The sequence below is a fragment of the Photobacterium kasasachensis genome (assembly GCF_050336885.1).
Classification (GTDB): Bacteria; Pseudomonadota; Gammaproteobacteria; order Enterobacterales; family Vibrionaceae; genus Photobacterium; species Photobacterium kasasachensis.
Genome location: NZ_JAKJSH010000014.1, coordinates 115,344 through 206,343 on the forward strand (window position 1 = coordinate 115,344; position 91,000 = coordinate 206,343).

Consider the following 91,000-nt stretch of genomic DNA (forward strand, 5'->3'; position numbering starts at 1 on the left):
TTGGCAGTCGCCATTTTGGATATCGATTTATTCAAAAGCATCAATGATACCTATGGCCATCAGGCGGGTGACGAAGTGCTGTGCGCAGTTGGGGAAACACTAAAAGATACACTCCGCCCAAACGATCGAGTCTACCGATGGGGAGGCGAAGAGTTTCTTATTATCTTACCTGATACCAAGGCAGACTATTCGGCCATTGTTTGCCAGAGGCTCACCAAAAGTATCAGCCAACTCAATATCAGTAACATCGGCACCATCACCGCGAGTATCGGAGTCACTAATTTCGCCAGCGGTGATTCTTTCGAAACCATTTTGCAAAGAGCAGATACCGCGTTATACACAGCCAAAAACAGTGGTAGGAACCAGGTTGTTGCAAACTAAGGCAACAATAATCCACATTTATTGCAGGATTACCATCTAGTTCTGCCCTTGGAAACAACACAGACTACTAATTGTTTGAATTCATCGCAAAAAGTGAATAAATCGTTAAAAAATAAGTTGCTATATTCGGTCGAATAAAAGCAGAACAATCAACTTAAAATTTGATGAAGATCACCAATTCAGCTCGACAAAGATCACATTTACAAGTTATTAATTTTACTAGGATAAAAACGACGCAAACGTTACACTTGCGCCCCATAAGAACGATAACAGTACACAGGATATAGTCCTGTTTCTCTTCCCTAAACGTGAAAGGTCCTAAGTAAAGATGAGTCCGGAAAAATATCTTCTAGACTGGCAAACAAGCCAAACCAATGCAGAATCCATCTCACCACTTCTTGGCCAACTATACCGTCAGAAAGGCGTAGAAATCCTTCTGTTCGGTCGCCAAATTGTCAACGCCTCTGTAATCGATATCATTAAGGCACACCGCGTTGCCCGCCGCTATACCGGCAGCGAGCTTTCTCCTTCTCAGACATTGCCGCTGATCCAGGCACTGACCGAACTTGACCTGTCTCCTTGCCGAATTGATGTAGGCCAACTGGCTTACGAGTACTGGAAAAACCAGGATGATGTAAACAACCTGAATGACTTTTTAAGTACAGCCCTTGTCGAATCACTCAGCAGCTCGCAGTCTGTCGAGACTCAGGATGTGGTTTTGTATGGCTTCGGCCGAATCGGTCGTCTGTTGGCACGCCTTCTTATTGACAAGAGCGGCCAAGGCTATCCGCTTCGCCTGCGTGCGATCGTCGTTCGTGGCGGTAAAGACGGCGATCTCGAAAAGCGTGCCAGCCTGCTACGTCGTGACTCTGTTCACGGTCAGTTCAATGGCAGCATCACCGTTGACGAAAGCCGTAAAGCAATCATTGTTAACGGTAACTATATTCAGGTTATTTACGCTAACAGCCCGGCTGAAGTTGACTACACGGCTTACGGTATCAACGACGCTCTCGTTGTCGATAACACCGGTATGTGGCGCGATGCCGAAGGCCTTGGCAAGCACCTTGAGTGTGCTGGCGCGAAAAAAGTACTACTGACCGCACCGGGCAAAGGCGATCTCAAGAATGTCGTATTCGGTGTTAACGAGTCTGTTATCCTGGATGAAGACCAGATCATCTCGGCTGCCAGCTGTACTACCAATGCCATTACACCGATTTTGAAAGCGGTTAATGACAAGTACGGTATCCAGTCGGGCCATATCGAAACCGTTCACTCGTTCACCAACGACCAGAACCTGATTGATAACTTCCACAGCGGCGAACGTCGTGGTCGTTCTGCTGCATTGAACATGGTTCTTACCTCTACTGGTGCAGCTAAGGCCGTTGCCAAGGCGCTGCCTGAACTAGCCGGAAAACTGACAGGTAATGCTATTCGCGTTCCGACCCCGAACGTTTCTATGGCAATTGCCAACCTCAACCTGGATTCTGACGTTGATGCCGAAGCGCTTAACACGTACCTGCGTGAAATGGCCCTGAACTCACCGCTTTCCGGACAGATTGACTACACGCAGTCTACCGAAATCGTCTCTACCGATATCGTTGGCTCTCGCCATGCCGGTGTGGTTGATGGTGCCGCGACTATTGCGCAGGACAAGCGTTGTGTGCTCTACATTTGGTACGACAACGAATTTGGCTACAGCTGCCAGGTTGTACACTGTATGGAACAAATGATGGGTGTGCGTTACAAAACCTACCCTGAAGCAAAATAACACTGCTAAAAGATAACTATAATATCCCCTCTTGCTATTTGCCGCCTAAGCTCCACTAGGCGGCATTTTTCATTTTATGGCTCCAGAGCGATTACAGCTGCCCGTCGCCTTCTCTCGTTTTTCCCTGCAGACAGTATAAGAAAAAAGCATCTGTATCCCGCAAAACATTCGCCTTCCATATAAATTAATCAGCATTAGAGCAAACGCGGACACGTTTTTCCTGTTTGAGGCAGGGACAATAGCGCCATGACCGAATTTTACCTAGAAATCGATATCCGATTTTTATGCTTTGGAATCAATGCTCTGAAATATGCTAACTCACAAACATTCACCTATTAACCGTCATCCCGGTGTAACGCCCTTTCCCGCTTACGCACTAAACAGGGAGAACAGCTAATGTGGCCTTATCACATCGACCTGATCGCCATTATTAAAATGTTTAAATGGCGGATGCTCATCACCTGGCTACTCGTCATCGTCGAAAATGTGCTGTTAGCCTTGATCCCGCTCTTTATCGGGATGTCGATAGACGGTCTGCTGGCAGGTAATATTCACTCCCTGCAGCTATTAGCGATTGTACTGGCAAGTATTACTGTAGTCAGCGTAGCTAGACGCCTGTATGACACCCGTGCCTATGGACATATCCGGGTAGAGCTGGCACGAGAAATCAACGTTCGTCTTTCACGTCTCCCGGTTTCAATCCGCAACGCCCGGCTCGAAATGTCCCGTGAACTGGTCGATTTTCTTGAAGAGGAACTACCGCCCCTATTTACCGCCTGTATCCAAATCATCGCTTCGGTTGTCATCCTGTTTGGATTTTCCCAGTCACTCGCGGTGTCAGCTTGTATCTCAACTATCTTGATGCTGGTGATGTACAGCTTGTTTCATCAACGATTTATCTGGTTAAACAGCGCGTTAAACGAACAGAAAGAAAAGCAGGTCCATATTCTGCACAGTCGGAATCCTCGACAGCTGTTAACCCACCTTCGACGTTTATGTCAGCGTGAGATCCAGCTCTCCGACGCCGAGGCCATTCTATATGGCGTGATCTTTCTCGTTCAGTTCGGTTTTATCGTCACCAATCTTTGGCTGGCTGCTTCATTACCAAGCATTACACCCGGCAGTATTTTTTCCATCATCAGCTATTCGTGGGAGTACGTAGAGTCAGCCATCATGCTGCCTGTCGCACTGCAGACGTTATCCCGGTTACATGAAATTACAGCAAGAATTAACTGTGTTCAGCTTGCACCTGTAAACAAATTAAGGTGAGAAACATGAAATCACTTAAAAAGAAAGTCCCTATCACCTTAGCGGTGTTATCTCTAGCCGGCGTCTTGCTAGTGCTGGACTCACTCCCCGATAACTCATTACCGGTAACTACAGGGGCATCCGCTGCTCAAGTCGTGACGGTACTATCATCGTCACCGGCGCAGCGACAACTCTCCGTATCAACAGTTGGTATCACCCAGTCCCGCTGGCAGACAGAGCTAAAAGCGACAACCAACGGCAACCTGACGGAGTTCAACACTGACATTGAGCCGGGCAGCTTGATCGAGAAAGGGGAATTTCTCGCACAAATTGACCCAACGCATATCTCAGCGGAAGTCGAACAAGCCAAAAGCCATCTGGCCAGTACCCGCCTGAAGCTGGAGCGCGAAAAACACGAGCAGACCGTCGCAAAAAAAATACTGCCACAAAACGTAAGTACTGCCTTTGCCCGCCGAGAGCCTCAGGTGGCCGCTGCGACAGCAGATGTTCATCATGCTGAGCAAGCATTGGCCAGCGTCAGACAACGGCTTATCGAGAGCCAGGTTGTAGCGCCGTTTGATGCCGTCATTCTCAAGCGATTTGCCTCACCGGCCCAGCATGTCGAATCTGGTACGCCTCTCTACGTCATTGCTTCAAGCCACAGCGTAGATATCGAGGTATCGCTCTCGAAACGCCTATGGCAAAGACTCGGCGGCAGAATAGACCCAAACCAGATCTCTGTTGTCGATAGAGACAACAACAGCTGGCCAGTAAAGCTGCGCTACATTGCTCCGGAATTTGACGCGGCAACTCGACAGCGCCAACTGGTACTTGCTGTGGAAAACCCTTTCCAACAGCCTAAAGTACTATTACCTATGCAGCAGGTTAAGGTCATATTTAACATTTCCCCCGATGCACCTATTCACCGCCTGCCAATCTCTGTTTTAACTCTCGACGGTGCGGTTTGGTGTGTCAATGATGATAACAAGCTCGTACTTGAGCCAATTATCCAGCTCAATGAAGACGGTAACCAGGTGTGGTTCCAGTTCACCAAAGAGCCTGAGCGCAGCCGAAATATCGTCCAGTACCCGCTATTGACGATGCTACCCGGAAGTGATGTCGAGCCCACTTATACCAATAGCAACTCTGCCAATAACAGCTATGCCAATAACAGCGAGGAAGCGCAATGAAATGGTTAACACGCTGGTTTCTGGATAATCCCGTTGCGGCTAATTTGTTAATGGTTGCTATTCTGGCTTTGGGCGCACTATCGCTAACAACTTTACGTGTAGAAAGTTTTCCGCAAACCAAGCCAACGAGTCTGGTAGTGAGTGTTACTTACCCCGGCGGTACAGCGCGTCAGGTTGACGAGGGGATCACTCAGCGTATCGAAGAGGCAATCAGTGACCTTGCTGGAATCAAGCAAATTACCAGTCGTTCTTCGGAAGGATTGTCTACGGTCAGGGTGAAAAAACGTACCGATACCAACCTCGAACGCCTGATCGAGGATGTCAGAAACAGGGTAAACAGTATTATCGGTTTCCCTGAACTGGCAGAAAACCCGCAAATCTATCGTGATGAATTTAGCAACCTGGCCTCATTTGTCGTGATCTCTGGTGAACGAAGTGATAACGAGCTGCAGCCCGTAGCAAGACAACTAGAGATTGCGCTGAAGAAACACCCAGCGATCTCCGCCGTTGAAAACTGGGGCAAACGTTCCTCGCAACTGGTAATAGAACCGGATCCGGACAGCCTTCGCCATTACGGGATCGCCTTTAACGACCTTGCGAGCCATATCCGCCAGGCTTCATTAGAAACTCGAAGTGGTACCATTAAAAATGGTCAGGGCAAGCTGCTCCTGCGTGGAGACGGCTATGCAGATACTGTACGAAAACTTCGCAAAATCGTTGTAAAAACAACCCCAACCAGCGAAGTGCTGCTGGAAGATATTGCCCAGATCCGCCGTGAATACGTAAAGACTGACGCTTTAGTTCGCAACAATGGAAACAATGCGATTGCACTGCTGGTTTCCACCAGCAGAAAAGATAACCTGCTGCGTGTCAGCGAGGCGATTGAGGAGGTTCTCGATAAACAACGCGCCTTACTACCAGACGATATTTATCTCGACACCATGGCCGATATGGCTCCTTATGTTGAAGACCAGCTCGCCCGCCTCGGCAACAATGCATGGCAAGGGTTGCTAATTGTCGTCGTGCTCCTTGGCCTGTTCCTGAATCTAAAGCTCGCTTTCTGGGTTGCTATCGGGATCCCGGTCTCAATTGCCGGCACGCTGGGTGTGATGGGTTTACCGGCGCTGGATTACAGTATTAACGACATCACCTTGTTTGGTTTGATTTTAGTACTGGGGATCCTGGTTGATGATGCTGTTGTCGTCGGCGAGAGTATTCATCAGGCACGCGGTAAATATTCCGATCCCAAACAGGCCGCCGGGAAAGGTGTGGAAGCCGTTAGTGTTGCGACTGTCTTTGGCGTACTCACCACTATCGCCGCATTCTCGCCTATGCTATGGATCGAAAATGAACTGGCAAAAGTACTGGCTGGGTTCTCAGCGGTAGTCATTCTGGCACTGCTGTTTTCACTAGTAGAAAGTAAGTTCATTCTTCCCGCTCACCTGAGCTCACCACCAGAGAGAGAGCCTAAGCATTGGCTAAGCCGCAACTTCAAGCGTCTGCAGCAATTTTGCGATAAGCAGCTCCAGCGCTTTACCTACAAGGTATACAAGCCAATACTGGATTACGTCATTCACTATCGGTATGCAAGTCTGATTGGCTTTATCAGTACCCTGGTTCTTGCCTATGGCCTGTGGTTCAGCGGCAACATCAAATCAAGCCTGTTTCCGGAGATCCCCGGGCGATATTTAAGTGCCGATATTTCTCTTGAAGACGGTGCGCCTCATGAATTACTGGCTCTGCATGCCAAACAGCTTGAGGGCGCGGCTAGCTCGCTGAACAACAAAATACGCGATGAATTTGGTCTGGAAGAGTCGCCAATCATTAACCTGCTTGTCGCAACAAACGGCAGTAGCAATGTCGAAGCCACCGTTGAGTTGACGACCGAAGCACTGAGCAAGCTACCCAACAACTATCTGCTAGATGCATGGAAAAGTGCCAGCGGTCGTTTTGAAGGCGCTTATGCCGTTAAATTTACCGCTACCGATGACTGGTCTGGCGGAACCGCTATCAGTATCAGGGCACCTGAACGTCAGATAGCTAAGCTGGCTGCGAAGGCGTTACGCCACCAGATCAGTAACATCCCGGGAGTTAATGATATTTATGACAACGGACAATCAGGCCTGCCTCAGCTTCGTTTCACCCTTAACCGATATGGAAAGCACCTTGGACTGACCCAGTCAGATCTTGCCAATATCATTAGCGGGGCTTTCGGCCAATATGATATCCACCGTCTACTTCACCAGGCTGAGGAAACCAAGGTTGTCCTGCAGTATAGCGATGACAAACGCCGCAGCCTGCAAAGTGTGCTCGATTCACCGATATTCTTACCGTCTGGCCAGTACCTGACACTGGGCGATATTGCCGATGCTGCCTACGAGCAAGAACCACATACCCTATACAGACGTAACCGCAATGAGGTTATCACGGTGTACTGGCGACAGGACCGGTCAATCCAGTCACCTGAAGCGGTGTGGGAAACAGTTAAGCTGGATATTTTGCCAACACTCAACAAACAATACCCAAGTGCCATTGTAAAACCCGTTGGCGAATTTGAGGAGATAGGCGAAGTACAGGCTGGCTTTAAAAAAGCCATGATATTGACACTGCTACTGATATATACCCTGCTCGCCATTCCGCTTAAGTCTTACTGGCAACCACTGATCATTATGGCCGTGATCCCATTCGGCTTTGCGGGTGCCATCTTTGGCCATGCCCTGATGGATCTGCCGATCAGTGTGCTGTCTTTATTCGGTATGATGGCGATGACAGGTGTTGTCGTGAACGACTCGCTGATATTGATCACCCGGTTCAACAAAAACTACCGTAGTGGTATGCCAAGGCACGAGGCACTGATTAATACCGGCACCAGCCGTGTTCGGGCCATATTCCTGACAACGGTCACAACAGTTTGTGGCTTGCTTCCGCTGCTTAGCGAAAGCTCAGAGCAGGCACAGTACCTTAAGCCGGCAGCGGTCTCACTGGTATTCGGCGAGCTATTCGCAACCAGCGTAACCCTATTGCTGATACCAATACTGTTACGAATTTTTACCCGCAAAGATCGTTGCGATACAATTTCTGATACTCATGCGTCTCAGACTTTGCCCAACACAACCGTTCATGAAGGATAAATACAAAGGCTAACGTTATGGATTTACAACACCTTGTTCCCGAACTTGCTCTGATTGAAGAATTACCGGAACACTGGAAAAGCCGTTTCGAGAAAGCAATCTATATGCTGTATAAGTCGTCGGAACAGTCACCCGCATTGGCTTGGGAAGAGATTGCCGTTGCCTGTGCAATCTCGCCTCACCATTTCCATCGCGTATTCCGCGCTGTCTTCAACGAGGCGCCAGGGCAATATCTGCGACGGCTTCGCCTGCAAACCGTTGTTGAAAAATTGGTGTATAGCTCAGATAGGATTACCGATATTGCTGTCGAGAGTGGCTTTTCATCTTCGCAGGCATTAGCCAAAGCGCTGAAAAGAGAACTGAATACTTCAGCCAAGGAAATTAGAAAGTTACGAGAGTCAGAAGATTTTGATTATTTAGCAGAAGTTTATAGAAAGCTTGGTCACCCAACAGCACAATCGCATCAAACGATGGAATCACAGATTGCCGAAAAGCTTAAAACCGAGCTACGCACTTACCCTGAACGTTTTCTCCCGGCCAAAAAATTCAGTGTTCCTGAGTTTGAGAAACTAATGAATGCACCAAGTGATGTAGAAGAGTATGAAGTTATCGTTGCGACGAATGTTGAAGAGTTAAGCAAGCGTTTTGACGATATTACACTTCTTGTCGGTGAGGCTTTTACGACGGCCGACAAAGCAAACTTTACCGTATCTGCTGGCGCATTCTTATGTTGCAAAGCCCTTATCAGTAGTGATGTTGGATACCACGCAGTATGGGATGAACTCTACCGCCGAGCTATCCTCGAGGGCTATGAACTAAGCGATCAAGGACACACCATCGAATACTTACGAAATGCACCTAAAGGGAAGCAATTTGACTTAGAGGAAATAGAGCTTCAGTTACCCGTCGAAATCGTAAGCTAACAGCCATGCAATCAGCGTACAGACTCGCTTTCGAGCAAGTGCTTAAACTTCTCACGCAACTTATCCCGCAGTAATAATACTGCGGGGGTCACCTGTTTGCGGCTGGGGCAAATCAACCACAAGCTCGTTGATTTTGCTCTAAAACCGGGCATGACTTCTACCACTCGCCCGGCTTTCAGATCCGAAAACATATCCAACCTCGATTTCAACGCTATACCTTTACCCGAGACCGCCCAACGCCTCACAATATCGCCGTCATTGCAGATACGATTACTACTGACTTTAACCTTCTTCGTTATTGGTTCCGAGTTTCCAGTCCCCTTATTGGTAAACTCCCACTGATTGAAAATCTGATCGCCAAGCCGATACAATAAGCAGTTGTGTTGCAGCAACTCTTCCGGAGTCTGAGGCGTACCATGACGCTCAAGATACTCGGGAGATGCGCACGCAATGCGATCCACATCTATCAACTGGAAAGCCACCATTGATGAGTCTTCTGGTTGCCCGTAGCGCAATGCCACATCGACCCTGTCCATATAAAAGTCAGCCAGCGAGTCTCCCAGGCTCAACTGAACACTGAGTTCAGGGTTGTCATCCATTACTTCATCAAGCAATGGCAAAATCATGTTTCGCCCCAGATCCGAAGACACCGACATGCGGATTTCACCTGCTATCTCTCCTTGCATTTCGACGAGCGATGCCTTGGCATATTCCAGCGATTCAATCGCCTGACGACAATGCAGCAGAAAACGTTCCCCTTCGGCAGTGATGCGTAATTGACGGGTCGAGCGAATAAAAAGCTCAACCCCTAGCTGTTTTTCAAGCCGCTTCAGCGCCGCACTTGCCGCCGCCGGGCTGGTATCTAATAAGCCAGCAGCGGCTGTGATGCTGCCGCAGTCAGCGGTTCGAATAAATAGCTCAAGATCAGACGTATTCATAGCAGGCTTTATTTTCAAAAAAACATTGAAAAAGTTTAAACCATTACCCTCTTTTTGCTTAGCACTTTCTCTCCTATTATCACTGCAACAATTCAATATCCAACAAAGCTAGCGCCAGTGGCTACCATACTTTAGCGTTAGCCCATATACGAGAAAGAGAGAATAGTCATGAAAGCCATCGGATACCTAGCCCCAAAAAGTATTGACCAGCAAGATGCACTCGTGGATTTCGAGCTACCGACACCAACGGCGACAGGCCGTGACTTACTGGTAAAGGTAAAGGCGGTTTCAGTCAACCCGGTCGATACCAAGGTCAGAGCAAGTGCCGCACCAGAGGAAGGTCAGTATAAAGTGCTTGGCTGGGATGCTGTCGGCGAAGTGACTGCCGTTGGCGAAGAGGTTGAGCATTACCAGGTTGGTGATAAGGTTTGGTATGCCGGTGATATTTCCCGCTCCGGAACAAACACTGAATATCATCTTGTTGACGAACGTATTGTTGGAAAGCAGCCAACCACAGTCTCTGATACACAAGCAGCAGCCTTGCCTTTAACAGCAATCACTGCCTGGGAACTGCTCTTTGATCGTTTGCAGTTCGATCTTACTCCTAATGCCGAAAAATCTGCCAAGATACGTTTGCTGATCATCGGTGCATCTGGTGGTGTCGGTTCAATCCTTACTCAGCTTGCAGCCAAACTAACCAATGCCACCATCATCGGAACTGCCTCTCGGCCAGAAAGTCAAAAATGGGTGACCGAGCTTGGCGCTGATTATGTGATTGATCACTCCAAACCGTTAACGGAAGAGCTAAAACGAATTGAGATTGATGACGTTACCCATGTGATCAGCCTGACTCAAACCCAAGCCCATTTTGACCAGATTATCGAAGCATTAGCACCGCAAGGACACCTAGCACTCATCGATGATCCAACAGAACCTCTTGATATCATGAAGCTGAAGAGAAAATCACTGTCTTTGCACTGGGAACTGATGTTCACCCGCTCTCTCTATCAAACAGAAGATATGGATAAGCAACGTCAGCTATTAAATTCAGTGTCAGCAATGATTGATGATGGCGAGCTTGTCACAACCCTTGGCCAGCACTTTGGCAAGATAAATGCCGAGAACCTGAAAAAGGCCCACGCATATATCGAGTCGGGTAAATCAATCGGGAAAGTGGTACTCGAAGGTTTTTAAATCCTGTGTATTGTAGTTAATAAACCCGTCAGATGGCGGGTTAATTGCTTGCGATAAAAGTGAACGCAACACTCAAAATTGATAGCCATTTGCCCCTGCCACTGCGCCTAGCACAGCAATCAAACTTAAACTGAGTAAGACTTGGTGCATTCGATGCAACCAGACAAATGCCCGCTCGCTGTTTTTTTGTGCTTGTTGATGAAACCAGCGATGCAACACCAAAGGCTCCAGAACAAACAGTACCAGGGTAAAAATCATCCAGACGAACGTCATTAAATGCATCCACCAAAACTGAGGTAATAGATAACGATCCCAAGCGTTCATTACTTCCAGCATATAGTATCCCGACGCGCCGGTTATCAATGTGGTGATCTTCGCCTGAAGACTGAACCGCCCCTCTAGTTGCTCAAACAAGTCCAAGCGGCTTTCCGCATTTGACACTCTTCTCAGCGACGGGATAAGTACCGTCGTCACAAACGCGACGCCGCCAATCCACATCACGACACCAAACACATGCAATACTCGCGCTAACACAAAAAAGTCAAAATCGTTCATATCACCACCATCACCACCGTTACTGCGAATGCGATTAATAATATATATCATACGCATGTTATAAGAGATAGCGTTATCAGCTTCCTTTTTTCTTCCTTATTCTGTCCTCATTTTCTCCAACATTAGAAATTAAGGTTATTTATATTCAGAAATTTAGGGAATAAATGACAATGTCTATCAAGCAACTGTTTTCTAATCTCCTTAGTTCTTCTAATAACTCAACGGTATCTAAACGCGGAGAGTCGCAGCTTCCATTAACAGCAGTAGAAAGACGTTCTTACCGGGATTTCCTACTTGAGAATGCAGATGGCAGTGCCGATAGCTGGAAGGCAAAAATAAACAATAATGTCATTTCTGGTGATCTGGACTTTATCAAAACCAGTATCGATTGGTGGTGTGATAGAAAAAAGGTTTTGCCACAAAAAGAAGCCGATACGATCATACCTCCTCCCCGTATACGCCGAGAAATCGTCATCTATCGCGGGTTCAAAATCATCAACGATACCGGTGAGAAAAATGGCTGGTATATGCTCCACAAAGGCAAGTTACTTAAAGGGACTAAGTCTGCCATTGAAGAGCAGATTAACCTCGCCATCAGGAGGACGAGGTGCTAGCAGGTTAACTTGAAGCAGCTTGTTGAGCCCGCTTCGCTACAGAACCTTTAAACTATGTTTCTAGTGAAACGGTAGTATTTGTCATTTTAGCTATTAGTCCTCCAACTCGTTTGCGCATATCACGTCTATCAACAATCATATCTAAAGCACCATGCTCAAGAAGGAACTCACTTTGTTGAAAATCATCAGGTAACTTTTCTCGTACCGTTTGTTCAATCACACGACGTCCTGCAAAACCAATTCTCGCGCTGGGTTCACCAATATTGATATCACCCAGCATAGCTAAACTTGCCGATACACCTCCAAAAGTTTGATCGGTTAGTACAGATATATAAGGTAATCTTGCCTTTGATAAACGATTCAAAGCAGCACTCGTTTTTGCCATTTGCATTAAAGCCATTAATGACTCTTGCATACGGGCTCCACCACAAGCCGAAAAACAAACCAATCCACAATTTGCGTCTATTGCAGCATCAACTGCATGTACAAATCGAGCGCCGACAACTGAACCCATTGAGCCCGCCATAAAAGAAAATTCGAATGCACAGGCAACAACTGGTAAGCCCAGAAGCTTTCCTTTCATCGCCACTAAGGCATCTTTTTCCCCGGTATTTTTCTGGGCTAGAGCAAGGCGCTCCTTGTAACGTTTCAGATCCTTAAAATTCAGCAAGTCTTTAGGCTCATGCTCTCTGGCAACCTCAACCCGCTCTCCTTTATCCAGAAAGCTGTCTAAGCGAGGTCGTGCAGCCATTCTCATATGATGGTTGCATTTCGGGCACACCTCCAGACTCTCCTCGAGAGCTTTACGATAAAGAGTCTGACCACATGAAGTACATTTAGTCCATATACCCTCTGGTATCGGCGCTTTACGTGTACTAATAATGTTCTTTTTATCAAATAGCTTTTCTAGCCAACTCATGGGCAATCTTTTCCAGATAACTTTAGTGAGGAGTATTGTATAAGCCTGTTTATGATAATAAAGTGCCTGTTATGGGCTTAATAATCCAATATTATGGGATTAACGGAAATGCTTGAGAAGATTGACCAGCAATGGCTAAAAAGTTTTCACTGTGTCTATGAGAACAACAGCTTTAAGAGAGCGGCGGAGTTTCTTTGCTTGCCAACATCAAATGTCAGTCGCCATATTGCTTTACTGGAAGAACGACTGGGTACACGACTATTTGACAGGACTACACGCCGAATCGCCCCGACAGATGCAGGGGAACACCTTTATTTGCGAACACAGCCATTGCTGGACAAGTTAAATGATGCACTTGAGGAAGTGACGCAACACTCCCATAAAGTCATGGGGCAACTCAACGTTCTAATGCCAGACTCGCCTGCTTTAGCCCAAGCAGTGGTTTCTTTTTGTACCCAGCATCCCTCAATTTCATTATGTTGCGATACGAGCATCAGCCCGAAAGAGGATTTACTCGATGGGTTTGACGTCATTTTAAGCTTTCACCGAGGAAAGCTCGAAGACAATAATTGGGTAGCCCAAGAGGTTAAACGCTGGCCAAGTGCTGTTGTCGCATCACCCAAACTCCTACAAACCTCTCCAAGACCTTTTCAGGTTACCGATTTGAAACACGTTCCGTGCATCAATAGCTTTACCGCATTAAATGGTACACCCTGGGTTTTCAAAAGCGCTAAAGGTGAACTTATTACTCAAAAGGTACAGTCTTCATTTAAGATCAATAGTGGGTATCTTGCCAAATCAGGTGCATTAGCTGGTTTGGGGATTGCGATACTACCAACCGAATCCTGTCGTGATGAGATAGAAGCTGGCTCTCTGGAAATTCTACAATTGGAATACGAGCCTGAAGATCTAGTTTTGTACGCCTTTTATGCTTCCAGAAAACACTTAGCAAAAAAGATCCCTATGTTTATTGAACATTTACGGCACCAAGCAAATATAGATAAAAGCACATAGATACAAAGAACAACTGTAGTGACATGCTTTGTCTGAATATCAATTACAAGCCCTAAGAATAAACATCTGGTAATCAAATTCACCGGAACGAGAGTGAAAAGCCGACAACTCGCGCTTAAGATCCTCTAATGCTATAGAGCTTTGCAACTGCTCTTTAAGTGCTTCTACCCTATTTTCAAGCGGCACATAATAATTTAGCCAGCTCTCATCACTTAATGCAAAGCTGTCTATCACTTCGTAACCGGCTTGCTCTGCCTGCGCTAGACGGTGAGCTTCGGTTGTCATATCCGGATATTCCTTTTGCCAGAACGCTAAGGCATCTTCACTTGGTGAAGATGTTCTCCAAACCAAATCACTAAGTACTAATACTCCGTGTTTTTTCAGCAAAGGGCGCCAAGCTGTTAGGGCATTTTTTACCCCCATGATGTAAGCACTACCCTCGCTCCAGATAAGATCAAAACTCTCTGGTTCAAAAGGCAGTTTTTCCATATTGGCACAAACAGTCGAAACCCGATCACCAATACCCTGCTCTTTCAGCGTATTCATCAAAGTTTGCAGAGCAAATTCTTCATTATCCACGGCGGTTATTGTTGCTTGGCTCTGCTGTGCTAAAACCTTAGTTGCGACTCCCTGACCGCAGCCAATTTCTAGTATTTCTTGCGGTTTATGAGGCAGCAGTTCAAACGCCTTAAGCGTATCAGCCTCAGAGCCGGGTCCCCACCGCTCAAGCGCTTTAAAAACCAAGTTAAAGTCGCGCATATACTGTTCGTGATTATTCATATCTTTCGACAACCATTTCAGTCTCATTGCCTGCTTCTCATCGAAGCCTTGTTTGATCAGCCATTCCAAGTGCGCCTCGGGCGCTTGCTGCTCCAGCGTTTCATGCCAGTCTGTCAGGCTGCTTTCACCCAACAAGGCAGCAAGTAGTTGACGTGACTTCTGCTTCTGAGCAATCTCTTCATCCAATTGGCGCAAGCGTTCAACCAAAATACCGCGCTCAACCTTTTCATCCAGGCAGGCCTGACACTCTTTTAGTGTCAAGCCTCCAGCCTGTAGCTTTTGTAGCAGCTTTAGTCGTTGTAAGTCTTTATCGGTATAGCTCCGATAACCATTATCCAGCCGCTGCCCCCGGATCAGCCCCTGCTTTTCGTAATACAGCAAGGTTGTTCTTGATAATCCCAGCATTTCAGCCAGTTGAGATATCCGATACATATTAAAGCCTTACACTCTGCTGCGTTTTACCACAACGCTTGTTTGTTAAACGCCGGAACACATATCGAGCCTCCGGCTATGGGTGTCAGCTCTTGCTTTGTCAGAGACTGAGCTAGCCAGCCATGCGGATAAGATAAAGACAACGGCGCTTTAAACTGTTCTTCTGTTACCTGCCGGAAGCCTACTTTAGAGTAAAAGGCAGGGTCGCCATAAGTGAAAGCTAACTCTGTACCTTGGTTCTTTATCGCCTGCAAGCCAACCTTGATCAGTTCCTGACCAATACCCTGTCCCTGATAGTCGGTACGCACCGCTACTGGGGCTAGCAGGAATACCTGTTTGTCAGATTCAAACATCAATCGGGTAAACAGAATGCTCCCCACCACTATGTTGTTGTCATTGGCCACAAACACATAAAGATCATTGTTATCGGTTGTCTCGATCAACTCTTTGACCAACTCACCAATCAATTTACCTTCGGCCTCCCCTTCTGAATCAGAAAAAGTATGGGTAAATAAGCCAATAATTTCTTCAGTCTGACTTGGCTCATACTGGCAATAGTTCATTGTTTAGTCCTCTCTTGATTCATGCCGCCTAGCATAAACTGTAGAGCTGTAGACAGGTCAAGTGCGGAGAAACCAGATATCTGGCTCAGGTGTTTTTTGCCTCCATTAAGCCGATTATTAAATACAGAGGTCGCCGACACTTAGCACCTTGTAATACCTTTATCTAAATATGTCATTATCAGCGCCATGAGTGCGATGGTTTTTTCATCTATTTCAGGGTCTTCTGCGAAGTAATGATCACTGCCAAGAGCAACAATCGTCATGCTATTGGCCGCAATCGCATCGGTAAGTAAAGTGAGCCCGTCATTGGGGCCCTCAGGCTTCAATAAAGGGTACTTTTCTATAGAGAATTTGCTGAGTTGGCCGGAGAGCGGAATACCCAAGTAGTTAATAATTAAAAGATCAGACTCTATCCTTAGGCGAGAAAAACGACTTCTGCTGAGGCTCGTTCCCATGCTTAAAATAGCGTCTTTATCCCAGCCTTTATCCCAGACAGCAAGATTGAAAAACCAGCGGTGAGGCCACTTTTGGTAGTAGTCAATCAGAGGGCTGCCCTGCAGTATTCCACCGATATTAAGCCAAGCCTTAACCGCTCCCCTCTCTTTTTCACTGAGCAATTCTGCTAGAGCAAGGTGGATAGCGGGGCCCGCCGAACTAGCACCAGCAAGAATGATCCCTTTTCCTGCTCGGCCATGATGAATAATATCCTTTGCCAAGTATTCTGCATTTTGTTCTACAGAACCAGTGGGTGGAAGCTCAACGAGATAATTTTCAACCCCTAGCTTGGTTGCCATTGCCCGGGGAGCCTTGAAATCCGCACCAGTCAAATGCCCACTTTCTGCATAGTCCCAACCTGGTACAAAAAGCAGCGTATAGGAAGAAGAATTCACACTAGCGATGGTTGGGTTGTCCAGGTGATGCATGAATGATTTATTCAGCTTATTGTTACACTCATTCTTCAATAGAAGATCAGCAAGAAAGAGCGAGGCAAAGTCGACGGAATACTCTTGAGAGATGCTTTTCAGTTCGTCGCGTGATGGGATGGTATTTCTGTACTGTCTGTAAAGGCCTGAGATCCTCTCATCCAATTCCCGGTTACTGAACTCTCCTTGCAGATAACTACCGAGATAGTATCGAGCGACCTCTGAATCAACTGTTGTGAAAACATGCTCCCCAAACAACGGACTATCTACAAACGTCTTTGACGTGGAACTACAGGCTCCCAAGAGGATAAGCACCAACAAGAACACAGAGGCAGCAAAGAGTTTTCTATCTTCATACAATGGCAAGACCGAGACATGAAACATGTATAACTAGCCCCGCACCAATTCCCAAAAGATACCCAGTCTTTATTTTGGATTAGGTTCCACCAACCTGCCAACATTGGGTTCTGTATACGTCACTATTGAAGTGACACCAAATATTTGCGGAGATTGCAATGTTGGGGAGTTAAACGTTAACGTTGTTGTTGCTTCACCTACTTGTTTATCAATCAAAGAGGCATTGAAACTAAATGAGAGCAAATTGAACCTGAAATCTTCAGGCAAGAACTCTTTGTTCATGATTTTTTGGAATGTTCTGTTACCAACAACCAACTCAAATTTAGGCTGATACATCACCCAAATTAGTGATGGAACCAACCTCAACGCTCCGTTTTCCCTGCTAAAAAAACGATTATTGTTTTCGAATAAATATGGTGAGCTGTAAATCAAATTCGCAGTTAGTAGCGAAGGGGAAAACCAATTCCCATAAGTTATTGGGTACGCTTTGAAGCCTTTTAGCATTACTCGTAATGAAAAATGCTCATCAAAGTATAATGCTGACGAGTTTACAACCGATGAGGCTATTTCAGTAGAGCATGCTTCAAATCTATTACCCTTACTATGAAGCTCTTGGATTACACTTCCAGTAATGGTTACATCAAGATCATAGCGTTGTTGCTTTGACCAATTGCTTAAATCACCACCTAGATCCCCTCCTATTGTGATAGTAGGTAGCTTGACAATTTGTCCGTCCTTTTTAAGATAGTTTGAACGATTTTCTATAGCACTTAACCTTTGTTTAGCAACCATCAGTGGCTTATTAAGTGATGCTTTAACTGCTGCGATTTGCTTACTAAGTTCTAGTATATTTTCTTCATGCTTTTCTATCTCAACACCATATCTTTTCCCCCCCAAAGGATCACTTAACCAATTAGCTTTCACTGTTTGATTTAGCGACACTTGACTTCCATCCCTCTGAGTTTCGTTTTTTTTCCACACAGCCTGAGCTCTAGACAACGCTCTAACCAGTTTTATCTGTTCTTGTTTCTTTCTTTGTGAAAGCTTCATATATCTGTTGTCAATGCTAAAGTCAACGACAGGAGAAAGTGACATAACAAATTCGGTATAAGTGTTATAGAATGAGCCTGGTGTGGGAGTATAATAATCACTTACAGTGGAAGAGATAGAGTTTGCTAGATTATATGCTTCAATATCGCTACCCGTTCGCCAATTAGCATCGATTGGTCCTGACGCTAATTGAAATTTTGTACCAATTGGGTTAGCTAATATTGCGGGGTACTTACTGCCAACAGCACGTAATAAAACATATAGTTGAGAACATTGTAGAATATTATTCTGTCGAGCAGAATCTAATTCTCTATCACTATTTGTGGATATAATGTGAGAATTAATCACTCTTAATATGAATGTATTATAATAGCCGAGAATCAAAATATTGACAATTGCAATCGTAACAAGAGAAATACCCCCTAGCATCAAACATTTTGATTTTTTATTTAGGCTCATTTCATTCCACTTGTATTGTTAGTAATCTTATCGACGTCTTTCCTGTCTAAGGTTGCTGAAAGAATCAGAAAAACAACTCAAAACCTAATAAGTGCAATTCAGTATCACTTTAAGGTTTTGAGTCGCTATTACCACAAATTATTAAACTACAGCTTCTTCCTGAGCTTCTGCTGCACCTTCAATGCTAGACGCTAAAATCTCTTTAAGAGAAGTAACGCCGAAGATTTGTGGCCCCTGTAGAACAGGACTATCAAAGGTAATGGTTGTCGTTTCATCACCGACTTTTGCAAGTGAACTACCTGCTGAAGTATCGAACCTGAAAGTCAGAATACTAACCCAGTTAACACTTGAATTTAGTGCACCTTCGATAGTCTGTTTATAGGTTTCTGTACTTACCGTTAGTTCAATTTTAGGTTGGTACATAACCCATATTTGCGACGGGATCATATGAAGAGATCCGCTACGGGCTCCAAAGAAAGTATTAGAATCAACCGTTGCTGCAGGTGAGAACTTTGCCGTCTCCGGGTTTACATATGAGGATGAGTACCAACCACCAAATGTTACCGGATATGATTTAAACCCTTTTACCATGACCCGAAGTTTATAATGTTTATCCTGAATTATTCTAGATGTATTAACGCTAGTTTTAACTGATGTTGAAAAACAGTGCTGTTCAACCTTTGTATTATAAACAGTTTTCCACGGTGTAGTTACTGTTGAGTTTTTGTCCAATGTAACATCTAAATCATAATTTTTCTGTTGACTCCAGTTACCGACATCTTTCCCTAGGTCACCACCAATCGTTATTGTTGGCTTAGAAACATTTTTACCGTCTTCAGCCATATAGTTAGAATAGTTATTAACATCAGTCAGTTTTTTCTGATCATTACCAAGTGCTGCATTAAAGGACTCGACTAATGTTGAGATACGAGATGTTAGATCATCTTTTTGAACCAGGTATTTAGTATATTCGTCCTTATATTTCAAACCGCCAAGAGGGTTACTTAGCCATTCAGATTGGGTTTCATCCGGTAGTCCTGTTTTTGGATTGGTATTTTGTTGCTTATATGACTGCCATGCTACAGTTGCTTTCGTTAACGCAGCATTGTAATTGTCATCTGCAATATTTCTTTGATTTATTAGATTTAGATAGGTTGGATCCTTCTCATTATCAATTCCCGGCGTAATTGATAGAATTAAATCAGAATATGCATTATATAGAGAACCAGGGTTTGGCGTATAGAAGCCATTTACATCAGCAGCAACTTTATTAGCCGTATTATAAGCATCTATGTCTGCCCCTGTTTTCCAGTTAGCAGCCAAGGGACTACCAGTAAATTGAAATTGAGTACTGTCTGTAGATTGACCTATAGCTGGGTACTTATTTGCAATAGCGCTAAATAAATAATCGAATTGTGAATCTTTAAATGCTGGCATGATTTTATCCTTGAATTGACTTGTTGAACTGTTTACAAGAGATATTCCTTTAATTTGCTATCACCCCATTACAACCATAGTTAGAAGGAAGAGAAGCAATACGACAAGGAGAAATATACCAAAGCGGCAGAAATTTAGTATTACACAACATTACACCAACTTCATAGCCTCTGCCACGCCTATGACTAGGTTCAGCAAAACCAGTTCCTAGCTGGTTATTTTTTATTGGCTACGGCCTACGGTGCATGTTTATCACATTCTCGATAGTCATGATCCCAAACATGATTTTCCGGACAAATGACTCAGAACTGCTGACAAAGTAGAAATGAGGATGCCTGGACCAAATTTTCTGCAGCTTTACATCTAATTGAGCGGCCTGATCAGTAGACTCGTTTCTTACCGGATTATTACTGCTAATATCATGTCCGGTGATTGCCGCTGATTCAAAAAATATCACGGCATCATAGCGAGCAATTTCATGTTCAAAGGTTGAATTTACCCCCTTAAAAAAATCAGTTTCCGTACCTGGCCAATAGGCCAACCCATCTAGTGATCCGCGATCACAAACCAGCAATCTATCAGGAAACTGCTTTTTATGGATTTCTTCAAAATTTTTCTGCAACTGGAAAATCGTTTTCTGGATTATCTTAACCATTTGCTCATTGTCTGAGCGCGGTATACCTCCGGAGAAGAGCACAGTTGCAGCCTCAGGGACAACGGCAATTTTATCGCCTAGCTCTCTGCGGAAAAGATCCAATGCTGTGGTTTTGCCCCCACCCGGACCACCAGTTACCACAACTTTCAACTGCTTTTTCATATTTGCTCTAACTCGCTTCCTGTGATCTAAGAAGCTTAGCCAATAAAAACGACATCTGTTGGACAATGGTATTGCTGAAGTTCTCCCCGTTTGGTCTTGGTATGGTAAGCTGCCCATCAATGTATAAAAGGGTTTTAGTTTCACAAGGTAAATGTTATGGAAATTTGGAAGTTGCTGCTCTTTATACCAGCGTGTTTTGCACTCAACATGACACCGGGACCTAATAACCTTTTATCTATGAATAACTCAAGATGCTATGGATTCAAATCCGCTTTTATAGCTGGACTAGGCCGAATCACTGCATTTTCAGGAATGATTGCTCTCGCAGCTTCAGGGCTAGCTGTCGTGTTATACACATCGGAAACATTGTTCTTTCTTATTAAACTGGCGGGTGCAATTTATTTGCTATGGATAGCCTTTAACCTTTGGCGTTCAGAATCCAGTCCTGTCACTGATATCGAACGAAGAAAAAGTCTTCCTGGGTTAGCAAGGCAAGAGTTTGCACTGGCAGCAGGTAATCCAAAAGCTATCCTAATTTTTACAGCCTTCCTGCCCCAGTTCGTAGACGTAAAAGCTAACGTAAACGCGCAGTTTTTCATGTTGGGTGGTACATTTCTCCTATTAGAAATGCTGGCAATCTCAATCTACGCACTCTTTGGCTTATACCTAAGGCATTGGTTCTCGAAACCAAAAATGGCAAAGCGTTTTAACAAGGCTTGTTCACTATTTTTAGTCTTTTCTGGTACTAACTTGCTGTTTAGTCGCCAATAGGTTCAACCTATCGAATCGATAAGTTTAAACGACTACAACTATTGGCATGAACACTCCATACTTATTAAATCAAAGAGGACAAACGACTCGAAAAATATGGAGTACCGTTATGACTGTAGACAAATTAAGAGATAGCCTAACACATGCTCGTGCCAACTACTGGATACTGACTTTTGTTTGTGGCGCTATGTTAGCGTTATTTTTAAATGAGCTAAATCAGGACGTAAACCCAAGCTATTTAATGACATACTCTGTATCACTTGCTATTGGCTATTACCTATCCACAGAGCTTAATAAAACGATAAAAACAATTAAGGTTGAACTAGATAACCTTATCTTATAATGATTGGTTAATGGTCTGCATCACCACCTATTCAATTGATATCAAGTCAGGTCAATTTAGACAAACAATCAGCAACCTTGAGACAGATTTCGAAGATACATGAGGATTGCTGACAATATGTAGATCTAGTTTTTTTGGGGAAAGAAATCGCTCATATCCCATCTTCACTCGCATAAATGCCCAAAAACATTACAAGTATTTTTATGATTAATAGTCCAATGACTTGATTTAGTGTAAAGTACCCGTTTTATTGACTATCAACATTAATATTATGAGTGACATTTTTAAGACACTACTAAACCTGCGTTCTCTGCGCGCCGCTGCACGAGAAGAATTCACGCTAGAGCAACTTAAAGAAGCCCTTGAGAAACTACAAACTGTAGTTACTGAGCGTGAAGAAGCTGAAGCAGAATCTCGCCAGGCAGACAAAGAAAAAGAAGAAAAATTAAAAGCATACCGCGAGATGTTAATCGCAGATGGCATCGATCCAGAAGAATTACTAGCTACTCTGGCCGACGCGCCTAAAAAAGCAAAGCGTGCGCCTCGTCCAGCTAAGTATAAATTCACCGTAGATGGTGAGGAGCGTACTTGGACAGGCCAAGGTCGTATGCCTTCGCCTCTTAAGGAAGCTATCGAAAGTGAAGGAAAATCACTAGATGATTTCCTGATCTAATCTGTTAAGCCCCGATTCGCGGGGCTTTCACTTGCGCTCACACTTGTTATACCCAAGCTACCTCAAGATGCTCGAGATTAATAGAACCTTGGCTCATTGATAGTTAACCAAATACGTTACTTGAACAAAATCGTTGGCAAAAGCAGTCGCCTTCGCTTGTTCCAGTTTAATCACTTTTGACGTTTTACCAAACAGCGGGATCCCTTCGCCCAATAGCACTGGAGCACGGGTAATGGTCATTTCATTGATTAGCTCAAGATTAAGAAAGGCCTGAATCGTGGCGCCTCCATCGATATAGGCATGCTTATGGCCTTCACTCTCGAGACGAGTTATCAAAGCACCAATATCACCAGAGTACATCTCTATTCTATCTTTCATATTCTCTGGCGCTTCTTTCAGCGTATTACTCAGTACAATGATCCGCATATCACCATACGGCCATTGCTCGGGTGCTAGGTTCATTGCAGCAATTACTTCCATAGTGGAGCGGCCCATAATCAGGCAATCAACAGAAGCCAAGTAGTCATCCCAGCCGGTATCGACTTCGACATCAGGCTTGCCAGCCGTATGTAACCAATCAACACTGCCATCTTTTTTTGCAATAAAACCATCAACACTGGTTGCGATATATACCGAACATTTCATATTTACGCTCTTTTTGAGTAAACCGAACTCACCATAGCCCTTTCTTGGCTTTAAGTTCAGTTTGAGTTACAATTAATTCTACAATGTAGAAATTAATATTAGTCTAGCGAGGATTCAAAATGTCTGTCAAGGAGAAAAAACGAGGCCGCCCTAAGGGCTCAGGCAGCCAGCTGAGTAAAGAAGCCATCATGGAGATGGCAAAGAGATTGATGCAGGAAGACGGGAAGATCCCCAGTATTCGTAAGCTCGCAGCAAGCCTCAGTGTTGATGCCATGGCGATTTACCATTATTTCAGCAACAAGAATGCACTCTTGGAAGCGATCACCACTTCATTGATCGAAGATATCTATGAACCGAAGGTGAGTGATAACTGGAAATCAGAGCTCAATGAACTGTGCACGAGCTACTTAACGCTATTAAGCCGTTATCCCGGGTTGTTGGAAACACTGCTAGGCATGGACTCGCACAGCCCTGCAGCGGTATTTATCGAGCGATTCCGTGTCGTAGTCGAACCATTAGAACTAGACGCTGAATCAGCAAAGAACGCACTGGATCTGTTGGCCGACTACCTTCACGGCTATGCGTTTGCGTTACAGTGCAATAACAGCAAGTCGACGCTTGACTTGAAAATGATCAAAGGTCCCCTCGAGTTGTATTGCGTGGCGCTGGAAAATGCTTAAACGGAGCCCTCCTAAACAACAACGGTATTCCGACCCGAATGTTTAGCGTGATATAGCTTTTCATCAGCACGGGATAAAGCCTCTTGAAAGGACTCACTTTCGTCATTAATAGCAACACCCGCACTGATCGTGATCTCAAACGCGATGTGATTGTGTTTAAATTTTAATCGTGATGTTTTGCGCCTTACGCGCTCAGCACAATTGAAAGCGGCTTCTTCATTCTCGAAAAAGCCTACAATCACAAACTCTTCCCCACCGAACCGAACGCAATAATCATTACTCCTTACATTGTCTACCATGACTTTCGCGACTTTGGCTAACACCTCATCACCGCACTTGTGCCCAAAACGATCATTAATCGATTTAAAGTGGTCAATATCTAAAAAGATAATCGCCAAGAGATTGTCCTTATCTCGTTGTCGTCTATTGATAATCGTGGGTAATATTTCACCTAGAAATCTTTTTGTATAAAGGTTCGTTAGAGGATCTCGAATAGCCACATCTTCAAGCTGTCGAACAAAATAATTTACGAGAAGCAACACCAGGACCACAAAAGAAATAAAGCTGAGAAGCAGAGCCCCAGACGCTTTTAATATTATGCGATGGATATTTTCGAGCATGTCATCAAGATAAATGCCCGTTCCTAGTGCCCAGTCCCAAGGCTTAAAATAGGATATATAGGAAATCTTGGGATATTCCTGCTCCGAATTTGGCTTTGACCATGAGTAGGAAACCCATCCTCCCCCGTTTTTCGCTTTCCCAATAAAGTCCCTGAAAACTTGCGCTCCATTACTATCAACCCAATCAATCTGGTTGATACCAACCCTTTCTGGAGTATAGGGCTGCATAAGCAACACACCATCTCCACTATTAATCCAATAATATCCGTTTTCACCAAATGTCGCCGACTCAAGCGCGTTCATCGCCAAGGTTTGAGCATCCTCAACGCTGACCTCTCCTCGCGAGGCTAAGGTATAAAAAGACTCAATAATACCGATACCCACTTCGGATATATATTTGGATTGCGCTCTTTTTTCCTCCTTGAGGCTATTTGAATATGAGAGAAAGAAAAAGTATAGAAAGGCCAAGGCACCTGCACTGATAAGCAGAAAAACCGAAATCAGCCTCTTATAGATTACTGAGTACATTGTCAGTTACACATCTCTCAAATTAGAAAATCCACTTATAGACATCTTATATTTTGGATTATTTCAACCTCGCAAATCGTGACCTTTACCCCAAATATCAATCTTCGTTTTGTTGATTTATTGCAATCTCAAGCCTACCGTGAGCACATGCGCGCATATTGATCTAGCTAAAAATACAGCTAGGATCACCTTTATCTACATTCATGCTATTCATACATATCCTTTTGCTATTACCATTTCTATGCATCGCAGGGTAATTAGAAAGGCAGCACCATGGAATATTCACACAAACAAGTTCCCATGGAACCAAAAGAAGACGATAACAACGCAGAAAAAAAACCAATGGATGAAGTACTCGACAGAGTAACCAAATTGGCATTAGAAACGATAGAGCAGTTATCCTCTAAAAAAAGTAACTCACAATAATTAGCACCTCTGAATAAAGGTCACTGTAGTGATCTTTTAAGCAAAATAAGTCAAACCAGCATTTATCTTATAACAATGGAGATGGTATAAATGTAACGAAAATACAAGTACTAACTATTAATTATTAAGAATACGCTATCGAATAATTTTAACATGAATAACCATATAGATTTCCAGTTATGCCGCCTACGCTCTCTGCACAAGGCGGCATATTATTGTATTTCCGTTTACTTTTAACTAAACGCTCATAACGGCCTACAGCCCTTTCTTGTACTGCGCATTGGTTGTCGGATAGATAGCTTGCTCAAGTGCCGGTCTGACTCCTTCTCCGCCTTCGATAAGATTCTGGAACATCTGTATTAAGCTAGCTTTGTCTTCTTCGACATTTGTTTGAGTTTTTATATCTCTCAAGTCGATAAAGAAGCTAGAAAACGTCCCTTCAAGATCAGATGGTATCTCGGTATTTAGAAAGTTGTGTTCACTATAAAGCGAGTTGTGATCGCCCTTTTGCTTATCAAGAACGAAAGAGGCTTCTTTCAAGTTGATAATCGACGCAGACTTCTTGCACTTCCTAAGGCACTTCGCGTCAAAGGCTTTCTTCTTGCAGCCCACGGTCTGATGGAACAGGCACTGGCGACTAGTCATCAGCAAAATCGGATGGTAAATACTGTAGAACAACTTGAAGTTGTCAGGTCTTACAATGGGCTTAATTTGTTTCTTGTTGATTTCATTAGAGACGAATGAGCCGACACAGTTGAACTCTTCCTTCATGCACAGAAGGCTGAAAGAGTTTGTGATATTCAGGTAAGGGCCAGCGATCCAGTCAATGCCTTTTTCATAGGCCGCGTAGGCGATACCTGTATTGTTAGTCACGACCAGTTTTGGTTGTACCTGCTCGAGGAACTCAACGGCAGCAGTGTAGTTTTCGCCAATCAGAATAGACGGAAACCACGGGATCAGCTGATGATTATCAGAGAAGATTTTAATCAACTGAGGAAGTTCAGTATCAAGTGAGTCTGGCAGCTGGTAGTAAACGTCGGCCGATGTGGTATTACAGAGAGCAACATCCTGCTTCGAGGATATGAGTACCGACAAGGACGGCTTGTCCTGCAGTCTAGGTAACTTCTTGACCTTTGGCGCATCAATCGGTGCAATACGGGCTTTATCGCCATTCAAATTAAAAAATATTTGTTCCTTAATCGCAGTCAGCTCTTTGAACGGTACAAAAAGCCCTGCTTCGTTATTCTCTATTGCCAAGGAATCAATATAGTACTCTGCGTTATTGAGGCTATTAAGCCATTTCTCTAACCCGTCATTTTCAATCGTGTATTTATCTGAATGGATCAAATTGCTTTCAGAATAGACATCAAATGACTGACTCGGCGTTGTTACCGACACCCTTAAAGGACGGTGTGCTTCTGCCGAGACCACAACATTCAGCGCTAGCTTATCTATACTGAAGTCTTTAATTTTGTCTGCAACTGTCGAAATAATATCGGTTTTGTCATCGTAAAGCTTTTTCTTAACCTTGTTGACGCTCTCTTCTGTCGTGCAGTTATATACTTTGGAAAAGTGTTTGACGGCATGATCGCGAGGGTTATCAATAAACATATTCTTATTGATATCGCCCGTCAGGTAAGAATTAGAAAAGTCACGGTTAAACACCGTATAGAGCTCAGTGGTATCCGTAAACAACTCATTGCCATCGCAGAAATTGTCAATTTGCTTACGCCAGTTGTCTACGACTGTATATACATAGTGTGACTTCTTAATCCGCCCTTCAACTTTAAGCGAATACACCCCTGCATCGGCGAGCTCCTCAAGGTTTGAATAGGCCGAGTTATCTTTAAGATTAAGAGGGTAATCTTTACCTGCCTCTGTCGTCTGATACTTATCACGACACGGCTGACTACATCTGCCCCGGTTACCTGAATTGCCGTTTTTTACCGAGCTGATATAACACAGGCCGGAAAAGCCAATGCAGTATGAGCCGTGCACAAACACTTCCATCAGGACATTATTTTCATGCCCTACCTGAGCCAAGTGTTTAATCTCTTTGATATTCAGCTCTCGGGATAAGTTAACCCGGCTCGCAGTCAATTTATTCAGAAAAAAGATCTGACCGTCATTGTGAGTATTAACTTGTGTAGAGGCATGCACATCCAGATCTTTAAAGTGCTCTTTTAATATATAAAACAAGCCCAGATCTTGAACGATCACACCATCAATTTGGGTATTGACCAGCTTATTCAGCAACCGAATGATCGCTGGAATTTCGCTCTCCAAAATGATGATGTTCAATGTTAGAAAGATTTTGCAATCATGTTCGTGAGCTAACCTAACAATGCCACTCAGGTTATCAAATGTTAAATTTGTCGCTCTATTTCTGGCGTTGAAGTTATCGAGTCCGCAGTATATCGCATCTGCACCTGCTGCTATGGCCGCTTTTATCGACTCAATATCGCCACCTGGTGCCAATAATTCAAACTGATTTCTCATTGCGATATAACCCACTTTCTAACATTGCATATTTCAAAGGGGCGTATTCTACGTGGTTCTTTTATTCATTACCAATGTTGCTATACAGGCTGTTGGTAATGATAACTAAACGTATTTACAAGCTATTTATGAAGCGCTCGGACATTATTAGAAAAGTATTTCTCGGAACAGGAAAATCAAAAAACCTGCACCACCCTTTATATGCAAAGGTGATACAGGTTTTACTTATCGGCGATTAATTCGCTTAGTTAGATTTACTGCCTAGGTGCAGCCAAGTTTCGACAACGGTATCCGGGTTAAGTGATACCGAATCAATGCCCTGCTCCATCAGCCAGTCAGCTAAATCTTCATGATCCGATGGTCCCTGACCACAGATACCGACATATTTGCCTGCTTTATTGGCAGCTTTAATTGCCATCGCCAGCATCGCTTTAACTGCGTCATTACGCTCGTCGAACATGTGGGCAATCTCACCCGAGTCACGGTCAAGGCCCAGCGTTAGCTGAGTCATATCGTTCGAACCAATCGAGAAGCCATCAAAGTACTTGAGGAACTCTTCTGCCAAAATGGCATTCGACGGCAGTTCGCACATCATGATGACTTTCAGGCCATTTTCGCCACGACGAAGGTCGAACTTCGCCAGCAGGTCGATAACTGAAGCCGCTTCGCTCACAGTACGGACGAACGGGATCATGATCTCAACGTTCTTCAACCCCATGCGCTCACGCACACGCTTGATTGCTTCACACTCAAGAGCAAAGCAGTCCTCGAACTTCGGCGAGATATAACGCGATGCACCACGGAAACCAAGCATCGGGTTTTCTTCCGTCGGTTCGAAGTGCACACCACCAACCAGATTACGGTACTCGTTCGACTTGAAGTCTGACATACGAACAATGACACGTTTCGGCCAGAATGCCGAAGCCAGCGTCGAAATACCTTCGGTCAGTTTCTCAATGTAGAACTCGACAGGATCTGCATAGCCCACAATGCGCTGGTCGATCTCGGCTTTCAACTCGTCAGACTGTGAATCGTAGTTGAGTAGCGCTTTCGGGTGGATACCGATCATCTTGTTAATGATGAATTCAAGACGGGCAAGGCCCACACCTTCATTCGGAATACAGGCAAAATCAAATGCACGATCCGGGTTACCAACGTTCATCATCACTTTCAGTGGTAGTGTCGGTAGGTCGTCAACTGCTGAGCGGCGAACTTCGAACTCCAGCTCACCTTGGTAGATGTAGCCCGTCTCACCCTGTGCACATGAAACCGTCACTTCCTGTCCTGTCGACAGCAGTTCAGTCGCATCACCACAGCCAACAACGGCCGGAATACCCAGTTCACGCGCGATAATCGCAGCGTGACATGTACGTCCACCACGGTTGGTAACAATCGCAGCCGCTTTCTTCATCACAGGCTCCCAGTCAGGGTCTGTCATGTCTGCCACCAGCACGTCGCCCGCCTGAACCTGATCCATCTGGCTCAGATCCGATACAACACGCACTGCACCAGAGCCGATTCGCTGACCAATTGCACGGCCTTCTGTCAGCACTGTACCTGAACCATTTAGGTGGAATCGCTCCATCACCTGAGCATCATCACGAGAGCGTACCGTTTCAGGACGTGCCTGAACGATAAACAGCTCACCAGTGACACCATCTTTGGCCCATTCGATATCCATCGGACGGCCGTAGTGTTTTTCGATGATCATGGCCTGCTTGGCCAGTGATTCAGTTTCAGCATCCGTCAGAGAGTACTGCTGACGCTCTTCACCCGTAGTATCAATTATTTCTACCTGCGTACCCAGTTCTTTACCTTCAGCATAAACCATCTTGATTTGTTTCGAGCCGAAGGTACGGCGTACAACGGCAGGGTTACCAGCCTGCAGGGTTGGTTTGTGAACATAGAATTCATCCGGGTTCACGGCACCTTGCACAACCATCTCACCCAGCCCCCATGAAGAGGTAATAAACACAACCTGATCGAAACCAGATTCTGTGTCCAGGGTAAACATCACACCCGAAGAGGCGACATCCGAGCGAACCATGCGCTGGATACCCGCAGACAGCGCAACACCTTTGTGCTCGAAGCCCTGGTGAACACGGTAAGAGATCGCACGGTCGTTAAACAGAGAGGCAAATACATGCTTCACGGCTTCGATAACAGCATCAATGCCACGTACGTTAAGGAAAGTTTCCTGCTGACCTGCAAACGAGGCGTCAGGTAAGTCTTCTGCTGTCGCTGATGAGCGAACGGCAACAGAGAGCATCTCATCACCTTCACCCAGCTCGCTATAGCAGCGACGGATTTCTTGTTCCAAATCGGCCGGAAGCGGTGCTTCTAGAACCCAATTTCGGATAGTTTCTCCTGCCTGCTGCAGCGCATTCACATCGTCAACATCTAACTTATCAAGCAGATTGTAGATACGATCATTCAGGTCATTTGCATCAAGAAACTGGTTAAATGCATATGACGTTGTCGCATAGCCGTTAGGCACTTTTACGCCGGCACTGGCAAGGTTTGCAACCATTTCACCCAGTGATGCATTCTTTCCACCCACTTTATCAACATCGTTCATTGATAAAGCATCATACCAAACAACATTCTGTTGCACGGCAACTCTCCTTTAATTGGATTCAACAGTTTATGTGGGCAACCTCTCAACGAAAACGATTGCATTCGCAGTAAAAAAAATACTGCGTACAATATGCCTCCGTCTAGGTATTCTTCAGTACATAGTATATGTAAAAGAAGAATAGATACCCTATAAGGTTATTGTTATAAGTATTAATGAGCTTAACGTTACAGATATTTTTTAAGGATTCAACTTTTTATGCAGCGCAAATCCAATTTTCGTGATGTATTTTACGTTTCTGACGGTACAGCGATTACTTCTGAAACACTTGGGCATGCAATTTTGGCTCAATTTCCCATTGAGACCCGACAAACGACCCTGCCCTTCGTTGAGTCAGTCGATCGCGCCCTCAACGTACAAAAACAGATTAACCGTATCTACGAAGAAACGGGTATCAAGCCACTGGTTTTTTACTCGGTGGTGCTCCCTGAAGTGAAAGCGATTATCGAAGATTGCTCGGCCAATCTCTACGACGTACTCGATGCGCTTGTCGAACCGCTCAAGCATGATTTGGATATGGAGCCAATGCCCCAACTTCAACGATCGCACAGTATCAGCAAAGATGCTGCCAGCTATATGGATCGTATCGCCGCCATCGAGTACACCCTCGCCCACGACGACGGTGTTTCTTTGAACAATCTCGAGCAGGCCGATATCATTCTGCTCGGGGTATCACGGTGCGGAAAAACCCCGACCAGCCTGTATCTTGCCATGCAGTTCGGGATCCGAGCCGTCAACTATCCGTTCATTGCCGAAGACATGACGAGCCTGAAACTGCCGCAGGGGATTGAGCCGTTCCGCTATAAAACTTATGGCCTGACCATAGATACCGGCCGCCTGGTTGCTATCCGAAACGGGCGCTACGCTAACAGCGATTATGCCAGCCTGCAGCAGTGTGAATCTGAACTTAACAAAGTCGAAAGTATGTTCCGCCGCGAAGCGATTCCCTACCTCAACACGACCTCTTTGTCGGTTGAAGAAATCTCAACGCGTTTGCTGGATATGAGCGGTTTGAAACGCCGTATGTGCTAATGATAGACATTTTTATCCTCACAAAATAACAGAGTGGTTTTGTCAGGAATTTCTGCTCGAATCACAGTAACGAAAATGCTTGCCGTTCCTTTGCGGCAAGCACCCCCTCTCACACTGTTTTCGTTTCTGCCCAATTGACTCAAATGGGATAAAAAACATATCGACCAATGCATCTTACTGATGTCTCATCATATTTTCTCACTCTTGAGAGCTTGATTAAGCTTTAAATTCAGTCACTTATTAAAAACTCAATTTTCTCCCTGTGATTCATCAAAAAATCACTAATTCTTGCAATATGCTTACTTTGAGCTTCGCAAATAATTACAACAGAGGTTCCTAACATGATTAGGCCAGCGCTCACAATGTGTATTGCTTTGTATATTACAGGATGTGGTGGAGACAGTGACTCAGTGCAAGAATTATTGCCTGAGAGTGAGCTTGGCGGTGCGCCGCAAGTTGACATCGATTTCGTCAATACAGCCAGTAAACCCGTTGATTACTTTGTCAAACAATCCGGCGGTACAGAAACACTTTTTGATACGAATGCGCAGGTTGCTTCAAACAACAACTCAGAAGTATCACGCCATTCAATAAGTTGGTCATCTCCCACCCCGATAACGCTTGATATCGGCGCATGGGATACCAATTCTCAGTCAGATACGAGCGAATCTTTGGAAGTCATACTTAACCGTTCAGACAAGCTCTGGGCCATTGCGTGGCTAGACAATGATGAACTGACTCTGACTACCGTCAGACAGCAACCTTCCAGTCAGGAAGGGAAATACAGTGTTCGGGTGTTCAGCCATTCAGATTCGCGAATACAGGTTATCTCGTCGGTTATTTCTGCCATAGAAGCAAAAAAAGGACAGATAACTCCTTACCTGACTATTGAGAATTGTAGCGGTGAGTTATTTTTTGCAGCTGAATCAATCAGCTTGTGCAATTTGGACCCTGGGAAGTCCTATCTGCTAGTCACCGATGGTGAAGATCTGATAATGGCAGCAGAAGAAGAATAACAATAAAAAATAATAATAATTAGGGGATAACAACAATAAATAAAACTAAAGCGCTATTACAGTGGCAACACTGTTTTGCAAACGCAGGGAAAGCCTACAACTTATAAAAGATGTGTTTGTTCTTTTGAGCTCGGTTGTGCATTGGCACGCTGTGCCGCCGAAGGGGAGGAAGAGCTCAGCAGATCGGCGTTGCTGGTCAAGAACAAGCCCAATCAATACGTAGGCAGCGGTGGCAAAAGCCCCGGCATGACTATCATGCCGGGGCTTTCATTATTATAGCAATGTGCTCTGTCAGCTATTATTTAGCCGTTGCAGCCACCAGCTGTTCTTCATCCGATTTTTTCAGGAAGGCATAAGTTACGCCAGTCACAATCGTACCGGCTGCAATCGCAACCAGATACATCAATACTGGTGTAATCGCATTCGGGATAAACAGAACAAACAGACCACCGTGTGGTGCCATCAGTTTTGCACCAAACAGCATAGATAGCGCGCCCGTTAATGCACCACCAGCCATACAGCTTGGAATGACACGCATTGGATCACGCGCGGCAAACGGAATCGCCCCTTCTGAGATAAAGCAAAGCCCCAATACGAATGATGCTTTACCCGCCTCTGCCTCACTGGCATTGAACTTACGCTTGGCAAGGAAAGTCGCCAACCCCATACCCAGAGCCGGAACCATACCGGCTGCCATGATTGCCGCCATTGGTGCATAAGTTTGCGACGCCAGCAGACCAACACCGAATGTATAGGCTGCCTTGTTAACAGGACCACCCAGGTCGAAACACATCATGCTGCCAAGAATAATACCCAGCAATACTGCATTCGCTGAGCCCATGTTGTTCAGGAAGTCAGTCAGACCATTCATTGCCGCAGAAACCGGGCCGCCAACAATGTAGATCATGATAAGCCCTGTCACCAGGCTTGATAGCAACGGAATGATCAGGATAGGCTTCAGCGCTTCCATGGACTGCGGCAGCTTGAGGTTATCGGCAATAAACTTGGCACTGTAACCGGCCAGGAAACCTGCCACGATACCACCAAGGAAACCTGCACCTGTTGAACTTGCCAGCATACCGCCAATCAGACCCGGAGCCAGACCCGGACGGTCTGCAATCGAGAAGGCGATGAAACCAGCCAGCACTGGCACCATTAATGCAAACGCCGAACCACCACCGATTGTCATCAGTGCGGCAGCCAGAGTGCCCTCTTCTTTAAATGCCTCGATACCGAACACGAACGACAGTGCAATCGCCAGACCACCGGCAACCACCAGCGGAAGCATGTGAGAGACACCCGTCATCAAGTGTTTATAGGCACCGGTCTTCTCCTGCTTCTGCCCTTCACTTGCCGAACTACCTTCGTGCTTATAAACAGTCGCAGTTGAGAATGCTTTTTCCAGCTCCTGAGAGGTTTTCTTCAGCGCCAGGCCTGTACTGGTTTTATACAGTTTCTTACCGTCAAAGCGAGACAGATCGACTTCAATATCAGCAGCAATAACCACTAAATCGGCCGCAGCAATTTCTTCAGCTGTCAGCTGATTCTTCGCCCCCACAGAGCCACGAGTTTCAACCTTGATACTGTGCCCTTGGCGCTTACCCTCTTCTTCCAGGGCTTCTGCTGCCATAAAGGTATGCGCGACACCCGTTGGACAGGCCGTGATTGCCACAATCTTCTTGGCACCTGATGCCACCTCAGCGACTGGTTCACTGGATGCTACAACCGTCTGAACGTTTTTCAATTCTGACGCCTGGGCAATGGCTTGCTCAAGAAAGGCTTTCGGATCGGCCAGACAGGCATCGATATCTGACTGATAGACCTTCTTACCTTTAAAGCGGGTTGTATCAACAGCCGTATTGGCTGCGATAACAATACACTCCGCTTCTTTAATCTGTGCGCCTGTCAGCGCCTTGACCGGCATGACTGTCGACTGACATTCAATGTTGGCCGTTAGTTTTAGTTCTGCAGCGGCTTTTTCCATTAAGCCTGCGGCAATAACACTGTTTGCAATACCACTCGGGCAAGCTGTTACAACTGCAATTTTCATCATGATACCCTCTGTTCCGTGTTAGCGTTCACATTGCTATCTAATAGTTGGACACTTTCTTTGATTGCCAGTACTGCATCGAGATCATCAACCCCGACCCCAACCTGACTCACAGCTAACGCCGAGAGCGCGGTGGCAAAACTCAGTGTCTCTTGTTTATTCCAGTTATTGAGTTGCCCCCAGCACAGGCCTGCCACCAATGTGTCACCCGCGCCAACAGTACTCACAACATTCATTTTCGGTGGCTGCGAACTTAGCCATCCGTCGTTATCCAGCCACATCACCCCTTCGGCACCCAAAGAGACCACAACATTCGCAATCCCTTTTTGTCCAAGTTGTTCTGCAACCTGTGTTAAATCTTGTTTGGTCGACAATGCGCGACCGGCCCAGTCCGACAGTTCCTCATCATTGGGTTTCACCAACCATGGCGAAGCGTTCAAGCCCGCGGTCAGTGCCGCCTTGCTGCTGTCAAAGAAAACATGCTTGCCGCGCTCTTGTAGCTGAGCGATCCAGCTGGCACACAGTTCAGGAGAGATGCCCTGGGCCAGGCTACCTGCCATCACGAACACTTCATGGCTGTCAGCCAGCTCAAACAGCGTTTGCTCAAAGGCCTGAATGTCTTGTTCGGATACTGCAACACCTGGGAAATTGATATCACTGACCTGTCCGCTCGCCTCGACCAGTTTTACATTTATCCGGCTAGCACCATTTACTCGGACAAACTGATCATTAGCTCCCAAGGCTTCAAACAGCTGGCAAAACGGTTCCTGGTTATCGGCACCAAGCAAACCTGTTACCGTGACATCCGCACCAAGCTCTGCCAGTACCTTGGCCACATTCACTCCTTTACCCGCAGGATGAAGGCTCCCCTTTTCAACCAGATTCACCGTTCCTGCCGTTAAAGTATTGAGGTTACCGGTCAAATCCAGAGCAGGGTTTAACGTTACTGTTACGACCTTTGGCTTTTTACTGCTTGCCATCATTTGCTCATTCGCCATCACGTTAAGATCACTCATTACTTACCCTCGCCCAAACCATCGGCAATGGCCTGCCCGATAGCCGCCAGTGCTGCTTTAGCATCATCACCCTGAGCGGTAAATTGCAGTTCGTGGCCCTGCTTCACACCAAGAGCAATCACTTTCATCAGGCTCTTGGCATTCACGGCCTTGCCATCACCATTGAGGTTGGCAACCAAAATATTCGATTCGAATTTCTTGGCAACACTGACCAGCATGGCACCGGGACGGGCATGCAGGCCGTGAGGGTTGCGGATTTTAAATACGTCGCTATTACCTTCGATAACTTCTTGCGTCAGCAGCGATACAACTTTTTCTTCATCTGCCGTAAATAATTTGTCGGCCTGCTGTTTGTATAAAAGCTGCGCCAGGTAGTTCATGTTGTTCAGGTGAGCGCCGTTGCAAGCTGCCACCATCAGCAGCCCCTTGACCGGTTTGCCCTGCTCATCGAATTCTGTTGCCGGAGTGACAAAGGACAGAGCAGTTTTGGTCACCTCTTTGTCGGTTTTGGCAAGCCATAAACCTTGTCCGAGGTAGCTCGCACCTGTTGCGATGGCATCGGCAACACTGGTGTTACCCGTAGCCTGGCGATTTTTGATTAATCCAGCTGCAACCGCTGTCAGCTGAATCAGATCTGTCGCCGGAAAGGCCAGTTGAACAAGACCAGCATCAAACTCGGCTTCTAGCTGTTCGTCACCGTTCAGAATGGCAATCAATCCTTCTGCGCTATCGCAGTGCTTTAGCTTTTCTTCCACGCCGTCGGCTGACAGGACTTTCGTCAGTTGCTTGAGGATCCCAAGGTGCTCATCTGATTTTGCTGCAATACCAATTGCAAGATAGGCTGTCTTTCCCTCTCCCCAATCCACACCTTGTGGAAAGTGATGTACGCGAACACCGGTTTGCTTCACCAAACCACGGGTATCTGTTGTTCCGTGAGGGATTGCAATGCCATTGCCCAGAAACGTGGAATTTTGCGCTTCCCTGTCCAGCATGCCGTTGACATACCCTGTATCAACCAGACCTTGTTGCTCCAGACCGGTAGCCAATGCCTTGATAGCTTGTTGCTTATCAGCAGCAGATTGCTTTAGCTGAATATCGCTCTTTGATAATGACAGCATGAACTCTCTCCAGTATTCGATGACTCGGCGAAATGCACTTTCGCCCTATCTACACGTCTTTAATTCTAGTTAACTTCAGCAAAAGCTGAATCGATTCAGCTTTTGCTGAAAATAAAAGCTTCAGCAGAACTTTGCTCAAGTAAAATTAGCTTTGCTGAAACCTTTCAGCTGACATGCTGAATGGTTTCAGCTAATATTGCAATTGTTCTGTGTCAGATCATTTGCGAATATATGATCAGGCGCACAAATTCTACTAAAGACTAAGAATCGAGAATGAAGTTAGACGAAATAGCCAAACTGGCTGGGGTGTCACGAACGACAGCCAGCTATGTCATCAATGGCAAAGCGGCAAAGTACCGGATCAGCGAGAAAACCCAGCAAAAAGTTATGGCTGTAGTTGATGAGTTTAACTACCGGCCTGACCATGCCGCCACTTCTCTGCGAGCCGGAAGCAGCCGCTCTTTTGGCCTGATCATCCCGGATCTGGAAAACAGCAGTTATGCCAAGCTGGCGAAACTGCTGGAACGCGATGCCCGCAAAGCTGGTTATCAGCTTATTATTTCCTGCTCGGATGACGATATCGACACAGAAATGAAAGTCGCGGAAACCCTACTGAGCAGACGCATTGATGCCTTACTGGTTGCCAGTGCCCTGCCTGCCGATCATTCTTTCTATAAGAAGATCCAGGCCGGTGGTGTACCGGTTATCGCGATTGACCGTGCCTTGGATGACGAAGAGTTTGCCAGTGTGATCAGCGAAGACCTCGAAGGGGCTTTCGAACTAACGCAAAGCCTGCTCGCCAAGAACATCGCCAGTATTGGCCTGGTCGGTGCCGTCCCGGATCTGGGTGTATCAAAAGAGCGTGAGCAAGGCTTCTACTCAGCCATTCATACTCAGCACCAGGAGCTGGAAACATTTGTCACCTATGGCGATCACTTCAGCCAGCAGCAAGGCCAACAACAGGTTCAGCAGTGGATCGACAACAATACCCTGCCCGACGCTATACTGGCGACCTCATACACACTGTTCGAAGGTATCCTAGACTGCTTGTTAGCCAATCCTGAGCTGATGCAGAAAACCCACCTTGCCACTTTTGGTGATAACCGGTTGCTGGATTTCCTGCCGATTAAGATTCAATCTTTGCCGCAGCAGTTCGAGCTGATTGCGGATAATGCCCTGGAACTTGCGCTTAATGCCGCTGCCGGACGCTACCGGACAGGGATTGAGGTGGTGCCGCGGAAAATCAAACGCCGCTGACATTAAACGTTACGCATTAAAAAGCCCCTGAAAAGGGGCTAATTATTAAGTGGAAAGATAAATTGGCTAGCGACCTATTTTGAAAGAACCGACATGGCGATCCAACGTCTGAGCCAACTCTGCCAGATCCTGGCTCGATCTTTCCAACTCTTCGCTAGCAGCAAGCCCCACTTTTACCGAGCTATCTACCGTATCCATATTGAGGTTGATTTCATTGGCGACACTTGTCTGCTGCTCGGTCGCAGTGGCAACCTGCGTATTCATATCAAGAATTGTCATCACCAGTGCAGAAATCTTTTCCAGTGCCTGCTGCGCTTCTTCTGTTGCCTGAGAACCTTCAGCGGTTAACGACTGGCTGCTATCCATTGCCTCAACCGCGTTTTTGGCTTCATTCTGCAGCTGATCAATCATGGCCTGGATTTCATTGGTTGACTGGGCCGTTTTGGTCGCCAGGTTTCTTACCTCATCGGCAACCACCGCAAAACCACGACCGGCTTCACCTGCACGCGCCGCTTCAATCGCCGCATTCAGTGCCAGCAAGTTGGTCTGCTCCGAGATACCTCGAATCACTTCAAGAATTGAGCCGATAGATTGGGTTCTGTCAGCCAAAGAAGTGATCACTCCTGACATCTCGTTCATTTGATCGGCAAGGCCAGTAATAGTTGTGGTGGCTTCCTGCAGGATCCTCTGCCCTTCCTGAGTCTCGATATTGGCATTCTCGGCAGACTCCGCGGCACCCGCCGCATTTTGTGAAATCTCACCTATGGTCGCAATCATCTCGTTCATTGAGGTAACCACCAGCAGCGACTGCTCGCTCTGTTCATGGCCGCGTGACAATGCCTGCTGAGACTGGCCTCGTAACTCTGTGGCAGTTCGGCCGAGATCGACGCCGGTATTGACGACCTGACCAATAATTTCATTGATTTTACCGACAAAGATATTGAAGGCTGTTGAGATATGGGCAATTTCATCATTGCCTCGAACAGGTAACCGAATAGTCAGGTCACCATCCCCCTTCGATATATCTTCCAGTGCATCTTGTAGTCCCGACAGTGGCCTTAACAGTTTGCCAAGCAAACCCATTAAGACACATCCGCACAGGATGAAGATACCCAAAATGGCTACCAATTGAGTGATAACGATGCCTTTCGCCGCGTCACTGACTTCTGTGATCGGAATACCGATATCAAAGGTACCGTACAGTTCACCGTTAACATAAATAGGAGAAAGAATGTCATAAACCCAGACTTGCTGAACATCGGCATACCATTTGGAGTGCTGCGGAATGCCTCTCGTTGCCCCGTCGACCGTGTAGTTATCTTTGTAGACTTTGTTTAGCTTTTCGGCATCACTATGGGCGACTGCCTGAACATTTTTATCGATAACAACCGCATAGCTAATATCAGAACGGGCTTTCAGCGACTGCATCAACTTTTGCAAGTCATCCAGAGGCTGTGAAGAAGTACTCAGGACATACTCGACGTTTTTGGCAAGCAGCTCGGCCTGAGCCTGAGATTTCTTCAAGATAATCTTGTCGATTTCATGATGAGAGATATAAGACGTTGAAGAGATACTTGTTATTGCTGCGATTGCAAACATAATACAAACGGCAATTAATATGGTTTTTTTCATCTATATGTACCTTAGTGCCACTAACAGCAGTATATCGCTGATTTTTATCGGAAAATAGTACACAACAAGCTCGCATATCACTTCAACGCATAGCAAAAAGGTTGATATAGCTCTCTGTATTCGTGCAAATACTCAAATATACCCAGGCAGCCGCATACTTTTTGACGACATACTAAACAATCTCGCCCCTTCATACTGGCAAGACTATTAATAACTCAACAAAGCAACTGACTACATATCGCAACTAAATACTCACGTAAAGTACATAACTTTTCAGTCTATTTACCCAAGCAATCCATTAAGACCAAGATATTCACACCCCCAATGTTAACCGTTCCAGTTGATAATCTGATACCCACCCAGTTTCTTAACATATCTTTCGAATTAATTTTTCATCTTAGATTAGTTAGAGCTATATGTAACACGTTGCCTATGTGGCGTTTTTATTCATCAAAAGTGAATAAAGATCATTAGGTTACAAAATACAAATATGCTCATTAATAAGGAAAGAGCGAATGAATAACAAAAATAATATGGCCGTTGTCAGTTGTCTCTTACCACTAGCCGCCTTAGCTGCTGGTGCCAGTGCAACCGCAAACGCAGATACGTTGGCTACGTTTGACAAACCAAATATCCCTGTGAAATACATTGTTAAATTCAAAGAGCAACCGTCAAGCGAGATTTCTCTCAGGAGTGCAAGCTCGGTGTTCTCTGGTGAACGCGTTGCCCAGCGCTCACTGCTGGATCGTCTAAGCGCCGACAACATCGAAAAGTTCGGCACTGATGCAACATACAGCGCCCAACTCGACGAAGACGCAATACAGCAACTTCAAAACAACCCAGACGTTGATTATGTTGAGATCGACCCGCCTCGTTATCTGCTATCCCAAACTCTACCTTGGGGACAGACTTTCGTTGGTGCGACATTGCTTGATGACAGCAATGCCGGTAACAGAACGGTATGTATCATCGATTCTGGTTATGATCTTGCCCACAACGATCTTAGCGGTAACCAGGTAAACGGTACCAATGACAGCGGAACAGGCAGCTGGTCTTCACCGGGTCAGCACAATGCTCACGGTACCCACGTTGCCGGTACTATCGCCGCTATCTCGAATACTGAAGGTGTGGTAGGCGTATTACCAAACCAAAATGTCAATTTGCATATCGTTAAGGTATTTAATGAATCAGGTTGGGGCTATTCATCCGGTCTGGTGAAGGCCATTGATACCTGTGTCGCCAACAACGCCAATGTGATCAACATGAGCCTGGGTGGCAGCAACTCCAGCCGGACCGAAGAAGCGGCACTCAAAACCCACTATGGCAACGGCGTATTATTAATTGCCGCGGCGGGTAATGACGGCAATACCGCTCATAGCTACCCGGCGTCATACGATTCGGTCATGTCTGTTGCTGCCGTGGATAACCAAAAACACCACGCGGATTTCTCACAGGCAACCAATCAGGTTGAGATTGCAGCGCCCGGCGAGGCAATTCTGTCTACCGTCACTCTGGGTGAAGGCCGCCTTGCCGATATTAACCTGGCCGGACAAAGCTACTTCGACCGCGGTGTTGTCCCTCATAACCGTTTAGTGAATATCAACGGTAGCTATCAGCCAAGTCCGGTTCCCGGCTCTGTGACTGCCGAACTTGCCCGCTGTGATGTTTCATCTGGCGCTTATAACTGTGGCAACATGAGCGGAAAAGTCTGTCTGACTGAGCGTATCGGTAACCAGCTATCTGGTACCTACCCTGAAGTTGATGCTGTTAAAGCCTGTTATAACGCAGGAGCTTCAGCTGCTATCGTATACAGTAATGCCGAACTGGCCGGTCTACAGAACCCATTCCTTGTCGATACTAACAGTAGCTATGATCTTGTGTCGGTCTCTGTTGATCGTGCCCTTGGACAAGAGCTAGAAAATGCCGTAGGCCAGACAATAACGGTTAATAGCTCTATTAACGAAGACTACGAGTACTATAACGGGACGTCCATGGCAACACCGCATGTTGCAGGGGTTGCAGCCTTAGTATGGAGCTACCACCCTCAATGTACAGCCAGTCAGGTTCGTAGTGCGATGACAGCTACCGCTGAAGATATTGATGTCGCAGGTCGTGATAACCGAACTGGTTTTGGCTTGATTGATGCTGTATCCGCCAAGGAATACCTCGACGCCGGGTGTAACGGCCCAGAAGGCAATGGAAATGGCACCAGCTTTGAAAATACTCAGGCTACAGCCATTCCTGATAACTCACTCTCCGGTATTACCAGCGAAATCAACGTAACCCGTGCAGGCGATGCTGGTGTGCTGAGCGTTGATCTCAACATAACTCACACCTACATCGGTGATCTAAATGTCAAATTGATTGCCCCAACAGGTGAGTATGTTGTCCTGCATAACCACAGCGGAGGCTCAAGCAACAACATCCTGAACTCTTATACAGTTGACTATACTGGTATCGAATCTCAGGGGACTTGGCAGCTAAAAGTCTATGATAACGCCCGCCGCGATACAGGAACACTCAATAGCTGGCGTATCAACTTTAAATAAGGTTGGCATATGCAAAATAAACATGCTTCGACGTTTTATTCAGGTATAAAGCCCATTTGTGGATTGGTATTGAGTGCTGCGCTTTTTTCTAGCTTTTCGGTTCAGGCCTATAACAAAGGTATGCCTGCTCCCGGCGCAAAAGAACAAGCCGAGCTCAGCCAGGAAAACAGCCAGGCAAGCTATTACCTGAAATATAAACCCGACATGAAAGCACAAGCGAAGTCTTTGGTAACCAAGTTGGGTGGAACAATCACAGACACAATGCCTGAGCGGCGTGTTTTGATCGTCTCACTCGACAAGAGTGATGTTGATAATCTCACCGCTAATCGAAAGCAATATAGCGATATCATCGATTACGTCGAGATCAACCCACAACGACAGTTGCTCGAGAAGAAAACCAGCTTGTCTTACTAAGAAGCTTAGATAGTGTGAGCTGTTGATCATTCATTACGATCGTTGTGAACATATTAACGCTTCATTATAAGCAATAAGACCAAAAGGAGGTGCACTTTGCACCTCCCTTTTCTTTGTCAGTTAATTGAATCACTATAGATTAGGCTCTAATACTTCCTTTTAAGCGCTTTTTAATGAAACTGGAGGCATACCCTTTCTGACGTTAGGTCTCAATTTCGAATAATTGCTCTGATATCAATACGACTGTATCTGACTTTTGGTCTAACATGCTCAATGGACTATGCAAGGATGGTGATTAATCGAATATGGTTCAGGCAGTTGCAGTTGAAGATCTCTGCGAAGGATTATTTGTCGTTGCACTGGAAAACGCCAAAGGCCGATTACGAGTCAACAAGCCGGGTAGAATTCACTCTATCGACTTGATTAACCAGATTAAGGCCAATGGTATACAAACCGTGTGGGTGGACTTCGAGCAATCGGACTTAAGCTACTTTGTACCCGAGCGCCATCAACGCAATCCGAAACCTCCCAAAACCACCTCGATGGATACCGAGCGAAAAAGAGCAGAGTCGATATTAGTCAAATCGAAAGATTTGCTGAGCAAGGCTATCGATAATTTGTATGAAGGCAAAAATATCGATATTGCTCCAATTGCCGATCTATCTGAAAGTATTGTCGACTCCATTCGCTGTAACCCCGATGCCATTCATTGTGTCGCGGCATTACGTAACAAAGATAGCTACCTGCTAGAACACTCCCTCAACGTTGCTTTCCTGATGGTGAGCTTTGGTCGCCACCTTGGCTTAAATCAGCAGGTACTCAAGCAACTGGCCATTGGTGGCCTACTGCATGACATTGGCAAAACCCAGGTCAAACTTGAGGTACTTAACAAGCCAGCCCGATTGACCCCGGAAGAATTTGAGCACATGAAGCTTCATCAGGTACTGTCTGAACCTCTATTAGATTGCATTCCGGGCCTGTCCGATATGAGCCGACAAGTCAGCCTTCTTCACCATGAAAAGCTTGACGGAAGCGGCTACCCCCGCGGTTTATATGGTGACGAAATCTCACTGGTAGGCAGAATGAGTGCCATTGTCGATATTTACGATGCCTTAACAGCGACTCGCTGCTACAAAGAGTCTATGAGCCCGACCGCAGCTTTTAACATTCTCAAATCAATGACACCGCATCATTTAGATAGTGAGCTATTGAATGAGTTTATTCGCAATGTCGGCGTCTACCCGGTTGGGTCACTGGTCGAGTTATCAGATAAGCGTGTTGGCTTAGTGTGGGAATCTAATGAGGAATCCTTCCTCCAGCCCATCGTAAAATGTTTCTATTCAATGAAATATGGTCGCTACCTAGATGTAGAAATGATCAATCTCACAGAAAGAAAACAGTTAGTCATAGAACGAGGGTTAAGTCCGGGGAAGGAAAACATAGACCCGACTCCCTATCGTTAATTGGAGTCCAACATGCAACACGTAAAGTGATACTGAGTTTTTAAGTCCAATTAGCAATAATCAGAACAATTAAACGAATTCTTTAATTCATACTGTATATATTCTGAGCGCTGAGATAGTTGAAATGGATACCAATACTCCCTTGCTAAACCTTCGTACTATAGCCTCTAGTGATTATGACGAGCTGGCTGCCTTGATGAACTTGGTGTTTGACGATGTCGGGGGGGCATGGCCACGAATGACAATTATGGATTTAATTCATCAATTTCCAGACGGTCAGATCTGCATTGAAGATAGCGGAAAGATCATCGGAGCGGCTCTGACTATCAAGGTGGATTATAACCGCTTTTCACTCAACCATACCTACACCGATATTATCAACGAGCAAAATGTCATTCAGCACCAAGACACCGGTGATGCGTTATACGGACTGGATGTGTTTGTTCACCCTGATTACCGAGGGCTTCGCCTCGGACGTCGCCTTTACGATGCTCGCAAGGAGCTTTGCCGAAACACTAACCTTAAAGCGATATTAGCCGGGGGCCGAATCCCTCACTACCAGCAAGTTGCCGACCAGCTATCTGTCCTTGAGTACATTGAAAAAGTCAAACGAAAGGAACTTCATGACCCTATCCTGTCTTTCCAGCTCGCCAATGATTTTGATGTTAAGCGACTGATGAAGCACTACCTGCCCGAAGACACCAAATCTTGCGGTTATGCCACCCTGCTTGAATGGGATAATGTTTTTTATGATGAGGTTGCTCCGTCAATCCTCGATACCGAGAAAACCTTGGTGCGTCTAGGCATTGTTCAGTGGCAAATGCGGATGATGGTTTCGGTAGACGACTTGATAGATCAGGCTGAATTCTTCGTCTCATCGCTTTCAGGTTACCAAGCCGACTTCGCTCTCTTCCCGGAATTTTTCAATGCCCCTCTGATGGGGTTAAAGCCTGAACATAGCTCAGTAGAAGCCATCCGTTTTTTGAGTGAATTTACGGAAGAGATAAAACAACGATTTTCTCAGCTGGCAGTCACGTACAATATCAATATTATCTCGGGAAGCATGCCTGAGCTGAAAGATGACTGCCTTTATAATGTTTCTTACCTGCTACACCGCGATGGCAGCATAGACGAACAGTATAAAATCCATATTACTCCCCACGAGCAACGGGACTGGGTGATTGATGGTGGTGATAAGGTGAAGGTATTCGAGACGGATGCCGGGCGCGTTGGGATTCTGATTTGCTACGATGCGGAGTTTCCCGAGCTCGGCCGTATGTTAGCCGAGCAAGGCGTACAAATTATGTTTGTACCTTTCTGGACTGACACCAAAAATGGCTATTTGCGAGTCAGGTTATGTGCACAGGCAAGAGCAATCGAAAATGAATGCTACGTTGCCATCGGAGGCAGCATCGGCAACTTACCACGGGTCAATAATGTTGACATCCAATATGCCCAATCAGCGGTATTTTCTCCATCCGATATTTACTTTCCCCACGATGCAACAATCACTGAAGCAAGCCCAAACACAGAAATGATAATTTTTGCCGATGTAGAGCTCGATAAACTCAAATACCTCAATACGGAAGGATCTGTAACCAACCTGCGTCATCGCCGTCTTGATCTTTACGGCGGCTTCACTAGCTCCAAGCAAAAATGAGTAGTTAATTCTATTCAGTCCTACCCACTTAAACCGACTGCATTGGTATAAGTAGTGCACTGGTATAAGCAGTGCCTTGTTAGATGTAATCAATCTGGACAGTAGCGGCCTGTCTCATGAAGTAGGACTATAATAGTCCTATATAGAGAGGTTTTGCCTATGTTGCGAGTTAGCAAAATGACAGACTATGGCTCTGTACTGTTAACCTTTATGGCCCGCCATCCTGAACAAATCTTCAGTACCGCGTCACTGGCCCGTGCTATCTACCTACCGCCGACAACGGTAAGCAAATTACTAAAAATACTGCACAGTAGTGGCCTTGTTCTTTCAACTCGCGGCAAAAATGGCGGTTATCGGCTCGCCTATCCGGCCCAGCAGATCACCTTGGCCCAAATTGTTGATGCCCTAGAAGGAACCATCGCCGTAACAGAGTGCTCAATAAAAAAGGATTTGTGCCAGATAGAAAAGTACTGTGAGATCCGAGGCCACTGGTTGGGTATCAACAAAGTGATCTACAACAGTCTGGCCCAGGTCACGCTGCAGGACATGCTCTCACATGAGATCAAACCGGAACCACTGACACTAACAAAATAACAAGTCGATGGACGTACATGGTGTTTAATGGAGGGGTCGTAATGACAACTCGAACACAAGGTTTAGACCATTTTGTTAATGACGACTATCCGCACGGATTTGTTACCGAGCTGGACGAAGATCGCCTCGAACCCGGACTCAGCGAAGAGGTGATACGTTGTATATCGGCCAAGAAAAACGAACCGGTTTTTATGCTTGAATGGCGGCTGAAAGCCTACCGTCACTGGCTGACACTGAGAGTCCCGACCTGGTCTAAGTTGTATTACCCTCCAATCGATTACGACTCGATGATCTACTATGCCGCACCAAAATCATCAGCCGACGGGCCACAAAGCCTTGAAGAGGTCGATCCCAAACTACTACAGACCTATGAAAAGCTCGGCATCCCACTTCACGAACAAGCCCAGCTGGCAGGCGTCAAAGGCGCAGTTGATGCCGTATTCGACAGTATCTCTGTTGCAACCACCTTCAAGCAAAAACTCGCCGATGTCGGTATTATTTTCTGTTCCTTTTCCGAAGCCGTTCGCAATCATCCTGATCTAATACAGAAGTATCTGGGAACTGTCGTCCCCTACACCGACAACTTCTATGCCGCCTTAAATGCAGCAGTCTTCAGCGATGGCTCTTTCTGCTACATCCCGAAAGGTGTTCGCTGCCCAATGGAGCTATCGACCTATTTTCGGATCAATGCCGCCAATACAGGCCAGTTCGAACGCACCCTGATCATCGCAGAGGACGATAGCTACGTCAGCTATCTCGAAGGTTGTACGGCACCAATGCGCGACGAACACCAACTCCATGCTGCAGTGGTAGAGCTGATAGCCCTCGACCGCGCCGAGATAAAGTACTCTACCGTGCAAAATTGGTATCCGGGAGATAAAGAAGGAAAAGGCGGGATCTATAACTTCGTGACCAAGCGCGGGTTATGTCGCGGTCAACATGCCAAGATCTCCTGGACTCAGGTCGAAACTGGTTCTGCCATTACCTGGAAATACCCAAGCGTAATCTTGCAGGGCGATCATTCCAGCGGAGAATTCTACTCAGTGGCACTGACCAATAATTATCAGCAGGCCGATACAGGCACCAAAATGACCCACATCGGCAACAACACTTCCAGCACCATTATATCCAAAGGGATCTCTGCCGGTCACGGCTCCAATGCCTACCGTGGTCTGGTGCATGTCAGTCCAAAAACCACCAATGCCCGCAATTACAGCCAATGTGACTCGCTGCTGCTGGGGAATAAATGCAGTGCCCATACTTTCCCCTATATTGAGGTCAAGCACCCGTCTGCAAACATTGAGCACGAGGCCACAACATCAAAAATAAGTGATGAACAACTCTTTTATTGCCTGCAACGCGGCATTGCCCCGGAAGCGGCGGTATCTATGATTATCAACGGATTTTGCAAAGATGTATTTCGCAAGCTTCCTATGGAATTTGCGGTAGAAGCCCAGGCTCTGATGGAAGTCAGCCTGGAAGGTTGTGTCGGTTAAGGTGAACAGCTCGCGGAGAAACAGCAGCATGCTAAACATTGAAGATCTACACGTCAGCGTTGACGGAAAAGCGATTCTCAAAGGTTTGCAGATGACGGTCAAACCGGGAGAAGTGCATGCCATCATGGGGCCGAACGGCTCGGGCAAAAGCACGCTGGCCAATACACTGGCCGGACATGAAAGTTACAACGTCACGGCAGGCGCAATCCAATATGACGGCCATGACCTATTAACCATGACCGCTGACCAGCGAGCCTGCGAAGGTGTATTTGTCGCCTTTCAATACCCGACAGAGATCCCGGGGGTAAGCAATATCCAGTTTCTCAAAACCGCATTGAACAGCCAGCGCAAATACCACCAGCTTGACGAGCTGGATGCCGTCGATTTTCTACAACAGGTTAAAGCCAAGGTTGCTCAAGTCGGCATGGAAGAGAGCCTGCTCTACCGCGCTGTTAATGAAGGCTTTTCCGGAGGTGAAAAGAAGCACAATGAAATATTGCAACTGCTAGTACTAGAGCCACGACTGGCAATTCTTGATGAGACGGATTCAGGGCTTGATATTGATGCCCTGAAAACTATCGCCGCAGGCGTTAATGCCTTTCGTAACAGTGAACGGGCAATTATCTTAGTCACCCATTACCAGCGGTTACTGAACTTTATAAAGCCGGATTTTGTACATATCTTGATGAACGGCAAGATCGTCCGTTCGGCAGGGCCAGAGTTAGCACTCGAACTGGAAGAGAAAGGGTACGGGGAATGGGTAGCCTAGCTCATTTATTAACTCCCCCAACCTCAACGGAGGCTGAAATGAACGCCAGCGAACGTTTCTGTCATGCTTATTCCCAGCACAGAAACAGCGAACAGCCCAACAACGCACAACATTTGAGCTGGTTACAGCAGCTGCAAGATAATGCGTTAGAGAGTTTTACGGCTCAGGGCCTGCCTGGCTCACGAGAAGAAAGCTGGAAGTACACTCGGCTCACCCAAATTGAGCAAGTTGAATTTGCCCCTTCTGGACAAAACGCAGGCGCAGGGGCTAGTTACAACGTTCGCCCTGATGATATCCCTCTCTGCGCAGACAGCCTCCGACTGGTGTTTATTGACGGCATATTCGCGCCGGCGCTTTCAAGCCTCAACGACTTACCTAACGGACTCCTTTTATGCAATATTGCCCAGGGGTTGAATCGTCACACTCACCTTCTCTCTTCAGCGCTTGGCACTGTTACCGAACATAATAATCATCCTTTTGCAGCCCTGAATACCATGTTTATGGCTGACGGTGTTTTATTGCAAGTAATGCAAGGTTGCAAAGTCCAGATGCCTATCCACTGCCTGTTTTACACTACAGATGCTGACAGGCCTGTAATGTATTCTCCTCGCCTGTTATTGCTGGCCGAAGACAATACAGAGGTAACGGTTATAGAACACTATCTGGGAAACAGTAATGGTCGCCTTCATTATCAACATCAAAACAGCGAGCTGCATTTGACAAATGCACTCACTGAGGTTGTCCTTGGCCGCGATGCTACCCTTCATCACTATAAATTGCAGTGTGAGTCCGACAAAACCTGCCACGTAGCCGGAATGCATGTCGAGCAACAGCAAAGCAGCCAATTTTATAGCCACAACATTTCTCTCGGTGCCTGTTTGGCAAGAAATGACATCTGTATAAAATTGGCTAAAGAAGGTGCCGGATGCCACCTCCATGGCGCTTACTGCATAGCTAACAAACAACATGTCGATTTTCATACCCAAATCGATCATCTCGTAGCAAATTGTCACAGCAATGAACTGTATAAAGGCGTGATCCAGGATAAGGCCCGGGCTGTGTTTAACGGTATGGTCGTCGTCCACCCCGAGGCGCAATATAGTGATGCTCAGCTCATCAACAAGAACCTGCTGCTTTCGGCGAAAGCCGAAGTAGATACCAAACCTGAGCTGCAGATCTATGCCGATGATGTCAAATGCAGCCACGGGGCTACTGTCGGTCAACTCGATCCTGCCGCGCTGTTTTACCTGCAGTCACGTGGGATCTCGAAAGAAGATGCTCAGTCACTTCTTATCACGGCTTTTATAAGCGACATTCTCCAAACAGTCGCCCCCCTCTCTGTACGGGAATTCATTGAGCCCCCACTTCGGGCTCAGCTAAACCGCTTAATACGTCAAACGCAGAAGGCACAGGAGCAACGACCATGACCATCAGCCGCTCATTGCCAACTCGCGATCAGCTCACTTCGGCAACCACGGTTTCAGCCTCACCCTCAATAAACGACGTTGACTGGCATGCGGTTCGAAATGACTTTCCATTACTCAAACAGCAGGTTTATGGTAAGCCACTGGTCTATCTCGATAATGCTGCAACCTCGCAAAAGCCTAATGTGGTGATCGAAACAGTCGAGCAGTATTACCGTCAGGATAATGCCAATGTCCACCGCGGCGTATACGCCTTAAGCGAACGAGCCACCGAACGTTACGAAGCAAGCCGGAACAAAGCTCAGAGCTTTATACATGCCGCCCATCGCGAGGAGATCATTTTTGTTCGTGGTACCACTGAGGCCATCAACCTGGTGGCGCAATGTTATGCCCGCCCGAGATTAACTCACGACAGTGAAATATTAATAAGTGCCATGGAGCACCATTCGAATATTGTCCCCTGGCAAATAGCCTGCCAGCAAACGGGTGCCAAACTGACGATTATTCCCATTTCGGATTCTGGCGAGATAAACCTTGATGATTATAAACAACGGCTGACCAGCCGAACCCGGCTAGTCGCGATTACCCACCTGTCGAATGCGCTCGGAACCATTCTGCCAGTCAAGGAAATGATCGCCATGGCCCATGCCCAGGACATCCCGGTATTGCTTGACGGTGCTCAGGCCGTACCTCACCTTAAAGTCGACGTTCAGGCGTTAGATTGTGACTTCTACGCCTTTTCCGGCCATAAAACCTATGGACCGACAGGTATAGGCGTTTTGTACGGCAAACAAGAAATTCTTGATGCAATGCCGCCCTATCAAGGCGGTGGCGATATGATCAGCCAGGTCAGCTTCGAGAATACCCAGTACAATAGTCTGCCCTACAAGTTTGAAGCCGGTACCCCGAATATTGTCGGCGCAATTGGGCTAGGCGCAGCACTCGACTATATTGACTCTCTTGGGTTAGATAACATTGCCCGGCATGAACAACCGTTGCTCGAATATGCCACTCAGGAGCTACTAACCATTAAAGGACTACGCATTATCGGTACGGGTAAGCACAAGGCCAGTATCATTTCTTTTGTTCTCGACGCCGCCCACCCTCACGACATCAGCTCGATTCTCGATCGGGAAGGCGTTGCCATTCGTGCCGGCCATCACTGCGCGATGCCGCTCATGGAGCGATTCCGGATCCCGGCGACAGCTCGGGTCTCGTTGGCTTGCTATAACACCAAAGACGATATTGACCGGCTGGTTCTGGCAATGAAACAAGTATTGGCCATTTTTAGCTAACAGCTGATGGGGGGCATATGAACGAAGAACTACGCGAACTATACCAAGAGCTAATCATCGATCATGGTCGTCATCCGCGTAACTTTCAGAAGCTCAGCAACCCTACGCATTGTCAGGAGGGATACAACCCGCTATGCGGGGATCGACTTATACTTTATCTCAGAATCAAAGATGACAAAGTACTCGATGCAAGCTTTGAAGGAACAGGATGCGCTATTTCCATCGCATCAGCATCTTTGATGACCGAACAACTCAAAGGCAAAACGGTGAATCAGGCAGAGCACTTATTTTCAAGTTTTCATCGCTATCTGACTGAACCTGAGTTACCTGCTTCACAGGAGGAAAATCTCGGGAAACTGACAGTTTTGAGAGGTGTCAGAGAGTTTCCCGGCCGTATAAAATGCGCCACCCTCGCCTGGCATGCCCTGAAAGCCGGACTGGCACCCGATGAACAAACCAAAGGTGTTGTATCAACAGAATAACGGCATTACTAAATGTCATTAAGAACAAAACAAGGGAAGCTATCGTCATGCATCCGAACATTGAAAAGGTAACAGTATTACGTGATTGCCCTGCCATCGCGATACCTTCAGGTATACCGGTAACCTTGGCAAAAGGCAGTGAAGTGCAAATCACCCAGGCATTGGGCAATACCTTTACCGTTAATGACCTCGGACGATTGCTGCGCATTGCAGGAAAAGATGCAGATGCCCTCGGCAAAACACAATCTCAGCCTAAGCCGTCGACAATAACCAGTGACAATAATACCGATGAGATTTTCGATCAGATTATGGCTCAGCTAAGAACCTGCTATGACCCGGAAATACCGATTAATATTGTCGATTTAGGGCTCATTTATCACTTAAGTTGCGACACATTGCTTAATGGCCGACAGATGATCCGCATCACCATGACGCTAACCGCTGCAGGCTGTGGGATGGGGCAAGTCCTCGCCGACGATATCCAGCAAAAGGTAGTTGCCCTCCCCGGAATAGACCTTGTCGACGTAAAACTTGTCTTTGATCCCCCCTGGAGCCAGGAGATGATGTCAGAGGCAGCCAAACTACAACTGGGAATGCTTTAAACAATGACTAACTGGACAGACGTAATGTCAGCAAAAGAGCTAGCAGAGGGGCAACATACACTGGTCGAGCTAGAAGGCATCGAGCTTCTCCTGGTCAATATCGATAATCATTACTACGCAGTAGAAAATGCCTGTAGCCATGACGGCGGCGATCTTAGTGAAGGAGAAATCAACGGCAGTGAAATAACCTGCCCCCGCCACGGTGCCCGCTTTTGCCTGAAAACCGGGGAAGTATTATGTGCCCCGGCTTTTGAAGATATTGAAGCCTATCCGATCAGAGTCGTCGATGGCAGAATACAGATTGCTATAAATACTGACTTAGGCTGACACACAGCAGCCGCAAGCATTAATAAAACGATCGTGATTAAATCAACAATTCGGCATTCGTTCTTAGCTCCGAAAATAGCGACCAAATATCTTTGTTCTATTATGACCTAAATTGATCACAGCCAATACGCAACAATATGCCTGCAACCATTCATTATTTCACCTTACCTTATACTTCCTCTAATTTAGAGCATTTAAACAATCAAAACCTCGAATCATTAATTTCAGCAAATAATGAGCATTTCATTTACACCAAACAAGCTAAATAGGTCAAAACCAATTCACACAGCATTCCATTATATTAAAATCGTCTAAAACCCAAAAAACAACCTTGTAATATCAATAACATACACCATAATAGCAACAACCTCCGTTAGGTTCGCCTTGTATAACAGCAGGCCAAATAAAGCACAATAAACTCTGTAATGTTTATTCAAGAACTTGAAATATGTTTATAATAGAGGTCCTTCCCCCTTTAGTTTACTCATTCACTGTAAAGTCACCATTACAGTTTAAACAGTAAAGTTTTCATATACGGTATAACATCATTTTTTGCAGTGCTATTATCGCACCGATTTTCATTTAATCATTTAAAGTGAAATCTCTCCATTGTGAGCGTTGTGGCTCACCACATATAACATCGGGTTTAAGGTTTAATATGTATAAAAATTTATCTATAGGGAAAAAGTTCGCTGCAATATTTTCGGTTATTTCATTTGTGATTGTTGCCTTTGGTGCTTACCTTCTAAGCGAATTGAGAATTGTTCAGGATGGAATTACAACATTTGATGAAATAGCCCTTCCAGGTGTCATATTAAGCAGCGACATCCAGTATGACGTTAATACTGTGCGACGCACCCAGTACGCTCTACTAACTTACAGCTCAGTACAGAAAAGGAAGGAGAGTATACAAACAACAATTGAGAGGAATGCAAAAATAGAGCAGGCCTTCTCAGAGTATCAGAAAACAATAACCGCCGAAGAAGATAGAGTGCAATTTAATAAAGTAAAAAAAGCATGGGGAAACTATCAAACAGTCTTGGTTAGTTTTAATGATGCTGTCTCTGATAACCGTATTGATGATGCACAACCGATTCTTGTTGGCTCGTTAGAAGAATATGAGCATTTGCAATCTCAGATCGATACCTTGAGACAAATGAATGTTGGCTTTGTCGATTTGAGCAGTAAAGAAATGATTTCAAGTACTGATAGTATGGAAGTATTGACGATAGGTTGTATTATCGGCCTTGTTATCTTCATGGTATTGATCAATCTATTCCTGACGCGTCAGATTTGCGTTCCACTCAATCAAGTCATGACTTTATCCGCTGAAATCGCATCTGGAAACTTGACGCATAAACTTAATCGTGAAGTCATCGGGAATGATGAGCTTGGTATGCTCGCGGACTCTAGCACTAAAATGCAGGATAAACTACGTCAACTGGTTGAAGATATCATTGCAGCTGTAACGCAGTTAAATACTGCAGTCGAAGAAGTTAGCGCTATATCTGAGCAGTCGTCTCAGGGCATGAAACAGCAACAAGACGAAATTACGATGGTCGCAACGGCAATGGATCAGATGAAAGCGACAGTAGCCGATGTCGCCAATAACACTGAAGAGGCTTCAGGTGCCGCGACATCAGCCAGTAATGAGTCTAAGCAAGGTAGTGAAGAAGTACAGCAAAGTGTCGATTCTATTTTGAAGGTTTCAGACGAAATTCAGAATGCTGGAACATTGGTACATCAACTAGAACAGGAATCAGCCAACATTAGTATGGTGGTTGATGTTATTCGCGATATCGCAGATCAAACAAATCTTCTGGCCCTGAACGCAGCAATTGAAGCCGCACGAGCTGGTGACCAAGGACGCGGTTTTGCTGTCGTCGCTGATGAAGTCCGTACTCTCGCAGGGCGCACACAAGACTCGACGGGCGAAATTGTTTCTATTATTAATAAACTACAAAAAAGCGCCCACGAAGCTAAAGAGGCCACCAGCCTGAGCTGCAATATGATCACCCTTAGTGTTGAACAGGGGCAGCAGACCGGCATCAAAATTAACTCAATTGAGAGTAATGTTTCCAAGATTGCCGAAATGAGTATGCATATTGCCAGTGCATGTAGCGAGCAGGATTCGGTAGCTGAAGAGTTAGGTCGCAATATCGAAAACATTAACCTCTCGTCAACTGAAGTAGCCGAAGGGGCGAATCAAACAGCCCAAGCCTGTATCGAATTGAGCCAATTAGCTGCTAATTTGCAAGCAACAATGAGATATTTCCGGGTAGTCTAAGATACCATATACCCAAACCACCTCAAGATGCAGGATTCAGAGTGAGGCCTGCGGGCTCAGATCAAGGAAAATAATGGTAGGAATGGTAGCCCCTTTCAACGTTATTTGACACAGAAATGAGTTCGCTGGCTCACTCCCAAAGGGCGAGTTCCTGTTCTTTTAAATAGATAGGGGCTTCTATGCGTTGTTACCGATTATTGATATAGAGCCACTAGATCTTCAAATCGGCGCCTAGCCTAGTAGCCAAGTAATTCTCGCTGAAACGAGCATCTTGAGGTGGCTTGGGTATACCACTACAGTTCATTTTTAAATGAACTGTAGTGATTTTTGAAAGACACAGATATCAATTATCAATGCCATCAATCATAACTCACTATTAGGATGGTGATAACAGTGCTGACATGGCAGCCTGATAGTTGGCCTCAAGAGATTCCCGACAAATTGCGGTGACACCGAGATCTTTCAGAACGCCATTATCTGTCCCATATACCAAACCATGAATAGTGATGTCCTGGCCACGCTCCCAAGCTTGCTGCATAATGGTCGAATGACCCAAGTTATTGACCTGCGTGACAACATTTATTTCACACATTTTATTCTCCAACTCTTCGCTGGATAACGCCCCCAGGACACTTTGATGTTTTAAACGTAAATCACGAATATGCAATAACCAGTTATTGATCAGCCCCAATGGCGGATTATCAATAGCTGCAGTCACCCCTTTGCAACCGTAATGACCACAAATAATAATATGCTTAACCTTTAGTACATCAACGGCATATTGAACCACTGACAAGCAGTTCAAATCAGTGTGAACGACCTGGTTGGCAACATTGCGATGAACAAACAGTTCCCCTGAACCCAAGCCGGTCAGAAGCTCTGCTGGAACTCGACTATCAGAACAACCAATCCAGAGATATTCCGGATATTGTGTTTTTGCCAGATGAGAAAAAAACTCTGGCCTTTCTTCCTTAACGCTCTCCGACCAAGAGAGATTATTTGCAAATAACTGCTTTATATCTGTCATGATGACGCCTTTTTATACACAAGCCGGACTGATTGCTAATCGGATGAATAATAAATTTCCTAGCATCAATACGGCTGCCGGTGGTAACTGAATTCTATATTTGAAGAGAAATTGAGGGCTACTTCAGTTCTGGAGTGCAAACCTTTCCCTTCAGTGCTGCTTGTATCGTTCGAAATACTAACCAGCTCACAATAACTGACAGTAATATCACCAACAAACGTGCCAACCAGCTTAAACACGGTTGTTGACTGAGCTCAGCCATCTTGATGGTTGCGATGGAAAGAGCGGCTAGAGGAAAAGAGAAAGCCCACGATGAGAGAACAAATGGCACACGCCAGAAGCGTATCGCATTGCAGCCCAGCAACATAGCCCAGAATAGTGCACAGTAATAAAGTAACCGGGCTCCGTTATCCAAACCGCCAATCAGCCCAGAATAAGAGATAAAACCAACAGAAGGAGGAGCTAACAAAATAAAATATGTTGGTAACAGGCGAAGTGGTAGTTGTTCATGAAATAGAAGGCGATACATAACAATAACCAGAAGCACCAACCAAAATAGCAGCCCAACACTGAAGAAAAACCAGCTGATCTCTTCATAACCTAGAAATATCCCATTAATAGGAACCACAATATTGCCAACCATTGGAATAAACCAGCTAGGATTGACATGTTCAATACTGAAGTGACTGTGATTGAGCCAGCTACTCATTACATAAATTGTTAATACTAATTGTAACAACATACCAGCAATCCATAACGTTATGGCTAGCATGGACGTTGATTGCCAAAATACAGAGAGGAGCAACATATTAACCGAAATTGTCGGGAAGAAATTTAGGCGCACAGGGTGATGTAATTCAGTTCGAACTTCATCGGTATGGCGAAGGGTTTTCCAACCGTACATACCTAATAAAATAATGAAGAGTACAGAGGCAAAAAGACCGATGGAAAGTGAAAACGCGTGTGCAACTGATGATCCTGGAAAACACTTTTGCCAGGCGATAGCTAACCCGCTGAGTCCCATGACTACTGAAAATAACGTTATAGGTAAATAGGCCACGCTTCTTTTCATTGGCGAGATTCCTTCACGGGGTATCCCCTCTGAAGGCTCTGTCATTACAGATGAAGACATGATGTATCCATTAAAAATAAGGCTAATATTAACAAGGCTCCCGGACTGTCTCAGGAGTCAAATCGTTACTTGTGCTAACAAAGCTCAGCTCTTTGAGCGAATACGGTAATAAAAGGAGTATTGCAGCAACCGTAGCGACCTTCATATATAGCATATGCCAGTTATACACCTAGTTACTGGCATATACCAGTAACTAGGTGTGATGAATCTATAAGAAAATACTCTATGGTTGCAATCAAGATGGATAGTTTGCCGCAGGCAACGAAAATGTCCTCTAAACGGGCGTGATAATTACTTTGATATCTTCGGGCGGGGCATAATATGGGGCCGATGTAATAAACAAGGTTACTCCTGTTTGCGCATATTCCGCAGCGTTACTACGATTGATGCCGCCAGCAACAGACAGCATTGTTTGTTGGCAGGACTTGGCTAACAGTTGTTGTGATTGGAGCACCTCAGCCACAGAGAACTTATCAAGCTGAATAATATCCGGAGCCGCTTTCACTAGCTCAGCTACTTGATCAAGTGTATCTGCTTCTACGGTAATCTTATTTTCAGGAGCCTGCTTTCGTAACTGGTCGACATGCTGCTGCCAATTTTCGGGTTCATGGCATAAGCGCCGATGGTTCGTAAACACCAATAACGATTCACTAAGGCCCGCACGATGAATATGCCCCCCACCTGCCAATACCGCTGCTGTTGCTAACTTACGAGTTCCCGGAATACTTTTTCGAGTACAAGCGACAATGCCATTCGGGTTAACTTGCTGAACCTGTGTAACCATATCAGCAGTATACTGAGCGACACCACAGCACCACTCAAGCACGACCTGAGCCGCTTTCCAACCCGTATGCAGCTGTTCAGCTTGCCCTTCGACTTCAAGTAAAACCGTACCAGCATCGACGTCAACACCATCTTCAATATGTATTACGGGCTGAAGTCCGAGCTTAGTCAGCAAAGCGTGCGCTACTGCTATCCCTGCCACCCGACCCGCTTGTTTTCTCTTAAATACCATTTTGCCTTTATGTTGCCCGATCCCTAGGCTGCGGGTCGTTAAATCTCCCCGATAAGCATCTTCCAGCAAATAGGTATCGAGCTCATAATCTGAAAAATACAGCATGTTATCTCCTGCTAATCGAATAAACATCCCGCTACGATACAAACTAGACGATCGTAAAGAACCGGGATACATAAGTAACTCATTGAATAACAAAACTGTATCAGTGACATTGCTAATTTAGCAATAGATAAATTAATTCCACTATGGTGAAACCAATTGGCGGTACTAATTCACATGGACAGTAGCTAACTATAAAGCTGTATTCCCCCTGTTATCCCGAAAAGCCTTCTCCCCCAATCGATACAGGCGCTTCACCTGCTCGGCAAAGTTGACTTTTTTATGCTCCAAGCGACGTCTATTGAGCTGGGTGTTCATCCCGTTTTCATAGTTAAACAACAGCAACTCTGCAATTTGCTCAATGTTATAGTTTTCTTTGTCGTTGCAGACAGCTACCGGAATAATCTCGTCAGGGGTCAATTGTTGCTGGTTATATGCCAATGCTGCTTTAATCGTCTGTCCCTTAGCTGAGCTCGGGTTGATTAAATCATACGGCGGGCTCCAATCATTGACCGGCTTCAGTCTATCTACCTGATTGAGCAAAGCCAGTATCGTCGGCCTCTTTCTATTTCGCTGTTTTTCGTCACTGTAGAACGCATCAACTTTCTGTTTTAACGCAATATCTAGCTGTCTGGCAGACTGATTGGCTTTCAATACCCAAAATACCAAATCACTATTGGTAATCTGTTCAACCAGCAACGCATCCGTTTCCGACGTACCGTCAATCCCCGGTAAGTCGGCCAAATGAATCCAGTCTACACCGTCAACCTCACAGCGATGGATCGTCAGACGGTCTGTAGAAGGCAGTGCACTGACTTCAGCCACCATGTTTCCAACAATAGCATTAATCAACGACGACTTGCCCGCACTCACCTGTCCGATAACGGCGACCCGAAGTGGCTCAATGTCAGCCGCGACTTGTTCTTGATCAGAAGACTGAACCGAACTTGCGCCCAGCTCACTGTCTTTGGCAGCAAAGCGACCGCTATACAAATCAATCGCCACTGAGGCAACTTCCTGAAGCAGCACCCGTTTTAACTTGGCTTGAACCTCATCACTGACTTCGTCAAAAATGCGGCCAAGGATCTGACCTCTTGCCTCGGCAATCAAACCAGCCGGTGTCATCGCCCTGAAAACACGATAGATATCGTAAACTTGCTTTGCCACACCTAGCTTGTCTTTCTGCTGGTAACCTTGCTTAAGCGTGGTGATTCGGATCTTCTCCGCAAAAGGCACATGGTTAAGCAGAAAATGGCGGTAACGATGGCTAACTTCCTCAACCATCAACAGAAATTCCGGCGCAGTAAAGGCGAGCTCTTTAGACAGCTTATCAGGGTGGTAATGCTGAGCAGTTTCGTTCACCAGCACCAGCGCATGATCGCGAAGATTCTCCCACTCGGCATTCGAGCCCAGCAACACATCAATGCGCTGATTAAGGGCTTGCCACGTTTCGGTATCAAACTTACTCCACTGCCCTGAAGGCTCAACATCGTATTCAGGTATGCTCTCCAGCGCCTGTTCATCCGCTTTACGGAGATTCCTCAATAAAACATAAGGAATAATGACTGCCACGGATGATATTGCGACCAGAGCAGCAAATAACAACCAGCGACCATCCTGGATCAGGCTGACGACACCAACCCCGGCCAATATCAAAATAGGAACAAACACCGAGGCAATGAGCAGCGGTACGGTTCCGCTCGAGATCTGCGACAGCGCACCAAGACTATTTCGCGTTCTTTTCATGCAACCCCTTCACCGTATTAAGCGCTTCTTGCAGAGCTTGTCTGATTTCCGCTTCGGAGGCTGGCTCCCCCCTGCTGATTGAGTAAAGGTATTTGCATGCAGCCCGGCCGATGCCATAAGTTGAAGCAACGCTCAATGCTGCCGCGGTAGCGCTGCCAACCGTTTGTCCATACACAGGAATGAACTTAACCACTTGTCTAAGCCCGAGCTTAGACAAGTATTGCACCACAAAGCTGGTACCCAGCAGGCCGGCAAACTCGCTAAAGCGTTTTTTGTCCCACTCTATGCCGTACTGGCTGGCAAGACTGTGCAGCATTTTGCCCTGAATGGCCGGTACAGAAACCAAACCGACGGCTGGAAGTGCATCGCTGGCCCCGGCAATTCCCGCATACCACATAACTTCACGCTTTAACCGGTTAAAGTTGGCTTCTTCACGGCTTTGATGGGCTTTTTCGTTAACCAATAAATAGAGGATCGGCAACATCTCAGCCAGCGCGGTTCTCAATGTATCCAGCCCAACTGGCTGCTCATCATCAGGTGCAAAATCTATCTTTACCGATTTCAGCTCTTCCTGCCACACAGCTTCAACCTGGGACTGGTTGTAACAAATAGCACGTTCGCGCTCATCAGGGTCTGACAGAGACATAATTCCGGTATGAACAACCAACAACTGTTTAATTTCACCTGAGTTTTTTATCTTTCGCAGTGCTGCCAGCACATCACTTTGTTCAGGCTCTTCAGCCTTCATGACGATAAGCAATGCATGGCTTTGATGCTGACAGGCGGCAATATCGTCGGCAGGATCATAGCTTGCTTCTGCCAACCCGCGGGTATCGAGAAAAGCCAGCAGCGGATTGGGTTCTGGGTAGCGATAGATAGCCGAAGCGCGGGTGCAGGGCTGAAAACCATTACCAACTTCAACAGCCGAATTATTGGTTATAGCCTGAACCAGCGATGACTTCCCTGCCCCTGTTTTTCCCAGCAACCAGACAGTCGGTAACTGTGACTGCCAGCGTGAAGCGGCGGGCTCCAGATCCGGGTTTACCATCGGATTAATATAACGGTAGATTTGCCTAAAAAAATGATTCATTACTTCGCGTATGTCCTCGCTTTAACACCAGCGCATCTACTTCGATATACCTGCTTTTGTTTGAACCACAGATGAACGAAGCTATGATCTTATTAAATATCATAGCTTTATTTGGACCTGCAAGTGACCTCCGAGCGCTGGTTTTAACGAGAAATTTCAGCTCAATTGACAGCAGTTAATCTAAAAATAGATCCCGCTGCAGGCTTGCTCCCGGCTGACAGGCGTAATGGGTAAAATCGGTCACCCCTTGATGCCTGAGCACCTCTTCATCAACAAAGAAGTTCCCCGTACACTGCTTGGCATCCCGGGTAATAATTTCATAGCAGGCATCGGCCATTATCTCCGGCTGGCGTGAACGCGCCCCGAGCAGTTTTCCGCCCGCCATATTCAGTATCGCTGAGGTTGCAATGGCTGTTTTCGGCCACAGGGAGTTCGAGGCAATATCATAGGCTTTGAACTCTTCGGAAAACGTCATCGCCATCATCGACATGGCGTACTTTGATGAGGTATAGGCGCCATAGTTCTTGAACCACTTGGGCTGAAGGTTAATAGGCGGTGACAGAGTCAGGATATGGGGATTGCTCGATTTTTTCAGGTAAGGCAAGCATGCCTGTGTCAGTAGATAGGTGCCGCGAACATTGATCGAAAACATCAAATCAAACTTTTTGCTCGGGGTATTTTCAGTGTTTTCCAGATGTATGGCACTGGCATTATTGATAACAACATCGAGCCCTGATGTTTGCTCACACGCTTGTTCTACCGCCTGTTTAATCGCCTCCTCATCACGAATATCTAATACAACGGGAATAGCCTTGCCTTTTCCCATCTGATTAATCTCATCCGCCGCGGTATAAATGGTGCCCGGCAGTTTAGGATGGGGTTCCGTTGTTTTTGCTGCGATGATCACTGTTGCTCCCGCCTCGGCACAACGTTTCGCAATGGCAAAACCGATCCCTCGCGAGCCACCACTGATAAAAACGGTTTTATTTTCCAGCCCTTCAGACTGTTCAGTCAGCGGTACACTGGTATTCGCTTCATTATCTTTAACTTTGGGTAGGGTAAAGGTATTGGTTAGCCCTTCTAACTTATTGATTGCTCTCCTGGCCTTATCGAATATTGTCCCCATCGCTTTTCACATCCTTTTGCTTTAATAACTTCTGGTTGACGTCAATCCTCAACGCCGCTCCTGATTCAGTATAGAGCAATTATTCAAATTAAGGCGTTACGCTTCCTGTCCTATAAGCAAAAGGTTCTGAAGACCATTAAACGGTTACCGATAAATAGAAGAAAAGAGTCTAAGTATTATATAATTAGACTCTTCATAGTCTCTGAGCTCAAGATATGAGCACGAGATAGCCGCGAACAGAAAATTACTTATTCTCAGGCTGAGCTTTTTGCTCCAGTTCTGCTTCCGCCAAATCAGGTACGTCTTTCTGATCCAGCTTTAACCAGGTTGTGAATAGCTCATACCAAATCGCCAGTATCACGGCCCCCAAAAATAAGCCGATGATCCCTGCCGATATCATTCCGCCGATAGCACCGAATAGAATCACTGGCATTGGAATAGACACGCCCCGCCCCATCAGCAATGGTTTGAGGAAATTATCTGATAAACCAGCGATTAGAACCCATACCGTAAAGATAGTGGCCGGCGTCGTATCCTGAACCGAAAACACATACAAGATCACAGGCAGCACGACCAATGTCGCGGGAAGCTGGGCGATACCAAAGACAAACACGATGAAAGTCAGCAATGGCGCAGCCGGCACACCGAAAACGAAAAAGGCCGACCCGACCAGCAGCGACTGAATGAAGGCCACGCCGACCACTCCCAATAGCACACTGCGAACGGTCGCTGCCGTTAGTTTCGCCCACTCTTCACCATGTTTGCCGACCACCCGGACAGAAACAGTCTGAACGGCTTTCGACATTGATTCGGCATGGGCCATAAAACCTGCGGCAATAAGCAAAGAAATAATAAACATGACAATGGTTGCCAAGCTACTCCCCAAAAATCCAGCAACCGCTGCCACCGAGGCTTTGATTTCCTCGCTGTAGCGAGTAACTGCAGCTTCCATATTCGATGCAAACAACGCCCAGACATCATAGAGCTGCTGACCAATTAACGGCAGCTCGGCAACACGCTGTGTCGGCCCGGGGATTTTTACACTGCCCTCCTGAAGTGCTTCTGTCAGCCCGGCAATTCCATCGTAGACGGAGCCGGAGACCATCACCAAAGGTATTACAAGCAAAGCCACCCCGAGCAAGGCCAGAAGCGTCGCCGCGAGGCCGCGTTTGCCATTCAGCGCATTCGCGAGCTTAAGCGTTAACGGCATTAACGCAACTGCTATGATCGCCCCCCACAGAACCGGAATGATGAACGGTTTGATAATATCGTAAGTCCAGATAAGCAATACGAATAGCAAGCCAATCCGGATCGCGGACTCAACCATGTTATTGATAAATATACTGCTTTGATGCTTTTCAATTTGTTTATCCATCGTTCTTTTCCTGATTACTTTGGCTCGCACCAACCAGACTGGCCACAACGATGGCCATATAGAACACACCCGCTATCGCCTCTAAGTAGACGATAACCTGTGCAACCGGTGAAATCGGACTGATATCGCCATACCCCAGGGTTGTCAGTGTGACAAAACTGAAATAGGCGGCATTTGAGAAATTCTCTCCCCAGGGCAGTTGAACCATGCCGGTGAACGCTTCAGCAGAGAACTCTAGGATGACTAGATAGAGGATTGCCCACATTAGCCCCAACAGCAAAAAGAGGGCCAAAGAACCAACTACTTTGTTCGAATCGATACTGCCGGTGAACAATATTTGGTGAACAATTGATTTGAAAGTGCCACCAAAAAAAATCAGCATTAAGGTCAGGATTACTACATCCATTTGAGGGATTGGGAAAATCGCCTTGGTGACCGACACAATGCCCCAGCAGATCGCGATAGTTAGGAGAAACCGGTACCAATTCTTGTCAAAGCGCAGGCTTACCAGGCAGACAACGAAGTTAAGTATCGTCACTCCCTGTAGGACAACATCAAGAAAACCAATCCTCAACGCCTGTTCCAGCGAGGAACTGACTAGCAAAACTACCAACGATATGGTCAGGTAATAGAAGTTATTCTTCTCGCTTATTCTTTTACCCATTTACTCCCCCTCGCTGTTTATTAATGGCGATTCCCTCTCGCACAACTACTTCTGTTCCTGCTCATTCATAACCATAATGGACGCCGTAAGCCCAAACCTCAGATCGACGCCTTCCGGCAGCTGTCTGAGTGAAATACGAACCGGAATCCGTTGTGCCAGCCGGATCCATTGAAAAACGGGATTAACGTTCGGCAACAGGTTGTAGCCAACACTGCCATCTTTCGGGGCGATCCCCCATCCCAGCGAATCGACCACCGCCTCTATCGGCTGCTCCGGATAGGCCATTAAAGTGACTTTGGCGTCATTGCCAATACGGATATTTTCCAACTGACTCTCCCGGAAGTAACCAAAGACCCAGAAGCTGTTAATATCGACTAAAGCAATCAAGGGCTGATTAGCAACCGCCTGGGTTCCTTCCTTGATATCAAGGTTAGAAACATAGCCGTCGACAGAGGCAAAAACCTGCGTAAATGCCATATTCAGCTTGGCGGCATTTAGCTGCTGTTCCGACACCTTAATTTGCAACAGTGACTCTTCATAGGCAATCTGACGACGAACAAGATCTTTATGGGAGACGGCTCCACGGTCCCGCTTTCTGATATCCAGCAAGCGGTCATACTCAATCTTTTTACCCCGCGAGCTTACAATCGCCCGCTCCAATGACGCCTCGGCCTGGGAAAGGGCAACCTCATAGGTACTGGGATCAATCTGAAACAGTAAGTCGCCCTTCCTGACTCGCTGGTTATCACGTACCGCCACGTAAACAACAGGGCCAGATACCCTTGGAGCCACTTTAATCACATTGGCCCGAACCTGGCCATTTCGGGTCCAGGGATTGGTAAAGTATTCTTCATACTTCTGATAGCCAAAATACAACGCTCCCCCGATGATCAGGATGTTCAAAGCAAGAACGATGAGTTTCTTTATCGTCTTCATATCCCCCCCCTAGAACCTTAAGTAAAAGGCATCGATAGCCACTACATAAAGCAAAGTGATTGCCAGGAACGTCACCGACGGAAAAACGATCAACCGTGACAAGCGTGTCTTATTCAGCAGGCCAACTGTCACCCATGCAGTAATCACGGCATAAATAACCACCAGCAATAGCGGTGAAAAATACACATCTCCAATCGCCAATTCATGGGGCGTCGCCATCACGGTGCCCTCGTACTATTTGCAGATTCGTCACTCTCCCTATCCGCATATGGGATATCGGCCTTTATGGTAGGTGCCGGTGTCAGGGAAGGCAGAACAGGATTGGCAAGCATATCTCCCCAATCAGTCCTCGCTTCCATTTCCTCTGCAAGCTCAGGCTGTAAATACGCTCTCCCCGAGTTCGCTTCCCATCCGCCACCCAGCGACTTATAGAGTGCAACAACCTGATTGGCGACACTCCCCTTTATCTGGGCGTAGGCATCTTCACTGCGGGTCATTTTTTCTATCGAACTCAGCAGGCGTTCAAACGTGATCTGACCATTTTCATATTGCGTCAGCGAAATATTAAATGCCCGGACGGAGGCATTGACCGAGCTAAATGCCAGGGATTTCTGCTGTTGGTTGAACTGATAAGTCTCGAGGGCATTGCTCACTTCCTGAACTGCCAGCAATACTCGCTTGTTATAGTTGGTCAACGATTCCTGAAACCGGGCATCCTCAAGGCGAATGTTATTTTCTACCCGGCCATATTGGAAAATATTCCAGGAGAAAGCTGGTCCAAGTGACAGCGTCAGCGAGTCACTGAAGCTAAAATCGTTACCGGCTTTCACCGTGCTATTGATACCTATCGCCCCAAACAACGAGAAGTTGGGATAGAGTTCTGTTTCGGCAACACCGATTTGTGCACTCCTGGCATGTGCCTGAAACTCGGCAACTTGCAAGTCGGGTCGGCGAAGTACCAGGGAGGCATCGACAACCGTCCTGACAGCAGGTGGGCGCGGGATCAGCGAATACTGATCGTAACCCGTCAGTTTTTGTTGCGAGCGGCTGGCACTGTATTTCTCGTCAAATGCTTTGATTTTTGCATCTATGGTTGCCGAAGCCAGCAGCTGCTCAGCCTCTGCGGGCAATATACCCAATAGAACCGCCAGCGCATTGCGTGACTGCATCATTCCGATTTTTAATCCCGGAAGCGCTGATTTGGTGTTATAAAGCTGGGTTCTGGCTTGTTGGACATCAAGCTCGGTCACGTTACCTGAGTCAAACTGCACTTCGGTGATTTTGACGACCCGCTCCTGAATCTCGATATTACGCTCGGACAGCAACACCCTTTCCTGAAACGTACGGTAATTCACATAGTTCCTGGCGACTTCAGCTGTAATGCTCACCAAAATATCGTGGTAAGAAGCCACAGAGGCATACAGGCTCGCCTCGGCCGACTCGAGACTTCTGGCATACTTCCCCCAGACATCCAACTCCCAGCCTGCATCAAAACTCAAGCTTGCATTATCAAAGGTATTTTCATTCTGATAAATCTTTGCCAGGCTGCCAGAGACTGTCTGTCGCTGCGGATATCGAAATGAATCAGCCACTCCCAGTGCCGCACGGGCCTGAACAATCCTCAGACCAGCTGACTCCAAGTCCAGGTTCTGATTCGCTGCTTTCTCTACCAAACGATCCAGCACAGGATCATCAAACTGCATCCACCAGCGCGCTGTTTTCCAACCACTTAGCAAGTTCTCGTTCACCTTACTATCATGTCCTGCCCTAATATCTTGCCCTATCCAATCTTCGGGCAAGGCCGCCTTATCCACACCGTCAAAATCTGGCCCCGAAACACTGCATGCCGTTATTATGGTAACGGAGAACATTGCTATAAAAGCGTTGGAAACTCTTAACACTGCTCCCCCCTAAAATCGACTCTGTGTTAATTGCTCCCAGTGAATCACATCACTTGCAGCTTTAGATTGAACCAACGAATCAAATATATTTTTTTTCAAGTTTAGGAAAATATAAAAACCGGCAATGTCTGATTTTGAATAATCGGATAACTCTAACGATTCAAAAAAACTATCCAGTTGTTTTTCAAGTGCCTTATAGTTCTCACTGGCACCTGAAATTTGGCTGTCTTCATTTACTTGTATGAGTTTGAAGACATCCTGACTTGCTAACTGTCGAGCAATCTCAGGAATAGCTTTATCCGTATAGTCAGTACGAACCTTCATCACCAACTTGTTTCTTCTAAGCCTCGGTTCTGACTTTGTCAGGGTAATGAGATGGTGACAAAGCAGCTCACACTGACGACAGAAACTGGTGATTTCTTCAGCTGACAGTTGCTCGTAATAGGCTGTATTTACCTTACTTCCCCATATCTTGAGCTTCTTCATTGTCACTTTCAGCGTAACCAGGTGCCAACCCAGCTTTACTCTGGTCCACATTGACGGGGTGAGGTTTTGGTGACAAGCTATCAGCCCGCAGACATGACGGAAAAAGCGTTCACGCATCACTAAAAACAGATGCTCTGGTCGTGATGAAAACGGAAAGTAATAAGAGAGTATCACCATCATGACGACAAGATAAAATAAGGTGACAATCGTCAGAATAATGCCAAAGTGATAGGTCATTTCATTGCTTATTCCTAAAGTGAACATGCCTATCAGAAAGAAAATAGTAATTGGTCCCTTGAATACATAAAAGCCGACAAAGGTATAGGTAAAAATAAAAATCGCCAACTCTGAGCCCAACGTCAACTGCGGCAAAATAAATACATAAGAAGGAACTGAGAAAATAAACCCTAAGGAAAATAGTATTAATAACAAGACTGGGTGAATGGGTAAAAAAGAAAGTATAGAGACAAATAATGTACAGAAGACAACGAAATTATAACCACCGGGCGGATTAAACAAGATCCAAATAATACCTGTTAGCCAGTAGGTCACCATGACTTTCACTGCAGACTTGGCATTTTCGGCATCCCACCAGTTAAAGGCGGGCTGCCGGGCCGGCAACTCCTCGTGAAAGCTAATTCTGCCCGTCACAGAATCAATACAATTTATTGTGCTCATCAGACGAGCGAGCGTCTCATTAAGCTTGCCAAACAAAAAACCGCTCGTCACTGTTATGCCACGGGTAATGTGGTCTGCAGTCTCAAGCCTGTCGGCATCATAGGCAACAGACACCTTCTCTGCGTAAGCATTACCGGTCTCAGTATCCCAAGCCGACGGAAGTTTCTGAAAAGATTGGTCAATATCAGCCACAAGCTGTTGATAGTTTTCAATATAGCAATGTGAGTGAGACGATAACTGATCCTGACTTTTGGCCGCAAACAACAGCAACTCTGTGATTTGCTGATAGTAGTACAGCGTGTAGTCCCACTCTTTTTTATACGCTGAAATCTCACTGCACTCAGAACTGAGCGTGTTATAGCGTTGCTCCAATGCCTCTTGCGCAGCATAGAGAGCAGGGATCAGCTCAGAGACACTCTTTTGCGCGTTGTTGCTCTCTGGGCTTTCTGGTTCCTGTGCATCTTGCTCCCCAACATTGTCAGACTCAGTTTCTGGCTCCCCTCCTTGTTCAACTGCAGTACTGCTAATCAGCAAAAATAACTGATGCTGGACTTTGCCGAGATCCTCGGCCAATTGCCTGAGGTTTTGTTCAACCTGAGGAGGAAAAACAAAGACTCCAACCAGGGTGTAGACAACCACACCAAATACCGTCATATAGGTACGGTCAAGTCCATACAGAAATGCCCCTTCCGCATCTCCGCCGTTAAACATCATCAGGATCATCACACCTGTTAGCATAAATAGCGTCGGATCTGCCAGATAGGCGCTGCGAATATAGAAAACGACTGTCACTACCAGCGATACCGCAAGCATATAAAGCAGGCGGTCCTGAGCAAAAAAGCCAACCAGTACCAAGCCGATAATAGCGCCGGCGATTGTTCCCAATACCCTCAATGTTCCTTTGGCCAAAGACTCACGACGACTGCCCGTCGAGGCAATCAGCATCACCGTAGTTGCCGCTGTCGAGGGTTGCGGCCACCCCAGCGCCATGGGGATCAGGAATGCGAGTGTCAGACTGATCGCCACTCGGGTAGCAAATTTAAACTTCTCGCTGAGGCAGAATGGGAATAACCAGTGATTGATGTGAAGGGATGACAGGCCAGCGCCAGTCTGTCTAGCAGATTCCGCGCTTTCTTCGGCCATGGCCCCCCCCCCGCATATCAATGATCAGTCTGTATAGACTAGATGAATAACATGCGCTCTAATCAGAGAAAGTGTCTTAACAATAACAATGTATTATTCGGATGAATAAGATACTGTGAGAATGGGACTACGGACCTCTTGACGTGACAACGTCACTAGCTGACGTTGCCACACTAAGTGAATAAGGAATTATGCGACCTCTTCTTCCTTATGAATAGTTTCACCTTGCAGGTGTTCGATAGCGTTCAAAAACAATTTAACCGCAGGCAGCATTCGGCTTTCATCAATATCAAAATCGCCATTGTGGTGACCGGCAGTTAAATCAGAGCCAACCAAGCAATATATGGCCTTACCGCCATTGCCCTGTACCCGGTCGACCAGATAACTGGCATCTTCACTGGCACCAAAGTCTTTCTCACGCACAACTTCGGAAAAACCGCTGCATGGACCAAGTCGACCCAACAATTCAACCATCTCCTGATCGTTATGCAAGCCTATCGCTTCGCCCTGCGCTTTTATATCGACCTTGACGCCGTGCATCATGGCAGCAGCCTGGGCGATCTGTTCTACCTGCTGATACATATAAGTGTTCAATTCGCGGTTTTCACCACGGGTCTCCCCCATCAGTACCGCATTGGCCGGAATGACATTACGACCGTCTCCGGCATGAAGCTGACCGACATTCACTCGTGTCATGCCGTCACGGTGGCGGGGTATGGCCAACATTTGTGTGACAGCGGTACACGCGGCAGCCAGAGCATTGCGCCCGGCATTCGGCTCGATACCGGCATGGGCCGGCTTACCTTTAAAATGGAGATCAAACTTTGAGCTACACAAAAAATGCTGGGGATCACAAACCAGTGTCCCGCTCGGTACGTTCATGCCAATATGGGCGGCAATGAAATAATCAACATCATCCAGCCAGCCACTCTCGGCGATGGCTTTACCGGCTCGGCATCCTTCTTCTGCAGGCTGAAACAGTAACTTTATCTTGCCGCAAAGGGCATTTTTGTTCGCAGCCAATGATTCCGCAATGCCCAAACCTATCGCAGCATGGGCATCGTGCCCGCAGGCATGGGCAACACCCGGTGACAGAGAGGCAAATCCGAGGAAACGTGGGCGGTGAGAGTCATCCTGGCTTTCCATCACATCGACAGCATCGATATCAAACCGCAAAGCGATCACCGGTCCCGGACGCCCCGTGTCCAACAGCGCGCCAACACCTGTGATGCCGTTCATTTGTGCCAGATGATCAAGCTCGGCTCCCCAGCTTATTGCTCGCTCCTGAGCCTTGATAACATTGGCGTCATCTCGTCCCATAATGGTGTTACGGGCAATAATCGCATCAGAGAAGAAAAGCTCATACCCCTGCGACTGCAACAAACCTGCAATCCGGCTGGTAGTAAAAAACTCGCACCATGCCGATTCAGGGTATCGATGAAACTCGCGACGATAGTTCATTAATCGCTGAGCTAACGCCTGTTCATCCACTGTCATTTTATTTACCACTTTCTCGTCCTATCTTTTTACGGCAAACCGGCAGGCTAAGCGCCTTAATAACCGGTTAACTCCATAAATCCTTGTCCTGAATGACTGCCTTTGACCCTTATCGGCCCTTCCCAGTATGAGAAGATAAACGGCAACCACTGCTCCTTGCGGACAACATCCACTTCTAATTGTATCTGTTGTGTCGGTACTTCAATTCGCCACTGCAGCGGGAACTGCCTACCTTGGTGTTTTACGTATGATTTTGGTTTCAGCCGAATATCTTCCGGCTGCAACACGATTGTTTTGCCATCAGGCCAGCTCAAAGAACCAAAGAAATAAGGCTTACCGCCCTCTTCCCTGACTTGCGAAACCATCAAGGCACTGCCGTCATCCAGATGGACAGAGAACCAGTCCCATCCATTCTGCTTCTGGGACAGTCCTTCGCTACTCCATTCACGATCGTACCAACCGTCCCCTTTCACTTTATACGTTTTCCCATCCAGCTCCAGCGTGCCATTAAGGGATAAGAAAGGAGCACTGAAATAATAAGAAGCAACATCTTCCGTCGGATGTTTCCTGCTATAGCCATTTTCTCCCTGAAAAATCAGCTCACCCAAATTAATAATATCAAGCTTGGCAGCCATCTCGCCGTCGGAAAATGCCAGTGTTCCGGGGAACGGGCTATCGCTATAAGAACGCCACGACCAGTTGTCCAGCCAGGCACGGTAAGGGTTGTCGGTGACTCCGGCCTGTCCGATCCCGCCACGGGCAAAACGTTCTGCATGCCATATTTTATCCCGACTGGTCACAACGGTATGGGCCATATACATTTGCGGATTCTTCCAGCCGTTACCCGGCTCGTTGCCCGAAGCAAAACGAAACAGCGTCCACTGTACGCCAAATGTTTCCCCGTTTTCAGCTTCAAGATTGGCAGTGAGATACCACCACTCGGCCTTAAAAGCCGGATGGCTGAGGTGATCTTTCGGAAAGGTCCACTTTTTCCCCGGTACCACCGGCTGATAATTACCCTCGCCCCCCTGCCGGAGTATATCGGCAGAGTTCGAACGAGGCTCGTCAGTGTCGCAGCCAACTAACAACATAAGACACAAAAAGCTGAATATCGCCAGTGCGCGACCTGCTAGTTGGTTCATCAGAAAGCCTCCCGCAGCGATAAAATGGCAGACCGTTTCACCAGACGCCAAACTGGCCAGGCACCAGCAACCAGCAGCACCGCCAATGCCGAGCCTAGAGATGTCAGGTATTCAAATGGGAAGTACTGAACTGGCATAGTCCAGCCAAACGAGTATTTCAGCACCACATCAATCAACAACTGAGCCAGCACCAAGCCGAGTGGCAAGGCAATCACCGCCGTCATAACGCCGATCAGCAACAACTGGCCGCCTCCGAGCGCGGCGAGTTCCCGCCCCGTCATGCCCATACAACGCAACAGCGCAAACTGGCGCTGACGCGAGACTTCTCCGGCTACGGTGGCAAAAAACAGGCCACATACAGCAATAAACAAGGTCAGTTTACCCAGGGTCGCCGTCACAATGAAGGTGCGGTCAAAGACCCGCATTGCCTGCTCCATCAGCTCGACATTGTTCCGCACCCGCTCTGGTGATAAATGGAAACGCTGTCCCATTTCTTTCATCACAGCCATGCTGTCAGTATCCGGCTTCAGGTGAATAGCCAAGCCGACCTGCCCTTTGTAAGGCCAGTATTCCTGCCAGCGTTTGTGCGCCAGAATCACCTGCCCGTACGGATTACCGTAATCATAATACACACCGGCAACCAACCAGTTCTGATTCATCGGACTCGGGAGCTCTATCTTATCTCCGGGCTTCCAACCCTGTTTTAGCGCCATCGACTCGCTAACCAGCACAGCCCGCTGATAGTGCAGCCGTTGCCAATAGTTAGGCACAGCGACTTTTATCGAAAGCGCCTGTTTCTCTTCCTTAGTACCACCGATGCTGACAACCTGGAGCGTACCCGCTTCAGTCAGAATCTCTTTGCGCCATTGCCACCATACCTGTTTCACTTCATCGCGTTCGTCTAGCCAGCTAGCAATACGCGGAGCAACATTCAAAGAAGGTCGAACATAGATGTCAGCCGCAAGGCGCTGATCCAGCCATACCTGTGTCGTACTGCGGAAACTCCCGACCATGGTTTCCATACCAATGTTTGATGCCAGTGCCAGCATGAATGCCATGGCTGCTACCCCGCGGTAGCTCAAGCTTGCTGCGGCATCAGAGAAGAACCAACGTAAGCGCGCCGAGCGTGCAACCAAGCCTAGCCCCTGGAATAACTGCCAAAGTAAGAACGGCATACTGAGCGCAAAAGCAATAAGAATGAACGCAATCAGGACAAAGCCTGCCATCTGGCCGTGCGGTAGCTGGTACACAGCCGCAGCCGCACCAATAAACATGCACGAGAACAATGCCTGCCAGGCAAACTCACGACCACTGAAACGCACCAGAGACATGTGAGTCGACAAACGGGCCGGCTGGGTTTTAATCAAACGTACCAACGGCCAACCACAGGCCAGCAGACTGCCAAACAAGGCGATTGCCAGCGATGCCAGCCCCCACTGCCAATGCCAGCTTACTGACAGGCTAATATTGGCACCATAAAGACTGTTCAGGGTTTCTGCCACCGAAGGCAGTAACTGCTGTGCAAGCAGAAGGCCAAGCAAGTTACCACCGAACAAGCCAAGGGCGATCCACACCAGCAACTCCAGCAGCAAGGCTTTTGCCAGCTGTGAGCCGGAAACCCCGGCCTGACGAAGCAAGCCAACCAGAGGCTGGCGCTGAGACAAAGACAGAGACATCGCCTGATAGAAGATAAACAGGCCGACAACAAATGCCAGCATCCCCATGGCAAACAGGTTCAGATGGAAAGCATCGGTCAGCGGCTCGAGAGTGGCACTCTGATGACGCTCCAGCTTCAGGGCCGGAGGCAACTGCTCGGTAAGCTCAGCCAGCTGTTTCGGCGACATGTTACCGCACAAGATTGCGGTCAGACCCGTACCCGGATGGAGGTCGCGTATTAGCGACATATCCGCAATCATCCTCGGACCACGAATTCGCTCCTCGTCAACCACCTTCAGCGGGCCAATTTGTCGGCCGTCCTCCAGGGTTAGGAACTGACCATCAACCACTCCCATATAACTTGCCAGCTGCTCGCCAAGCATAATGGGATATGGCGGACGCATCAGCGACATCATCTGGGTTTGGCTCTGGCTAGTGACCTGCCCCTTGAAATTCGAATACATGGCAATGGGATCAATACCGACAATCTCGAAATCTCGACTCTCGTCAGTCACAATCGTATGCTGATCCATCGGCACGCACTGGCTAAAACCGGCACGACGAAGCTGAATATAAAAACCTTGGGGAACCTTGATAGCGGGCTGGTTGTGGCGAATACGATACGGGAAAGGATTTGAAAACAGCTGTTCGCCCTGACGATAACTTTCTCTGGCCTGCTGATTGACGCCCATAACACCAACCAACAGGGCAATGCCCAATGTGAGGCCAAGCCATACCAGCACGATTTGAAAAGGGTGGCGCTTATAATGCCCCCAAAGCGCTTTAGCTACGGGGCTTGACATGAAGCTGGCCTCCCTGCAGTCGAATACAACCGTTCATATGTTCCGCAACCTTTTTACTGTGCGTCACTAACAACAAGGTACAGTCTAACTGATGTGTCAGGTTAACCAGGAGCCGTATCACCGCGCCGGCATTGCGTTCGTCCAGGCTTCCTGTCGGTTCATCCGCCAGCAAAATATCCGGCTCCATATACAGGGCACGAGCAATAGCAGCGCGTTGCTGCTGGCCGCCTGACATTTCTTCAGGGTAGCGTCCCAGCAGCGGCATAAGATCCAGGGCGGAAATAATCTGGCGCCATAATTCCGGCTTTTCTTCCAGCCCTTTAAGCTGGCGGCAGAAACGAATATTATCAGCAGTAGTTAAAGTGGGAAGTAAATTGAATTGCTGAAAAACGAGGCCAATGTTGTTACGACGAAAAGCAGTTCTTTCACGTTCGGAAATTGCGTGAATCGGTGTTTTACCCAACCAGACTTCACCAGAGTCGACCGTGTCCAGGCCTGCAATCAAATTTAGCAAGGTACTTTTCCCCGAGCCGCTTTCGCCCATAAGGGCCAACTGCTCACCTTGCTTTAGCTCCAGCTCTGCACCTTGTAAGACAGAGTGATACTCACCGCCGTCCTGGTAGCCTTTGCAGAGCTCCACTAGTCGTAACATCCAATTCCCCAAATTTTTGTAGGTGTTTTCCGAAAGTGAAATTTACAGCAAAGCCCGGATTCGAGAAAGTACTTTAAAAGTCTCATTTGGAAATAAAAATGCAATGCGCTACAAACCACCCACAATTTAAACAATCCGCCTACACGTCAATCACAACATCTGAAAAATCAACATACTGAGTGCCGATAAAATACACATATCAACGCCTCTGTATTCCCTGTAGGCTCTTGCCGTTATTCTACCATTATTATTCGGCAAGTAGGCTTTTCTTCCGGCTGGCGCAGAAAAAGTATTTTAAGACCCCTTTGGTAATTGTAAGACAATGTTCAGAAAGCGGTATCAGGAAACCTAATCACCACCCAGCCAGCGACAGGTCGGACTTTATCCGCTACATTTTTATTATCGTCACTATATATTCAATGACCTTTCATCAACATAGTTAAAATCGACCATTTACAGACCATTTACAGACCATTACAGCAGGGAGCATGTAATAGATGATAAAAACAATTCTGGTTGTCGGAGCCTCAGGGTATGTAGGAAGTCACCTGGTTCCCGAACTGGCAAACAGCGGATACCAGATTAAAGCCACTGGTCGAAACCTTGACTTATTAGAAAAGCGAGGATGGGGAGCAATTCCCAACATCGAACTGGTGGAGCTCGACCTCAATATTCATTCCGACCTCGACAGGTTACTACAAGGTGTTGATGCCGTATTCTTTCTGGTTCATGGCATGAACCATGGACACGACTTTATCGACATCGAACTCCACGCAGCCAGAAATTTCAGTCAGGCTCTTAAACAAAGTTCGGTTCAGCGAGTTATCTACCTTGGTGCCCTCCAGGCTAAACAAGGGAACTCAAAGCACCTGGACGCAAGAAAACAAACCGGAGAAATCCTTCGCGACAGCGGTATCCCCATTACCGAACTTCGTGCCGGGATCATTGTCGGCCCGGGATCGGCGGCATTCGAAGTTATGCGGGACTTCGTCTACCACCTCCCTATTATTATTGCCCCCAAGTGGGTGAAATCTAATAACTCCCCTATCGCGCTGCGAAACCTGCTTCATTACCTGCTTGAATTGCTGCACTTCAATCCTTGCCGACACCAAATCATGGATGTCACCGGCCCTGAAGCCATTAGCTACGAAGCCCAGATGCGCAAACTCGGTGCCCATGCAGGGAAAAAAGTCCGGATTTTGCCCCTCCCTTTGCTGACCCCCTCCATTGCGGCCTACTGGTTGAAGTTTATTACCTCGGTACCAACCAATATCGCCCGCGCCCTGATCGGCGGACTGCGTTTCGACCTTGTCGCCAACGGCAGTGCGATTCAGTCGCTGATCCCACAGTACTTACTCACTTATGACGAGGCTGTCGAAGAATGCCTCGGCCATGAAAGCGAGGTGGTGCGCAGCGAAATCTGGGGGTTTGATCCCGATGCCCTTGCCCGCTGGCAAACCGGTTATGGCTATTACCCCAAACAGGCCGGCTACACATTGAAAACAGATGCGACCTGCGAACAGCTTTGGGATCAGGTTCAGCTCGTCGGCGGCAAGGAAGGTTACTTCTTCGCCAATTACCTATGGAGAATACGCGAGTGGATGGATTTTGCCATTGGTGGTGACGCCCTGAAACGTTACCGCCGCGATCCGGAAAAACTGCAGCTCGGCGATAAAGTTGATTCGTGGAAGGTGATCAATCTCGTGCCCAATCGCTTTCTCTCCCTGCTGTTCGGAATGAAAGCACCGGGGCTTGGACGGCTCGAATTTACCATTGAGGATAAAGGCGAATACCGTGAAATAGATATCCGCGCCTGGTGGCACCCGGCAGGCTTTTCCGGGCTTCTCTACTGGTTTGCCATGATGCCCGCCCACTTGTTCATTTTCAAAGGAATGACCCACGCTCTGGTCAAACGATGCAAAGCCAAAGCCCGCGAGGGTAAATCTATTACCCAATAAGGTCATAGCGTAACAAGCGATTACCAGTCATAACGAACTCTTCGCCGGGGCAATACGCGTGCCCCGCAACAAGTTACAGCCAGACTGTCTAACTGATCGCAAACCGCTGCCAATGATTGACTGAACAATCAATTAAATGCAACGAATCACATATAATAAGATGCCGGATGTGGTGAGCCTCCAACCTAACCTCACCACAACCATATAAATAGCCAAATGAATAGCCACTCCAATCGAATCTCCATGGCCGCGTTAGTATGATAAAAACAGTCGTCGATTTATTTGAACAGCAAGCCCGGATTAATCCTCAACAGGAAGCCGTCTACTTTCAGGGACAAAGCCTGTCATATCAGCAGTTGGATGAATACTCCAATCAAGTGGCCCACTTTCTTCTTGAGGCAGGAAAAATAGCCAAAGAAGAATGTGTCGGTGTCTACATGGATAGATCACTCGAAATGGTCATAGCAATGTTGGCTATTCAGAAAGCCGGGGGCGCTTATGTCCCTATTGCCGTCGAGCTGCCCGGCGAACGCATCGACTATATGATTCGTTCAGCGAACATCCGGTTAGTGTTCGCTAATAGTCGACGGCTCGAATTCATCACTTCACGGCAAGATTCATGTCAGACATTAGCAACCTGTTTGGAGTTAAATATTACAACCACAGACTACGACTCCCCTTTTGCTTCGACGCTACAAAACCCGTTAAGCGAGGCATGGACACATTGGCACAACTTTACGACAGCTCCGCTGCCGGTTAAACCAGATCATACCCAGCTCGCCTATGTCATTTTTACCTCGGGAACGACCGGCAATCCGAAAGGTGTCATGATTGAGCACCACGCACTGCTTAACTACTGCCAGTGGTTTACTGATTATTACAAGGTAACTGCCAGCGACAAATTCACCCAGTATGCGGGCTTCAGTTTTGACGCGTCAGTCGGTGAAATATTTCCCTGTTTGATACAGGGAGCAACGCTGCACATTATTCCTGACCATCTAAGGTTAGATGTAACTAACCTCAATCATTACTTCCATCGCCATGCTATTTCGGTCAGTTTTCTGCCAACCCAATTTTGCGAAAAGTTCATGCAAGAAGAGAATAACTCTCTACGTGTTGTTCTCACCGGCGGCGATAAACTTAATTACTTTAAGCAGAGAAACTACCGCCTGTACAACAACTATGGACCAACTGAAAATACGGTTGTGGCAACCGCCCATCTCGTTAAAGAAGGCGCTAAAAACATCCCAATCGGACAACCTGTCTACAATAACCAGATCTATCTATTCCAGGAAGGTTCTACAGAACCTGTCGACAAAGGCGAAGCCGGAGAAATATGTATTGGAGGCAAGAGCCTGGCACGTGGCTACCTCAATGCCCCTGACTTAACCACGCAAAAGTTTATCCCAAACCCTTATATTCCCGGCGAGAAGCTCTATCGAACAGGGGATCTTGCCTGCTGGCTACCGGATGGCAACTTGGCATTCTTGGGACGAATTGATCATCAGGTAAAAATCCGGGGCTACAGAATAGAGTTAGGTGAAGTTGAAACCACTATCAAGGGTATTGAGGCCATTGACGAGGCAATAGTACTTGCGCAGGCAGATCACAGCGGCGAAAAGCACCTCTGCAGCTATTATGTCAGCCGGGATAACCCTACAAAACAACAGATCATCGACCAGCTTAAAAGCAAGCTCCCCGACTATATGATCCCGCAGTTCTTCATCAAGATTGAATCTGTTCCGCTGACAGCTAACGGAAAAGTGGATCGAAAAGCACTTGCTAATCCATTTACCGGTGACAATGAAAAAAACGGATCCACTCTAACCCGTGATACTCATAGTTCGGCATTGCAAGTCCTCTCCAATGCAATCAAAAAGGTAATGAACAGAAAAGATGTATCGGCACTCGATCAGTTTCTTCTTCTCGGTGGCACCTCACTAAAAGCCATTGAAGTTATTAATGAGCTTAGAGGGCAGGGTTTTGATCTCGATATCTATGAGCTTCTTAAAGAAACCACACTTGTGGAGCTCAGCACTCAGCTAGCCTATTATAGCCAACGAGCAGACCAAGGCATTGTAACCGGTGAGTTCCCCCTCATCCATTCACAGCTACAGTTCGTCACCAAGAATGACTATGATCTGCACTATTGGTTTGGTGCCGTCATGCTATTTAATGAGCAAGGCTTTGAAGAGTTGCTGGTTAAGAAAGCCTTTCTAAAACTTGTCAGTCATCATGACGTTTTGCGTAGTCGCTTTGTTCTTGATGAAAGCCAACAGATAACCAAACAAGTCATCTTAGCTCCTATTGAAGGCGAATATGTTGACTTCTTCCGTTATCACATCGAAGAGAACTCAACACCTGTAGAAGAGCAAATTCAGGCAATAATGCCAATATTAGTCCAGGATACCAACCTCGAAACGGATCCTCTATTAAAGGTTGCGCTCTTCAATACACCCACAGGCGATCACCTTTGGATAGCCGCGCATCAGCTTATCGTTGATGGCTACTCCACGTTGATTTTGCTGCAGGACTTTGCTCGTGAATATACGCGATTAACTAATAAAAGCATTGACGAATACCTCCTCAAGTCTCACTCATTCCTTGATTTTGCCGAGGACGTTTACCGTTTAGTTCCAAGAGGTGCAGACAAACAAACCGCTACCCAGCCCTTTGATCACACCAGTGCAGATCAAGAAAACTTACTAAACCAAATCGGTTACTGGGAAGAAGTTAACAACGCCGAAACCACGACATTACCTTATGATTTTCAAATAACAACAAACCTTCAGGCCGACAGCCGAACCGAGTCCATCTACTTTTCACCAGAAGAGACAATCCAACTTTCAGAACTTGCCACAAAAGAAAACCTTCCCGGTCTGGAAGCCATTTTGCTATCGATGCTCAACCTGAGCCTGCGTAGCTGGGCTGGCGATAAGATGACAGACAAACCGATTCGCATCGCCAAAACTGCCTTGGGCAGGCCAAACTCCCACCACCGGGACTTCAACCGAACCGTCGGCACCTTTGCTGTCGACTATCCATTTCTATTACCTTGTATTGAAACAACGCAAGAAACAGCGCACTCGTTTACAGGCAGCTTCTCCGCACTGTCCCAGCAAATGAACAAGGAACTTCAAGTCGTACCAAATCCAGAAATGGGTTATTTGATCCTGGAGCAACTGATATATCCAGATAGTCCTGAACAGTTTCAACCTCAGGGTGAACGAGACATCTTATGGAATTACTTCGGAGAAATGACCACGTTCGAAAATGAGATCGCGTTTTCTCTCTCCCCTATCCCAATTACCGGAACAATTAGCCCCAACATAATCAGAGACTATCGTCTTTTATTTAATGTGATGATTTATCAAGGCATGCTAATGATCCACCTTGACTATAACTCGAAAGAATTTAAGCCCGAGTCTATCTCCTGTCTCCTTGATGAGTTTCAGGCGTGGTTTCTAGAGGCATTATCAAAGTAGTCATGTTTTCGTGAAGCCTTCTTTTGTACCTATTCACCAATAATGGTACTGTACTGAACAGTTTTACTTAAGCTAGGTTTTGTTATGCGTGCTTCTACCCAGAAGAAAAGAACCCGAATCATCGAGGTAGCCACTGAACTCTTTATTGAACAAGGTTACAAAGATACCTCGCTGGACCAAATCGTTGCCATTTGTGGCGGCTCGAAGCAGACCTTATATCGCTATTTCTCCAACAAGGAAGGGCTGTTTATTGAGGTCTTAGCGCATAATACTAAAACCAGTTTAGAATCAGTTTTCCAACTCGCAGAAAAGCAAAACGACTCTCTGCAAGATACGCTTGAAGACTTCGCGAAGAAGTATCTGCAGGGTATTTGTTCTAATCCGATGTTATCGCTCTACCGGATCATTTCGGCCGATTTCAATAAACACGACTCCGTGCCAAACCAGTTCTGGCAAAAGGGGCCTAGGCGGATTCATCAGTACTTAATTGAGTTTCTAAAAACCGATGAAGTCAGCCAACAGCTTAAAGTTGACGATCCTGATCTCGCCTGTGGGCAGCTTCTTGCACTGATCAAACTCGATTACCAAAACATGGCGTTAATGGGATTTGACTTTCTCAGCGACGAAGAATTAGACAGTCATGCACACAAGGCCATTTGTGCATTTCTTTCGCTCTATCAACGATAAGCAGAATACGAAAAAGGAGTGTCACCACTTCCCTTTCGCTAGAGCTAGCTTGCTTCCTGTTTTGCAGCCAGTTTTTTACCAATCAATAGAATTGGTGCAAGGGCAAAAATGGAGAAAATGAACATAATGAGCGAGTTATTCAATGCTAGCGTGGTTGCTTGCTCTTTCACTACCCCGCTGATCTGGCTCATCCCCAATGATGGAGTTGGCAATCGGCCATGGGTCAGAATCGCGTTACCCAGTGCGTGTTCATAAGCCGCAAACGTGTGGCTTGTTCCATCTAAGCTTCGACCAATTTCACCTGAAGCTTGTGCACTGTGGTTTTGAATCACACGCGAGAAAAACGCACCGCCTATCACTCCCCCCATGGTTCGGAACAGATAAAAATTAGCAATACCCTCAAGACGATCATCGACCTGAAAATACATCAGTACCGCTATAGTCACCGATACGTTCAGCATACCCACACCAAAACCGCGTAGCAGCATTGGCAGGGGTAAGGATTCTGGCCCGACAAAGCTTGGCAACTGGCTGAATTCATTCACCGATAGCAAAATCATCAACACTCCAAACGGCACCACGGCATCAGCAAGCGGACGTCTGAAGTAGAACACCAGCACACTCACCAGCATACCGACGAGCATAGCGTAAAATGAGGGTAATTGCGCATAACCCGCATTGAGGTTGTTGTAGGCCATCGCCATTTTCAGGAAGTTGCCAAACAGTGCTGTACTTGCCATTACCGCAAAACCGGCCAAAAATGCGTTGTACATGAAGACATTGGTTTTCAACTTACTGTGTAGCTGCATAGATGCTGTATTTCGCTTCCGTGTGATGACGATGAGATACACTGCGGCCAATACTAGCGTAGCGGCGATAACCGTAAGTTGGGAGAACAAAATCGAATCTAACCAGTTATAGAAACTGCCGCGCATCAGGAGATACACCACAAAACTCATTGCTGCTGCCAGCACTAAGTAAATAAAAGCGCCTGATTTTGATCTGGCTGAAATATGGATTGGTGGCGGTTTAAATAAGCTCACCAGTACTAAAGCAGAAAAGTACAACCATGCAGACACAGCACAGAAGAGCGACCAATCAAACACTTCCAATAACTCTGCCACCAGCCAGGGATAAAGTCCCATCGGGATCAGCGTTGAAAACACTAAGGTAAGGGCAATAATGGCGGGTAGCCAACGCTCCTCAAACGTATCGAGCAAGAATAGGTTCACCGTCACCAGTAGCATGCTCATAAAAAAACCGCCACAAAGCCAGGTGATGGTAAACAGCCATGGATTAGGTAGTTGCCAGTACAACACCATATTTGCCGCAATACCGACCAATAATGAGCTCAACAGTGGCAGATAGGCACCACAATTACGAACCAGTACCGGAGCCGACATGAAGCCCAGAAGTTGGGTGATCATAAAGCCGGTTTTCACTAGCTCGGTTTCATCCAGTGAAAGCCCGGTCGTCGCCGCCATTTCTTGCGATAACTCAGTGAACATAATTGAGTTAATGCCAAAAGCTGCAATGGCAAACAGTGCCAATATCAGTAAAGGAGAACGAGTTTTCATCGGCTGTTAACCTTGTCTTGCTGTCTCAATCGATACTTCAGCAGATAGCCCCGGATAGATACGTTGCTTCAACCCTGCCGGAATATCCAGCTCAATACGCACAGGCACACGCTGGACAACTTTGACGAAATTACCCGTCGCATTTTGAGGTGGGAGTAAGCTAAATTGTGCCCCTGTAGCCGGCGTAATGGATGTTACGCGACCATTCAACGGTTGATCTGGAAACATATCCAACACCACTTCGACGTCTTGCCCCTGGGAGACATTTTCCAGCTGTGTTTCTTTAAAATTGGCTTCTACCCAAACATAGTCAGGCACCATCACAATCAATCCCATCCCCGGCTGAACAAACTTACCCACTTGCACTTGCCTGTCTGCAACAAAGCCATCAAATGGCGCTCTCACCACGGTTCTTTCCAGCGCAATATTAACCAGACGCAGGTTCGCTTCAGCCTGCTTTCTCTGCGCAGTCAGTTGCTGCTTTTCCGTTAGCAGCGCATCGAACTGCTTTTGCTCCGCCGCTAAGGCCAGTTTGACCGTCTCTAGTTTGCTGTTCGCTTCAATCGAACGGGTCTTTTGTGCTTCATACTGGTTTTTACTCACCGACTGCTTTTGTACAAGGCGTGACAACCGTTTGAACTCCGCCGCTTGGTGCTTGGCATTGGCGCCTGCACTATGAATGGCTTGCTTCGCCTGCTCAATTTTCACCAATTGCATTTCGGTCTTAGTTTGGTTGGCTTTCAGTGCAGCCTTTGCCACATCCACCGCCGACTTGGCAATATCCTGGTTGGCAATAAAGTCTTCATCATCAATGGAAAACAATGCTTCGCCTTTGCTCACCCATTGATTGTCTTCAACAAACAGCTGACTAACCTGCCCTCCTATCTCTGGAGAAATCGCGGTGACATCAGAATGAACGTAAGCATTGTCGGTGGTAACCGTATTTGGTTTATACAAGGTACAACCGACAGCAAGCAATGAACCGATAACGAGCGACAAGGCGATAACTTTCTTCTTCATTTTGGAAACCCAAAGTAATGATTTGCACAAATCGTACTGTACGGTACAGTTTTGGTAAAGTAAATTTTGATCATTGTGAACAGAGAAAGATCCGCGACAGGGATAGCAAACAATCTTTTGCAAGTAGGCTAATTTGGATGGGAGTGAGACTGGAAGATCGCGAAGATTTATTCGCAGTAGTCGAGAAATTAAAGCGCGACAGCGGGTTAGTTAGACGAAAAGTCGCGACTATAGATGTTATAACCGGAGTTCTGTTTTACTGTCATTCATTCGAACAGTTTAACTAACAAATAGTCTAATAAATCTAGATTCAATGATGAATCTGATTGTAAGCGAGAAAAACCCTGATAGTCGTTTCCTACGACATCAAATTTCATGAGTTCTAACGCTTCCTGATCATATTCTGGATGAGTGGAAGAAAGTAACCAAGCGCCCTTGCCATATTCGCCACACACAATAGCCGGAGGCTTCTCTGCCAACTCAGCAAAGGTAGCTAATACTTTGTAACCAGTTTCTGCAATAGGCTGAAAAACACAACCACCAAGGTATAAAGATATAACCTGCTTACCATTTAATTCTAAAGCAACCAAACGTGCTTCAGTACTGTTGAAATTATCACCACGACCGAAGGTTGCTACAGGGCCTTGAGCAATTCCCGGGAAAAAACATAGTTCGTTCTTGGTAGCAATCTCAAAGGGTTGGCCTTTAGCCCAGTAGGTCGTTTCGCAGGCCATATAGGCCCCGGCGCAAATACCTAAATAGCGGCCCCCCTCTGCTACATATTTCTTTATTAAGCGGTTTGCAGCACCATTAAGCTTGGCTGCTTTGTAACGGCTTGCACCGCCTGGCATCACGAACAGATCTATATCGGAAGATAATGCACCTTCCAAGATTTCATTTGCGTTTACAAAGTAAATATTTTTCTTGCCGCGTAATCTACCCAACGCATAGTAAAGAATATGATTAGTCGATACGTTGTCTGTATAGATAAGGATATTCACACTAATTCCGCCCATTGCAAAAGCTGTTGGAAACCAGATGAAGCAAACAATCCCAAACCACCTCACCAACCATATTCAACCGTTCTGACAATACCCTCACTGAAAGAGGATTCTAGCATTTATATTTATGCAGAATATTCTTTGGTATATGGCAGTAGTCACCTGGATAACGTGTTAACCGATCCTGATGCTCATCATCACTTTGTACGTAGTTGGATAATAGTAACACCTCCACGACTATCTGAGCCGCATCATCTCTGCTGTCAATATATTTTCTGGCCTCTGTTAGGTGGTTGTTATTTCTGCTGTATACACCGGTCCGGTATTTTTCTCCAATATCGTCTCCCTGTTTATTAGTGCTATAGGGGTCGATGATCTCAAAGTAATAATCCATCAACTGCTCGACAGAAACAACTTCCGGATTAAACTGGGTACGGACACATTCAGCATAGCCATCATACTCACTTTTCGTGGTGGCGGATGTTCCGTTGGCGCGGCCAGCTTCAGTAGAGATAACACCTGGCAGATGCCGTAGATATTCCTGCACGCCCCAAAGGCACCCTCCGGCAAAGTAAATTTCTTCCATTTTTTATTTCACTAATTATTCGAGTTTCGTTTGTCTTCGCTAAATTGTATCAGTAGCAGATCACCATAGCTAAAACCTTTTGAGCGGCACCTAGCCTAGCGATTGAGTGTTTTTACCAGCTTCTCACACAGGTACTTAAGCTGGGCAAGCTCTTCAATATCTCCCCCGACTTTACAGGCCATTTCGCCGGGGATAGCAAGGGCTTTCTCTTTCAGAGCCGCGCCTTCATCAGAAAGCGATATCATTCTGACGCGCTCGTCCTCCAGGCCACGGGTACGGACAACCAGTCCTTTAGTTTCAAGGCGCTTTAACAGTGGCGTCAATGTCCCGGAATCCAGATACAGCTTTGCTCCTAGCTCCTTGACATTGATACCGTTATGTTCCCACAGCACCATCATCACCAAATATTGTGGATATGTCAGATCCAATGCATTTAGCAGCGGACGATACGCGCGAACAACGGCATTGGCGGCACTGTAGAGTGGAAAACAGACCTGATTTTCCAGCGCGATTGCCTCTTTGGTCTCAAGGTCATTGGTGTTGTTTACCATTTTCCCCTCTCTGTTTCGATAAAAAAACCAACTAAGTTGCGCACAATATACTTGACCATCATTATTATTTCGAACTATGATTGCAAGCAATTAAATTGCGCACAACTTAAATAAAGGAAGATTATTATGACAACACTGTACTCAACAAAAGCAACAGCACTGGCTGGCCGTAACGGTAAAGTCGCCACAGATGATGGCCTGCTGGAGGTAGATTTAGCCTACCCGAAAGCCATGGGTGGCAGCGGCGCCGCCACAAACCCTGAGCAGCTATTTGCCGCCGGCTACGCAGCGTGTTTTTCCAACGCGATTTTGCATGTCGCCCGTGAAGCCAAGGTGTCTGTTACATCAGCACCGGTAACGGCAGAGGTCGGTATTGGTCCGAACTCTGAAGGTGGTTTCGCCCTGACCGTTAGCCTGGCCGCTACGCTGGACATGGATCAGGAAACGGCGCTTCAGCTTGTGCGTACAGCCCATCAGGTTTGCCCATACTCCAACGCAACACGCGGCAACATCGACGTAGCTGTTTCCATCAATGGTGAAGCCATCTAATAGCTTTACCGCATAATACTGATTTTAAAGGCACTTTAAACATGAGCTTACGAGTGCCTTCCGAAATCATAGCCCAAGTTGAACAGCAGGTTCTCTCCGTTGCCTTCAAAAAACTCGTCCAGCAGTAATTCTGTCACCAAGCCTTTTTTAATAATTGAATCACATCATCATATGAAGCTTTTTTAGGATTAGTCGTTGTACAGATGTCTTGAAGAATATTATTTGCCATCGTTGACAGATTGCTTATATACACATCTTCATCAATATCCAGCCCACTTATTCGGCTCGGGATATCTAAAGAGGCATTAAGCTGACGGACAGCCTCTAAGAAAGAACTCGATCCTTCATCCATCGATGAAGCCGGCAACCCCAAACAGTGTGCAAGCTTTTGATACTGTATACATGCATCAAAGCTGTTGAACTCAATAACTGAGGGCAGTAATACCGCATTTGCGATGCCATGAGGTATATGAAAAAGACCACCAAGGCTATGAGCGACGCTATGAGTTATTCCTAATCCGCTGTTATTGAAGGACATACCTGCCATACAGGAAGCCAAAAGAAGCTGCTCACGAGCTTCCATATCTTCACCACTAACATAGGCTCGTGGCAAATACTTAAAAACAATCTTGATGGCATTCTCGGCATAAATCGATGTAAACAGATTTGCTCGATTTGATACGTATGCTTCAATCGCATGGGTTAACACATCCATTCCTGTTGCTGCTGTAATAGATGGTGGCATTGTTCGCGTAAATCTCGCATCTAGTATCGCCAGATCTGGAGTAAGGGTGTCATCCTGAAGGGGGATTTTAAGACCATTTTTTTTATCTGTGACGACCGAAATCGAGGTCACTTCCGATCCTGTACCACTGGTTGTAGGAATAGCGACAAGATAAGGAGGTGGACGCAACAAATCTGCATGATTGGCAAAATAAGCGACAGCTTTAGCAGCATCTATCGCTGAGCCTCCACCGATGGCAATAATTATATCTGCTTCACTTTTCATAAAGAGATGTGTAGCAGTTGTTATTGTATCTAAGGAAGGGTCCGCCTCTACTTCATCAAAAATGGTAGATAAAACACCTGTCGATAAGTTACTTTTTACTTGATCAACAAAGCCTGTTTTAGCAATAAAGCTATCTGTCACTATGAAAACATCTTTACCTGGTAACTTTTGAAGGTTATCCAAAGCATTTGTTCCATAGCAAACTTTTGTTTTTCCATAGAATTGTGTCATACATTATTCCCAAAATTTCTCTAACGGAATTTAAACTATGAGAATAAAAACTGTATTTCCGTCTAAGAGAGAAATACAGTTTTAAAAAAATATAGACCGTTTGAGCTTATATGGTATCGACTCGGGTAATGATAAAAATTACTTATTAGACTTCGGTAGTACGTTCTCCACTTCATGATGAGGGCGTGGAATAACGTGCACACTGACAAGCTCGCCCACATTACCAGCAGCAGCAGCACCAGCATCAGTAGCGGCTTTTACGGCACCTACATCACCACGAACCATAACAGTGACTAACCCACTACCTACTTGCTCACGGCCAACAAGCTCAACATTTGCCGATTTTACCATTGCATCAGCCGCTTCAATTGCACCAACCAAACCTTTAGTTTCAACCATACCTAATGCGTTCATATTTTTTTCTCCATCATATTATTTGCCGGACTGTGGCAATATATTTTCTATTTCATTGTTTATTTATAGCTTTTACTATGCGACAGCTCATTTCTTGTAGCTGTTTAACATCTTCAACGCCAAAATCTTGTTTCAATATGGCGGCTATAGAATAAAAGAACTTTTCTGTACTGCCACTAGCAGCCTGCTTGATACACTCTTCACAAGTACAATCTATAGCGCATTGAGCCGCATCAGGTTCCTTTGGTGAACCATGCACAATAACGATACCTCGTTTATTCAACTCATCTCTCGCACTTGGCGTTAAGATAATACTGCCATCTAAATAGATAGCATTGTCTTTGACACAAATGTGCTCATCAAGAGTCTTTACTTCTACCAGTGTTTTTTTCATATTTATCTCACACCTATTATCGCCTTGACCACATCATGCTCTGGGCGGGCAATCACTGTTGATTCGATATATTTTGTTCCCAAAAACTCTTTGGCCATTTTATTGGCCTCTTCAACAGCGGCTAACTCACCGCTAAAAATAAAATAAGATTTTCCACAGATCCCGAGCCCGGCTACAAAGCGGATCAGACTGACATCAGCACTCTTTACTGCAATATCAGCCGCAGCAACGCCTGAAGAAACCGTGCTCGATTCGATTAAACCTATGGCTTGAACCGTTTTGACCGATAACCTTTTTTTCAAAACTGCGACAAGCTCAGGTGAAATACCAGAAATCACAAAATTCCCAGTTAATTTGTTCGTTAAACGAGCGTGACTCACAGCCGTTGCAACATCAGATTGCTTACCCGATACAAAAATAAGATACCTACCTGAACAGATAGTTGAAGCTCTAACGAGTGTTACATCAGCAATCTTGAGCATCTCATCGGCAAGTCTTACACCTGATGCAATAGTTTTTGTTTCAACGACTCCAAGAGTATCCATCTATCACTCCGATATAACTTGTACTTCATCAACTATGCCAACAATGGCTGCGTCAACAGGGGCACCTTCGATTTGTATTGCCATACGCGCAGAACTTCCAGTGACAACCAACACTTGCTCACCAGTACCAGCACCGACACAATCTACAGCCACAAAGCTTTTTTTATTTTCCGGTGCGACAGGGTCTTGATATCGAACAACCATAAACTTGAGGCCACTTAGCGTACTCTCTTTACGTGTAGCCCAAACATTACCGATCACTTCACCTACAATCATAATAAATTCACTTATAGCTTCTTATTGATATCAATATGATTCAATTTTGCTTGATCCACTGCGAGAGGAGTTATCACGCTGTCCATTGGCACATGTATTTCTTTCGCACCATTCTGTGCTGCTTGCTCCACATCTTTCTCTGTAATAAGTTTTTGCCAGAATCGAAGAACGGGTTCAGGGTCAGGTTTGAGAAGTGTCAGGCCAAATGAATGCAATGTGTTTTCATGCTGTAAATACAACTTATACAAAGCTGGTGAAGCCGTTTTTTCATACACTTTGTACTCATAATCAATGACTTCAACAGCCTTTCCTGCAAGCAGGAGTTGTAAGACCGCTTCAATCATCGGGCCTTTTGCTTTGCCCAACGCAAGATCGGCCATGTCCCCACATGACAGCAGTGGGATGATGTTGCGCTCCGCTTCCGTATGTTGGCGCTCGTCATCCCAGAAACAAAGCTCTACATCAGTTTTGCAAATACATTTGAGAATATGTTGCTCTACCTGCTGCGAGTAGGTGCCAAAAACCATAACTTTGGTTTTGTTATTTCCGGAACACTCTTCTTGCAACTGAGTAAGCACACGTTCAACAATAGTTTGTATTAAAGTATCTGAATCCATAATATTGCCTTGTATTGACACCCTGTACTGAGCACTTAAAAAACTTGTTTTTTAGCGACAATTCGACCTGTTGTGTCTTTGCTCCAACACACACTATTTCCTTCATCAATATCAATATGCATAGATAGAGCAAAATCGTCGTTTACACGCACTAATACTTCTTCGAGTACTAGTGCACGCTCTCCTTGAAGGTGAACACTCACTACATCTTTATCAACAACACCAAAACGTTGTGCATCTTTGGAAGGCATATGGATATGTCTGGCTGCAATAATGACCCCTTCTTCAAGGCCTACAATATTATTCTGTGATGCGAGAATAATACCCGGAGTCCCTTCGATATCTCCTGACTGACGAAGTGGCGTTTTGATTCCCAAAATACGAGCATCTGCCTTTGAAATTTCCACCTGTGAACTACTACGGCTCGGGCCAAGAACCGCCACGTTATCAATGACACCTTTCGGGCCAATTAGACGAATACGTTCTTTACATAAGAATTGTCCCGGCTGAGATAGCTCACGCACTTTTGTTAAAGGACCACCATAAAGCGCCATCGCATCTTGTTCACTTAGATGAACGTGTCTTGCGGAAATTTCGACAGGGATTGTATCCATGTTGTTGATCGTTGATGTCGTTGAGCCATACATGAATGGAGAAGAAGTCTGCTGCGGATTAACCTGCACGGCTTTATAAGATAGTTTCTCCGTATCGTAAGCTACACGACGAATATCAAAAAGGTGCTCTGGTGTAACGTTGTCAGAAGTAGAACTTCCGCCTACCGCGCCACAGCCCAATGTAAACGACGGGAACAGATTCGTAGACAGGCCAACAGCTCCGTGCGTTGAAGGTGTATTGACCAACATGCGTGATACCGGCTTTTTCAGGCCAAACGCACAAATAACAGACTCGTCCTTAGAATGGATAGCTAAAGAG

The 91,000-nt window shown here is 46.3% G+C and carries 79 protein-coding genes (1 of these 79 running past the window's edge); 34 read left to right on the top strand and 45 right to left on the bottom strand.

From position 1 onward, the window contains the following. The 6 genes from L4D19_RS19640 to L4D19_RS19665 form a co-directional block, all read left to right on the top strand. A protein-coding gene (locus L4D19_RS19640; RefSeq protein ID WP_428453897.1) for an ABC transporter substrate binding protein crosses the window boundary here: on the top strand, positions 1–381 show its end. The gene continues 1,329 nt to the left of window position 1, outside the view; only the last 381 of its 1,710 coding nucleotides appear in the window; its start codon lies beyond the left edge, outside the window; its stop codon occupies positions 379–381. Between the two features lie 328 nt (positions 382–709). Further along, on the top strand, positions 710–2,149 hold the full coding sequence (locus tag L4D19_RS19645; RefSeq protein WP_428453898.1) for a glyceraldehyde-3-phosphate dehydrogenase: 1,440 nt from the start codon (positions 710–712) through the stop codon (positions 2,147–2,149). A gap of 396 nt (positions 2,150–2,545) precedes the next feature. After that, entirely contained in the window at positions 2,546–3,418 is an 873-nt protein-coding gene (locus L4D19_RS19650; protein WP_428453899.1) for an ABC transporter six-transmembrane domain-containing protein, read from the top strand. 5 nt (positions 3,419–3,423) lie between these two features. Next, positions 3,424–4,587: an efflux RND transporter periplasmic adaptor subunit gene (locus tag L4D19_RS19655; RefSeq protein ID WP_428453900.1), complete on the top strand. Its 1,164-nt coding sequence runs from the start codon at positions 3,424–3,426 to the stop codon at positions 4,585–4,587. Next, positions 4,584–7,718, top strand: a complete 3,135-nt coding sequence (locus L4D19_RS19660) for an efflux RND transporter permease subunit (protein WP_428453901.1) — start codon at positions 4,584–4,586, stop codon at positions 7,716–7,718. The genes L4D19_RS19655 and L4D19_RS19660 overlap by 4 nt, the downstream gene beginning before the upstream one ends. Before the next feature lie 17 nt (positions 7,719–7,735). Next, the gene (locus L4D19_RS19665; RefSeq protein WP_428453902.1) at positions 7,736–8,641 is read left to right on the top strand and encodes a helix-turn-helix transcriptional regulator; all 906 of its coding nucleotides are present in this window, start codon (positions 7,736–7,738) and stop codon (positions 8,639–8,641) included. A gap of 11 nt (positions 8,642–8,652) precedes the next feature. Here L4D19_RS19665 and L4D19_RS19670 read toward each other — a convergent pair whose 3' ends face one another. Continuing rightward, positions 8,653–9,579 (bottom strand): LysR family transcriptional regulator, encoded by a 927-nt coding sequence (locus tag L4D19_RS19670; RefSeq protein WP_428453903.1) that lies wholly within the window; start codon positions 9,577–9,579, stop codon positions 8,653–8,655. Positions 9,580–9,747: 168 nt separating this feature from the next. Between L4D19_RS19670 and L4D19_RS19675 the strand changes: the two genes are divergently transcribed. Then, a complete protein-coding gene (locus L4D19_RS19675) occupies positions 9,748–10,773 on the top strand; it encodes a zinc-binding alcohol dehydrogenase family protein (RefSeq protein ID WP_428453904.1) in 1,026 nt (341 codons plus the stop codon). A 72-nt stretch (positions 10,774–10,845) separates the two neighbouring features. Here L4D19_RS19675 and L4D19_RS19680 read toward each other — a convergent pair whose 3' ends face one another. Further along, complete coding sequence (locus L4D19_RS19680) at positions 10,846–11,328, bottom strand: hypothetical protein (protein WP_428453905.1); 483 nt, start codon at positions 11,326–11,328, stop codon at positions 10,846–10,848. A 170-nt stretch (positions 11,329–11,498) separates the two neighbouring features. Here L4D19_RS19680 and L4D19_RS19685 point away from each other — a divergent pair, with 170 nt between their 5' ends. Beyond that, positions 11,499–11,942, top strand: coding sequence for a DUF3319 domain-containing protein (locus tag L4D19_RS19685; RefSeq protein WP_428453906.1), 444 nt, complete (start codon positions 11,499–11,501; stop codon positions 11,940–11,942). Between the two features lie 52 nt (positions 11,943–11,994). Here the strand turns inward: L4D19_RS19685 and accD are convergent, their stop codons facing one another. After that, entirely contained in the window at positions 11,995–12,861 is an 867-nt protein-coding gene (accD, locus tag L4D19_RS19690; RefSeq protein WP_428453907.1) for an acetyl-CoA carboxylase, carboxyltransferase subunit beta, read from the bottom strand. A 108-nt stretch (positions 12,862–12,969) separates the two neighbouring features. On the opposite strand from accD, the gene L4D19_RS19695 reads away from it, so the two are divergent. After that, the gene (locus L4D19_RS19695) at positions 12,970–13,875 is read left to right on the top strand and encodes a LysR family transcriptional regulator (protein WP_428453908.1); all 906 of its coding nucleotides are present in this window, start codon (positions 12,970–12,972) and stop codon (positions 13,873–13,875) included. A 39-nt stretch (positions 13,876–13,914) separates the two neighbouring features. Here the strand turns inward: L4D19_RS19695 and L4D19_RS19700 are convergent, their stop codons facing one another. The 6 genes from L4D19_RS19700 to L4D19_RS19725 form a co-directional block, all read right to left on the bottom strand. Further along, positions 13,915–15,087, bottom strand: a complete 1,173-nt coding sequence (locus L4D19_RS19700; RefSeq protein ID WP_428453909.1) for a MerR family transcriptional regulator — start codon at positions 15,085–15,087, stop codon at positions 13,915–13,917. 26 nt (positions 15,088–15,113) lie between these two features. Next, positions 15,114–15,650, bottom strand: a complete 537-nt coding sequence (locus L4D19_RS19705; RefSeq protein ID WP_428453910.1) for a GNAT family N-acetyltransferase — start codon at positions 15,648–15,650, stop codon at positions 15,114–15,116. Between the two features lie 140 nt (positions 15,651–15,790). Beyond that, positions 15,791–16,957 carry a hypothetical protein gene (locus L4D19_RS19710; RefSeq protein WP_428453911.1) on the bottom strand — a complete coding sequence of 389 codons (1,167 nt, stop codon included), beginning with the start codon at positions 16,955–16,957 and terminating at the stop codon, positions 15,791–15,793. 42 nt (positions 16,958–16,999) lie between these two features. Continuing rightward, positions 17,000–18,439 (bottom strand): hypothetical protein, encoded by a 1,440-nt coding sequence (locus L4D19_RS19715; protein ID WP_428453912.1) that lies wholly within the window; start codon positions 18,437–18,439, stop codon positions 17,000–17,002. 141 nt (positions 18,440–18,580) lie between these two features. After that, entirely contained in the window at positions 18,581–19,876 is a 1,296-nt protein-coding gene (locus L4D19_RS19720; protein WP_428453913.1) for a hypothetical protein, read from the bottom strand. A gap of 229 nt (positions 19,877–20,105) precedes the next feature. Continuing rightward, positions 20,106–20,693, bottom strand: coding sequence for an AAA family ATPase (locus L4D19_RS19725; protein WP_075765575.1), 588 nt, complete (start codon positions 20,691–20,693; stop codon positions 20,106–20,108). Positions 20,694–20,849: 156 nt separating this feature from the next. On the opposite strand from L4D19_RS19725, the gene L4D19_RS19730 reads away from it, so the two are divergent. From L4D19_RS19730 to L4D19_RS19740, 3 genes are all read left to right on the top strand, one after another. Further along, a complete protein-coding gene (locus L4D19_RS19730; protein ID WP_428453914.1) occupies positions 20,850–21,464 on the top strand; it encodes a LysE family translocator in 615 nt (204 codons plus the stop codon). Between the two features lie 109 nt (positions 21,465–21,573). Then, positions 21,574–21,807, top strand: a complete 234-nt coding sequence (locus tag L4D19_RS19735) for a hypothetical protein (RefSeq protein ID WP_428453915.1) — start codon at positions 21,574–21,576, stop codon at positions 21,805–21,807. A gap of 271 nt (positions 21,808–22,078) precedes the next feature. After that, positions 22,079–22,480, top strand: coding sequence for an H-NS family histone-like protein (locus tag L4D19_RS19740; protein ID WP_075765569.1), 402 nt, complete (start codon positions 22,079–22,081; stop codon positions 22,478–22,480). Between the two features lie 93 nt (positions 22,481–22,573). On the opposite strand, the gene L4D19_RS19745 is transcribed toward L4D19_RS19740, so the two are convergent. Beyond that, a complete protein-coding gene (locus L4D19_RS19745) occupies positions 22,574–23,125 on the bottom strand; it encodes a dihydrofolate reductase family protein (RefSeq protein WP_428453916.1) in 552 nt (183 codons plus the stop codon). 119 nt (positions 23,126–23,244) lie between these two features. Between L4D19_RS19745 and L4D19_RS19750 the strand changes: the two genes are divergently transcribed. Beyond that, positions 23,245–23,805, top strand: a complete 561-nt coding sequence (locus L4D19_RS19750; RefSeq protein ID WP_428453917.1) for a TetR/AcrR family transcriptional regulator — start codon at positions 23,245–23,247, stop codon at positions 23,803–23,805. Positions 23,806–23,816: 11 nt separating this feature from the next. On the opposite strand, the gene L4D19_RS19755 is transcribed toward L4D19_RS19750, so the two are convergent. After that, a complete protein-coding gene (locus L4D19_RS19755) occupies positions 23,817–24,953 on the bottom strand; it encodes a diguanylate cyclase (RefSeq protein ID WP_428453918.1) in 1,137 nt (378 codons plus the stop codon). A gap of 273 nt (positions 24,954–25,226) precedes the next feature. Here L4D19_RS19755 and L4D19_RS19760 point away from each other — a divergent pair, with 273 nt between their 5' ends. Then, the gene (locus L4D19_RS19760) at positions 25,227–25,379 is read left to right on the top strand and encodes a hypothetical protein (protein ID WP_428453919.1); all 153 of its coding nucleotides are present in this window, start codon (positions 25,227–25,229) and stop codon (positions 25,377–25,379) included. Between the two features lie 255 nt (positions 25,380–25,634). Here the strand turns inward: L4D19_RS19760 and L4D19_RS19765 are convergent, their stop codons facing one another. After that, positions 25,635–27,878: a peptidase U32 family protein gene (locus L4D19_RS19765; RefSeq protein ID WP_428453920.1), complete on the bottom strand. Its 2,244-nt coding sequence runs from the start codon at positions 27,876–27,878 to the stop codon at positions 25,635–25,637. A 244-nt stretch (positions 27,879–28,122) separates the two neighbouring features. Further along, positions 28,123–30,492, bottom strand: a complete 2,370-nt coding sequence (gene ppsA / locus L4D19_RS19770) for a phosphoenolpyruvate synthase (RefSeq protein WP_428453921.1) — start codon at positions 30,490–30,492, stop codon at positions 28,123–28,125. A 219-nt stretch (positions 30,493–30,711) separates the two neighbouring features. Here ppsA and ppsR point away from each other — a divergent pair, with 219 nt between their 5' ends. Then, positions 30,712–31,545 carry a posphoenolpyruvate synthetase regulatory kinase/phosphorylase PpsR gene (ppsR, locus tag L4D19_RS19775; protein WP_428453922.1) on the top strand — a complete coding sequence of 278 codons (834 nt, stop codon included), beginning with the start codon at positions 30,712–30,714 and terminating at the stop codon, positions 31,543–31,545. Positions 31,546–31,886: 341 nt separating this feature from the next. Beyond that, positions 31,887–32,561, top strand: coding sequence for a hypothetical protein (locus L4D19_RS19780; RefSeq protein ID WP_428453923.1), 675 nt, complete (start codon positions 31,887–31,889; stop codon positions 32,559–32,561). Between the two features lie 298 nt (positions 32,562–32,859). Here L4D19_RS19780 and fruA read toward each other — a convergent pair whose 3' ends face one another. The 3 genes from fruA to fruB are packed head-to-tail and all read right to left on the bottom strand — an operon-like array spanning position 32,860 to position 36,745. Then, positions 32,860–34,611: a PTS fructose transporter subunit IIBC gene (fruA, locus tag L4D19_RS19785; RefSeq protein WP_428453972.1), complete on the bottom strand. Its 1,752-nt coding sequence runs from the start codon at positions 34,609–34,611 to the stop codon at positions 32,860–32,862. After that, entirely contained in the window at positions 34,611–35,591 is a 981-nt protein-coding gene (gene pfkB, locus L4D19_RS19790; protein WP_428453973.1) for a 1-phosphofructokinase, read from the bottom strand. Before pfkB ends, fruA begins: the two co-directional genes overlap by 1 nt. A gap of 35 nt (positions 35,592–35,626) precedes the next feature. After that, positions 35,627–36,745: a fused PTS fructose transporter subunit IIA/HPr protein gene (gene fruB, locus L4D19_RS19795; protein ID WP_428453924.1), complete on the bottom strand. Its 1,119-nt coding sequence runs from the start codon at positions 36,743–36,745 to the stop codon at positions 35,627–35,629. Positions 36,746–37,018: 273 nt separating this feature from the next. Between fruB and cra the strand changes: the two genes are divergently transcribed. Further along, complete coding sequence (gene cra, locus L4D19_RS19800) at positions 37,019–38,002, top strand: catabolite repressor/activator (protein WP_428453925.1); 984 nt, start codon at positions 37,019–37,021, stop codon at positions 38,000–38,002. A 66-nt stretch (positions 38,003–38,068) separates the two neighbouring features. On the opposite strand, the gene L4D19_RS19805 is transcribed toward cra, so the two are convergent. After that, positions 38,069–39,634, bottom strand: a complete 1,566-nt coding sequence (locus L4D19_RS19805; protein ID WP_428453926.1) for a methyl-accepting chemotaxis protein — start codon at positions 39,632–39,634, stop codon at positions 38,069–38,071. Between the two features lie 515 nt (positions 39,635–40,149). Between L4D19_RS19805 and L4D19_RS19810 the strand changes: the two genes are divergently transcribed. The 13 genes from L4D19_RS19810 to L4D19_RS19870 all read left to right on the top strand — a co-directional run bounded on the left by L4D19_RS19810 (position 40,150) and on the right by L4D19_RS19870 (position 54,996). After that, positions 40,150–42,183, top strand: coding sequence for a S8 family serine peptidase (locus L4D19_RS19810; protein ID WP_428453927.1), 2,034 nt, complete (start codon positions 40,150–40,152; stop codon positions 42,181–42,183). A gap of 9 nt (positions 42,184–42,192) precedes the next feature. Continuing rightward, entirely contained in the window at positions 42,193–42,597 is a 405-nt protein-coding gene (locus L4D19_RS19815) for a hypothetical protein (RefSeq protein ID WP_428453928.1), read from the top strand. A 305-nt stretch (positions 42,598–42,902) separates the two neighbouring features. Further along, positions 42,903–44,060, top strand: coding sequence for a cyclic di-GMP phosphodiesterase (locus tag L4D19_RS19820; RefSeq protein WP_428453929.1), 1,158 nt, complete (start codon positions 42,903–42,905; stop codon positions 44,058–44,060). A 124-nt stretch (positions 44,061–44,184) separates the two neighbouring features. Further along, positions 44,185–45,720 (top strand): GNAT family N-acetyltransferase, encoded by a 1,536-nt coding sequence (locus L4D19_RS19825; protein WP_428453930.1) that lies wholly within the window; start codon positions 44,185–44,187, stop codon positions 45,718–45,720. Between the two features lie 159 nt (positions 45,721–45,879). Next, complete coding sequence (locus tag L4D19_RS19830) at positions 45,880–46,314, top strand: SUF system Fe-S cluster assembly regulator (protein ID WP_428453931.1); 435 nt, start codon at positions 45,880–45,882, stop codon at positions 46,312–46,314. 41 nt (positions 46,315–46,355) lie between these two features. Continuing rightward, positions 46,356–47,810 (top strand): Fe-S cluster assembly protein SufB, encoded by a 1,455-nt coding sequence (gene sufB / locus L4D19_RS19835; protein ID WP_428453932.1) that lies wholly within the window; start codon positions 46,356–46,358, stop codon positions 47,808–47,810. A 28-nt stretch (positions 47,811–47,838) separates the two neighbouring features. Continuing rightward, positions 47,839–48,579 carry a Fe-S cluster assembly ATPase SufC gene (sufC, locus tag L4D19_RS19840; protein WP_428453933.1) on the top strand — a complete coding sequence of 247 codons (741 nt, stop codon included), beginning with the start codon at positions 47,839–47,841 and terminating at the stop codon, positions 48,577–48,579. Positions 48,580–48,617: 38 nt separating this feature from the next. After that, on the top strand, positions 48,618–50,006 hold the full coding sequence (gene sufD, locus L4D19_RS19845) for a Fe-S cluster assembly protein SufD (protein ID WP_428453934.1): 1,389 nt from the start codon (positions 48,618–48,620) through the stop codon (positions 50,004–50,006). Further along, complete coding sequence (locus L4D19_RS19850; protein ID WP_428453935.1) at positions 50,003–51,298, top strand: cysteine desulfurase; 1,296 nt, start codon at positions 50,003–50,005, stop codon at positions 51,296–51,298. The genes sufD and L4D19_RS19850 overlap by 4 nt, the downstream gene beginning before the upstream one ends. Positions 51,299–51,315: 17 nt before the next feature. Then, positions 51,316–51,780: a Fe-S cluster assembly sulfur transfer protein SufU gene (sufU, locus tag L4D19_RS19855; RefSeq protein ID WP_428453936.1), complete on the top strand. Its 465-nt coding sequence runs from the start codon at positions 51,316–51,318 to the stop codon at positions 51,778–51,780. Positions 51,781–51,827: 47 nt separating this feature from the next. Continuing rightward, the gene (gene sufT, locus L4D19_RS19860) at positions 51,828–52,382 is read left to right on the top strand and encodes a putative Fe-S cluster assembly protein SufT (RefSeq protein WP_428453937.1); all 555 of its coding nucleotides are present in this window, start codon (positions 51,828–51,830) and stop codon (positions 52,380–52,382) included. A gap of 3 nt (positions 52,383–52,385) precedes the next feature. Beyond that, complete coding sequence (locus tag L4D19_RS19865) at positions 52,386–52,709, top strand: Rieske (2Fe-2S) protein (RefSeq protein ID WP_428453938.1); 324 nt, start codon at positions 52,386–52,388, stop codon at positions 52,707–52,709. A gap of 658 nt (positions 52,710–53,367) precedes the next feature. Further along, positions 53,368–54,996, top strand: a complete 1,629-nt coding sequence (locus tag L4D19_RS19870) for a methyl-accepting chemotaxis protein (RefSeq protein ID WP_428453939.1) — start codon at positions 53,368–53,370, stop codon at positions 54,994–54,996. 376 nt (positions 54,997–55,372) lie between these two features. Here the strand turns inward: L4D19_RS19870 and can are convergent, their stop codons facing one another. From can to L4D19_RS19950, 16 genes are all read right to left on the bottom strand, one after another. After that, positions 55,373–56,023: a carbonate dehydratase gene (gene can, locus L4D19_RS19875; protein WP_428453940.1), complete on the bottom strand. Its 651-nt coding sequence runs from the start codon at positions 56,021–56,023 to the stop codon at positions 55,373–55,375. A 118-nt stretch (positions 56,024–56,141) separates the two neighbouring features. Continuing rightward, positions 56,142–57,155, bottom strand: a complete 1,014-nt coding sequence (locus L4D19_RS19880; protein WP_428453941.1) for an SLAC1 anion channel family protein — start codon at positions 57,153–57,155, stop codon at positions 56,142–56,144. A 274-nt stretch (positions 57,156–57,429) separates the two neighbouring features. Then, the gene (gene modD, locus L4D19_RS19885) at positions 57,430–58,275 is read right to left on the bottom strand and encodes a ModD protein (RefSeq protein ID WP_428453942.1); all 846 of its coding nucleotides are present in this window, start codon (positions 58,273–58,275) and stop codon (positions 57,430–57,432) included. A gap of 189 nt (positions 58,276–58,464) precedes the next feature. Further along, complete coding sequence (locus tag L4D19_RS19890) at positions 58,465–60,018, bottom strand: GTPase family protein (protein ID WP_428453943.1); 1,554 nt, start codon at positions 60,016–60,018, stop codon at positions 58,465–58,467. Further along, the gene (locus L4D19_RS19895) at positions 59,999–61,108 is read right to left on the bottom strand and encodes a YcjF family protein (protein WP_428453944.1); all 1,110 of its coding nucleotides are present in this window, start codon (positions 61,106–61,108) and stop codon (positions 59,999–60,001) included. Before L4D19_RS19895 ends, L4D19_RS19890 begins: the two co-directional genes overlap by 20 nt. A gap of 175 nt (positions 61,109–61,283) precedes the next feature. Next, entirely contained in the window at positions 61,284–62,234 is a 951-nt protein-coding gene (locus L4D19_RS19900; RefSeq protein ID WP_428453945.1) for an SDR family oxidoreductase, read from the bottom strand. A 244-nt stretch (positions 62,235–62,478) separates the two neighbouring features. Next, positions 62,479–63,609, bottom strand: a complete 1,131-nt coding sequence (locus L4D19_RS19905; protein ID WP_428453946.1) for an AI-2E family transporter — start codon at positions 63,607–63,609, stop codon at positions 62,479–62,481. Then, the gene (locus L4D19_RS19910; protein ID WP_428453947.1) at positions 63,602–64,273 is read right to left on the bottom strand and encodes a potassium channel family protein; all 672 of its coding nucleotides are present in this window, start codon (positions 64,271–64,273) and stop codon (positions 63,602–63,604) included. The genes L4D19_RS19905 and L4D19_RS19910 overlap by 8 nt, the downstream gene beginning before the upstream one ends. Before the next feature lie 45 nt (positions 64,274–64,318). Continuing rightward, positions 64,319–65,200 carry an efflux RND transporter periplasmic adaptor subunit gene (locus tag L4D19_RS19915; protein ID WP_428453974.1) on the bottom strand — a complete coding sequence of 294 codons (882 nt, stop codon included), beginning with the start codon at positions 65,198–65,200 and terminating at the stop codon, positions 64,319–64,321. A gap of 18 nt (positions 65,201–65,218) precedes the next feature. Next, on the bottom strand, positions 65,219–65,428 hold the full coding sequence (locus tag L4D19_RS19920) for a DUF1656 domain-containing protein (protein WP_428453948.1): 210 nt from the start codon (positions 65,426–65,428) through the stop codon (positions 65,219–65,221). Then, complete coding sequence (locus L4D19_RS19925) at positions 65,428–67,080, bottom strand: TolC family protein (protein WP_428453975.1); 1,653 nt, start codon at positions 67,078–67,080, stop codon at positions 65,428–65,430. Before L4D19_RS19925 ends, L4D19_RS19920 begins: the two co-directional genes overlap by 1 nt. 39 nt (positions 67,081–67,119) lie before the next feature. Then, positions 67,120–69,417, bottom strand: a complete 2,298-nt coding sequence (locus tag L4D19_RS19930; RefSeq protein WP_428453949.1) for an FUSC family protein — start codon at positions 69,415–69,417, stop codon at positions 67,120–67,122. 189 nt (positions 69,418–69,606) lie between these two features. Next, positions 69,607–70,914, bottom strand: a complete 1,308-nt coding sequence (locus L4D19_RS19935) for an amidohydrolase (RefSeq protein WP_428453950.1) — start codon at positions 70,912–70,914, stop codon at positions 69,607–69,609. Between the two features lie 56 nt (positions 70,915–70,970). After that, positions 70,971–72,056 (bottom strand): lipocalin-like domain-containing protein, encoded by a 1,086-nt coding sequence (locus tag L4D19_RS19940; RefSeq protein WP_428453951.1) that lies wholly within the window; start codon positions 72,054–72,056, stop codon positions 70,971–70,973. Then, a complete protein-coding gene (locus L4D19_RS19945) occupies positions 72,056–74,515 on the bottom strand; it encodes an ABC transporter permease (RefSeq protein ID WP_428453952.1) in 2,460 nt (819 codons plus the stop codon). Before L4D19_RS19945 ends, L4D19_RS19940 begins: the two co-directional genes overlap by 1 nt. Further along, positions 74,496–75,167, bottom strand: a complete 672-nt coding sequence (locus L4D19_RS19950) for an ABC transporter ATP-binding protein (protein WP_428453953.1) — start codon at positions 75,165–75,167, stop codon at positions 74,496–74,498. Before L4D19_RS19950 ends, L4D19_RS19945 begins: the two co-directional genes overlap by 20 nt. 497 nt (positions 75,168–75,664) lie before the next feature. Between L4D19_RS19950 and L4D19_RS19955 the strand changes: the two genes are divergently transcribed. The 3 genes from L4D19_RS19955 (at position 75,665) to L4D19_RS19965 (ending at position 81,297) form a co-directional block, all read left to right on the top strand. Continuing rightward, complete coding sequence (locus L4D19_RS19955; protein ID WP_428453954.1) at positions 75,665–77,125, top strand: DUF2867 domain-containing protein; 1,461 nt, start codon at positions 75,665–75,667, stop codon at positions 77,123–77,125. Between the two features lie 257 nt (positions 77,126–77,382). Then, positions 77,383–80,610, top strand: a complete 3,228-nt coding sequence (locus tag L4D19_RS19960; protein ID WP_428453955.1) for a non-ribosomal peptide synthetase — start codon at positions 77,383–77,385, stop codon at positions 80,608–80,610. A gap of 84 nt (positions 80,611–80,694) precedes the next feature. Next, a complete protein-coding gene (locus L4D19_RS19965; protein WP_075765500.1) occupies positions 80,695–81,297 on the top strand; it encodes a TetR/AcrR family transcriptional regulator in 603 nt (200 codons plus the stop codon). A gap of 44 nt (positions 81,298–81,341) precedes the next feature. Here L4D19_RS19965 and L4D19_RS19970 read toward each other — a convergent pair whose 3' ends face one another. The 5 genes from L4D19_RS19970 to ohrR form a co-directional block, all read right to left on the bottom strand. Next, positions 81,342–82,874, bottom strand: a complete 1,533-nt coding sequence (locus L4D19_RS19970) for an MFS transporter (RefSeq protein WP_428453956.1) — start codon at positions 82,872–82,874, stop codon at positions 81,342–81,344. A gap of 6 nt (positions 82,875–82,880) precedes the next feature. Further along, positions 82,881–83,894 (bottom strand): HlyD family secretion protein, encoded by a 1,014-nt coding sequence (locus tag L4D19_RS19975; RefSeq protein ID WP_428453957.1) that lies wholly within the window; start codon positions 83,892–83,894, stop codon positions 82,881–82,883. A 266-nt stretch (positions 83,895–84,160) separates the two neighbouring features. Next, a complete protein-coding gene (locus L4D19_RS19980; protein WP_428453958.1) occupies positions 84,161–84,895 on the bottom strand; it encodes a BPL-N domain-containing protein in 735 nt (244 codons plus the stop codon). A gap of 112 nt (positions 84,896–85,007) precedes the next feature. Then, positions 85,008–85,481, bottom strand: coding sequence for a peptide-methionine (S)-S-oxide reductase (locus tag L4D19_RS19985; protein ID WP_428453959.1), 474 nt, complete (start codon positions 85,479–85,481; stop codon positions 85,008–85,010). A gap of 95 nt (positions 85,482–85,576) precedes the next feature. Next, on the bottom strand, positions 85,577–86,032 hold the full coding sequence (ohrR, locus tag L4D19_RS19990; RefSeq protein WP_428453960.1) for a transcriptional regulator OhrR: 456 nt from the start codon (positions 86,030–86,032) through the stop codon (positions 85,577–85,579). A 126-nt stretch (positions 86,033–86,158) separates the two neighbouring features. Between ohrR and ohr the strand changes: the two genes are divergently transcribed. Continuing rightward, the gene (gene ohr, locus L4D19_RS19995; RefSeq protein WP_160658218.1) at positions 86,159–86,581 is read left to right on the top strand and encodes an organic hydroperoxide reductase Ohr; all 423 of its coding nucleotides are present in this window, start codon (positions 86,159–86,161) and stop codon (positions 86,579–86,581) included. Positions 86,582–86,714: 133 nt separating this feature from the next. On the opposite strand, the gene L4D19_RS20000 is transcribed toward ohr, so the two are convergent. From L4D19_RS20000 to L4D19_RS20030, 7 genes are all read right to left on the bottom strand, one after another. Beyond that, positions 86,715–87,821, bottom strand: coding sequence for a 1-propanol dehydrogenase PduQ (locus tag L4D19_RS20000; protein WP_428453961.1), 1,107 nt, complete (start codon positions 87,819–87,821; stop codon positions 86,715–86,717). A gap of 138 nt (positions 87,822–87,959) precedes the next feature. Further along, on the bottom strand, positions 87,960–88,235 hold the full coding sequence (gene eutM, locus L4D19_RS20005) for an ethanolamine utilization microcompartment protein EutM (RefSeq protein ID WP_075765486.1): 276 nt from the start codon (positions 88,233–88,235) through the stop codon (positions 87,960–87,962). 52 nt (positions 88,236–88,287) lie between these two features. Further along, positions 88,288–88,629: a hypothetical protein gene (locus L4D19_RS20010; RefSeq protein WP_428453962.1), complete on the bottom strand. Its 342-nt coding sequence runs from the start codon at positions 88,627–88,629 to the stop codon at positions 88,288–88,290. Positions 88,630–88,631: 2 nt separating this feature from the next. After that, a complete protein-coding gene (locus L4D19_RS20015) occupies positions 88,632–89,174 on the bottom strand; it encodes a BMC domain-containing protein (RefSeq protein ID WP_075765482.1) in 543 nt (180 codons plus the stop codon). A gap of 3 nt (positions 89,175–89,177) precedes the next feature. Further along, entirely contained in the window at positions 89,178–89,450 is a 273-nt protein-coding gene (locus L4D19_RS20020) for a EutN/CcmL family microcompartment protein (protein ID WP_428453963.1), read from the bottom strand. A gap of 11 nt (positions 89,451–89,461) precedes the next feature. Further along, positions 89,462–90,067 (bottom strand): hypothetical protein, encoded by a 606-nt coding sequence (locus L4D19_RS20025; protein ID WP_428453964.1) that lies wholly within the window; start codon positions 90,065–90,067, stop codon positions 89,462–89,464. Between the two features lie 35 nt (positions 90,068–90,102). Next, positions 90,103–91,000: phosphate propanoyltransferase (locus L4D19_RS20030; RefSeq protein WP_428453965.1), on the bottom strand; the 898-nt coding region annotated here is incomplete at its 5' end.

Bases quoted from the DNA above. Each gene is read 5' to 3' on its own strand.
- L4D19_RS19645 (WP_428453898.1), top strand. From the start codon at position 710: ATGAGTCCGGAAAAATATCTTCTAGACTGGCAAACAAGCCAAACCAAT.
- L4D19_RS19650 (WP_428453899.1), top strand. From the start codon at position 2,546: ATGTGGCCTTATCACATCGACCTGATCGCCATTATTAAAATGTTTAAA.
- L4D19_RS19655 (WP_428453900.1), top strand. From the start codon at position 3,424: ATGAAATCACTTAAAAAGAAAGTCCCTATCACCTTAGCGGTGTTATCT.
- L4D19_RS19660 (WP_428453901.1), top strand. From the start codon at position 4,584: ATGAAATGGTTAACACGCTGGTTTCTGGATAATCCCGTTGCGGCTAAT.
- L4D19_RS19665 (WP_428453902.1), top strand. From the start codon at position 7,736: ATGGATTTACAACACCTTGTTCCCGAACTTGCTCTGATTGAAGAATTA.
- L4D19_RS19670 (WP_428453903.1), bottom strand. From the start codon at position 9,579: ATGAATACGTCTGATCTTGAGCTATTTATTCGAACCGCTGACTGCGGC.
- L4D19_RS19675 (WP_428453904.1), top strand. From the start codon at position 9,748: ATGAAAGCCATCGGATACCTAGCCCCAAAAAGTATTGACCAGCAAGAT.
- L4D19_RS19680 (WP_428453905.1), bottom strand. From the start codon at position 11,328: ATGAACGATTTTGACTTTTTTGTGTTAGCGCGAGTATTGCATGTGTTT.
- L4D19_RS19685 (WP_428453906.1), top strand. From the start codon at position 11,499: ATGTCTATCAAGCAACTGTTTTCTAATCTCCTTAGTTCTTCTAATAAC.
- accD (WP_428453907.1), bottom strand. From the start codon at position 12,861: ATGAGTTGGCTAGAAAAGCTATTTGATAAAAAGAACATTATTAGTACA.
- L4D19_RS19695 (WP_428453908.1), top strand. From the start codon at position 12,970: ATGCTTGAGAAGATTGACCAGCAATGGCTAAAAAGTTTTCACTGTGTC.
- L4D19_RS19700 (WP_428453909.1), bottom strand. From the start codon at position 15,087: ATGTATCGGATATCTCAACTGGCTGAAATGCTGGGATTATCAAGAACA.
- L4D19_RS19705 (WP_428453910.1), bottom strand. From the start codon at position 15,650: ATGAACTATTGCCAGTATGAGCCAAGTCAGACTGAAGAAATTATTGGC.
- L4D19_RS19710 (WP_428453911.1), bottom strand. From the start codon at position 16,957: ATGTTTCATGTCTCGGTCTTGCCATTGTATGAAGATAGAAAACTCTTT.
- L4D19_RS19715 (WP_428453912.1), bottom strand. From the start codon at position 18,439: ATGAGCCTAAATAAAAAATCAAAATGTTTGATGCTAGGGGGTATTTCT.
- L4D19_RS19720 (WP_428453913.1), bottom strand. From the start codon at position 19,876: ATGCCAGCATTTAAAGATTCACAATTCGATTATTTATTTAGCGCTATT.
- L4D19_RS19725 (WP_075765575.1), bottom strand. From the start codon at position 20,693: ATGAAAAAGCAGTTGAAAGTTGTGGTAACTGGTGGTCCGGGTGGGGGC.
- L4D19_RS19730 (WP_428453914.1), top strand. From the start codon at position 20,850: ATGGAAATTTGGAAGTTGCTGCTCTTTATACCAGCGTGTTTTGCACTC.
- L4D19_RS19735 (WP_428453915.1), top strand. From the start codon at position 21,574: ATGACTGTAGACAAATTAAGAGATAGCCTAACACATGCTCGTGCCAAC.
- L4D19_RS19740 (WP_075765569.1), top strand. From the start codon at position 22,079: ATGAGTGACATTTTTAAGACACTACTAAACCTGCGTTCTCTGCGCGCC.
- L4D19_RS19745 (WP_428453916.1), bottom strand. From the start codon at position 23,125: ATGAAATGTTCGGTATATATCGCAACCAGTGTTGATGGTTTTATTGCA.
- L4D19_RS19750 (WP_428453917.1), top strand. From the start codon at position 23,245: ATGTCTGTCAAGGAGAAAAAACGAGGCCGCCCTAAGGGCTCAGGCAGC.
- L4D19_RS19755 (WP_428453918.1), bottom strand. From the start codon at position 24,953: ATGTACTCAGTAATCTATAAGAGGCTGATTTCGGTTTTTCTGCTTATC.
- L4D19_RS19760 (WP_428453919.1), top strand. From the start codon at position 25,227: ATGGAATATTCACACAAACAAGTTCCCATGGAACCAAAAGAAGACGAT.
- L4D19_RS19765 (WP_428453920.1), bottom strand. From the start codon at position 27,878: ATGAGAAATCAGTTTGAATTATTGGCACCAGGTGGCGATATTGAGTCG.
- ppsR (WP_428453922.1), top strand. From the start codon at position 30,712: ATGCAGCGCAAATCCAATTTTCGTGATGTATTTTACGTTTCTGACGGT.
- L4D19_RS19780 (WP_428453923.1), top strand. From the start codon at position 31,887: ATGATTAGGCCAGCGCTCACAATGTGTATTGCTTTGTATATTACAGGA.
- fruA (WP_428453972.1), bottom strand. From the start codon at position 34,611: ATGAAAATTGCAGTTGTAACAGCTTGCCCGAGTGGTATTGCAAACAGT.
- pfkB (WP_428453973.1), bottom strand. From the start codon at position 35,591: ATGGCAAGCAGTAAAAAGCCAAAGGTCGTAACAGTAACGTTAAACCCT.
- fruB (WP_428453924.1), bottom strand. From the start codon at position 36,745: ATGCTGTCATTATCAAAGAGCGATATTCAGCTAAAGCAATCTGCTGCT.
- cra (WP_428453925.1), top strand. From the start codon at position 37,019: ATGAAGTTAGACGAAATAGCCAAACTGGCTGGGGTGTCACGAACGACA.
- L4D19_RS19805 (WP_428453926.1), bottom strand. From the start codon at position 39,634: ATGAAAAAAACCATATTAATTGCCGTTTGTATTATGTTTGCAATCGCA.
- L4D19_RS19810 (WP_428453927.1), top strand. From the start codon at position 40,150: ATGAATAACAAAAATAATATGGCCGTTGTCAGTTGTCTCTTACCACTA.
- L4D19_RS19815 (WP_428453928.1), top strand. From the start codon at position 42,193: ATGCAAAATAAACATGCTTCGACGTTTTATTCAGGTATAAAGCCCATT.
- L4D19_RS19820 (WP_428453929.1), top strand. From the start codon at position 42,903: ATGGTTCAGGCAGTTGCAGTTGAAGATCTCTGCGAAGGATTATTTGTC.
- L4D19_RS19825 (WP_428453930.1), top strand. From the start codon at position 44,185: ATGGATACCAATACTCCCTTGCTAAACCTTCGTACTATAGCCTCTAGT.
- L4D19_RS19830 (WP_428453931.1), top strand. From the start codon at position 45,880: ATGTTGCGAGTTAGCAAAATGACAGACTATGGCTCTGTACTGTTAACC.
- sufB (WP_428453932.1), top strand. From the start codon at position 46,356: ATGACAACTCGAACACAAGGTTTAGACCATTTTGTTAATGACGACTAT.
- sufC (WP_428453933.1), top strand. From the start codon at position 47,839: ATGCTAAACATTGAAGATCTACACGTCAGCGTTGACGGAAAAGCGATT.
- sufD (WP_428453934.1), top strand. From the start codon at position 48,618: ATGAACGCCAGCGAACGTTTCTGTCATGCTTATTCCCAGCACAGAAAC.
- L4D19_RS19850 (WP_428453935.1), top strand. From the start codon at position 50,003: ATGACCATCAGCCGCTCATTGCCAACTCGCGATCAGCTCACTTCGGCA.
- sufU (WP_428453936.1), top strand. From the start codon at position 51,316: ATGAACGAAGAACTACGCGAACTATACCAAGAGCTAATCATCGATCAT.
- sufT (WP_428453937.1), top strand. From the start codon at position 51,828: ATGCATCCGAACATTGAAAAGGTAACAGTATTACGTGATTGCCCTGCC.
- L4D19_RS19865 (WP_428453938.1), top strand. From the start codon at position 52,386: ATGACTAACTGGACAGACGTAATGTCAGCAAAAGAGCTAGCAGAGGGG.
- L4D19_RS19870 (WP_428453939.1), top strand. From the start codon at position 53,368: ATGTATAAAAATTTATCTATAGGGAAAAAGTTCGCTGCAATATTTTCG.
- can (WP_428453940.1), bottom strand. From the start codon at position 56,023: ATGACAGATATAAAGCAGTTATTTGCAAATAATCTCTCTTGGTCGGAG.
- L4D19_RS19880 (WP_428453941.1), bottom strand. From the start codon at position 57,155: ATGTCTTCATCTGTAATGACAGAGCCTTCAGAGGGGATACCCCGTGAA.
- modD (WP_428453942.1), bottom strand. From the start codon at position 58,275: ATGCTGTATTTTTCAGATTATGAGCTCGATACCTATTTGCTGGAAGAT.
- L4D19_RS19890 (WP_428453943.1), bottom strand. From the start codon at position 60,018: ATGAAAAGAACGCGAAATAGTCTTGGTGCGCTGTCGCAGATCTCGAGC.
- L4D19_RS19895 (WP_428453944.1), bottom strand. From the start codon at position 61,108: ATGAATCATTTTTTTAGGCAAATCTACCGTTATATTAATCCGATGGTA.
- L4D19_RS19900 (WP_428453945.1), bottom strand. From the start codon at position 62,234: ATGGGGACAATATTCGATAAGGCCAGGAGAGCAATCAATAAGTTAGAA.
- L4D19_RS19905 (WP_428453946.1), bottom strand. From the start codon at position 63,609: ATGGATAAACAAATTGAAAAGCATCAAAGCAGTATATTTATCAATAAC.
- L4D19_RS19910 (WP_428453947.1), bottom strand. From the start codon at position 64,273: ATGGGTAAAAGAATAAGCGAGAAGAATAACTTCTATTACCTGACCATA.
- L4D19_RS19920 (WP_428453948.1), bottom strand. From the start codon at position 65,428: ATGGCGACGCCCCATGAATTGGCGATTGGAGATGTGTATTTTTCACCG.
- L4D19_RS19925 (WP_428453975.1), bottom strand. From the start codon at position 67,080: ATGTTCTCCGTTACCATAATAACGGCATGCAGTGTTTCGGGGCCAGAT.
- L4D19_RS19930 (WP_428453949.1), bottom strand. From the start codon at position 69,417: ATGGCCGAAGAAAGCGCGGAATCTGCTAGACAGACTGGCGCTGGCCTG.
- L4D19_RS19935 (WP_428453950.1), bottom strand. From the start codon at position 70,914: ATGACAGTGGATGAACAGGCGTTAGCTCAGCGATTAATGAACTATCGT.
- L4D19_RS19940 (WP_428453951.1), bottom strand. From the start codon at position 72,056: ATGAACCAACTAGCAGGTCGCGCACTGGCGATATTCAGCTTTTTGTGT.
- L4D19_RS19945 (WP_428453952.1), bottom strand. From the start codon at position 74,515: ATGTCAAGCCCCGTAGCTAAAGCGCTTTGGGGGCATTATAAGCGCCAC.
- L4D19_RS19950 (WP_428453953.1), bottom strand. From the start codon at position 75,167: ATGTTACGACTAGTGGAGCTCTGCAAAGGCTACCAGGACGGCGGTGAG.
- L4D19_RS19955 (WP_428453954.1), top strand. From the start codon at position 75,665: ATGATAAAAACAATTCTGGTTGTCGGAGCCTCAGGGTATGTAGGAAGT.
- L4D19_RS19960 (WP_428453955.1), top strand. From the start codon at position 77,383: ATGATAAAAACAGTCGTCGATTTATTTGAACAGCAAGCCCGGATTAAT.
- L4D19_RS19965 (WP_075765500.1), top strand. From the start codon at position 80,695: ATGCGTGCTTCTACCCAGAAGAAAAGAACCCGAATCATCGAGGTAGCC.
- L4D19_RS19970 (WP_428453956.1), bottom strand. From the start codon at position 82,874: ATGAAAACTCGTTCTCCTTTACTGATATTGGCACTGTTTGCCATTGCA.
- L4D19_RS19975 (WP_428453957.1), bottom strand. From the start codon at position 83,894: ATGAAGAAGAAAGTTATCGCCTTGTCGCTCGTTATCGGTTCATTGCTT.
- L4D19_RS19985 (WP_428453959.1), bottom strand. From the start codon at position 85,481: ATGGAAGAAATTTACTTTGCCGGAGGGTGCCTTTGGGGCGTGCAGGAA.
- ohrR (WP_428453960.1), bottom strand. From the start codon at position 86,032: ATGGTAAACAACACCAATGACCTTGAGACCAAAGAGGCAATCGCGCTG.
- ohr (WP_160658218.1), top strand. From the start codon at position 86,159: ATGACAACACTGTACTCAACAAAAGCAACAGCACTGGCTGGCCGTAAC.
- L4D19_RS20000 (WP_428453961.1), bottom strand. From the start codon at position 87,821: ATGACACAATTCTATGGAAAAACAAAAGTTTGCTATGGAACAAATGCT.
- eutM (WP_075765486.1), bottom strand. From the start codon at position 88,235: ATGAACGCATTAGGTATGGTTGAAACTAAAGGTTTGGTTGGTGCAATT.
- L4D19_RS20010 (WP_428453962.1), bottom strand. From the start codon at position 88,629: ATGAAAAAAACACTGGTAGAAGTAAAGACTCTTGATGAGCACATTTGT.
- L4D19_RS20015 (WP_075765482.1), bottom strand. From the start codon at position 89,174: ATGGATACTCTTGGAGTCGTTGAAACAAAAACTATTGCATCAGGTGTA.
- L4D19_RS20020 (WP_428453963.1), bottom strand. From the start codon at position 89,450: ATGATTGTAGGTGAAGTGATCGGTAATGTTTGGGCTACACGTAAAGAG.
- L4D19_RS20025 (WP_428453964.1), bottom strand. From the start codon at position 90,067: ATGGATTCAGATACTTTAATACAAACTATTGTTGAACGTGTGCTTACT.